This is a genomic window from Salinicoccus cyprini (genome assembly GCF_007713705.1).
Classification (GTDB): domain Bacteria; phylum Bacillota; class Bacilli; order Staphylococcales; family Salinicoccaceae; genus Salinicoccus; species Salinicoccus cyprini.
This window is the reverse complement of record NZ_VMSJ01000004.1, coordinates 114,852-230,194: the sequence shown is the minus strand read 5'-3', so window position 1 is coordinate 230,194 and position 115,343 is coordinate 114,852. Positions and strand designations below refer to the sequence as shown.

102 protein-coding genes, 2 pseudogenes and 2 riboswitches (1 of these 106 only partly in view) are annotated in these 115,343 nt (G+C 48.3%); of the genes and pseudogenes, 83 read left to right on the top strand and 21 right to left on the bottom strand.

The genetic code is table 11. The annotated features are described in order from the left end of the window. The 5 genes from FO441_RS10260 to FO441_RS10240 form a co-directional block, all read left to right on the top strand. On the top strand, nucleotides 1-201 hold the final stretch of the coding sequence (locus FO441_RS10260) for an aspartate/glutamate racemase family protein (RefSeq protein ID WP_246095112.1). Its footprint begins 444 nt before the window's first position; 201 of the gene's 645 nt are visible here — the last part of the coding sequence; the start codon falls outside the window, past its left edge; it ends in the stop codon at nucleotides 199-201. A 1-nt stretch (nucleotide 202) separates the two neighbouring features. Continuing rightward, entirely contained in the window at nucleotides 203-1,813 is a 1,611-nt protein-coding gene (locus FO441_RS10255; RefSeq protein WP_145289610.1) for an OPT/YSL family transporter, read from the top strand. Nucleotides 1,814-1,952: 139 nt separating this feature from the next. After that, nucleotides 1,953-3,605, top strand: coding sequence for a DUF2075 domain-containing protein (locus tag FO441_RS10250; protein WP_145289607.1), 1,653 nt, complete (start codon nucleotides 1,953-1,955; stop codon nucleotides 3,603-3,605). Beyond that, a complete protein-coding gene (locus FO441_RS10245; RefSeq protein WP_145289604.1) occupies nucleotides 3,598-3,894 on the top strand; it encodes a MazG-like family protein in 297 nt (98 codons plus the stop codon). The genes FO441_RS10250 and FO441_RS10245 overlap by 8 nt, the downstream gene beginning before the upstream one ends. A gap of 98 nt (nucleotides 3,895-3,992) precedes the next feature. Then, nucleotides 3,993-5,192, top strand: coding sequence for a PDDEXK-like family protein (locus FO441_RS10240; protein ID WP_186365546.1), 1,200 nt, complete (start codon nucleotides 3,993-3,995; stop codon nucleotides 5,190-5,192). 524 nt (nucleotides 5,193-5,716) lie between these two features. Here the strand turns inward: FO441_RS10240 and nhaC are convergent. From nhaC to FO441_RS10205, 7 genes are all read right to left on the bottom strand, one after another. Continuing rightward, nucleotides 5,717-7,222 (bottom strand): Na+/H+ antiporter NhaC, encoded by a 1,506-nt coding sequence (gene nhaC / locus FO441_RS10235; protein ID WP_145289599.1) that lies wholly within the window; start codon nucleotides 7,220-7,222, stop codon nucleotides 5,717-5,719. Between the two features lie 38 nt (nucleotides 7,223-7,260). After that, nucleotides 7,261-8,409, bottom strand: a complete 1,149-nt coding sequence (solA, locus tag FO441_RS10230; protein ID WP_145289596.1) for an N-methyl-L-tryptophan oxidase — start codon at nucleotides 8,407-8,409, stop codon at nucleotides 7,261-7,263. A 335-nt stretch (nucleotides 8,410-8,744) separates the two neighbouring features. Continuing rightward, nucleotides 8,745-9,623, bottom strand: coding sequence for an alpha/beta hydrolase (locus tag FO441_RS10225; protein ID WP_145289593.1), 879 nt, complete (start codon nucleotides 9,621-9,623; stop codon nucleotides 8,745-8,747). A 60-nt stretch (nucleotides 9,624-9,683) separates the two neighbouring features. Next, entirely contained in the window at nucleotides 9,684-10,787 is a 1,104-nt protein-coding gene (locus FO441_RS10220; RefSeq protein WP_145289692.1) for a glycosyltransferase family 2 protein, read from the bottom strand. Nucleotides 10,788-10,863: 76 nt separating this feature from the next. Then, the gene (locus tag FO441_RS10215) at nucleotides 10,864-12,366 is read right to left on the bottom strand and encodes a phytoene desaturase family protein (RefSeq protein WP_145289590.1); all 1,503 of its coding nucleotides are present in this window, start codon (nucleotides 12,364-12,366) and stop codon (nucleotides 10,864-10,866) included. Between the two features lie 91 nt (nucleotides 12,367-12,457). Next, on the bottom strand, nucleotides 12,458-12,931 hold the full coding sequence (locus FO441_RS10210; RefSeq protein ID WP_145289588.1) for a glycosyl-4,4'-diaponeurosporenoate acyltransferase CrtO family protein: 474 nt from the start codon (nucleotides 12,929-12,931) through the stop codon (nucleotides 12,458-12,460). A gap of 85 nt (nucleotides 12,932-13,016) precedes the next feature. After that, a complete protein-coding gene (locus FO441_RS10205; protein ID WP_145289586.1) occupies nucleotides 13,017-14,507 on the bottom strand; it encodes a phytoene desaturase family protein in 1,491 nt (496 codons plus the stop codon). Between the two features lie 385 nt (nucleotides 14,508-14,892). Between FO441_RS10205 and FO441_RS10200 the strand changes: the two genes are divergently transcribed. The 21 genes from FO441_RS10200 to gudD all read left to right on the top strand — a co-directional run bounded on the left by FO441_RS10200 (nucleotide 14,893) and on the right by gudD (nucleotide 36,085). Then, nucleotides 14,893-16,941 (top strand): BglG family transcription antiterminator, encoded by a 2,049-nt coding sequence (locus tag FO441_RS10200; RefSeq protein ID WP_145289583.1) that lies wholly within the window; start codon nucleotides 14,893-14,895, stop codon nucleotides 16,939-16,941. Nucleotides 16,942-16,960: 19 nt separating this feature from the next. Next, complete coding sequence (locus FO441_RS10195) at nucleotides 16,961-17,431, top strand: PTS sugar transporter subunit IIA (protein ID WP_145289581.1); 471 nt, start codon at nucleotides 16,961-16,963, stop codon at nucleotides 17,429-17,431. 13 nt (nucleotides 17,432-17,444) lie between these two features. Then, the gene (locus FO441_RS10190; RefSeq protein ID WP_145289578.1) at nucleotides 17,445-17,723 is read left to right on the top strand and encodes a PTS sugar transporter subunit IIB; all 279 of its coding nucleotides are present in this window, start codon (nucleotides 17,445-17,447) and stop codon (nucleotides 17,721-17,723) included. A 70-nt stretch (nucleotides 17,724-17,793) separates the two neighbouring features. Next, on the top strand, nucleotides 17,794-19,053 hold the full coding sequence (locus FO441_RS10185; protein WP_145289575.1) for a galactitol-specific PTS transporter subunit IIC: 1,260 nt from the start codon (nucleotides 17,794-17,796) through the stop codon (nucleotides 19,051-19,053). 27 nt (nucleotides 19,054-19,080) lie between these two features. Further along, the gene (locus FO441_RS10180; RefSeq protein WP_145289573.1) at nucleotides 19,081-20,112 is read left to right on the top strand and encodes a zinc-binding dehydrogenase; all 1,032 of its coding nucleotides are present in this window, start codon (nucleotides 19,081-19,083) and stop codon (nucleotides 20,110-20,112) included. A 23-nt stretch (nucleotides 20,113-20,135) separates the two neighbouring features. Beyond that, complete coding sequence (gene deoC / locus FO441_RS10175) at nucleotides 20,136-20,807, top strand: deoxyribose-phosphate aldolase (RefSeq protein WP_145289570.1); 672 nt, start codon at nucleotides 20,136-20,138, stop codon at nucleotides 20,805-20,807. Between the two features lie 49 nt (nucleotides 20,808-20,856). Next, complete coding sequence (locus tag FO441_RS12645) at nucleotides 20,857-21,033, top strand: hypothetical protein (protein WP_186365545.1); 177 nt, start codon at nucleotides 20,857-20,859, stop codon at nucleotides 21,031-21,033. A gap of 16 nt (nucleotides 21,034-21,049) precedes the next feature. Beyond that, the gene (locus tag FO441_RS10170) at nucleotides 21,050-22,099 is read left to right on the top strand and encodes a galactitol-1-phosphate 5-dehydrogenase (RefSeq protein WP_145289567.1); all 1,050 of its coding nucleotides are present in this window, start codon (nucleotides 21,050-21,052) and stop codon (nucleotides 22,097-22,099) included. A gap of 105 nt (nucleotides 22,100-22,204) precedes the next feature. Beyond that, on the top strand, nucleotides 22,205-22,612 hold the full coding sequence (locus FO441_RS10165) for a hypothetical protein (RefSeq protein WP_145289564.1): 408 nt from the start codon (nucleotides 22,205-22,207) through the stop codon (nucleotides 22,610-22,612). Nucleotides 22,613-22,692: 80 nt separating this feature from the next. Further along, on the top strand, nucleotides 22,693-23,349 hold the full coding sequence (locus tag FO441_RS10160) for a haloacid dehalogenase type II (RefSeq protein ID WP_145289689.1): 657 nt from the start codon (nucleotides 22,693-22,695) through the stop codon (nucleotides 23,347-23,349). A 298-nt stretch (nucleotides 23,350-23,647) separates the two neighbouring features. Then, nucleotides 23,648-24,337 carry a FadR/GntR family transcriptional regulator gene (locus tag FO441_RS10155; protein ID WP_145289561.1) on the top strand — a complete coding sequence of 230 codons (690 nt, stop codon included), beginning with the start codon at nucleotides 23,648-23,650 and terminating at the stop codon, nucleotides 24,335-24,337. Between the two features lie 129 nt (nucleotides 24,338-24,466). Next, nucleotides 24,467-25,375 (top strand): dihydrodipicolinate synthase family protein, encoded by a 909-nt coding sequence (locus FO441_RS10150; RefSeq protein ID WP_145289558.1) that lies wholly within the window; start codon nucleotides 24,467-24,469, stop codon nucleotides 25,373-25,375. Nucleotides 25,376-25,399: 24 nt separating this feature from the next. Then, nucleotides 25,400-26,836, top strand: coding sequence for an aldehyde dehydrogenase family protein (locus FO441_RS10145; RefSeq protein ID WP_145289555.1), 1,437 nt, complete (start codon nucleotides 25,400-25,402; stop codon nucleotides 26,834-26,836). Between the two features lie 69 nt (nucleotides 26,837-26,905). Then, nucleotides 26,906-27,856 carry a hydroxyacid dehydrogenase gene (locus FO441_RS10140; protein ID WP_237605218.1) on the top strand — a complete coding sequence of 317 codons (951 nt, stop codon included), beginning with the start codon at nucleotides 26,906-26,908 and terminating at the stop codon, nucleotides 27,854-27,856. A 28-nt stretch (nucleotides 27,857-27,884) separates the two neighbouring features. After that, entirely contained in the window at nucleotides 27,885-29,054 is a 1,170-nt protein-coding gene (locus FO441_RS10135; RefSeq protein ID WP_145289549.1) for a mandelate racemase/muconate lactonizing enzyme family protein, read from the top strand. A 19-nt stretch (nucleotides 29,055-29,073) separates the two neighbouring features. Then, entirely contained in the window at nucleotides 29,074-30,420 is a 1,347-nt protein-coding gene (locus FO441_RS10130) for a TRAP transporter large permease subunit (protein ID WP_145289546.1), read from the top strand. A 228-nt stretch (nucleotides 30,421-30,648) separates the two neighbouring features. After that, nucleotides 30,649-31,584 carry a 5-dehydro-4-deoxyglucarate dehydratase gene (kdgD, locus tag FO441_RS10125; RefSeq protein WP_237605338.1) on the top strand — a complete coding sequence of 312 codons (936 nt, stop codon included), beginning with the start codon at nucleotides 30,649-30,651 and terminating at the stop codon, nucleotides 31,582-31,584. Nucleotides 31,585-31,613: 29 nt separating this feature from the next. Beyond that, complete coding sequence (locus FO441_RS10120; RefSeq protein ID WP_145289540.1) at nucleotides 31,614-32,168, top strand: tripartite tricarboxylate transporter TctB family protein; 555 nt, start codon at nucleotides 31,614-31,616, stop codon at nucleotides 32,166-32,168. Between the two features lie 10 nt (nucleotides 32,169-32,178). After that, complete coding sequence (locus FO441_RS10115; RefSeq protein ID WP_145289538.1) at nucleotides 32,179-33,669, top strand: tripartite tricarboxylate transporter permease; 1,491 nt, start codon at nucleotides 32,179-32,181, stop codon at nucleotides 33,667-33,669. Nucleotides 33,670-33,694: 25 nt separating this feature from the next. Then, nucleotides 33,695-34,687: a tripartite tricarboxylate transporter substrate binding protein gene (locus FO441_RS10110; RefSeq protein WP_145289536.1), complete on the top strand. Its 993-nt coding sequence runs from the start codon at nucleotides 33,695-33,697 to the stop codon at nucleotides 34,685-34,687. Between the two features lie 15 nt (nucleotides 34,688-34,702). Beyond that, nucleotides 34,703-36,085 (top strand): glucarate dehydratase, encoded by a 1,383-nt coding sequence (gudD, locus tag FO441_RS10105; RefSeq protein WP_186365544.1) that lies wholly within the window; start codon nucleotides 34,703-34,705, stop codon nucleotides 36,083-36,085. 87 nt (nucleotides 36,086-36,172) lie between these two features. Here the strand turns inward: gudD and FO441_RS10100 are convergent, their stop codons facing one another. The 3 genes from FO441_RS10100 to FO441_RS10090 all read right to left on the bottom strand — a co-directional run bounded on the left by FO441_RS10100 (nucleotide 36,173) and on the right by FO441_RS10090 (nucleotide 40,507). Next, nucleotides 36,173-37,393: a hypothetical protein gene (locus FO441_RS10100; protein WP_246095110.1), complete on the bottom strand. Its 1,221-nt coding sequence runs from the start codon at nucleotides 37,391-37,393 to the stop codon at nucleotides 36,173-36,175. Nucleotides 37,394-37,492: 99 nt separating this feature from the next. After that, nucleotides 37,493-38,650, bottom strand: a complete 1,158-nt coding sequence (locus tag FO441_RS10095) for an acyl-CoA dehydrogenase family protein (RefSeq protein WP_246095109.1) — start codon at nucleotides 38,648-38,650, stop codon at nucleotides 37,493-37,495. A gap of 177 nt (nucleotides 38,651-38,827) precedes the next feature. Next, entirely contained in the window at nucleotides 38,828-40,507 is a 1,680-nt protein-coding gene (locus FO441_RS10090; protein ID WP_145289528.1) for a glutathione ABC transporter substrate-binding protein, read from the bottom strand. Between the two features lie 207 nt (nucleotides 40,508-40,714). Between FO441_RS10090 and FO441_RS10085 the strand changes: the two are divergent. The 8 genes and pseudogenes from FO441_RS10085 to FO441_RS12700 form a co-directional block, all read left to right on the top strand. Further along, a pseudogene (locus tag FO441_RS10085) lies at nucleotides 40,715-40,870 on the top strand (GTP-binding protein); the annotation flags it as partial. Between the two features lie 183 nt (nucleotides 40,871-41,053). Beyond that, the gene (rpsN, locus tag FO441_RS10080; protein ID WP_145289525.1) at nucleotides 41,054-41,323 is read left to right on the top strand and encodes a 30S ribosomal protein S14; all 270 of its coding nucleotides are present in this window, start codon (nucleotides 41,054-41,056) and stop codon (nucleotides 41,321-41,323) included. A gap of 213 nt (nucleotides 41,324-41,536) precedes the next feature. Further along, complete coding sequence (locus tag FO441_RS10075) at nucleotides 41,537-42,547, top strand: aldose epimerase family protein (protein WP_145289522.1); 1,011 nt, start codon at nucleotides 41,537-41,539, stop codon at nucleotides 42,545-42,547. 83 nt (nucleotides 42,548-42,630) lie between these two features. Continuing rightward, the gene (mhqE, locus tag FO441_RS10070) at nucleotides 42,631-43,590 is read left to right on the top strand and encodes a ring-cleaving dioxygenase MhqE (protein WP_145289519.1); all 960 of its coding nucleotides are present in this window, start codon (nucleotides 42,631-42,633) and stop codon (nucleotides 43,588-43,590) included. 23 nt (nucleotides 43,591-43,613) lie between these two features. Continuing rightward, nucleotides 43,614-44,207 (top strand): alpha/beta hydrolase, encoded by a 594-nt coding sequence (locus FO441_RS10065; RefSeq protein WP_145289516.1) that lies wholly within the window; start codon nucleotides 43,614-43,616, stop codon nucleotides 44,205-44,207. Between the two features lie 71 nt (nucleotides 44,208-44,278). Continuing rightward, nucleotides 44,279-45,331 (top strand): 2,3-butanediol dehydrogenase, encoded by a 1,053-nt coding sequence (locus tag FO441_RS10060; RefSeq protein WP_145289514.1) that lies wholly within the window; start codon nucleotides 44,279-44,281, stop codon nucleotides 45,329-45,331. A gap of 181 nt (nucleotides 45,332-45,512) precedes the next feature. Beyond that, nucleotides 45,513-46,313, top strand: a complete 801-nt coding sequence (locus FO441_RS10055; protein ID WP_145289512.1) for a hypothetical protein — start codon at nucleotides 45,513-45,515, stop codon at nucleotides 46,311-46,313. A gap of 221 nt (nucleotides 46,314-46,534) precedes the next feature. After that, nucleotides 46,535-46,660 (top strand): annotated as a pseudogene (locus FO441_RS12700) (butanediol dehydrogenase); the annotation flags it as partial. A gap of 64 nt (nucleotides 46,661-46,724) precedes the next feature. Here FO441_RS12700 and FO441_RS10045 read toward each other — a convergent pair. Further along, nucleotides 46,725-47,462 (bottom strand): ZIP family metal transporter, encoded by a 738-nt coding sequence (locus FO441_RS10045; RefSeq protein WP_145289509.1) that lies wholly within the window; start codon nucleotides 47,460-47,462, stop codon nucleotides 46,725-46,727. Nucleotides 47,463-47,646: 184 nt separating this feature from the next. On the opposite strand from FO441_RS10045, the gene FO441_RS10040 reads away from it, so the two are divergent. From FO441_RS10040 to FO441_RS10025, 4 genes are read left to right on the top strand one after another with little or no spacing between them, the layout of a single operon-like run. Continuing rightward, on the top strand, nucleotides 47,647-48,741 hold the full coding sequence (locus FO441_RS10040; RefSeq protein WP_186365543.1) for a helix-turn-helix domain-containing protein: 1,095 nt from the start codon (nucleotides 47,647-47,649) through the stop codon (nucleotides 48,739-48,741). Between the two features lies 1 nt (nucleotide 48,742). Next, nucleotides 48,743-48,940 carry a PLDc N-terminal domain-containing protein gene (locus FO441_RS10035; protein ID WP_145289503.1) on the top strand — a complete coding sequence of 66 codons (198 nt, stop codon included), beginning with the start codon at nucleotides 48,743-48,745 and terminating at the stop codon, nucleotides 48,938-48,940. Nucleotide 48,941: 1 nt separating this feature from the next. Next, nucleotides 48,942-49,820 carry an ABC transporter ATP-binding protein gene (locus FO441_RS10030; protein ID WP_145289500.1) on the top strand — a complete coding sequence of 293 codons (879 nt, stop codon included), beginning with the start codon at nucleotides 48,942-48,944 and terminating at the stop codon, nucleotides 49,818-49,820. Next, entirely contained in the window at nucleotides 49,817-50,587 is a 771-nt protein-coding gene (locus FO441_RS10025) for an ABC transporter permease (RefSeq protein ID WP_145289497.1), read from the top strand. Before FO441_RS10030 ends, FO441_RS10025 begins: the two co-directional genes overlap by 4 nt. Before the next feature lie 128 nt (nucleotides 50,588-50,715). Here the strand turns inward: FO441_RS10025 and FO441_RS10020 are convergent, their stop codons facing one another. Further along, nucleotides 50,716-52,371: a catalase gene (locus tag FO441_RS10020; RefSeq protein WP_281287302.1), complete on the bottom strand. Its 1,656-nt coding sequence runs from the start codon at nucleotides 52,369-52,371 to the stop codon at nucleotides 50,716-50,718. A 240-nt stretch (nucleotides 52,372-52,611) separates the two neighbouring features. Beyond that, nucleotides 52,612-52,712, top strand: a riboswitch (SAM riboswitch). 86 nt (nucleotides 52,713-52,798) lie between these two features. On the opposite strand from FO441_RS10020, the gene FO441_RS10015 reads away from it, so the two are divergent. The 4 genes from FO441_RS10015 (at nucleotide 52,799) to FO441_RS10000 (ending at nucleotide 58,647) form a co-directional block, all read left to right on the top strand. Then, a complete protein-coding gene (locus FO441_RS10015; protein ID WP_145289495.1) occupies nucleotides 52,799-54,178 on the top strand; it encodes an LLM class flavin-dependent oxidoreductase in 1,380 nt (459 codons plus the stop codon). A gap of 12 nt (nucleotides 54,179-54,190) precedes the next feature. Beyond that, complete coding sequence (locus FO441_RS10010; RefSeq protein WP_145289492.1) at nucleotides 54,191-55,684, top strand: sodium:solute symporter family transporter; 1,494 nt, start codon at nucleotides 54,191-54,193, stop codon at nucleotides 55,682-55,684. A gap of 236 nt (nucleotides 55,685-55,920) precedes the next feature. Beyond that, on the top strand, nucleotides 55,921-57,450 hold the full coding sequence (locus FO441_RS10005; protein ID WP_145289489.1) for an AbgT family transporter: 1,530 nt from the start codon (nucleotides 55,921-55,923) through the stop codon (nucleotides 57,448-57,450). 27 nt (nucleotides 57,451-57,477) lie between these two features. Further along, entirely contained in the window at nucleotides 57,478-58,647 is a 1,170-nt protein-coding gene (locus FO441_RS10000; protein ID WP_145289486.1) for a M20 metallopeptidase family protein, read from the top strand. A gap of 94 nt (nucleotides 58,648-58,741) precedes the next feature. Here FO441_RS10000 and FO441_RS09995 read toward each other — a convergent pair whose 3' ends face one another. Beyond that, the gene (locus FO441_RS09995; protein ID WP_425473449.1) at nucleotides 58,742-60,034 is read right to left on the bottom strand and encodes a Na+/H+ antiporter NhaC family protein; all 1,293 of its coding nucleotides are present in this window, start codon (nucleotides 60,032-60,034) and stop codon (nucleotides 58,742-58,744) included. Nucleotides 60,035-60,113: 79 nt separating this feature from the next. Beyond that, a riboswitch (SAM riboswitch) is annotated at nucleotides 60,114-60,214 on the bottom strand. A 170-nt stretch (nucleotides 60,215-60,384) separates the two neighbouring features. On the opposite strand from FO441_RS09995, the gene FO441_RS09990 reads away from it, so the two are divergent. The 13 genes from FO441_RS09990 to FO441_RS09930 all read left to right on the top strand — a co-directional run bounded on the left by FO441_RS09990 (nucleotide 60,385) and on the right by FO441_RS09930 (nucleotide 71,132). Then, nucleotides 60,385-60,891: a thioredoxin domain-containing protein gene (locus tag FO441_RS09990; RefSeq protein ID WP_186365542.1), complete on the top strand. Its 507-nt coding sequence runs from the start codon at nucleotides 60,385-60,387 to the stop codon at nucleotides 60,889-60,891. A 115-nt stretch (nucleotides 60,892-61,006) separates the two neighbouring features. Further along, nucleotides 61,007-63,079 (top strand): LuxR C-terminal-related transcriptional regulator, encoded by a 2,073-nt coding sequence (locus tag FO441_RS12655; RefSeq protein ID WP_222927810.1) that lies wholly within the window; start codon nucleotides 61,007-61,009, stop codon nucleotides 63,077-63,079. Between the two features lie 210 nt (nucleotides 63,080-63,289). Next, the gene (locus FO441_RS09980; RefSeq protein ID WP_145289478.1) at nucleotides 63,290-63,532 is read left to right on the top strand and encodes a hypothetical protein; all 243 of its coding nucleotides are present in this window, start codon (nucleotides 63,290-63,292) and stop codon (nucleotides 63,530-63,532) included. Nucleotides 63,533-63,761: 229 nt separating this feature from the next. Beyond that, nucleotides 63,762-64,100: a DUF192 domain-containing protein gene (locus FO441_RS09975; RefSeq protein ID WP_145289475.1), complete on the top strand. Its 339-nt coding sequence runs from the start codon at nucleotides 63,762-63,764 to the stop codon at nucleotides 64,098-64,100. Nucleotides 64,101-64,153: 53 nt separating this feature from the next. Beyond that, the gene (locus FO441_RS09970) at nucleotides 64,154-64,339 is read left to right on the top strand and encodes a Flp family type IVb pilin (RefSeq protein WP_145289473.1); all 186 of its coding nucleotides are present in this window, start codon (nucleotides 64,154-64,156) and stop codon (nucleotides 64,337-64,339) included. Nucleotides 64,340-64,413: 74 nt separating this feature from the next. After that, the gene (locus tag FO441_RS09965; protein ID WP_145289470.1) at nucleotides 64,414-64,854 is read left to right on the top strand and encodes an A24 family peptidase; all 441 of its coding nucleotides are present in this window, start codon (nucleotides 64,414-64,416) and stop codon (nucleotides 64,852-64,854) included. After that, entirely contained in the window at nucleotides 64,851-65,225 is a 375-nt protein-coding gene (locus FO441_RS09960; protein ID WP_145289467.1) for a TadE/TadG family type IV pilus assembly protein, read from the top strand. The genes FO441_RS09965 and FO441_RS09960 overlap by 4 nt, the downstream gene beginning before the upstream one ends. A gap of 4 nt (nucleotides 65,226-65,229) precedes the next feature. Further along, entirely contained in the window at nucleotides 65,230-66,129 is a 900-nt protein-coding gene (locus FO441_RS09955; protein ID WP_246095107.1) for a pilus assembly protein TadG-related protein, read from the top strand. A 9-nt stretch (nucleotides 66,130-66,138) separates the two neighbouring features. Further along, nucleotides 66,139-67,104 carry a Flp pilus assembly protein CpaB gene (gene cpaB, locus FO441_RS09950; protein ID WP_145289463.1) on the top strand — a complete coding sequence of 322 codons (966 nt, stop codon included), beginning with the start codon at nucleotides 66,139-66,141 and terminating at the stop codon, nucleotides 67,102-67,104. A 21-nt stretch (nucleotides 67,105-67,125) separates the two neighbouring features. Further along, nucleotides 67,126-67,872, top strand: a complete 747-nt coding sequence (locus FO441_RS09945; protein ID WP_145289460.1) for a CpaE/TadZ family protein — start codon at nucleotides 67,126-67,128, stop codon at nucleotides 67,870-67,872. Next, the gene (locus FO441_RS09940) at nucleotides 67,869-69,284 is read left to right on the top strand and encodes a TadA family conjugal transfer-associated ATPase (protein ID WP_145289457.1); all 1,416 of its coding nucleotides are present in this window, start codon (nucleotides 67,869-67,871) and stop codon (nucleotides 69,282-69,284) included. Before FO441_RS09945 ends, FO441_RS09940 begins: the two co-directional genes overlap by 4 nt. A 4-nt stretch (nucleotides 69,285-69,288) precedes the next feature. Beyond that, complete coding sequence (locus FO441_RS09935; RefSeq protein WP_145289455.1) at nucleotides 69,289-70,212, top strand: type II secretion system F family protein; 924 nt, start codon at nucleotides 69,289-69,291, stop codon at nucleotides 70,210-70,212. A gap of 2 nt (nucleotides 70,213-70,214) precedes the next feature. Beyond that, nucleotides 70,215-71,132: a type II secretion system F family protein gene (locus FO441_RS09930; RefSeq protein WP_145289452.1), complete on the top strand. Its 918-nt coding sequence runs from the start codon at nucleotides 70,215-70,217 to the stop codon at nucleotides 71,130-71,132. Between the two features lie 4 nt (nucleotides 71,133-71,136). On the opposite strand, the gene FO441_RS09925 is transcribed toward FO441_RS09930, so the two are convergent. Further along, the gene (locus tag FO441_RS09925; RefSeq protein ID WP_145289449.1) at nucleotides 71,137-72,156 is read right to left on the bottom strand and encodes an NAD(P)/FAD-dependent oxidoreductase; all 1,020 of its coding nucleotides are present in this window, start codon (nucleotides 72,154-72,156) and stop codon (nucleotides 71,137-71,139) included. A 114-nt stretch (nucleotides 72,157-72,270) separates the two neighbouring features. On the opposite strand from FO441_RS09925, the gene FO441_RS09920 reads away from it, so the two are divergent. The 10 genes from FO441_RS09920 to FO441_RS09875 all read left to right on the top strand — a co-directional run bounded on the left by FO441_RS09920 (nucleotide 72,271) and on the right by FO441_RS09875 (nucleotide 83,272). After that, nucleotides 72,271-73,248 carry an ABC transporter substrate-binding protein gene (locus FO441_RS09920; protein ID WP_145289447.1) on the top strand — a complete coding sequence of 326 codons (978 nt, stop codon included), beginning with the start codon at nucleotides 72,271-72,273 and terminating at the stop codon, nucleotides 73,246-73,248. A gap of 19 nt (nucleotides 73,249-73,267) precedes the next feature. Next, on the top strand, nucleotides 73,268-74,083 hold the full coding sequence (locus FO441_RS09915; protein ID WP_145289444.1) for an ABC transporter ATP-binding protein: 816 nt from the start codon (nucleotides 73,268-73,270) through the stop codon (nucleotides 74,081-74,083). Next, the gene (locus FO441_RS09910; RefSeq protein WP_145289441.1) at nucleotides 74,073-75,044 is read left to right on the top strand and encodes a FecCD family ABC transporter permease; all 972 of its coding nucleotides are present in this window, start codon (nucleotides 74,073-74,075) and stop codon (nucleotides 75,042-75,044) included. The genes FO441_RS09915 and FO441_RS09910 overlap by 11 nt, the downstream gene beginning before the upstream one ends. Then, a complete protein-coding gene (locus FO441_RS09905) occupies nucleotides 75,037-76,029 on the top strand; it encodes a FecCD family ABC transporter permease (RefSeq protein ID WP_145289438.1) in 993 nt (330 codons plus the stop codon). Before FO441_RS09910 ends, FO441_RS09905 begins: the two co-directional genes overlap by 8 nt. Nucleotides 76,030-76,111: 82 nt before the next feature. Then, complete coding sequence (locus FO441_RS09900; protein ID WP_145289436.1) at nucleotides 76,112-76,789, top strand: response regulator transcription factor; 678 nt, start codon at nucleotides 76,112-76,114, stop codon at nucleotides 76,787-76,789. Nucleotides 76,790-76,794: 5 nt separating this feature from the next. Further along, nucleotides 76,795-77,787 carry a sensor histidine kinase gene (locus FO441_RS09895; protein ID WP_145289433.1) on the top strand — a complete coding sequence of 331 codons (993 nt, stop codon included), beginning with the start codon at nucleotides 76,795-76,797 and terminating at the stop codon, nucleotides 77,785-77,787. Nucleotides 77,788-77,888: 101 nt separating this feature from the next. Next, nucleotides 77,889-78,650 carry an ABC transporter ATP-binding protein gene (locus tag FO441_RS09890; protein ID WP_186365541.1) on the top strand — a complete coding sequence of 254 codons (762 nt, stop codon included), beginning with the start codon at nucleotides 77,889-77,891 and terminating at the stop codon, nucleotides 78,648-78,650. Beyond that, nucleotides 78,640-80,568 (top strand): FtsX-like permease family protein, encoded by a 1,929-nt coding sequence (locus FO441_RS09885; RefSeq protein ID WP_145289428.1) that lies wholly within the window; start codon nucleotides 78,640-78,642, stop codon nucleotides 80,566-80,568. Before FO441_RS09890 ends, FO441_RS09885 begins: the two co-directional genes overlap by 11 nt. 176 nt (nucleotides 80,569-80,744) lie before the next feature. Continuing rightward, nucleotides 80,745-82,271, top strand: a complete 1,527-nt coding sequence (locus FO441_RS09880) for an anthrax toxin lethal factor-related metalloendopeptidase (protein ID WP_145289425.1) — start codon at nucleotides 80,745-80,747, stop codon at nucleotides 82,269-82,271. Between the two features lie 95 nt (nucleotides 82,272-82,366). Continuing rightward, complete coding sequence (locus FO441_RS09875) at nucleotides 82,367-83,272, top strand: AEC family transporter (protein WP_145289424.1); 906 nt, start codon at nucleotides 82,367-82,369, stop codon at nucleotides 83,270-83,272. On the opposite strand, the gene FO441_RS09870 is transcribed toward FO441_RS09875, so the two are convergent. Continuing rightward, nucleotides 83,269-84,873, bottom strand: coding sequence for a M20/M25/M40 family metallo-hydrolase (locus FO441_RS09870; RefSeq protein ID WP_145289421.1), 1,605 nt, complete (start codon nucleotides 84,871-84,873; stop codon nucleotides 83,269-83,271). The genes FO441_RS09875 and FO441_RS09870 overlap by 4 nt on opposite strands. Nucleotides 84,874-84,898: 25 nt before the next feature. Continuing rightward, nucleotides 84,899-86,071, bottom strand: coding sequence for an aminotransferase class I/II-fold pyridoxal phosphate-dependent enzyme (locus FO441_RS09865; protein WP_145289419.1), 1,173 nt, complete (start codon nucleotides 86,069-86,071; stop codon nucleotides 84,899-84,901). Between the two features lie 169 nt (nucleotides 86,072-86,240). On the opposite strand from FO441_RS09865, the gene FO441_RS09860 reads away from it, so the two are divergent. Further along, nucleotides 86,241-86,987 (top strand): 2-keto-4-pentenoate hydratase, encoded by a 747-nt coding sequence (locus FO441_RS09860; RefSeq protein ID WP_145289416.1) that lies wholly within the window; start codon nucleotides 86,241-86,243, stop codon nucleotides 86,985-86,987. Between the two features lie 62 nt (nucleotides 86,988-87,049). Here FO441_RS09860 and FO441_RS09855 read toward each other — a convergent pair whose 3' ends face one another. Together FO441_RS09855 and FO441_RS09850 are read right to left on the bottom strand one after the other, a co-directional pair. After that, a complete protein-coding gene (locus FO441_RS09855; RefSeq protein ID WP_145289414.1) occupies nucleotides 87,050-88,114 on the bottom strand; it encodes a branched-chain amino acid aminotransferase in 1,065 nt (354 codons plus the stop codon). 19 nt (nucleotides 88,115-88,133) lie between these two features. Then, nucleotides 88,134-89,573 carry a carbon starvation CstA family protein gene (locus FO441_RS09850; RefSeq protein ID WP_145289411.1) on the bottom strand — a complete coding sequence of 480 codons (1,440 nt, stop codon included), beginning with the start codon at nucleotides 89,571-89,573 and terminating at the stop codon, nucleotides 88,134-88,136. 187 nt (nucleotides 89,574-89,760) lie between these two features. On the opposite strand from FO441_RS09850, the gene FO441_RS09845 reads away from it, so the two are divergent. From FO441_RS09845 to FO441_RS09815, 8 genes are all read left to right on the top strand, one after another. Beyond that, complete coding sequence (locus FO441_RS09845) at nucleotides 89,761-90,453, top strand: FadR/GntR family transcriptional regulator (RefSeq protein ID WP_145289678.1); 693 nt, start codon at nucleotides 89,761-89,763, stop codon at nucleotides 90,451-90,453. 52 nt (nucleotides 90,454-90,505) lie between these two features. Next, nucleotides 90,506-90,679: a hypothetical protein gene (locus FO441_RS12640; RefSeq protein WP_186365540.1), complete on the top strand. Its 174-nt coding sequence runs from the start codon at nucleotides 90,506-90,508 to the stop codon at nucleotides 90,677-90,679. Nucleotides 90,680-91,021: 342 nt separating this feature from the next. Then, nucleotides 91,022-92,764, top strand: a complete 1,743-nt coding sequence (locus FO441_RS09840) for an L-lactate permease (RefSeq protein ID WP_145289409.1) — start codon at nucleotides 91,022-91,024, stop codon at nucleotides 92,762-92,764. 28 nt (nucleotides 92,765-92,792) lie between these two features. Next, the gene (gene mqo / locus FO441_RS09835; RefSeq protein WP_281287303.1) at nucleotides 92,793-94,298 is read left to right on the top strand and encodes a malate dehydrogenase (quinone); all 1,506 of its coding nucleotides are present in this window, start codon (nucleotides 92,793-92,795) and stop codon (nucleotides 94,296-94,298) included. Nucleotides 94,299-94,428: 130 nt separating this feature from the next. Then, nucleotides 94,429-95,859: an SLC13 family permease gene (locus tag FO441_RS09830; RefSeq protein ID WP_145289403.1), complete on the top strand. Its 1,431-nt coding sequence runs from the start codon at nucleotides 94,429-94,431 to the stop codon at nucleotides 95,857-95,859. 26 nt (nucleotides 95,860-95,885) lie between these two features. Continuing rightward, nucleotides 95,886-96,947 carry a tartrate dehydrogenase gene (locus tag FO441_RS09825; RefSeq protein WP_145289401.1) on the top strand — a complete coding sequence of 354 codons (1,062 nt, stop codon included), beginning with the start codon at nucleotides 95,886-95,888 and terminating at the stop codon, nucleotides 96,945-96,947. 149 nt (nucleotides 96,948-97,096) lie between these two features. After that, nucleotides 97,097-97,897, top strand: coding sequence for a DUF3100 domain-containing protein (locus FO441_RS09820; RefSeq protein ID WP_145289398.1), 801 nt, complete (start codon nucleotides 97,097-97,099; stop codon nucleotides 97,895-97,897). Continuing rightward, nucleotides 97,898-98,350, top strand: coding sequence for a hypothetical protein (locus FO441_RS09815; protein ID WP_145289396.1), 453 nt, complete (start codon nucleotides 97,898-97,900; stop codon nucleotides 98,348-98,350). 66 nt (nucleotides 98,351-98,416) lie between these two features. On the opposite strand, the gene FO441_RS09810 is transcribed toward FO441_RS09815, so the two are convergent. Both FO441_RS09810 and FO441_RS09805 read right to left on the bottom strand, forming a co-directional pair. Then, the gene (locus FO441_RS09810; RefSeq protein WP_145289394.1) at nucleotides 98,417-98,845 is read right to left on the bottom strand and encodes a pyridoxamine 5'-phosphate oxidase family protein; all 429 of its coding nucleotides are present in this window, start codon (nucleotides 98,843-98,845) and stop codon (nucleotides 98,417-98,419) included. Nucleotides 98,846-98,897: 52 nt separating this feature from the next. Beyond that, a complete protein-coding gene (locus FO441_RS09805) occupies nucleotides 98,898-99,779 on the bottom strand; it encodes a LysR family transcriptional regulator (protein ID WP_145289391.1) in 882 nt (293 codons plus the stop codon). Nucleotides 99,780-99,897: 118 nt separating this feature from the next. Between FO441_RS09805 and gltB the strand changes: the two genes are divergently transcribed. The 3 genes from gltB (at nucleotide 99,898) to FO441_RS09790 (ending at nucleotide 107,113) form a co-directional block, all read left to right on the top strand. Next, nucleotides 99,898-104,367 (top strand): glutamate synthase large subunit, encoded by a 4,470-nt coding sequence (gltB, locus tag FO441_RS09800; RefSeq protein ID WP_145289388.1) that lies wholly within the window; start codon nucleotides 99,898-99,900, stop codon nucleotides 104,365-104,367. 16 nt (nucleotides 104,368-104,383) lie between these two features. Continuing rightward, nucleotides 104,384-105,844, top strand: a complete 1,461-nt coding sequence (locus tag FO441_RS09795) for a glutamate synthase subunit beta (RefSeq protein ID WP_145289386.1) — start codon at nucleotides 104,384-104,386, stop codon at nucleotides 105,842-105,844. Between the two features lie 102 nt (nucleotides 105,845-105,946). After that, a complete protein-coding gene (locus FO441_RS09790; protein WP_145289383.1) occupies nucleotides 105,947-107,113 on the top strand; it encodes an MFS transporter in 1,167 nt (388 codons plus the stop codon). Between the two features lie 58 nt (nucleotides 107,114-107,171). Here the strand turns inward: FO441_RS09790 and FO441_RS09785 are convergent, their stop codons facing one another. Further along, a complete protein-coding gene (locus FO441_RS09785; protein WP_145289380.1) occupies nucleotides 107,172-107,492 on the bottom strand; it encodes a winged helix-turn-helix transcriptional regulator in 321 nt (106 codons plus the stop codon). Between the two features lie 197 nt (nucleotides 107,493-107,689). Here FO441_RS09785 and FO441_RS09780 point away from each other — a divergent pair, with 197 nt between their 5' ends. From FO441_RS09780 to lhgO, 6 genes are read left to right on the top strand one after another with little or no spacing between them, the layout of a single operon-like run. Then, a complete protein-coding gene (locus FO441_RS09780; protein ID WP_145289377.1) occupies nucleotides 107,690-108,706 on the top strand; it encodes a TAXI family TRAP transporter solute-binding subunit in 1,017 nt (338 codons plus the stop codon). Beyond that, nucleotides 108,699-110,660 (top strand): TRAP transporter permease, encoded by a 1,962-nt coding sequence (locus FO441_RS09775; protein ID WP_145289374.1) that lies wholly within the window; start codon nucleotides 108,699-108,701, stop codon nucleotides 110,658-110,660. The genes FO441_RS09780 and FO441_RS09775 overlap by 8 nt, the downstream gene beginning before the upstream one ends. Next, nucleotides 110,647-111,348 (top strand): FadR/GntR family transcriptional regulator, encoded by a 702-nt coding sequence (locus FO441_RS09770; protein ID WP_186365539.1) that lies wholly within the window; start codon nucleotides 110,647-110,649, stop codon nucleotides 111,346-111,348. Before FO441_RS09775 ends, FO441_RS09770 begins: the two co-directional genes overlap by 14 nt. 26 nt (nucleotides 111,349-111,374) lie before the next feature. Then, nucleotides 111,375-112,766, top strand: a complete 1,392-nt coding sequence (locus FO441_RS09765; protein ID WP_370637548.1) for an FAD-binding oxidoreductase — start codon at nucleotides 111,375-111,377, stop codon at nucleotides 112,764-112,766. Beyond that, the gene (locus tag FO441_RS09760) at nucleotides 112,759-114,039 is read left to right on the top strand and encodes a (Fe-S)-binding protein (RefSeq protein ID WP_145289364.1); all 1,281 of its coding nucleotides are present in this window, start codon (nucleotides 112,759-112,761) and stop codon (nucleotides 114,037-114,039) included. Before FO441_RS09765 ends, FO441_RS09760 begins: the two co-directional genes overlap by 8 nt. Then, nucleotides 114,036-115,232, top strand: coding sequence for an L-2-hydroxyglutarate oxidase (gene lhgO, locus FO441_RS09755; RefSeq protein ID WP_145289360.1), 1,197 nt, complete (start codon nucleotides 114,036-114,038; stop codon nucleotides 115,230-115,232). The genes FO441_RS09760 and lhgO overlap by 4 nt, the downstream gene beginning before the upstream one ends. The last annotated feature ends 111 nt before the right edge of the window (nucleotides 115,233-115,343 follow it).

Below are 115,343 nucleotides of genomic sequence, written 5' to 3'. Positions count from 1 at the left end.
CTTAAGGAAGAAGCAATAGAAAAATCGATTTCTTCAGCTGAAGAATTGATAGGCGATGGAGCCGAAACAATAGTATTTGCATGTACAGGCTACGTAACTATCGGCTTTGGAGAAATACTTAAAGACCAGCTTGGCATACCAGTAATTGATCCGGTCGAAGCAGAAGGCAACATACTGTCATTTATATTAAGGGGTGGGTAAGATGAAAGACGCAAAACAGAGGAATATTTTTTTTGATCCTACATTCATTATTTTAATCATAGTACTTACCGTAATGGGTGCAATTATCGGGATGCAATTGATTACTACACTAGGAATAACAGCGAACACCTCCATTATCGGTGCATTATTTGCAATGGTGCTTGGAAGAATACCGTTTGCTTTTCTGTATAAGTTTAGATCAGTACATAATCAGAACTTGATTCAAACTGCGATTTCCGCTGCAACATTCGGTGCAGGTAATACGTTGTTCATACCTATCGGTGTTCCGTTTGTATTAGGTATGCCAGAACTGATTACTCCAATGCTTATTGGAGCAGGGATTGCTCTAGTCATTGATGGTACAATAATGTATAAGATGTTCGGTTCACAAGTATTCCCTGCTTCAGGTGCATGGCCACCTGGTATCGCAACCGCAGAAGCTATCAAAGCCGGTGATGAAGGTGGGAAGAAAGCGGGCGTACTAGGGCTAGGAATTTTAGCTGGAATAGGCGGTGCTATGGCTGGAATACCAATGTCCGCATTTGGTGTTGCATTCATTGGTAACATTATCGCCCTGACCATGTTTGGTCTTGGATTACTGCTGAGCGGATATTCGGAATTTCTATTCGGCATCAGCATGACTGACGCGTACATTCCACATGGTATCATGGTAGGCGCAGGACTCGTCGCCTTTGGTCAGTTCATCTACTTGATGGTTAAAGGGAGCAAAGGAAGAAAAAGAGATGAAAATGATCCAGTAATGCAGGTCAATGAGGACGTTGAACCAGATAGAAGTGTTACAAGAACCGAAAGAGATGTCGGTAAGGCCCTTGGCTTTGGATATGTTGCCTACATAATCGGAGCACTACTGCTTGCAGTAATAGCAGGTGTGATAACGGATATGTCTTTGCCTATGGTTCTCTTGTTTATTGTCTATGCTGCATTCGCCGCAATCATCACTGAAATAATAGTAGGTATTGCTGCAATGCACTCCGGATGGTTCCCAGCATTTGCCGTCTCCTTGATTTCATTGGTAGTAGGTATCCTGTTCGGATTCCCAGTACCAGCCCTTGCCATGCTTGTAGGGTATACCGCAGCGACAGGTCCCGCATTTGCAGATATGGGATATGACTTCAAAGCAGGATTCATTCTAAGGTCAAAAGAATCCTTGGAGTTTGAACTTGAAGGAAGAAGAATGCAATTCTTCGTATCCTTGATCGGATTTGGTATCGCCATAGTGATGGTTGCACTATTCCACGGCAGTTATTTCGCCCAAGATCTCGTACCACCTGTCGATTATGTATTCGCAGCGACGATAGAAGCAGGTGCAGACAGCTCCGTGGCGTGGGCCATTGTACTATGGGCCATTCCAGGTGCGTTGCTCCAACTGATTGGCGGACCAAAAAGACAGATGGGCATTCTATTCTCGACTGGTCTACTGCTGGTAAATCCGATCGCCGGTTGGACAGTGCTTGCAGGGTTGGCAATCAGAGTTGCAATCCTTAAGATCAAAGGAGAAGAAGCTCAAAATACTATGTACACAGCAGCAGCCGGATTTATCGCAGGCGATGCTCTCTACAGTTTCTTCAACTCTATTTTCAGAGCGAGATAGGGAATGGTGTCTTCAATTAAAAACTAAGATAATAAAAAATAGGAAGTATAAATATTAAAGTCTCGATTTTAACAATCGAGACTTTAATATTTATTATTTATGATAGAATATTCATAACATTTAAGTTTGAGGTGGAAATATGACCGACTTGCAACTGAAAGCTCTTGATTTTAATGAGATTGGTATTAGAACTTTAACTGGCATGAACTATAATAATTTCCCTATTGTCTACATACTGCATAATAATAAGAAGAAACAAAGTGCGTATATCGGTCAGACGGTTCAGATGAGAAATAGGATGAAAGCACACCTCAAAGATAAAAATAAGCAGGGACTGGATAAGGTGCTGCTGGTTTCACATGAGATGTTCAATCAATCTGCTACATATAACATTGAAACAAACCTGATCAACTATTTCATAGCGGACAACAAGTATACTCTTAGAAACATCAGCCAGACGACAAAGTCAATGACTCATAATTACTATGAAAAATACAAATACGATAACGAGATATTCAGTGAGCTTTGGGAGAAGCTGAGGGCAGATAAACTAGTAGACAATACTTTGGAATATCTCCAGAACAAGGATGTATTCAAGCTATCTCCTTATAAAGAACTATCGGAATCTCAAGTGGAATTGAAAGAAGAGATACTGGAGTTTTGTAAAACACATATACAAACAGGTGAACGTTCGATATTTCTAGTGAAAGGGGATGCGGGTACAGGGAAAAGTGTTGTTCTGAGTTCTACATTCAACGCGATACAAGACTTGAGCAAAGATGAAGAATCGGCATTGAAAGGAACAAATAATTATTTGCTGGTCAACCATAATGAGATGATAAAAACTTATGAATCCATTTCGGAAAGCCTGCCGAATCTTAAGAAAAAGAACTTCATGAAACCGACATCCTTTATCAATAACATCGATAAAACCGGAGAAATTGCTGATATCACTTTTGTGGATGAAGCGCATCTGCTTCTCTCCAGAAGTGACAAGTATAATAGCTATACAGGAGATAACCAGCTCAGAGATATTAGTCTGAGAAGCAAGGTGACCGTAGTCGTATTTGATGAAAAACAATTTCTAAAGCTAAAGAGTCACTGGTCCAGCGATCTTCTTGAAGGAATGACGAAGGGAGCCAAGGTGGAAAGGTTTGAACTTACGGATCAGTTCAGAATACAGGCTGACCAGGAAGTCGTCGACTGGATTGATTCTTTTGTAGATAAGAAGGTTAAAAGATTTCCAGAGAATACCGGGGATTATGAGTTGAAGCTTTTCGACAGTGCTGCTGAAATGTTCAAGGCGATTGAAGATAAAGATAGAAAGCACCAACTGTCGCGGGTGGTCGCAACTTTCGATTATGAGCATAAGAAAGATGGGGCTGAATACTATGTGGGAGAACCCGGTTTTAAAGGTATCTGGAATAGGACCGAATATAAGGAAACATGGGCAGAGCACCCTGAAACCATTAAGGAAGTCGGCTCAATATATACAATCCAAGGGTTTGACCTCAACTATGTTGGCGTCATTCTAGGCCCTTCCGTTTCATATGATGAAGAAAAGCAGGAGTTGAAACTTCTGCCACAAAAGTATAAAGACAAAGAAGCTTTTAGAACTTCTTCCGAAGTGCAAGTTGAATACAACGTGAAGGAAATGAAGGAGCAGATCATACTGAACTCCATCAACGTATTGATGAAGCGGGGCGTCAAAGGGCTGTATCTATATGCCAGCGATGAAAAGCTTAAAAAAGTCTTACAAGAGAAGTACAAAAAGGGTGAACGTGATGGATGAATTGATTAAAGAGGTAAATAAATTCAGAGACGAAAGAAACTGGAGACAATACCACAACGCAAAAGACCTATCTTTATCCTTATCTTTGGAAGCATCTGAGCTTCTTGAAAACTTTCAATGGATCACTGCTGAAGAAGGAATCGAGAAAAATCGACAGAATATCGAAGAAGAGTTGGCTGATGTATTTATATATGGATTAATGTTGGCGGATGATATGAATATTGATATGAAAGAAGCTATATTGAGGAAGTTGGAGAAAAATAAAGAGAAGTATCCGGTTGATCTTTAATTTGAATTGGGGAAAGATTAGTATTGTTTAATTTCTATTGCTTATAGTTAAGTTATAATAATAGAGTTTGCACCGCAAGAAGTATGGAGGACAAAAGATTGGAAAGAGAACAATACGACGAAGACAAACAAGCACTTCAAGATTTCCTTATGGATATCAATGACCTCAATCGAATAGAGGAGAAGACCTCAAAATTCAATGCTTTTGAGACACTTGGTATCGTCAATACGGAAATCCGCCACAGCAATGTACTGGGCTGGCTGATGTCTCCCAATGAGCAGCATGGGATAGGAGAGACTTTCATTTCAAAGATTATACAGGAAGTCACCCGCAATTATGATGTTGAGTTGAAAGGCCATGATCCCTTGAAGCTGTTGCTAAGGGACTATCATGATCTGGTTGTTAGGAGAGAGTGGCGCAATATAGACTTGCTCGCCATTTCTGAAACAAACAAGCTGATGCTTGTTATCGAGAACAAGGTTTGGAGCAAGGAATCCGCGCACCAGTTGAAGAAGTATCAGGATATCGTCGAGAGTGAGTATCCGGAATATCAGAAACTGTTCATCTATCTTACGCCTTTTGGGGATGATGCCAGCAACCCGGATGTATGGATGAGCATGAACTACCGTCAGATTGTGGAAATGATAGAATCTGCTCTAACCCTGAAACAGAATATGATGGAGACAAGTGTAAAGCATTTTATTGAACAGTACATAGATACACTCAGGAGGTACGTTGTGGGAGATAACGAGATTGAAAAAATATGCCAGGAAATCTATTTCAAGCACAAGCGTGCTCTTGACTTGATATTTGAGTACAAGCCGGATGTACAGTCTGATATAGCTGGCACTCTGCGTGAAATGATTGAAGCGGATGATGAACTGGTATTGGACGACAGTAACAAGGGCTTCATTCGTTTTACGACAAAAGGGCTGGATCAGAAGATTCCAAATGAAGGCTCCGGTTGGACTTCAAGCGGAAGAATACTGCTTTTCGAGTTCCAGAATACAACAAAAGGACTGAGAATCAAGCTGATTATCGGGCCTGGAGACGAGAACGTAAGAAACAATTTATATGACGTTGTTTCATTTAACCCGGCTTATTTCAGAGGAAGGAACAAGAAACTGACTTCCGCCTATACGGCGATATATTTGAAAAATTTCCTTGATTACAATGACAACTATGAGCTTAATCAGGAAAAGCTGCATGAAGATATAAAAATCAAAGTGGATCGGTTCCTCAATAGTGATTTGAGAGAGCTGGAGTGGGTATTGCTGAATGAACTGTCCTTCAAGTAAGCGATTGTAAAGAAAATTGATTTTAGTCGGCACAACTCATCTGAGTTGTGCTATTTTTAAAGTAATTTGTTCAGTATGTAAAAAATTGTTAGATCAATTAATATTATTCCTCTGTGCATCGAACGTCTCGCGATTATGTAAGTGGTAACTTTACATTTGGTGATACTCCCAAAATCCTACATCAGGTTATCGATGTTTCAATCCAACTCCGATATGAATTTTTAACAAAAATTAAATATACAATTGATTATTAATGAATATTTACACGATTATGACTTTACGTATAGGTAATAGAAATTATATCTTGCTTTTATACATAGTCTAGATTTCAACTACAATTAAGAAGCACAGAATAATTTGTATGTATTGAACAAAAAATGACCCCGGTATAATCCCAAAGTCATTTAATGTAAACATAGCTCTTTAGATAATTCTTATTCACTCAATTGAGAACATAACATAAAGTAAGAAAACTAATGATTTTTGGATACATTCATTCTCTAAATTACAATATGTTTTCGAGGTTAAGCCTGATTGACAGTATTAGTTGATTTAGTCATTACAGAATTTGTAGCTCTATAATTTTGTAAAGCTCTTTTTGATTCTTCTTGGCTCATTTTATAAAGTCCAATGCCTGTAAATGCTAGAATAATAGCAATTATTGGAGTCACATAAGCCATTATTGTCCATACTGCATATCCCCCAGATCCAAAGGGAGTAACTCCAAGCGTGCTGATATAAAACGCACCTGACGTCCCCCACGGTATAAAAGGTGCTAACATCGTTCCTACATCTTCTATACTGCGAGAAAGTGTTTTTGCTGGCATACCAGCTTTTAAGAAGGCCTTTTTGAACATTTCTGGAATCATTATCGCTACAGTGTAAGAAGTCCCAGATAAGAATAAAATCACAAATTCAGTAAACAATGTTGTAATCATCAGTGGACCGCGTTTCCGAACTCTATTATATAGAGGATTAAGAGCTGTTTCTAAGAAACCTGCTTTACTTATAATCGCTGTATAAGCGTAACCACAATAAATAATAATTACTACAGTCACCATTGACATTATGCCCCCGCGATTAACAAGCGTAAGTACGCCTTCTGATAAAGTTTCGGTATTTATATTTGGAATCATAGTCACATCGAATCCACTGAAAGCCGCTGTTGTAGCACTCTGAAGAGAAAAACCTTGAGATGCGACCCCTAAAATTATTGCTGTCAGCGAACCTAGTAACATCGTAGGCACAGGAGGTTTTTTCATAATCGCACCTATAAGAATGACAATAAAGGGGATAAGAAGTAAAGGACTCCATGTGAAAATGTTGTCAAGACCATCCAGCATCTGTATACTCGATACGGACGATCCTTCATTGCTGGTCCCCACAACATTACCCACGAATAGGAAAACAATAAATGTGATAATTCCTGCTGGAACAGTGGTCCAAGTCATAGATTTTATGTGTTCATATAGGTTTGCACCAGCAGTTGCAGCAGCTAAGTTAGTTGTCTCTGAAAGAGGGGACATTTTATCCCCAAAAATAGCTCCCGAAATAACTGCCCCCGCTGTTATATGTAAGGGTACACCAAGTCCTTCAGAGATACTCATAAATGCGACTCCTACAGTTCCAACTGATCCCCAAGAGGTTCCAGTTACTATAGAGAAGAGAAGGCATAATAGGAACGCAGAAATAAGGAGATACTCTGAATGTACGATTTGTATACCATAAAAAATAAGCATAGGAATAGACCCGCTGAAAATGAACGTTGCAATCACAATACCGATAACCCAAATGATAAGGATGGCTGGAGTAGCACTTATAAGTCGTTGTGTGATAGCACTTTCCATATCAGTCCAAGTATAGCCTATTCTCCATGCCAAAATTCCTGCTCCAGCAGCAGCAGCAATCATCATAAGCTCAATGCGCAACCCAAGAATCATATAACCAACGAAAACAAAGAAAAACATAATTAAAAATGAAAATATAGACTCACCAAATGTTGGTTGTCTTCTAATCTTATTATTTTTCATAATAAGTCAGTCCTCCTTTTTATCTATTAAAGCTATCTCTATTGAGAGGTATTACATTTTGATAAGAATCTTTTTGGAGAAAAGATATCTAGTGAAAAACTTGAATTTTGGTTTAAAAGTAACTCTTTTGCAATCTTTCCCATCGTTGGAGCCATTTTAAATCCATGACCCGAAAATCCTGTTAGAATAAAAACATTTTTTTGGCCGGAAGTTTTTCCGATGATAGGGTTATTATCTTCTGTATAACATTCCATATATGCATTAACTCTGGAAGGATCGCTGCACAGTTCTGGTAGTTCCTTCTCAATAATTTTTTTTAAGGATGTTAGTTCTTCTATCCCTACATTCTTGTCCAGTAGGTTTGCATTTAAAATTCTTTCGCGATTTGTACTAAATATACCTATTTTCACCATCTTCCCATCTACAGTAGGAAATCCATAATAACTATTTGATTTTTTTTCTTTTGTAAAGACTGGAAAGTTCTCCTCGTTAAACAACTCTTGGTTTTTAGGAAGAAACCAAGCGTTCACTAAACGACGTACTTCAAGATGATTATCGAACTCCTGAGAAAATTGATTAGACCATGGTCCCGCTGTTATCAGTACTTTTCTCACCTTATATTCCTTATTCTTTGTTCGAATAAGCACCCCGTCTTTAACAGGAGAAATATTCTCTACTGGTGTATGACTTAAAATTTTGGCACCCAGATTTTCAGCAAGTTGTACAGCTGAGAAAATAGCATGTTGAGGGCGGAGATAACCTGATTGCTTATCGACTATCATTATTTCATCTGGTGCTAATGAGTGTTGAGGAAACCGTTCTCTAGCTTCCTGCATAGTAAGAACCTCGTGTTCTAAATCAAATTGTCGAATACCTTCCAAAACATTTTTCATACTTTCCAACTGAGTATTTCCGATAATTAATCCTGAAGTTTCTTGAAACAGAGAATTACCCGTTTCGTTTTCTAATTCTTTCCACATTTTATATGCATCTTTTAATAACGGTATATAACTTAACCCCTCTTTATAAGCAGTACGAAAAAGACGAGTTTCTCCTCCTGCTGCTGAGCGATCATGTCCAATACCAAATTGCTCAAATCCTAACACTGAAACATTTTCTTTTGCTAATTGCCAAGAAGCCATACTCCCCATAGTTCCTAAACCTATTACTCCCACATCAGCATCCATTATGTCCCTTCTTTCAGTTGATATAATAAAAGCTTACCTATTAAGATTAATTCACTTCGCATAAAATATCAATTTATTTAGAATTTTCTATCTTATTTATAATTAATCAGTAGAGCATAAAAATGGAAACTCTAAGTGAGGTTTTAAATCTGACTTAGAGTTTCCATTCGTGACATTTTTTAGTTCTGATTCAAAAGCAGACCGAGCAATCTCAATTTATAAGTAGTGATCTGCTATCGTACTGGTGAAAACTTCTATGCTTAACAACTGATATAATTAAAGGTAATATTACCCTGCGCCACTGTTTTGATATCATCCTTTGTCTTATCGAAATATCATCCCTCTGATGCTTCCCTAATCCTCCGTGCCAGCAGTACCCAGGCTTCCTGGGCTTTTTCTTTTGGTCCGAGATGTGTAAAGGCGTGCTTGCAGTCTGTGAATATTTCGTCCTGAACTTCTACGCCTGCTGCTTTTAGTTTCTCGGCGTATTTCTCGGCTTCGGGTCTGAAGGCGTCATGCTCGGCAATGATGATGAGTGCAGGGGCGAGGGTGTCGGTTACGTCGGCATAGACGGGGGAGGCGAGGGGGTGCCTCGCCATTTCTTCTTCGGGCACATAGCTCATGTTCAAGAAGTTTGCGGCTTGTGGAAATTGTGAGCGGAATATGCCTGGCTCCGGCTTCTCTGCGTGTGGTGTGACGAAATCGAGCATCGGGCAGGATAGGTACTGGAGGAGTGGCTGTTTTTCCTGCTTGCTTTCTAGATGGAGGCAAAGGGCGGCGGCAATGTTTCCGCCTGAGCTCTGGCCGCCCACCATTATTTTGTCAGCATCGATTTCAAGATCATCCGCTTCTTCCTTCAGCCATTGGAGTACTTCATAGCTCTGTTGAATGGCATTCGGGAAAGGGTACTCGGGGGCTTTCACATATTCGATATTGAGGATGGCACATCCTGTCTCATTGGCCAGGTAGTTGCAGTAGGGTTCATCCATCTCCTTATCGTTCATTATGAAGGCACCCCCATGGATATTGATGTAGACGGGGTACTTTTCCTGTCTTGCTTCCAATGGATAGTAGAGTGAAACTTGTGTAGGCTCAATGGATGTTTCAATCAGGAAATCTTTTCTGACTTTCAATGGCGGCTGATCGACCGTCGGATTTTTAGCGGATTTATTCGGAAGGCTTCGCAGCAGTTTCGCAAACAGGACTTTGTACATGGACAGCTGACCTCGCTTTTTATCTAGTATTCGGCAGGATAGGAACGGATGACTGAATTCTTATTTGATATTTATTTTCCGTCCTCTCCAATTCACAGAACGCAGGACGTGTACCCGGAAGATGGAGTACGCAAATATGCCTGCAAAGAATGAGAACAGGACGGGATGGAAGAGGAAGATGAACGGTTTGAAATTGCCGCATCTTCTGGCGAATATCATGGTCTGAAGGGCATAGAGCAGATACAGCACACCGGTGAGCACGATGTCCACTGGACTCATCATTATCAGAGATGAGATCAGTGCACCGCCGGTTATGAAACTGCCGGCAATCCAGATGATGGTCAAGAGCATCACTGCCGGATGTGTGGACTGAGAACCGAGCGCAAAGCTTTTGCACCAGCCTTCCACCAGGCTTTTGAAGCCTTCCGGATACATGCGGAAAGAGATGACGCCCTTGCCGCCCATGCAATGTACGGGCAAGTCTTTATCGAGATATGCCTGTCCCAGTGCCAGGTCGTCCATGATGGCTGTCTGGATCTTCTTGTGTCCACCGGTTGAAAAGTAGTCTTCCCTGTCGGATAGGATGCAGGGGCCGAAAGAGCCGGCGGGTTCAAACCGGTCTCCCCATACAGTGAATCTGTTCATTCCCGCAATCACGATGATGTTGAAGATGGCGGAAAGGTTTTCGTACAGATTTTCAATGTGATGGAAAGGCTGGAGGGACAGAATGCCCTTTGCGCCTTTTCGCTGATACAGTGCCAGTAGATGGCCCAGGCTGTCGGGACTTGAGAACCGGGTATCGGCATCGAGGAACAGCAGCCACTGTCCTTTCGAATGCTGGACGCCATGCCAGCACGCTGCAGACTTTCCTGCACCTTCTTCTGAGGACTCATTCGGCAGTACTGTTGCGCCGTACAACTCTGCAACAGAGACGGTATCATCGGTGGAGTCATCATCAATAACCAGCACTTCAAAGGACTTGTATTTCTGTTCCTGCAATGTTCTCAGCAGATGAGGAATCCGCTCCGCTTCGTTTCTTGCAGGAATGATGATGGACAGGGAAGGATATTCGGTGTTTTCATCCCGGCTCCTTGGCAGGGGCAGCGACCAGAACATGAGTGCTCCGGCACCGATTGCCAGAAGCCCGAGCGATATATTGACCATCAAAAGTATCTTCCCCTTTCAATTCAATGATTGGATGTGTGACGTCTTTATTTTCGTAATTGGAATAGTACCACAATCAGCTCTTATCGTCCTCGATCAGTGCATCAGCAGCAATTCCGGCCGATAGTAGGACGATCGGCACACCTGCACCCGGATGGGTGCTGCTGCCTGTGAAATACAGGTTGGAACAGCTTGGTGATTTGCTTTGCGGACGCTTGTGGATGCTCTGCGACAGGGTGGGCTGCAGCCCGAAGGCAGCACCGTTGTATGCATTGAACCTGGACTCGAAATCCAGTGGCGTAAAGCACGTTTCGGTAACAATCTCCTGCTCGATGTTTTCAAATCCCTGTATTGTTTTTAAGGTTTCGAGAATGTAGGTGCGGTAGTACTGGATCGTCTCATCATTCCACTCATAGTCCGCCGTATCGAGATCGGATACAGGCACCAGGATATATAGTCCATCCTTCCCCTCCGGTGCAAGTGTTGGATCGAGTTTCGATGCCACATAAACATAGAAGGAGGCGTGCTCGAGTTTCTTCCCTTCAAAGATATCCTGCATGTTCTTCTCGAGTGATTCATTGAAAATGAAGTTATGGACACGCTCGACGCCTTCATACTTCCGGTCCATCCCCAAATAGAGCAGGAAGCCGGAACAGGAGTATTTCATGCTGTCAATCTTCTTGTCGGTGAATTTCCCTTTGGCCTCGGGCTGTTTCACCAGGGTTTTCATGGCATACGGGAAATCCGCATTGCAGACGACATAGTCTGAATCGATTTTTCTATCATCGACGATGATTCCAGTGGCCTGCTGGTCATCGATGGCGATTTCCTGCACCGGGCTCCCGTAGAAGATCTCTCCGCCAAGCTCTTTGAAGAGCCGCTCCATGGCAGTCGCCATTGTGTACATGCCACCTTTGATGAACCATATGCCGTATAGGAACTGGATCATCGGAATCATCGAATAGAAAGAAGGACCGCTGAACGGAGAGACGCCTATGTATAATGTCTGGAAGCCAAGAATCTGCTTCAGGCGTTCGCTTTTTATATATCTGCCGATGAAACGATCGGCTGTCCCCACCAGTCTGACTTTCGGTGCTTTTCTGAACATCGGAAGATTATAGAAGTCACTTCTTCTGTGGAACGACCGCTTGAGGATACTGTCCATGGCAAATGTATAGCCTTTGTAGATATCACTCATATAGTGAAGAAACCCCTCGACATCCGGCTTGTTGATGGATTCGATTGTTCTCGTCATCTCAGTCAGATCAGACGAGACGTCGATGGGTGTATCCGGTCTGTCGCTGAAGTACACCCTGTACATGGGATCCAGCTTTTCCATCGGAATATAATCATCCGGGTCCCGCCCGCAAAGCTCGAATATCTCCCGATAGACTTCCGGCATCATGACGATGCTTGGCCCGAGATCGAACTGATAGCCATCCTGCTCGATACGGTTCATTTTCCCGCCCGGAGTATAGTCCTTTTCATGTATTTCCACCTGGTAGCCGGCGTGCTGCAGTCTGATGGCACTTGCCAGTCCTGCCACGCCTGCACCGATGACGATCACTTTCTTTGTCATGCCTATACCTCGTTCCCTGAATACATATTCGGTCGTGTCTGATACTGTTTAATATTTTTTAAAAATGGAAGCTGTGCATAAGTCTGCATTGTCACGACAGCATTTTTTTGATGCGTCCGCGGTTGTACCGCTGGGTGATGATGAAGGGGAGATTGAAAACAACTGCATATACGATCATCAGCCACCCCACCATAGGAGGATTCCACAAAAAGAACAGTGGGGCGGGGAGAATTGAGAGCCAGTGGGTCAGCTCGGCCCGTTCTGTTTCCTCGGCGAATGTCTGCAGATCCTCTTTGCCGGTGCCATGCAGTGTTTTTTTCTGATATCCGCTTCTGAACAGGGAGGCGCCGTCGATCAGTCTGCCTTTCCATGCCTTTACCCGAAACAGCTGGTCCCAAAGCGCCCCTGATTTTTCCCATGGATAGATGCGGGACCAGAACGCCTCATTCTGAAAAGTTGCGAGCGGGAGCCTCAGACAGAGGGCTGAAATGGCCAGATGGAAGAAAGTCCAGGCCGCGATGTCGATGACGATGGTCCAGAAAAGCGAAAACGAGAACACTTGCATGTATGCACCTCCTAAACACCTTCATTATTTACGGAAGTCTATTGCACCAGTTTTAAAACAGACATCATTATTTAAAATGAGGGCATCAGCCCTCTTCAGCATCCCTTTCGGCGATCTTGTCAGATACATGCTGGCCGCTCAATGTGACCATCGGCATTCCGCCGCCGGGATTGACCGTACCGCCGACAAAGTAGAGATTGTCATAGTGTTCACTCTGTTTCGAGTGCTTGAATCCTTTATTTTTCTTGCGATCGGATAAGGTGCCATAGATTGCGCCACGGTCGGAGCCGTATACCCGCTCGATGTCCTCCGGCGTCCAGACATCTTTCGTGACAATGTTTTCGCGCAGATCCGTCAGACCCATGCGTTCAAGCTTGTCGAGTGTCTGTTCGGCAAAGCGCTCATAGTCCTCGGATGTAAAAGGCTCATCCTGGATATACGGGATGTGGGGGAGTACTTTCAGGTTCTCATGTCCCGGCGGTGCCTGGTCCGGGTCTGTCTTGTTGACATTGACCAGATAGATGACGGGGTCATCCGGCAGCTCATGGCGATGGAATATGCGATGCATCTGCCGCTTCATATCCTCCGCGAAAAAGAAATTGTGGTGGCCAAGCTGAGGATAGCTTTTCTTTACGCCCAGATGCATGACAAGACCGGAACTCGCAGGCTCGAATTTCTTTCTCAGCTTGCGGGTGAAGTCTTTATTTTCCCCGATCAGCTTTTCGTAGGTCGGTAGGACCTCCATATTGGAAACGTAGTAGTCCGCATTCAATTCCGTACCATCACTGAGGACAGCACCGGTGATTCTGCCCTGCGTGTTACGCAATTCGGTAATATGCTTGCCGGTATGGAGCGTCACACCGATCTCCTCGGCAAGCTGTACCAGACCTTTGGCCAGATTGCCCATTCCGCCCGGTACATACCACGCGCCCTGGTCATGCTGCATATAGATCATCATATTCAGTACTGCAGGTGCATCGTAGGGAGAGGAACCGACATATTTGACGAAGTAGGACAGCATATCCTTCAGCTGCGTGTTGCTGATGCGCTTGTCGATCGCCTGATGCACCGTTGAAAATAGATCAAAGCCCTTCAATGCGCTGAACAGGCTCTGATATTTCATGATATCCCTCGCCTCATCGACACCTTTGAAGTAGCTGTTCTCGGTCGTATCATAGAGCTTCTTGGAGTAGACGAGCAGATTCTTATATTCCTTGATGTCCTTATCAGACAGTGACGCATTCTTCTCCTGCATGTCATTGATATCTTCATACAGGTCGATCACATTGCCGTCAGGAAAGAAAGAACGCCATTGATGATCCAGTCTGATTGTTGGCACATAGTCCGCCATCCTTTTTCCACTTCCAGTAAAGAGCTTTTCAAACACTTTCGGCATGGTCAGAATCGAAGGACCGAGATCAAAGCCGAAACCATCCTGCTCCAGACGGTTCACCTTTCCTCCCAGGTGATCATTCTTCTCATATAATGATACATCATATCCCTTCTGGGTCAGGGAAATGGCCGCGGATAGACCTCCGAGTCCTCCGCCGATGATCAGTACGCTTTTTTGTGGCATTCGAGACATCTCCTCATAGTAGAAAATAGTTGGTACGCGTTGCAGTATGGATTTATTAATACATATATCTATTTGTCCGGCTCATGCATCGTCTGGTCAAACTTTATGGTTTATACCCCTTCTTCGATGCTTTCATGTTCAAACGGTCAGATATTAAAAAATCTGGAAACTCTACTTTAGTGGCATCATACCAAATAAATACATCAATTGATATTTAGAGGTAGTCGGGCGTCAGTTTTCAGAACGAAAAGGAAACTCTTCACACCTTACGCTATACTCAATCACAAGGGTGTACATTACATGGCACTTTAATTGTGCCGTAATGGTGTACAAATATTAGTCTCTGGCTGGTATATTTTAATTAACGGGAAGGAGCAATGGTCACATGCAACTGGATGAGAGAAGTGTAAGCATACTGGATGAATTGTTGAAAAGTCCTGGCGTAACGAGTAAGGAGCTGGAACAAAAGTACAATCTTACGCGTCGTCAGTTCGGCTACAGTTTCAAGAAGATCAACGAATTCATCGCATCCAAAAACCTCCCGAGCATAGAAAGAAACAGCCAGGGAAACTTCATCATCAACCAGGCGGTCATCACGAACCTGAGGGATGATCATGAAGTATCAGCTGCTGAAACGAACATCTATTCAGAGCACCAGAGGCAGTACATGATTCTGCTGATGCTGCTTGGAAGCCGAGAAGAACTGTCACTGAATCATTTTGCATTAGAGCTTGATGTCAGCAGGAACACAATCTTGAACGATTTCAAGAAAGTGCGTGAGCTGGCATCGGATTACAGCCTCGAAATCAAGTATTCAAGAATCGATGGATACTTCATCGAGGGTGAGGAGTTCCACATCCGCAAGCTGCTTTTCAATGTCCTCGACACGCTGGTCCAGATGAATGGCGGTGAGGAGCGGATCAGGTCGCTTGTCGGTATCGATGAAGATGAACTGGCTGAGATTGCATCGAGGATTGAAAGTGTCGAGCAGAAACTGAACTTGAAGTTTACAGATGAAAAAGTATTGATCATGCCTTTCGACCTGCTGCTTGTCCTTCGCAGAATCCGCCAGGGCAACACAATCGAATCGTTCAAGATCGGCTTCAAGGAAATTTCGCACACCAAGGAATTTCAGGCAGCAGAAGAAATTCTTCACGATACGGATATTTCGGAGCAGGAGCGGCTGTTCATTACACTGCATCTGCTTTCAACAAACGTATATTGGGCGGATCGGCTGACGGAAGAGAGCATTCCGCATCTGAAGCAGGCGCTCGAGGACATGCTCACAATTTTTGAGAATACAGCCTGCATTACCCTTCAGGAGCGGGACGAACTGCTGGATAAGCTGCTGCTGCATATGACGCCCGCCTACTACCGCATCAAGTACCATCTTACCGAAGTGGGGGACGTCAAAAGTTTCATCCTGCAGGACTACAAGGAGCTCTTTCACCTGATCGGGCAGTCCACAGTGCCGCTCAAAGCGCTGATCGGTACAAGGATTCCGGAAAATGAAATTGCCTACCTTACGATGCTGCTCGGCGGGTGGATGCGCCGTCAGGGTGAAAGCCTCAGACAGAAGACGAAAGCGATTGTCGTCTGTCCGAAAGGGGTTTCCGTTTCCCGCCTGATGTTTACCGAACTGAAGGAACTGTTCCCGGAATTCGTTTTTCTCGATTCGCTGTCGGTACGTGAATTCTATGAGTATACGCTCGACTTCGACATCATCTTCTCCCCTGTCTTCCTTGAGACCGAGAAGAAGCTGTTTCTTGCAAGCTCCTACCTGAAGCAGGAGGAGAAGAACCGGCTGAGACGCCAGGTCATGCTTGAAGTACAAGGGTATACTGCGCATGAAATCAATGTCGAGGAGATCATGGAAATCGTCAGAAAGCATGCGGATGTGAAGAATGAAAACCAGCTGTCGAAAGATCTGCAACGGTACATCAGTAATGAGAACAGTAAAGATGCCGGCCATAACGGCGCCGCTTCCTATACGCTCGATGAACTGATTACCGCTGACCGCATCTCACTGGCACAGTCGGTACCGTCATTCGAAGCAGGAATCAGGCAATGTGCGGCACCACTGATCGACAGCGGACATATCGAACAGCGCTATGTCGAGAAGATGGTTGAACAGAACACCGAAGATAATGCATACATCATCCTTGGGGAAGGCGTTGCCATCCCGCATGCTGCACCCGAGGACGGCGTCAACACTGTGTCGATGAGCCTGCTGAAGGTGGATGCGGGCATCGAATTTGCAGGTGCAGTCATTCACGTCATCGTAGTCATTGCTGCGGTGGATAAGGAGCAGCATCTGAAAGCACTGCTTCAGCTGAAAGATCTGGCACAGTCCAAAAATGGACGCAAGGCTTTATTTGATGCACAGACAGATGAGGAAATCTGCAAAGTACTACAAAAACATTCGGTTGAATAGTGATAAGGGAGTTTAGAATATGAAAGATATGGTTTTTGATGAGTCCATCATTCTTTTAGATTTGGAAGCGGATTCAAAAGAAGCGGTTTTGACAGCCATGGCAAATAATCTCGAAGAAAAAGGACTGATCAGGGATTCCTACCTGAAAGCAGTCATCGAAAGAGAAGAGGAATTTGCCACTGGACTCCCTACAGGCGGCGTTTCTGTCGCCATTCCGCACACGGACGTCGAACACGTCATCAAAAAGACGATCAGCGTAGCCGTACTGAAAAATCCGGTGGCATTCGGGATGATGGGAGATCCGAACGAAAAAGTGGATGTAGAGCTGGTCTTCATGCTGGCAATGGACAAGTCCGATTCGCAGCTGAGTCTGCTGCAGGGACTGATGCAGGTATTCAGGGATGAGGATACTCTCAAGTATCTCGTGAACGAAACAGATAAGACAAAGATTGTTGAAGTATTAAAAAATAAACTCGATTTTACATTCTAAGGAGATGGATAATATGAAAACAGTATTGGTAGCATGTGGAGCAGGAATCGCAACGTCAACAGTAGTCAACAACGCAATCGAGGAACTCGCGAAAGACAACAATATCAAAGTGGATCTCAAGCAGATCAAGATCTCGGAAGTCGGTGCCTATGCAGATTCAGCAGACCTGCTGGTCACTACAGCGATGACGCAGAAGGAATACGACTTCCCGGTCATCAATGCAAGAAACTTCCTCACAGGCATCGGCGTTGAAGATACGAAAGCTCAAATCCTGGAGGAACTGAAGAAATAGATCGACCCATTCGGTTTCTCGCTAATGAGGAACCGATCATTATTATAAAAACGTCTGGGGGAAACATCACATGCAAGGTTTTGTTGATTTTATACAAGGATTTCTAGATCTCGGTGCAACAGTCATACTGCCCGTTGCCATATTCCTGCTCGGTCTGTTCTTTGGACAGAAGCCAGGGAAAGCATTCCGATCCGGTCTGACCATCGGGGTCGCATTCGTCGGTATCTTCCTCGTCATCGACCTGCTCGTCAATAACCTGGGGCCGGCTGCACAAGGCATGGTTGAGCGGCTTGGTGTCAGCCTGAACGTACTTGATGTCGGCTGGCCGGCAACATCGTCCATCGCATGGGCATCTGTTGTGGCACCATTCATCATTCCACTCGGCCTGATTGTCAACGTCGTCATGCTTCTGACGAAAACGACCAAGACAATGAACGTGGACATATGGAACTTCTGGCACTATACATTCATGGCAGCAATGATCTATGCCGTTTCAGGCAGCATCATCCAAGGTCTGATCGGTGCGGTACTTTTCCAGATTGTTGCACTTAAAGTGGCGGACTGGACAGCGCCGATGATGAGCAAATTCTACGATCTTCCAGGTGTATCCATTGCGACAGGAAGTACAATTTCCTACGCGCCAGGGATATTCCTCGTAAAAGGACTTCAAAAGATTCCTGGCGTCAAAAACTGGAATGCAGATCCGGATTCCATCCAGAAGAGATTCGGTGTATTCGGAGAATCCATCTTCATCGGTCTCTTCCTCGGTGCGGTCATCGGGGCACTTGCTGGATATGGCGTAGGGGAAGTCATCGAAATCGGTATGGCGATGGCAGCGGTCATGGTACTCATGCCACGCATGGTGAAAATTCTCATGGAAGGCCTCATGCCTGTATCTGAATCGGCACGTACTTGGCTGAACAAAAGATTCGGTGATAGGGACATCTACATCGGACTGGACGCAGCGGTGGCGCTCGGGCATCCGGCGGTCATTTCAACTGCACTGATCCTCGTTCCTATCACTGTCCTTATGGCGATCATCCTTCCAGGCAACGCCGTACTGCCATTCGGAGACCTGGCGACCATTCCGTTCATCGTCGCATTCATCGTTGGTGCTGCACGCGGAAACATCGTCCACTCGGTCATCGTCGGTACTGTGATGATTGCGATCTCACTCTACATCGCAACAGACGTGGCGCCGATATTTACGGAAATGGCACAGACAGCAGATCTCGACATGCCGGAAGGTTCAGTACAAGTTTCCAGTATCGACCAGGGTGGTAACATCGTCAACTGGATCATCTTCAAGATTTTCGCTCTGTTCAACTGATACATCAATCATTAGGAGGACGTTATGATGAAGGCATTGGTAAAGACCGAACTCGGCTTCGGCAACCTTGAAATCAAGGAAAAGGAAGCAGGTACGCCTGGCGCCGACCAGGTCAAGATAAAAGTAAAGTATGCTGGCATATGCGGTTCTGACATCCATACGTATGAAGGCCACTACAAGGTCGCAGTCCCGGTCACTCTGGGCCATGAATTTTCAGGCGAAGTGGTTGAAGTCGGCGACAACGTCACCGAGTTCAAGGCGGGTGACCGTGTCACTTCGGAGACGACGTTCTATATTTGCGGAGAATGCGAATACTGCCAGAGCGGCGACTATAATTTGTGCAACTACCGCAAAGGTCTTGGCACACAGCAGGATGGCGGGTTTGCCAGCTATCTGATCGCAAGGAAGGACAGTGTCCATCATCTGCCTGATAACGTCGACTACCAGTCTGCTGCGATGACGGAACCGCTGGCATGCACACATCACGCCGTCGAGAAGACGGAAGTGAAGGCAGGCGATGTCGTGGTCGTCATGGGTCCAGGTCCGATCGGTCTGTTTACGGCACAGGTAGCCAAAAGCCGGGGGGCTGAAGTGATCATTACCGGACTGACAAACGACAAGGTGCGTCTCGATAAGGCGGAAGAACTTGGCATTGACCATGTCGTCAATATACAGGAGCAGGATCTGAAAGCGCTTGTGGATGAGCTGACGGACGGCTACGGGGCGGACGTTGTATTCGAATGCTCCGGTGCCGTACCTGCAACCCATCAGGGACTCGATCTCCTGAGAAAGAAGGGGCACTACTGCCAAGTCGGCATTTTTGCAGACGCCAAGATCAATTTCGATATGGAGAAGGTGATCCAGAAGGAAATCCGGATTGTCGGCAGCAGAAGCCAGAAATCTGCGGACTGGGAACCTTCCCTTGAGTTGATGAACAACGGCAGTGTGGACGCGAAAGCGCTAGTCACGCACGAATACGATATTACACAGTGGGAAGAAGCGTACGACAAGATCAAAAGCGGCGAAGCAATCAAAGTACTGCTGACACCAGTCGACTAAAATCTTTAAAACAGGGTGATTTCTTGAATAGACAGCAACTGATTGAAATGATTGATTTTACACTGCTCAAGCCGACGGCGACGAAAGATGATATTACGGATTTCTGCAACACGACAATCGAACATGGCTTCAGGACGGTGTTCGTGAATCCATACTACGTCACGCATGCCCACAGCATTCTGTCTGAACATGGCATCAAAGTGGGTGTACCGATCGGCTTTTCACTCGGTGGCGCAACGACACAGACGAAAGTTGCCGAAACAAAAGAGGCCATCGGAAACGGGGCGGAGGAAATCGATATGCTCATCAATCTGGGCGCTTTGAAATCCGGTGAATTCGATGTTGTGGAGAATGATATCCGTGAAGTCGTCAAAGCAGCCGATGGGCTGACGACCAAGATCATCATCGAGACGGCACTATTGACTGAAGACGAAAAAGTGACGGCCTGCAAGATCATCCAGGCAGCAGGCGCTGACTACGTAAAGACGGCGACTGGATTCAATGGTGGCGGTGCGACAGTGGAAGATGTCAGACTGCTGCGTTCTGTCACAGGTCCTGATTTCGGCGTCAAGGCGGCAGGCGGTATCAGAACGTACGAAGATGCGGTGAACATCGTTGAAGCGGGCGCCAACCGTATCGGTACGAGTGGTGCTGTGGCACTCATTTCCGGGGAGCAGTCATCAAGTACCTATTGATCACAAGTGATATGAGAGAAATCAAATATGATTATAAAGAGGGTTGCATATGGTAGACGTAATGCTGGAATTCATGCTTGGACCGATGCGTAACATTGGAGATTTCTATTTTGAAAATCAGATGATCTTCAATCCGATCATCATCGGGGCGGCGCTAATCAGTATTCTCTTTGGGAAGAAAAAGAAATCTGATGAACATGTAAAGGAAGAAAAAGCAGTAAGCTAGGAAAAGAGGAATGATGGTGAAAGCATTAAATCTCTATGGTAAACAAGATCTAAGATTCGAAGATGCATCGAAACCGATGATAGAGAATAAAGATGATGTCATTATCAAAGTCAAAGCGGCAGGCATCTGTGGATCCGATATTTCGAGATATGGAAAGCTCGGTCCCTATGTGGAAGGGACGACATTCGGCCATGAATTTGCCGGGGAAGTGGTCAAAGTCGGACCCGAAGTGAAGACAGTCAAAGTCGGCGACCGCGTCGCCGGATGTCCTGCTTTCTATTGCGGAGAATGCGACAGCTGCAGGAAAGGCGAACTGGCACGCTGTGAGAACCTGCACGTCATGGGCGCCTACCATCCAGGCGCATTTGCCGAATTTGCCAGGCTGCCGGAGGAAAACGTGATACCTGTCCCGGACAATGTGGACTTTGATACGGCGGCAATGGTCGAACCTTCAGCTGTCGTCGCCCATGGATTCTACCGGACCAATATCCAGCCGGGTGCAGAAGTGGCTGTCATCGGCTGCGGCAACATCGGTCTCCTTGCCATCCAGTGGGCACGGATATTCGGCGCAAAGAAAATCTATGCGATTGATATCGATGACGCCAAGCTGGAAACAGCGAAACAAGTCGGTGCCGATGTCACCATCAACTCCATGGAAAAGCCGGCACATGAAGCAGTGGCGAAACATACAGGCGGACAGGGTGTCGATCTGGCAGTGGAGAGCGCCGGATCACCCATCACCTCCGCCCACGTGCTGGCATTGCCGAAAAAAGGCGGACAGGTCGTCTACCTTGGCATTCCGTATGCAGACATCAATATCGAACGCTTCTACTTTGAGCGGATCGTCAGAAATGAACTGACAGTACTCGGCTCCTGGAATGCCATCTCAGCGCCTTTCCCGGGCAAGGAATGGCATGCATCACTCCATTATATGAGCACCGGACAGATTGATGTCGAGAAGATCATCACGCACAGGCTCTCATTGATTGAAGGGCCTGAAACGTTCAGTAAAATCATCAATCGGGATGAGAATTTCGGTAAAGTCATGTTCTATCCTGAAATCTGATATGCAGAAGGCCTTTCACTGAGGATGCAAATCCATCCAGGTGAAGGGTCTTTTTTTGTTATGATATGAATTAAACACATTGGAACAACCCAAGGAGGAATCATCATGCAGTCGATTACACTGGCAGAAGCCTATGCGATAGAATCTTTAAGAAGCAATGACTACAGCAGCGCGGACATCATTGAGAAGGTGAAGAACGGGAAAGCTGAAGACTTCAAGTCAGTCAGCAGAAATACGGATTACAGTACCCTTGAGGAAATGTATGCATCCGGCAACCTGGAATCAATATTGAATGAGGGATACAAGGTGAAGTTCTTAACAGAAAATGGACTTAAGAACCTTATCAGAATGAAGTACGGCAAAGAGGATGGCCTAGACTATATATACGATAACAACCAGGTGACCGGCCTGCAGCTGGATGAAGAAGAACAGCAGGATCTGAAAAATATGCTGTCGCAGAACTGGGTCTTCCAGGCGGAAGAGAATGGTGTGTCCATCACCCCTGCGGGTTAGGAAATGAACACCTTATCTTGTTTTCTATTTTCTATATAGGGTAGCAGTTGAGTATCACAGCAGGTGAAAGGGGAATGGATATGATCAAAGCACTCGTGTTCGATGCCTATGGCACACTTTTTGACGTGCATTCGATAAAAGCGGCATGTGAATCGGTCTTTCCGGAAAAAGGGGAGAAGATCAGCACCGTCTGGCGGGAAAAGCAGGTGAAGTACTTCTTCCAGCGTCAGCTGATGGGGCGCTACCGTCCATTCGATGAAGTGACACGTGACGCTCTGCGCTACGCGTGCCGGACAGAAGGTGTTGAACTTGAGCAGGAGGACGAGGAAAGGCTGATGATGGCCTATCTGAACCTCGAACTCTTTGAGGAAGTTTCCGATGTGCTTGAAAAATGCAGCGATAAGCAGCGTGTCGTCTTCTCGAACGGTTCGGAAGATATGATTGTTCCGCTTGTCGAAAGCTCGGATATCCATGATCACATTGATAAAGTCATCAGTGCCGATGAGATCAAACAGTATAAACCAACCCCTGCAGCATACGCGTATGCTTTGGATCAGCTTGGACTGAAGCGGGACGAAATACTCTTCATGTCGTCCAATACATGGGACATCATGGGAGCCGCAAGTTTCGGTTTCCAGACAGCCTGGATCAACAGAAACAGGGTTGAACCTGAAACACTCGATGTCCAGCCGGATCAGGCCTATACGGATCTCTATGGTATTTTGGAAAAGTTATAGATTCAAATAGTAAAAGCTTGCTGGAAACGATCGATTCCAGCAAGCTTTCTTTTTCTATTCATCCAGCGGCTTCAGCGCAATACGGTCTCCAACTTCAGATTTTTCCGAAACGGGACGATAGACGATTACCGTCTGGTTGCTGTGCTAAATGGAGTAAGGATATTCCTTAAAGGGTAGTGAAGTATATGTATGGTAGTTTGACATAAATTTCATTTTGTCATACAATTATAAATAATTAGTTTTTAATGAAAGCGCTATTTTTAAAATAAATGAAATTTGACGAATTAGGTGAGGAATTATGGTCGAGTTCAAGATTGATTCTGTAACAAGGAATACTCTATCCCGGCAAGTGCTGGAAAAGTTCATACAGCTGCTTATGGAAGGGGACCTGCAGCCGGGGGACAAGCTTCCGCCCGAGATGGATCTGATGCACATGTTTGATGTGAGCAGACCGGTACTGAGAGAGGCGTTGAGTTCCCTCGAGACACTTGAAATCGTCAAGAGAAGGCCGCGTGGCGGTACATACATCAATGAAAAGATCGGCAGTAGTCCGTTCAGAGCCATGCTGGCACTATCCATCAACAACGTGCCGGCAGTCATTGAAGCACGGATGACGCTGGAACTTGGCCTGGTGACGCTTGCTGCGGAGAAGATTTCGGAAGATCAGATTGCCCGTCTTGAGGAGACAATTGTTGCGATTGCCAATACTGTCGATGATGATTACGGCGCATTGGACCGCGAGTTCCATAGAATTATTGCAGAGAGTGCGAACAACCCGGTTGTCAGTGGTATGATTGATTCACTTCTGATCACCCATCAGAAAACGGATAGTCTGATCACTTTCCGTGAACCGGACATTACAGTCAGACACCACAGCGCAATTGTCAAAGCGTTGAAAGGCAGGGATCCTGTCGAAGCGTTCAAAGAGATGTATAACCATCTGCAGTATGTACGTGAAAAGATACTTGCCAACCAAAAAGGTGTGTGAATCATATGAGAGATCTGAAATGAATCAGGTCTCTTTTTTGCGCAATTATTTATCTAAATTATTCGAATACATTGACTTTATAATTACTATATTTTATATTTGTATTACAAATAGATATAGGAGGTAAAGATGAGCAAAAAAATTTCAGAAGAATTGAAAACGATTTCAGGAATTACTGTTACGCCTTTCGATGGTGAAACTGGAGAAATTGATTGGCAAGGTGTAGAGGAAAACGTCGAATTTCTTATTGAGAACGGTTTGAAAGTCATTGTCCCTTGCGGAAATACGAGTGAGTTTTATGCACTGACCATTGAAGAGGCCATGGAAGAGACGAAAAGGACTGTTGAAATTGCTCGTGGTCGATGTCTGGTCGTTGCAGGTATCGGCTATTCTGTAGGCACAGCCATAGAAATGGGACAGAAAGCGAAAGCTGACGGCGCGGATGCCATCATGATCCACATGCCGGTTCACCCCTACATTACTTCGGAAGGCGCGAAAGACTACTTCGAAAAAATCATCAGGGCTGTAGACTTGCCCGCAGTCATCTATTTCAAGAATCCGTCTGTCAGTGATGACATTCTTGTTGAGCTTGCCGATCTGGAGCAGCTGGTCGGCGTGAAATACGCCATCAATGACTTGCCACGCTTTGCCAAAGCCCTGGAATCCATCCCTCAGGATGCAGGTGTCACTATGATATGCGGCACTGCTGAGAAATGGGCACCTTTCTACTATAGTGCGGGTGCTGAAGGATTCACTTCGGGCCTTGTCAATGTACATCCGAAGAAGTCATTCGAACTGCTTGATGCACTGCAGCAACAGGACTACAGCACAGCATTTGGCATATGGCATGAAATTGTGGAGTTTGAGGATCTGCGTGAAAAGTACAGTTCCGGAAACAACGTCGTCGTCATCAAAGAGGCGATGGAGATACTTAATATGACTGCCGGGCCGCCGAGGCCGCCTGTTGCACCACTGAATGATGCGGACAGGGAGGCAGTTTCACAGCTGCTGTCCAGATGGGCACTCAAATCATACTAAAACAACAACAAAGGAGATTTTATAATGGAAACTAAGAACTGGATCGATGGATCATGGAGCACACCGTCAAATAGTCAGGTCGAGGTATATAACCCTTCCGATCTGAACGAGAAAGTCGGAACAGTCAACCAGGGCACAGCAGAAGATGTATTCCAGGCGGAAAGGGCAGCCAAGGCAGCCCAAGGGGAATGGGCCCGCAAGACTGGCGTGAAGCGTGCTGAGGTGCTCTATAGCATGGCTTCTGCTCTGGAAGAGAATCTTGTCGAACTGGCAGAGCTCGGCAGCAGGGAGATGGGCAAGCCGATTGGTGAGATGAAAGGTGAAGTGACACGCGGCATCCACCTCCTGCGCTACTATGCTGGGGAAGGTGTCAGATCAGACGGACAGCTCATCCCATCAAGTGATGTGGATGTACTGCAGTACTCGAAGAAAGTACCTGTCGGACTGATTGGTCTGATCACCCCTTGGAACTTCCCGGTTGCCATTCCGGTATGGAAACTGGCTCCGGCACTGATCTGCGGGAATGCAGTCATCTGGAAACCGGCTGAAAATGCATCCCTGACTGCAACGAGAATGGTGGAACTTTTCGAAGAAGCGGGGCTCGACAAGGGTGTATTGAACCTCGTCATCGGCAAGGGCAGTGTCGTCGGCAAGGCGATGCTCGAGGAAGCAGACCTTGATGGTGTATCCTTCACAGGTTCTGAAAATACAGGTCTATATGTTGCTGAAACCTGCGCGAAACGAAATATCAAGTTCCAGACGGAAATGGGCGGCAAGAACGCTGCTGTCATCATGAAGGATGCCAACCTGGACAAGACGATTCCGATTGTTCTGAGCGGTGCATTCAAGTCGGCCGGGCAGAAATGTACAGCGACGAGCCGTATCATTGTGGAAAGCGACATTTATGATGAGGTCATCGAACGCCTGCAGAAAGGTGTAAAGGAAATCACACTGTCGAACGCACTCGATGCAGATGCCTACCTCGGACCAGTTGCTTCAAAAGAGCAGTATGACAAAGTCAGCTCCTACATCGAACTGGCACGCAACGAAGCGAAGATCATCGCTGAAAAAGAAGTGAGTATCGATAAGGACGGCTACTACATTTCTCCGATTGTCATTACTGATGCACCTTCCGATCACGCACTTGTGAAAGAGGAGATCTTCGGACCGGTAGCCACTGTCCAAAAAGCAAAAGACTTCGACGAAGCCATTGAGATGGCCAATGATACAATCTACGGACTGAGTGCTGCAATCTTCACGGAAAACCTGGCAAATGCACACAAATTCCTCGATCAGACGGAAGCAGGAATGGTCCGCGTCAACCAGGAGACGGCAGGCGTCGAATACCAGTCGCCATTCGGTGGAATGAAGCAGTCAAGCTCCCATACAAGAGAGCAGGGTCAGGCAGCACTCGAATTCTACACGCATACGAAAACTTGTGCCATCAAGTTCTTTGGTTGATCCAGATGTATTTGAATGTACCGGAGCAAGTGGGTTTTCAACCAGTCATAACATGAAGAGAGCAGGTTTATGATGACGTACAGAATACTGATCCCCAAAAAAGTACATGAGAGCGGCATACAGCTGCTGGAGGCAGCCGGATGTGAAATCGTCCGGCCTCCAGATACGCGTGCATCGACGCTGCGGGAATACGCAGCGGATGCAGATGCCATTCTCGCCAGAACAGAACCCATCACGGATGAAGTCATCGAACAGGCTGCTCGGCTGAAGGTGATTGCCAGACATGGCGCAGGCTATGATAACATCTCACTTGAAAAGGCAAGTGAGATGGGCATCACCGTGACCAATGTGCCGCTCGGCAACACCAACGCAGTAGCTGAACTTGTTGTGACGCTCATCATGGCTGCGTCAAGAAACCTCGTTGGAGTGAATCGGGAATTCGCCAAAGGCAACTATGAAATCAGAGATGCTGCCATTGGTTCCGAAGTCGAAGGGAAGACACTCGGCATTGTCGGCTATGGCCATATCGGAAGACTTGTTTCAAAAAAGTGCAGAAAAGGTCTATGCATGAAGATCAGAGTATATGATCCTTTCCTGGACGAAGCGACGCTTGAAAACGGCGTCGAAGCCGTTGAGAATCTTGAAGCCTTTCTGGCTGAATGCGACTACGTCAGTCTGCACGTTCCACTGATGGAAGCGACGAGAAACATGATCGGTACAGACCAGTTCAGGCAGATGAAGGAGAACTGTGTTCTGATCAATGCGTCGAGAGGTGGTGTGGTTGATGAAAAAGCCCTTCTCGAAGCTTTGGACGACGGTGAAATCGGCATGGCTGCACTCGATGTATTCGAAGAGGAACCACCATCTTCCGATCATCCGCTGATTGCGCATGATCGGGTCATCGCCACACCGCACCTCGGTGCTCAGACGACAGAGGCGATGGAGAACCTGTCGGTCGCAGCAGCGGAGGAAATCCTGCGGGTCCTTTCCGGTGAAGCGCCACTGAACCGGGTGAACTGAAGAAAATGAAGTGTGGAGGAATCACTAAATGAAAATAAGCAATGTCAGATTGCATGCTGTCGGCATACCAAGACATACCGGGTTCGTCAACAAGCATGTCATTGTAAAGCTTGAAACGGATGAAGGCGTCACAGGCATTGGGGAGATGTCCGATTTCTCGCACCTCCCCAAATATTCCATTGATCTCATCGATCTCAGCAGGACGCTTAACACTCTGCTGGTCGGCAGAAACCCTTTCGACATCGAGGACATCAACAGGGAGCTGCTCGACAACTTCCCTGAAGCGATGTACTACTATGAAAAGGGTAGCTTCATACGCAATGGCATAGACAACGCGCTTTATGACCTTTGCGGGAAAATTCTCGGGGTCTCAGCCGCTGAACTGCTTGGTGGGCGTGTACGCTCCAGAATGAAGGTCTGCTATCCAATATTCAGGCAGCGTTTCATGGAAGAGGTCGAAAGCAATATGGAGACGGTCCGGGAGAGATACGGGCAAGGTTTCGACGTCTTCAGACTCTATGTCGGCAAGAATACCGAAGCGGATATTGAACTGCTGAAGCGGATCAAATCAGAATTCGGCAGTAAAGTCACGATAAAATCCTTTGATTTCAGCCATCTGCTCGACTGGAAAGAGACATTGAGAACGTTCAAGGCACTGGTGCCGTATGAAGTCGGTCTTGAAATGGTCGAAAGTCCGGCACCAAGAAACGATTTTGAAGGACTGTACAATTTCAGAACGAGAATCGACTATCCAGTCAGTGAGCATGTCTGGAGTTCGATGCAGCAGAGTGAAATGCTGAAGAAGGATGCGGTGGATATATTTAATATTTCTCCGATATTCATCGGCGGGCTCACCGCAGCCAGAAAAGCATCGGCACTTGCAGAGAATGGCAGGAAGTCGATCGTCATCGGTACCACCCAGGAGCTATCGATTGGTACTGCTGCAATGGCCCATCTTGGATGTGCTTTGCCGCATCTCAAGTTCACTTCAGATCCGACAGGTCCGGAGCTCTACATAGGGGATGTTGTAAAGAACGGTGTCCAGTATGAAGATGGCTATCTGATTGCACCTGACCGCAACATTGCCGGTCTCGGCGTCGAACTCGATGAGGAACTGCTCGAAGAGTATAAGGTGTCCGATCTCGGATGGGGAGAGGTGACTGTCCACCAGCTCCAGGACAGAACTTCGACAAAGTAGCGGAACGGAGGAGAATGAAGTGAAAAAGTACGCCTTCGTCCTTCTCTTCATCCTGTATTTTCTATCGGTCATTCATGACGGCATCCTCATAGCGGTACCACTTTCGCTGGTGGCGTGTGTCGTGCTTGGACTCAGTTTCCAGGGTGCCCGTACAATTACCCGGACGATATCCGGAATACTGATCCTTCTGAGCATCGTTCTTGGAATCGTATATGGCATGGAGCCGGCATCCATCATTCTCGGCGTTCAGCAGAACATCCCGATTCTGGTGCTGATACTGCTGGCGCCGCTGATAGCTGTGCCGTTGAGGTTGAGCGGCTATCTGTCTTCCATTGAAAGTGTGCTCATCTCGCAGAAAGAGAAGCCGAATAGAGCATATGGCGGTCTGCTCGCGATCCTCTTCATATTGTCTCCTGTTTTGAATATCGGGGCAGTCAGGCTGACACATGAAGTGGTAAAGGATATCGGTTTTGAAAGAAGCTTTCTCGGCAGAGCCTATGTCAGCGGCTACCTTTCGGCAGTCGTATGGTCGCCGTACTTTGCTTCGGTTGCGACCGTTCTCTTCATGATGGATGTCTCATTCAGCAGCTATGTCATGGTTGGCCTCATATTCGGCATTCTGCAGATATTTATAAGCCTTCTGCTGTTCGTTTCAAGGCAGTCGGGATCAGAAGCTCATGGAGCAGGTTTGAAACAGAACGAGATGCATAAGCAGGACTGGTCGAACGTCCAGAGAATATTCCTGTTCATTGTTCTGCTTATGGGTCTGCTGATTGCTACAGAAAGATTTCTGCCGCTTGAGATGATCTCCATCATTACATTCTCCACAGTACTGATTCCCATCGTCTTTGGAGTGGTTTCAGGCAAGTTTGGATCGGCCATCAAAGATATGAAGCAGACAATCCGAACGGTGCCCGGTGCCAGTAATGAGACACTCATGTTTCTCACTGCGGGATTGTTTGCGAGTGTCATGATGCAGACGGATCTCAATAATCTGCTGACCCCGTATTTCATCACTATCGCAGACACGTCAGCCCTGCTGCTGATACTGGCCATCATACTGCTGACGGTAGTACTGACGATGATCGGGATTCATCAGATCATCGTTGTGCCTCTGATCATGCTGCAGGTCAGTCCGGAAGCAGTGGGATTTTCACCAGTAACGATGGCATTCGTATTTATTCTGGCCTGGTCCCTGTCCGTCATCACGTCTCCCATCAGTCTGACGAATCTGCTGGTGAGCAATATTCTTAAGACAAGGTGGTCGATTGTCGCTTTCAGATGGAATGGCTCCTATGTTGCTGTCATGCTGATTATCGGAGTTGCAATAGCGCTTCTTTTGAGAGCGTTTTCATTTTTTAGTTAATTGTCTTACAAAATTATTGACAGAAAATTATGTTAAAGATATACTCCAATTAACAAAATAGTTAAAAGGAGGTATTCAGAAGAAAAACTGTCATATGCATCAGTTGGGATTTTCAGACAGATGACTGTACTCATTTATGAAAGGGCTTTCTAAAAGTGTACTGGGCGAGAGCCGGTCATAAGCTGTACATTGCGGATGCATAGACAAAAATCAAATTACAGAAGGAGTATTGCTATGAATAGAACTTCACCGAAAGGAATCCTCGGATTTCCTGTAACACCAATGAAAAGAGATGGAGAAATCGATACTGAAGCTTTCGTGAAAAATGTAGAGTTTCTATTGGAAAATGGTCTGGATGCCATCTTCCCGGTCTGCGGGGCAGGGGAGTATACGAACCTCGACGACCAGGAATATGAACAGCTGATCGAGCTTACGATGGAAACGGTGGATGGCAAAGTGCCGGTCTACACAGGTGTAGGCGGCAACATCCAGGAAGCAAAGAGAAGAGCGAGGATCTCAGAGGCTCAAGGTGTTGAAGGCTATCTGATCATGCCGCCCTATCTCGTCCAAGGTTCACAGGATGGACTTTACGAGTACTTTGCCCAGATCGCAAAGTCAACGAATCTGAATGCAATCGTCTATCAGCGGAACAACGCAATTCTGGAAGCGGATACATTGGAAAGGCTGACAGAGATCGAGCAGATCGTCGGTTTCAAGGATGGCAATGGCAATATGGAGAGGAACAATGAGTTTACACACAGGTTCGCCGGAAGAATCGACTTCCTGAATGGCATGCCGATGGCCGAAGTGACCATGGCAGCCTACATGCCACTCGGCTACGATTCCTACTCTTCGGCAATCTCCAACTACATCCCGCACATTTCAAGGCAATATTTCGATGCATTGAAATCAGGGGACCAGGAAGCTGCCAAAGAAATCTATGAGGATGTCATTCTGCCGCTGAACAGAATCAGGGGCAAAGGAAAAGGATACGCAGTCTCACTGATAAAAGCAGGCATGGAAATTGTCGGTCTGCCTGTGGACAAGGCGGTCAGACCGCCGGTGACACCTGTTGATCCTGCACACTTCAAGGAGATGGAAGCCGTATTGAAGGCAGCCCTTGAGAAATATCCGAGCAAGACCTACGAGAAATTCAAAGCATGATGAGAACTTAGCCATCAGGAGGTGAGAATATGGAATCAAGCAGAAAAATGGACATCATTTCAGGTGCCGTACTGCTGGTCCTGGCAATTGGATTGTTCATTTCGACCTTATCGTTCCAGCAGATGACTGTTGCAAAAATCGGATCAGCGTTTTTCCCTCAAGTTGCCTCCATCGGCATCGGAGTACTGAGTCTGATCATGATGATCACTGCATTTCTAAAGAAACCGGTAAAAGAAGATCATGTAGCAGAAACAGGCGCAGAAACAGGGACAGATGGCACACTGGCAGTTTCCGAGGAGCAGCATATTGCTGACGATACATCAGAGAAAGAAGATAAGAAGCACTACGGTCTGGTCGGTTTGACACTTCTGCTGCTGATTGCTTATGTAGCAGTAATGAGCCTTCTCGGGTTCATAATTTCCACTTCGCTGTATCTCTTTATACAGATGGTGATCATGGCGACTCAGCGAGATAAGATGAAATATATCATTTTTGCAGTACTGTCGATTGCGAGTTCTGTGCTGATATATTGGATCTTCAAAGGTTTCTTCAACCTTATGCTGCCAGCCGGGCTACTAGGATAGGGGGAAAAGCATGAATTTATTCATTGAAGGCTTCGCGTTGATATTCAACTTTAACACAATACTGATCATACTGGCAGGTGTCGCACTGGGTCTGGTCTTCGGATCGATACCCGGACTGACCGCGACAATGGCAGTGGCCATATGTCTTCCGATATCGTTCGGAATGGACGCCGCGAACGGGATGGCGCTTCTGATGGGCCTCTACATAGGCGGCGTATCCGGAGGGATGATTCCAGCCATATTGCTTAATCTGCCCGGTACACCATCAAGCATCTCAACGACATTTGATGGCTATCCGATGGCGCAGAAAGGGCTGGCGGGCAGAGCATTCGGCTTGTCCATCATTTCATCATTCTTCGGAGGACTTATCAGTATCATCATCCTCATGCTGCTTTCACCACCACTTGCACAGGTGGCGCTTGAGTTCGGTCCTTTCGAGTACTTTGCGATAACGATGTTTGCCCTGACACTGATTTCCAGTCTCTCGGAAGGCTCCCTCGTAAAAGGGCTGATTGCAGCACTCATCGGCCTGACACTCTCGTTTGTCGGTGCAGCTCCCATCGATTCCTATCCGCGCTGGACGTTCGGAGTGGATTCGCTGAGAGCAGGGTTCCAGCTGCTGCCGGTCCTGATTGGGCTGTTTGCCATATCCGAAATGCTCAAAGTGATTGAAGACCGGAAGCCGGATATTGCAAAGACGAAAGACGGCAATAGCGAAGAAACGAAAGTCGGGTTCCCACTTGGTGCGGTGTTCAGAAAACCGGTCAACTTCATCAGATCAACGCTGATGGGCGTCGGCATCGGCATACTGCCGGGCATCGGCGGCGGTACAGCAAACATCATCGCCTATGTCACTGCCAAAAGGCAGTCAAAGACACCAGAGAAGTTCGGCGAAGGCATTGATGATGGTGTCATTGCATCAGAGTCTGCCAACAACTCCGCAGTCGGTGGGGCACTCGTTCCTTTGATTTCCCTTGGTATACCGGGGGATACGGTAACGGCCATGCTGCTTGGTGGTCTGATGATCCACGGTCTGCAGGCAGGTCCACTGCTCTTTGAAAACAATGGGCCGCTCGTCTACAGCATCTTCGTTTCATTGCTGATTGCGAACGTATTCATGGCAGTACTACTGCTCAGCGGAATGAAAGGGTTTGTAAAGCTTCTGAGCATACCGAAGCACTATCTGTACCCGGTCATCATCGCTTTGTGTGTAGTTGGCTCATTTGGTGTGAACAACCGCATCTTCGACGCAGGCGCACTCATCTTTTTCGGAATTCTAGGCTACTTGATGATCAAAGGCAAGTTTCCACTTACACCGCTGATTCTTGGATTCATTCTCGGCCCGATTGCCGAAGTCAATCTGAGAAGAGGTCTGCAGATGTCAAGTGGAGATTTCATGCCATTCCTGACACAGCCGATTGCCGCAGTATTCTGGATTATCGCCATAGGCTCCATCGCATTCAGTCTATATAAGGAATTCAAGAAAACGAGAAGCAGTTAAATTAATTGGATAAGGGGACTAATCTATGAAAAAACTATTCATCTTTCTGACACTTGTATTTATGGTAGTGCTTGCAGGCTGTAACAACGGAAACGCTTCATCAGAAGGGGAAGGAGGAGACTCCGCGGATGCAGGTGCTTCCTACCCTGAACAGGAAATCAACGTAGTAGTACCTGCTGGTGCAGGCGGAGATACAGACCGCAACACCCGCGTTACTGCAGAATACCTTTCCGAGGAACTCGGGCAGGAACTGATCGTCAATAACATTACAGGTTCAGGCGGTACAGTCGGTGTGGATGAAGTCAATAATGCTGAAGCAGACGGCTACACGGTACTGGCCTTCCACAACTCCATGATCATCAACGATATACTTGGTCTGACAGACGTGAACTATGAAAACTTCGAACTTGTCGGTTCAATTGTGCAGGATAATGGAAACGCATTCATTGTCAATGCAGATTCCGATATCCAGGATATTGAGACACTGATTGAAATGGCGCAGGAAAGTCCTGGTGAAATCCAGGTCGCTACAGAAACAGGTGCATTTACGCACTTGCAGCTGCTTGAGTTCCAGGAAGAGACAGGCACGGAATTCAACGTAGTCGATGTGGGTGGCGCAGCGGATAAGACAACAGCACTGCTCGGCGATCAGATCGACATCATCCCGACTCAGCAAGGACTGGTTCAGGAGTACATTGATTCCGGCGACTTCCGTTCCCTCGGTGTAATGAGCGAAGAGAGACTTGAAGGTGCACCGGATACACCAACATTCACAGAACAGGGTGCTGATATCGTCTACGACAAGTTCTTCTTCTGGGCGTTCCCTGAAGGGACACCACAGGAAGTTGTCGATAAGTTCACAGGTGCTCTCGAAAGCGTAGCGAATAACGAAGAATTCCAGAACGAAATGTCCGAGTTCCTTGTCGATGTTTCCTACATGAATCCGGAAGAGACACAGCAGCTCTTTGAAGACAGAACAGAAAAGTACTCTGAAATCTACGAACAAACACAACAATAATAGACGGGTGATATGATGGCTGAGAAAAATGTACGTGAACACACTCCTGTAGTAACGGAAATGACAGTCTACCCTGTCGCTGGAAAAGACAGCATGCTATTGAATCTGAGTGGGGCACACAGCCCCTTCTTCACCCGCAACATCGTTGTTCTCAAGGACAGCAGCGGAAACCTGGGGGTTGGAGAAGTTCCTGGTGGCGAGCGCATCCGTCAGACGCTTGAAGATGCCAGTGACCTGGTGATTGGCAAGAAGATCGGCCTGTACAACCGGGTGCTGAAGGAAGTCAGGGAACAGTATGAAGACAGAGATGCCGGGGGCAGAGGCAACCAGACTTTTGACCAGCGTGTCACAATTCATGCTGTCACAGCAATCGAATCTGCACTGCTGGATCTGCTCGGGAAGCATCTTGAAGTACCTGTGTCGGAACTGCTCGGTGAAGGCATGCAGCGTCAGCACGTGGACGTGCTGGGATACCTCTTCTATATTGGAGATCGGAACAAGACAGATCTACCATATGACAGCGATCCAAACGCTGATAACGAGTGGTTCAGACTGAGACATGAAGAAGCACTGACGCCGGAAGCCGTAGTGAAGCTGGCTGAAGCGGCATACGAAAGGTATGGATTCAAGGATTTCAAGCTGAAAGGCGGAGTCCTCAGCGGGGATGAGGAGATGCAGGCAGTGACTGCATTGAAAAAGCGTTTCCCGGATGCCCGGATCACACTCGATCCAAACGGCGGCTGGCTGCTTCATGATGCCATCCGACTCTGCAAAGGCAAGCACGATGTCCTGGCATACGCTGAAGATCCGTGCGGGGCCGAAGGTGAGTACTCGGCCAGGGAAGTGATGGCCGAGTTCCGGAAGGCAACAGGCATTCCTACCGCCACGAACATGATTGCCACCGACTGGAGGCAGATGAGTCATACAGTCCAGCTGCAGTCAGTGGATATCCCGCTTGCAGATCCGCACTTCTGGACGATGCAGGGGTCGGTCAGAGTCGCACAGATGTGCAACGACTTCGGTCTTACTTGGGGATCGCATTCCAACAACCACTTCGATATATCCCTGGCGATGTTCACGCATGTCGCCGCAGCAGCTCCGGGAAATATTACTGCTATCGATACCCATTGGATATGGCAAGACGGGCAATACCTGACAACAAACCCTTTACAGATAGAAAATGGACAGATCGAAGTACCCGATCGTCCGGGGCTCGGGGTGGACATTGATCTGGATGCACTTGAAAGAGCGAAGGAACTGTACTATGAACACGGCCTCGGAGACCGGGATGACTCTGTCGCGATGCAGTATCTTGTTCCGGGATGGAAATTTAATAGTAAAAGACCATGTCTGCAATTCGACAATCATAGCAATGAGCCTCAGGCAAATCGTCAATAGAACCAAAGAGAATGCGCCGTCAATTGACGGCGCATTCTCTTTGTCTAGTGATTGTTGTTTAAGGAAAAGCAGCTCTGGAATAAATAGCTAGTTATCCGATTCTTCTCTATTCTCTTCTCCCTTTTCTTTCTTCTCTTCTTCCTCTTTCTCCATTTCTTTCACTTTTTCATGACGCTGTCTCTGTCTATATCCGTAAGTGCTGTTCAGAATGACTTCCTTATCCTCGAACACCGAACCGATTGCGCCAATGATAGTGGCGAAAGTGGTTACCGTCCATGCCATGATGAGGTAGTTTACAAAACTAACGTCGTTCGTTCCCGACAAGTCTGCTTCAAGTTTAGATGGGGGCACCAGAAGAGCAGTAGTGGTAAGGAACATCACGTATAGGATGCCGTAGTACATGATGACGGTCGTGAGCAGGGTGAAGAATGTGGAAATGTTATAGATTCTTCGGATGTGCCCTTCTTCCCTTATGTTTTTCTTCTGCCATAATCCATGTGCGAGAATGATCCATGCAACAAGGGCGAGCAGTGCCACCAGTGTGATCAGAACCAGGCGAGTGATACTGTATATTTCACTGAGTTTTGCAATGGATGGAAATATGAGTGCATAGGATCCTGTAGTGAAGGCGACGACGATGATTTTGAAGAATACGGGAAATACTTCCCAGGGTCGATTGGCATATACCATACCGGAGACAAGACGTATAATTCCATTTAGCTTTGATTTTACAGAGTATCTTACATCCACATCTGTCGAGTCGTCGTCCAGTACTTGACGTTCCAGTGGAGAGACGATTTCAAAAATTCTTTTTCCCAGCAGCTTCTTAGGTCCTTTTTTCTTGAGAGAACTGTAGTTCCGGTTGTTCTGTGTGTCAAGACGTGTCTGTGCTCTATCCCTGTCTTCATCTGAAATGCCATAATATATTTCATTCATCAGCTGAAGTATGGCTTCACGAACACGTTTTTGCATCGGTACAAGACCGAGTCCCGGGAGACTGATGAGTCCCACGTTGTCATCGCATACAACTTCAGCGACAATCGGACGATTCTTATTAAATAGCGGCAGATCGGTGAGTGTAATGGCGTAGTCCCACTTTTCCGACCTGATCTTGTTTATGGTTTCTTCTATGACTCTGTCAGATTCGTTCGTGCCACCTGTGAGCACGTCTTCAAAGTAGATGACCTCCCATTCGTAATCATCACTGATGTAGTATTGGAGCATGTTGGGAAGATCTGCTTCCAGGTTTTTCCCCATTTTCTGCAAGTAACCAGGGGGAGTAACCAGTCCCAGTGTCTTTTTGCTCATATGTACATACCTCCTCCTTTTGGCAAAGTAGTTACTACAGGATAAAAGATGAGAAAAACATGCTTTCCTCATCTTTTATATGCCCATTTATCAGTTGGATTATGCATCCATTTTATTGATTGATGCCTTTGCAAGACTGATGAGTACCATATCATCCATCGGTGGGTTGTGCAGTCCGGCACGTACATTGCGGTAGTACAGCTGCAGATTACTGTTCTCGGACAGACTTTTCGCACCGACGACCCGCATGGCAAGATCCACCGTTTCGACCGCCTTATTGACTGCTGAAGTCTTTACGGCACCCAGTACCGGCCCCATCTGGGCCCGGTTTTCAGTACTGCTTTCATCCCATTGCCTTGCGACGGAATAGAGGAAGTGCTCCGCTTCCAAAAGGAGCAGTTCAATTCGCCCGAGCTTTTCCTGCACGTTCGGCAGCTCGGATATTGTACCGTCAATACTGTTTGGCGAGTATTCCGTGGCGAACGTGACTGCCGACTTCTGCGCCGCACGGGCAATGCCGATATAGCATGCCGGTATGTGCAGCAGCCAGCCAGACGGTGCCTTCTGACCGGGCGTCCGATAGGATACGAGATCTCCGGCATCCACCTGTACATTGTCCATGACGAAGTCATGGCTGCCCGTCGCGCGCATGGCGATGGCATCCCATGTCTCATCGACCGATACACCATCCCGTGCAGTGTCCACTACGAAGTTGCCGACATCGTTGCTGCCTTCGATGGATGCACTGACAATGGCATACTTCAGTACGGGTGCCAATGTGGCAAATGTCTTTCTGCCGTTCAGAATCCAGCTGTCACCCGACTTGCGTGCAACCGTCTCAGGTCTGCCTCCACGTGTCGGACTGCCGGTCGCCGGTTCTGTGGCAATGTTGTTGACGAGTGCGCCATTGTAGATGACGTCCTCTACAATCTCCTTGTATTTATTCTCATCCCACGCCTTTTTCTCTCCTGTATCCATGATGATGCCCATATGCCACCCGATGGAAAGGGCAGTGGCCCCATCGAACTCCGCGATGATCTGCTGGTGACGCATCAGTTCCTCGAGACTGATGCCGCCCCCGCCGTAATTTTTCGGAATCGACAGCTGCGGATAGCCGATCTGTTTCAATGCCTCAAAATTTTCAAAAGGGAAGGTGCCCTCCCGATCGTGCTGCTTCGATGTCTCCTTGAACTGCCTGGCAGTCTCCCGCGTCAGATCCAGACGCGCCTCACGATCCAATGACTGTAATGTAGCCAAATATATACGCCTCCTAAAACCTATCTTATGAATATGGATTATAGCACTTCGTCTGCCGGTGCACATTCATATTGTTTGTGATGGCAACGGTCCATTATCTCTACCCTGTATTCTAGTCACAATAGTATCCATATGAATAAAAAAGCTGCCCCGTTTGATGGGGCAGCTGGTCAAAGCCTATTCTTCTTCCAATGTTGCATTCTTGAAATTGAACTGGTCATAGCTGTCGATTGTCAGTCCATCAAGTCTGTTGCTGTAGGCGTTCATATACTGCGGGTGCATGATGAAGATTGCCGGTGCTTCGTCAATCAGAATCTGCTGCACTTCGCCGTACAATGCCTCGCGCGCTTCTGTGTCGGATTCCTGACGGGCGGCATCAAGCAGTGAATCGACTTCGTCATTTTCAAGGAATGTCCTATTCCCTGGCGAGCCGAGTCTTGAGGAGTGGAAGAGCGGCGTCAGCGCGTTGTCCGGGTCACCGGTCGAATTGCCCCAGCTCATGATGAACATGTCGTGTTTGCCTTCTCCAGTGGCGTCGAGGAATGCACCCCACTCAAGTTGCTCAATTTCAAGATCGATGTTCAGTTCTGCCAGTGATTCCTGGAGCCAGATGGCCGTATCGACTCTTTCCGGGTTGTCGTTATTGACCATGATATTCAAGGAGAAGCCATCAGCATAGCCTGCTTCCTCAAGCAGTGCACGTGCTTTGTCCATATCGTAGTCGAGTGTTTCGAGGTTTTCATCGTAACCGAAGACGTTCGGTGCGAGTGGAGAATCGGCGACGATGCCGGCGCCGTTATAGACACCTTCGAGTACGGCCTGCTTATTGAATGCATGTGTGATGGCTTTTCTGACACGTACATCATCGAGCGGTTCGCTCTGCGTGTTGATGCCGATGTATTCGAGTGCTACCGATTGCGATCTGGCAAGTGAGAGGTCCTCATCATTCTCAATACGTGCGATATCGCTAGACGGGACATCAGCGATGGCATGCGAGCTGCCTGTTTCCAGTTCGGCTACACGGGAACCTGCCTCCGGAACCACTTTCAGTGTCAGTGTGTCGAAGCTGGCTGGTCCGTCCCAGTAGTCTGCAAATCTCGCGAGGGTAGTGGACTCGCCAGGCTGGCGGTCCTCATACTGCAGATAGCCGGTTCCGACAGGGTGCTGCTCGGCTTTTGTGCCGGTGAATTCGGATATCTGACTGGCAACCTCTTCATGTTCTGCCCCGCCTGATTCACGCAGTGCGTAGTATTCTTCAAGTGTCATATCAACGCCCGCTTCATCAAGTGCATACTGGTAGTCTTCATCGATCAGCGCCTTGCTGATGATGTTTCCGGCACCATGTGTCAGATGTCCTGGAAGGGGTGCAAACGGATATTGTGTCACAATTTCCAGTGTCTGTTCGTCGACGACATTCACTTCCTCGATCATTTCGAGTACAAACGCGCGGGTGGAGCCTCGGCTCGGGTCAAGCAGGCGGTCAAAGTTGGCCTTTGCCACTTCTGCGTTGAATGGACTGCCATCGTGGAACGTTACACCTTCACGCAAAGTGAAATGCCACGTCGTATCATCCACCTGCTCCCACTCGGTTGCGAGTTCGGGGACAATTTCAAGGTTTTCATCCTGTGCCACAAGTCCTTCATAGATGTGGGATCTTACTTTTTCAGATGGACTGTCGTTGCTGCCATGCGGGTCCAGGGAAACGGCATCACTTGGCAGGGAAAGGACGATATCTCCGGATGTACTATTGGAATCGGATGCCGCGCTGGTATCCGTTCCCACTTCACTATCATCGGTGCAAGCTGCAAGCACCGCAATGGTAAGTGTCAGCAGTATGTAATACGAAAACTTCTTCATTTTGAATCCTCACTTCCAAATATATTGATTTGTATATCATACAATTCTACTATGATTTAGTGGCGCGTCAATAGAAAATTTCAAATACTTGATTTTTTGAGACAATAGAACCTTTTTTCGAATCCCGGATGACCTGCTGAAAATAAATTAGTGTTGAAAGATATTTATAAAGGTGCTATTATACAAAACGTAATTATTACGATTTAAATGATGAAAAATATGACAAAGATTCCTGTGACGATACTCAGTGGCTATCTGGGTGCAGGCAAGACGACATTGATGAACCATATACTCAACAATTCAGAAAGCATGAAAGTGGCGGTCATCGTCAATGATATGAGCGAAATCAATATTACACCTGAGACCGCTGAGTAAGTCATATCCAGTTTCGTCTACAGATGGACACTGCCGTTCCACCCGAAGTATTTCGGCAATTCTTGAAGACGATACCGGTGGCAGCGCGCCGCTAGATACTCGAGCAGAACAAGGAAACGTCCGATGCATGGTCTATACGGCAGCAGGCATAAATAAAAAGGAGAGATACGAATGGCTAAAAAATCGAAGATCGCAAAAGAGAAGAAGCGTCAGGACATGGTGGAGAAATATCGTGAATTGAGAATGGAACTGAAGGCGAAGGATGACTATGAAGCCTTGAGAAAACTGCCGAGGGATTCCTCACCGACTCGTCTCACAAGAAGATGCCGGGTCACAGGACGTCCAAGAGGCGTACTGCGTGACTTTGAACTATCCCGCATCAAATTCAGGGAACTGGCGCACAAAGGACAGATTCCAGGCGTGAAGAAGGCAAGCTGGTAGGCTCCAGATGGTGTTATTACTGGTTTGCTTTTTCGTTTTCAGTATATTGATCAGGCAACTCGATAAAAATATCAATGGCGTCCTGATCTCAGGGCGCTCTTTGTGTTCATCTAATCGCGCATGAAGATAGATTACAGACAGTATCATGATTCCAACGGCCATGTGAGGGTATATTCAGAAATGTAGGATGACAATCGGGAAGGTGGATTATAAATGAAAATTACCGAGCAGCATCATGACGACGAGATAATTGTATATACAATGGAGAACAACAGCGGGATGAAGGTCGAGGTGATCAATGTCGGGGCGAGCATCATCGGCGTCCATGTACCGGATCGTGACAGGAATTTCAGAAATGTGGTACTGCAGAACGAAACGCTTGAGGAATACTACGGCAACCTCCATCTGCTGGGCGCGACGATTGCACCGATTGCCGGCAGGGTGAAGGATGCCGAGGTCAAAGTGGATGGCCAGACGTATGCTCTGGAGAAGAATGAAGGGCCGCATACGCTCCATAGTGGCGGACTCGGCACACAGAATAAAGTCTGGAACAGTGAGATCATTGAAGTGGGGGATACCTACAAGGTCCGTTTCCATACGAAGATTGACGGCACATTCCCGGGCAGTCCGGAAATGGCGATTCTCTATTCAGTGAATGACGAGAATGAACTGAAGCTGGAATATGAAGTGGACAGCGCGGGTGCAACTGCGGTGGCGCCGACGAACCATACGTACTTCAATCTGAACAATGATCCGGGACAGACGGTATCGAATCATACGGTCACGAGTGATGCGAAGCAGTACCTCAAGATGGATGAGGATCTGATCCCCATTTCAGCAGAACCGTGCGAAGGGGTCTTTGATCTGAATGAAGGGAAGCGGTTTGCAGACATATTCAATAGTGATGATGCGCAGATCAGAATAGCGAACGGTGGCTTCGACCACTACTTCCTGCTGGATTCGGACGCGCGGTTTGAGGTCTATGAAGCAGAAAGCGGGCGCAAGGTGAGCATGAAGACCGATTTCCCCGGACTCGTCTTCTATACAGGCAGCAATCTGGATGATGGGTTGCCGCTCAAGGATCGGGAACCGAAGCAGTACATGGGCTTCTGCATGGAAGCGGAGCGTTCGGCAGCCGCACAATATCTGGATCTTGGTTTTGATATCGTCAGTGATGGCAGTGAAAGATGGGAGACGGTGTTTGGTTTCAGTGTGGAAGCCTGATTTCAGGGGGTGTAGGCATACACCTTGAAATTATCTCAAATTCGAGATATTATGTGTGTAATAACTCTTGGAGGGATTCTATTATGACAAACGAAAATCTGCTTGGCATCCACCATGTGACAGCGATGACGGACGATGCAGTGAGAAACTACGAATTCTTTACGAATGTACTCGGTATGCGTCTTGTGAAAAAGACAGTCAACCAGGACGACATCCACACGTACCACACATTTTTTGCCGATGATGTCGGTTCCCCGGGGACGGACATGACATTCTTTGATTTCCCGAATAATCCGAAAGGGTCACCGGGATCGAACTCGATCTACCGGACAGCGTTCAGAGTACCGGATGATGCAGCGCTCGAATACTACAGGAATCGTTTTGATGAATTCGAAGTGAAGCATGACGGCATCCAGGACCTTTTCGATAAGAAAGTGCTGCCGTTCGAAGAAGCGGATGGACAGAAGTATCAGCTTGTTTCAGACGAGAACAACACGGGTGTTGCACCGGGCAAGCCATGGAAGAATGGGCCAGTACCGGAAGACAAGGCGATCTATGGTCTCGGACCGATTGAAATCCATGTCAGCTACTATGATGATTTCAAGCAGGTGCTGATGGATGTCTACGGCATGAAGCCGGTCGCAGAAGAAGCTTATGTCACGCTCCTCGATGTCGGAGAAGGTGGCAATGGCGGCCAGGTCATCTTAAGGAAAGATGAATCAGCTTCAGCTAGACAAGGGTATGGCGAAGTGCACCACGTATCATTCAGAGTGGCTGATCATGATGTCATCAAGAAATGGGAAGAGAAATACAACGAACGTGGCATGCGCCACTCCGGCAATGTCGACCGCTTCTATTTTGAAGCTTTGTATACACGCATCGGTCATATCCTGATCGAGTTGTCCACGGATGGTCCCGGCTTCATGGATGATGAGCCATATGAAACACTCGGTGAAAGTCTTGCGCTGCCGCCATTTTTGGAAGAGCGCCGCGAATATATCGAAGCACAAGTCCGTCCATTTGATACAACACGATCCAAATAATCATTCCTTGAGGAGGATCCCCAATGAAGCATATATACAATGAAACGAAAAAAGGCGCACCGGTGTTCGTACTGCTGCACGGCACCGGTGGCACAGAGCATGATCTGCTGCCACTTGCCGGAATGCTCAACCCGGAATACAACGTGCTCAGCATCCGCGGCAATGTCTCTGAAAACGGCATGAACCGCTACTTCAAACGTCATGGTGAAGGGCAGTATGACCTGGAGGACCTGGAATTCCGCGGTGGGGAACTGCATGACTTCATCACCGAAGCATCCGAGGAACATGGCTTCAATCCTGAAGATGTCGTACTCGTCGGATTCTCGAATGGGGCCAACATCGCCATCAACCTGATGCTCAGGGAATCAGCGAAATACAAAAAAGCCATCCTCTTTGCACCGCTCTATCCGATGACCCTCCAGGACAGCAAGGACCTCGCCGATGCAGAAGTCTTCCTGTCATTGGGCAAAGGCGATCCGATTGTGCCTGAAGACGAAAGTGTGAGAGTCGTCGGAATTTTCGAAGATAGGGGTGCCGACGTGACCACTACATGGGTCCATGGACACAGTCTGCCGCAGGAAGCCGCAGAAAAAGCAAAAGAATGGCTGAACGGATAGTTTTTATTTCCATTACTCTGAAAAGTGTTATATAATAATTGTGAAATAAATAACATATTGGAGGTTATCAAATGCGTGCTGCTGTTTTTTACGATGCAAAGGACATTCGAGTTGAGGACATCGAAACACCGGAAGTAAGTGAAGGCAAGGTAAAGGTCAAGGTCGCATGGGCTGGTATTTGCGGCAGTGACCTGCATGAGTACAATGCAGGACCAATCTTCATTCCGCAAGGCGAAGCATCTCCGCTGACGAACCAGAAGGCGCCTCTCACCATGGGACATGAATTCTCAGGTACCGTGGAAGAGATTGGCGAAGGTGTGGAAGGACTCGAGGTTGGAGACAAAGTGACGATCAACCCACTGATTACCCAGGAAGCGCATGAAAACCCACTCGTCGATATGTATAAAGGATTTACGTTCGTCGGCCTCGGCAGTGACGGTGGTTTCGCCGATTACGTACTGGTCGACAGAAAGAATGTCGTCAAGCTGGATCACAATACGTCGCTCGAGCTCGGTGCACTCGTTGAACCGACAGCCGTCGCGCTGCAGGCCATCCGGGAATCCGAGATGCAGTTCAGTGACTCTGTTGCGGTATTCGGAGCCGGACCGATCGGTCTGCTCACCATTATTGCGGCGCGGGCAGCAGGTGCAAAGGATATTTTCGCCTTCGACCTCAGTGATGAGCGTCTTGAAAAAGCGAAGGAAGTCGGCGCGACTCATGCTATCAACTCCGGCAACCAGGACCCGGTCGAATATGTCCATCAGTTCTATCCGGAGGGCGTCGACCGCACATTCGAAGTTGCCGGTGTCAGCATCACAGTCAACCAGTCCATCAAGGTGACACGCCCACGCGGCATGGTGACAATCGTCTCCATTTTCGAGAAGCCGATCGAACTGAACCCGATGGATCTGACCGCAAGCGGCGTACGCATCTCTTCCACGCTCGCTTATGAGCCGGACATCTTCGAAGCAACGGTGAAGATGATCGAGACGGGGCAGATCAATCCATTCCCGGTCATTACAGACCACATCGAATTGAACGAGATTGTGGACAAGGGCTTTGAGGCATTGCTGAACGACAAGAGCCAGTCCAAGATTCTTGTCAGGCTTGGCGGAGAGAAATAGTACAGGTACAGATGAAAGGCAGCCTCCACAGGCTGCCTTTTTATTGATAGCAAGAACAACAACCTCTACTAAGTATGTATAGTATAAGTAAGAGGTTTTTAGTACACTATAATGTAATATTAAATTTACAGAATTTTCGTGTTGTCTTCGTGGAACAAAGCAAGGAAAGGAGAAGAGTTAATTGAATAACGATGAGAAAAAAGTCGGATTTATAGATACGGGATTATTAATTGTCATACTTACTGCTATTTCTTATTTTATCGCATATTCTTATGAAACAGCATACTTATCTTACTTTGGATTTTCTGAGTTTAGTGTTCTATCTGTATCAATCACTAGTCTAGTAACTTCATTAGGTACTATGGTTATAATAATTATATTTTTGACATTATCTTTTATTGGATTTAAGGCCAACATTAAATTTATAAATAGCCCGATTTTTAAACTACTATCAAAATTTTCTCTCTTTTTTTTCTTGATTTTACTATCCTCATTATTTTTTAAATTCCAGTATTTATATGTTTTCTTATCATTAACTTTAATTTTATTGATTAGAATCTATGGCTATCCTTATTATAAATATAAGGAAACTAAAGGCTATATGAATAAAATAAAAAAAAATATTAAAGATATTGAAAGTAGATCCCAAGATAATATAGGAAATATATACTTAAGCTGGAATAGTTCAATTATAGGGAAATTGATAACTATCGTTTTAATATTTATTTTTGCTTTTTCAATTTCCAATATTTTGGGGTACTATGCCGGACTGAGTAAAGAAAAGTTTTACATAACAGAAATTGACAATAGGGAATTAGTAGTTTTTAAAATTTATGGAGATAATGCAGTAGTCGCTCCTTTTAACACTGAAACTGCTGAATATTCCAATTCAATCATTGTAATGAATATCAAAAGTGATAATAATGATGTAATAGAGTTTGAAAAAAGGACTTTTGATGACGGTATAAAGGTTAGGGATTAGCTTAAGAAAAGAAGTGTTTAGAAAAAGTGGTACGTAGATTGAACTAATTTTAATATAGCTAAGAAACATCTTAAATGTTAATTCTCTATTGAAGTTTAAAAATGAATTTATGGATTGACTATTTTTAAAGAATATATATTAAAAAATATTGATGGCAAAACTGTCAATAGGCTTGTTTACTGTCAATCTATATTTTAAGGTAGCCAGCCTTGTAACCTTATTTAGATCCGTTCCCGGTCATCACAGACCACATCGAATTGAACGAGATTGTGGACAAGGGATTCGAAGCATTGCTGAACGACAAGAGCCAGTCCAAGATTCTTGTGAGACTCGGTGGAGAGAAATAGTACAGACGGATAAGAGGCAGCCTGCATGGGCTGCCTTTTTCTGTTCTTAACATTTTAAGTTGTGTCACCCCAGCACCATTGTGATGAAAACACCGATTGCGGTAATCATTCCCACGATCGGGCCGCCTTTTTCATGGGCTTCCGGCATCATGGTGGAGGCGACCATCGCAATGATTGCACCTGCAGCGAATGATGAGATTACCGCCTGCATGGATTCGGATGTCTGATCAAGCAGTGAATAGCCAAAGAGGGAACTTGCCGCGGAAGCAGCAAGTACGAATGTCCACATGAATATCACCCTTCTGGTCGTATATCCATCTTTTTTCATCCCGGTTGTACTGGATATGCCTTCCGGCAGATTACTGATGAAAATCGCTACGATCAAAGCGACACCCACTCCACCGCCTTGTGCAATCCCGAGGCCGATCATCGCTGTTTCAGGAATGGCATCCATGATGGTTCCAACAAAAATGGCAAGGCCGGATCCGCCTTCAGCACTTGAAGACACTTCATCCTTTCGACTGGAACGTTTACGATGCTTACCGCCTTTTCGGCTGATGAATACATCAAATGCTGTGAAAATCGCGGCGCCCCCCAGAAATCCGAGCGCAATGTCCCCCAAGCCGCCCAATTCTGTCGCTTCTCCTAGAAGTTCGAAACTGACTGCACCAATCAGCGCACCGGTCCCGAGCGCCATGATGTAGGCGATCAGCCGCTGTGGCAATGACATGATCAATACAATCAGCGCACCGAGCAGGTTTGCTGATCCAGCAATCGCTCCCCACATTAAAGCTGAAACCATCTGCTTCACCCTCCCTCAGCTGACATCTTTCTCTACTACCCATTCCGGTATAAGCTGTAACCTCCCTTATTTATATTGCTTCATGAAAGTCAACCTGTGGTTAACTTATGTCGCATTTATCTATATATTAGTAATACATATACCGACTGAAACGATTTATGATGAAAATAGAGGAGGCAGATGCATGAATGATATAAATGTAGGACAGAGCATTTTGAGCAACAGGAAGCGGATCGGATATACACAGTCTGATATCGCAGTTTTTCTGAACATCAGCAAGGCTGCAGTGTCGAAGTGGGAAAAGGGGCACTCCCTGCCTGAAATCAACTATCTCGCAAGATTGGCCGTACTGTTCGACACTACGCTCGATGAGCTGGTCAGTTATTCACCCCAGCTTTCGAAACAGCAGATCAGGATTTTATATCATAAGCTTGCCGGCCTGTTCGAGAGTGATGATTATGATGCAGCTCTTGAAGCGGTTCAGAACCATGCCCATCGCTATTACAGCTGCTATCGCTTTTTGACTGTACTGACGGGACTGCTGATCAACCACGCCTACTTGGATGAAGATAAGAGAGAGACATTTAAGCTTGCAAAGCAGCTTATCTCGAGGGTGCTTCTGAATTCGGACTCTCTTCATCTCAAGGAGCAGGTCACATTTTTCAGAGCTGTCATTCATCTGATGGAGCAGCAGTCGACAGAAGCGGTGGATCTACTTAAGGATGCTGCCCTTCCAAAGCTGCCGGCGAGTACCCTTCTGGCACAGTCCTATCAGATGCAAGGGGAAAACCAGAAAGCGAAAGCTGTTCTGCAGATTGAGGTCTATCAGAATATCGTCTTCATCATCGGAGATTTTACAATGATGATAAAGAGTGGACTATACGATGATCTTGAAAAGCTGATCAAAAAAGGTGAAGCAATGGACGAAGTATTCAATCTCAAAGCACTTCATCCGAATGCCATGCTGAACTTCTATCTTGTGTCAGCCATGCAGCTTGTCGATGATCGGGAACGATGCTTCCATCATCTCAGTGCGTTTCTGGAATCTGTGGAAAATCTGCTCAGCGACTATTATCTGCATGGGGATGAATTCTTTACGGAAATCGATGAGTGGGTGGCAGATTTCGACATCGGTAAGGACGTACCGGTAAATTTCGGTATTGCCAAGGAACAGCTGGTGAATGCACTTGTCGATAACCCCGCTTTCATGGAATTGAAAGATGATATAGCGTTCAAGAATATTGTTCATAGATTGAAAAAGATTGTGGAGGAAAATTGATATGAATATGGATATACAGGAATATCTGCCATTTTTGATTCCTTTATTTCTGCTGCAGCTGGTCCTGATGGTGACTGCACTCATCATGATCATCAGACAGCAGAGATTCAGATACTTCAACAGAATAATATGGATCGTCATTGTAATTATCCTTAATATTATCGGGCCGATCCTATACTTTGTATTGGAGCGTAGATGATATGGATATTTTAAGGATAAAAGGGCTTAAGAAGGCGTTCGGTGAGAAAGCGGTCATAGAAAATCTGAACCTCGAAGTGAAGGCCAATGAAATATTTGGTTTTATCGGCAGCAACGGTGCGGGAAAGACAACGACAATGAAAATGGTGCTCGGTCTGCTTGCGGCGGATGAAGGCGATATATATGTGTGTGGTGAGAAGGTGCGCTTCGGGGATACTTTGACGAACCGCCATGTCGGCTATCTGCCGGATGTTCCTGAATTCTATACATATATGAATGCAGTGGAGTATCTGAAGCTGTGCGCCGATATTACACAAGTGGAGAAATCATCGCAGGGGGAGCGGATCGATGAACTGCTGAAACTCGTCGGACTGGACGGTGAAAAGACGAAGATCAGGAATTATTCGCGGGGCATGAAACAACGGCTGGGCATTGCCCAGGCGCTCATCCATCGTCCGAAACTGCTGATCTGTGATGAACCGACAAGTGCCCTTGATCCGAAAGGACGGATGGAGATACTGAAAATCCTGAAAGAGATCACAAAGGAGACGACGGTCATATTCTCAACCCATATACTGTCTGATGTCGAACGGATCTGTGACAGGGTGGGGATTCTTTATGGTGGCTCGATTGTGAAGGCTTTCGATCTGAATCAGGACGCACTCGGTGAAAAGGGTATTGCCATCGAGCTGGACCGGGCTGCATATGAAACATTGAAACCGTTGCTGGATATCCAGCATGCGGAAGGGACGACATACGTCGTAGCGAATCATTCCTTGAAGGAGATCTATGACACGCTCCATGACCATGAAATATATCCTTCAAAAATCATAAAAGAGCAGAAATCGCTTGAAGATGTGTTTCTGGAGGTGACATCATGAGACAGATATCTGCACTGTTCCGAAAGGAGCTCATTGAGTCCTGGCGCAACTTCAAATCGATGGCCTTCCTCATCGTATTCATCATCATCGGAGTGCTCAGCCCCTTTACAGCACTCATAATGCCGGATATCCTCAGCATGGTCATGGAAGATTCAGGTATAAAGGCGGATATTCCGGAATCTACAGCGCTGGATTCATACACACAGTTTTTCAGCAATATGAATCAGATGGGGCTGGCCATATTCGTCATTATTTTCGGCAGCATCCTCACCCATGAGTTCAGTCGCAACACATTGGTGAACCTGGTGACAAAAGGGCTGAAACGGACAAATGTCATCGTTGTAAAATCGCTGTTTCTCGTGTTCCTCTGGACGCTTGGATACGTCATCAGCGCATTGGTGACATATGTCTACACCCTCTACTATTGGGATGAGTCAGCGAACCATCTGGTACTATCATTCGCAATGACATGGATGTATGGCCTGTTTGTCATCAGTCTCATCATGCTGGCCTCAACCTTCTTCACCACTAGTTTCATTGCAGTGCTGTCCAGTGTATTGGCCCTCGTCATCGTGATGCTGATGGCAAGCATCCATCCGGATATTGCAGAATACCTGCCGCAATACTTGATCGGGAGCAATATTGGTCTGCTTGCCGGGGAGATTGAAAGCGGGGATGTCCTGTGGTCTTCGGTCATAACAGGGGCTGCAACACTGGTGTTTTTCATGCTTGCGATACTGAGGTTCAAAAAAGTGCCGATGAACTGACATCTTTTCGATAATCGTCGCAATAAAGCCCCCTTCATCAACCATCGAAGGCTGATGAAGGGGGCTCGTCTTTCCATTGAATGCCTAAGATCTCTGTTCCGGCATCATACATAATATGCAGTTTGGTTCTAATATGGTTCGGATTCGTTGCCTTTATCCACTGCTTCTTCTGTGGCCTTCTGCTGGCTCTTGGTACCTTTGCCGTATCTGGACTGCTCTCCGGCTTCACGGCCTGGCATTTCCTCTTCCTGCATGTCTTTCATTTCCTGGGTTTTCTTTTCGATGCCTTCTTTGACAAGGCGGCCGTATTCTTCGTCGGCCTGGCTGAAGTGATAGACCATTGCTTCCTGGATGCGTTCGTCACACTGTGACAGCACGTTCGAAAGGTTGCTGATCAGTTCTTCGCGCTCCCAGTCGGCCAGGTTGCGGTAGGTTTCGCCGGCCTGTCCATAGTTGTTCGGACGATCGATCGGCTTGGTCATTGCTGCTGCATTGTATGTCGGCTGATGCTGAGGTGCTTTTTCTTCCGCTTCCTCGAGTCCGCCGATCATGGATGGTTCGTAGTTGATGCTCGGGTCGCTGCTGCCTTCCTCCGGATTGCGGTGATCGAGCTGGCCGCGATGCTGGTTGGTGCGCACTTTGTTCTTCGGTGCGTTGACCGGCACTTGAAGGTAGTTGGCACCAACGCGATAGCGCTGCGTATCGGAGTAGGAGAACGTCCGGCCAATCAGCATCTTGTCATCGGAGAAGTCCATGCCATCGACGAGGACACCGGTACCGAATGACGCCTGTTCGATTTGTGCGTGGAAGTCGGTCGGATTCTCATCGAGTACCATGCGGCCGACAGGCAGCCAAGGGAACTGGTCCTCGGGCCAGAGTTTCGTATCATCAAGCGGATCGAAATCGAGTTCCTCATGGTAGCCGTCCTCCATGATCTGGACGAACAGTTCCCATTCCGGATACTCGCCACGCTCGATTGCTGTATAGAGGTCCTGTGTGGCATGGGCGACGTTCCGTGACTGGATATAGTTTGCATCCTCCTGTGTCAGGTTGCGGATGCCCTGCTTCGGTTCCCAGTGGTACTTGACGAGTACAGCTTCACCTTCATCATTCACCCATTTATACGTGTTGACCCCGGACCCCTGCATATGACGGTACGTCGCAGGAATGCCCCACGGGGAAAACAGGAAGGTGATCATGTGCGTCGCTTCCGGTGAGCGGGAGACGAAATCGAACATGCGTGTCGGATCAGGGACGTTCGATACCGGATCGGCCTTGAAGGCGTGGATCATATCCGGGAATTTCATGGCATCACGGATGAAGAAGATTTTCAGATTGTTGCCGACGAGGTCCCAGTTGCCGTCCTCAGTATACATTTTTACAGCAAATCCTCTCGGATCCCGTTCCGTTTCCGGTGAGTCCTTGGCACCTGCAACGGTGGAGAAGCGTACCATGAGCGGTGTCTTCTTCCCTTCGCCCGAGAATACTTTTGCACGGGTATATTTCTCGACCGGCTCATCGCCGACCTTGCCGTACGTCTCGAAGTAGCCGAATGCGCCGGTACCACGTGCGTGAACGACACGCTCCGGCACTTCCTCACGGTCGAAGTGGGACATCTTCTCAAGGAAATGATAGTTCTCCATCGTCGCCGGTCCCCGGTCACCGATGGTGCGCAAATTCTGGTTATCTGTAACAGGGCGGCCCTGGCGGGTCGTCAGTGTATCGCGTTTCGCTTCCTTCTCGCGTGGGATTTCATTTTCCTTCTGATAGTTCTTATCTGCCAAAATCAAAACCTCCTATGAAATAGTCATTCAACCAAAATCGTATGGTACTGAAAACATATCAATCGGATAGGCTATAATTTATAATTCTTCTAATCTGTACACTTATGATTATAGATTCTGAAATATTCAAAATCAAACGATACGGCGCATTATAATTCCTATTTAAATACTATAATTTACTATTGACACCATTGCTGTGATGGTATATTCTAGTCATCACAACTTAATATTTTCTGAATATTCTTATCCAGAGAGGTGGAGGGACTGGCCCTTTGAAGCCTCGGCAACAGACCAATTGTGTACTGTGCCAATTCCAGTAGCGACTTGCTAGAAGATAAGAAGGGATGCATGTATTCATATATACAGAAGCCTCCTCTTCTTATCTTAAAGAAGTGGGGGCTTTTATTTTGAAAATGGAGGCATGACTATGACAAAGAAGCAGATTCATCTGAATGGATTCATCCAGAACTCGCCATCACCGCACTCTACAGGACTATGGAAGCATGAAAAGGATCAGGGCATCCACCACAACCGCCTGGACTACTGGACGGATGCGGCAAAGACACTTGAACGGGGAAAGTTTGACGCAATGTTCATTGCAGATGTACTGGGTACATACAGCGTCTATGGAGACAGCCATGATGCGGCGGTGAAGCATGCCGTCCAGCTGCCTGCCCACGATCCGACACTCGTGATTCCGGCCATGGCGGCAGTCACGAAGCACCTTGGGTTTGCACCGACGATATCGACGACATATGCCCAGCCCTACGCCCTGGCACGGCAGCTTTCGACACTCGATCATCTGACAGAGGGCAGGGTCGCCTGGAATGTCGTGACATCCTACCTCGAGAGCGAAGCGGTGAACCTCGGCCTCAAGACACGGCTGCCGAAGGAGATGCGCTACAACCGTGCCGATGAATTCCTCGAAGTCGTCTATAAGCTGTGGGAGGACAGCTGGGAAAATGATGCGGTCATATATGACCGGGTCAGTGATACATTCGCTGATCCGCAGAAAGTGCATCTGATCGATCATCATGGCGAATTCTTCGACGTACCGGGACCGCACCTTGTTGAACCTTCACCGCAGCGGACACCGGTACTTTTCCAGGCTGGTGCATCGCCGAAAGGGCGTGACTTTGCAGCAAAGCATGCAGAAGCGGTCTTCACGAAAAACCATTCGCTCGCCGCCCTCTCGGCCTATGTGAAGGATATACGGGAGCGCACTGTGGCACAGGGGCGGCAGGCGGATGATATCAAAGTATTTCCGATGATCCTGCCGATTGTCGGCCGTACGGAAGCGGAAGCATATGAGAAATATGAAACTCTGAAAGACAGCGTCAGCTATGAAGGGACGGCGGCACTGCTGTCCGGTCACACCGGCATCGACTTCTCCCGGTATGATCCGGACGAGTACATTGAAGATATTGAGACAAATGCAGTACAGGGGAATCTTGATATGTATGCAAAAGACCCGGACCGCAGATGGACATTGCGGGAGGCGATCAAAAATCATGGTCTCGGCAACGGCACAGTGAAGTTCATAGGGACACCAAAACAGATTGCGGACCGGATTGAAGAATGGGCGACCGAAGGGGACGCCGATGGGTTCAACGTGGCCCAGGGGGATTCACCGGGGACTTTCGAGGCGTTCGTGGACCTTGTCGTCCCTGAACTTCAGGCGCGCGGCATCTACCGCACCGAATATGAAGGAGAGACGCTGCGTGAGAACATGTTCGGCAAGGGCAGGGCACATATTGCGGAGAACCATCCAGCGAGAAGACAGAAACTGGCCAGTCATATCAAATAGGAGGGGATGTTCATGGAACTGATCACTTTATATACATGGATTGGTTTCGCAGTATTTCTGCTGCTGATGGCGGCAGTCGGCTATCTGAGTTCAAAGAAGATGAAGACGATGAGCGATTTTGCAATCGGGAACGGTCTCGGCCCGTATGTGCTCGGCTTTTCATTTGCAGCGACATACTTGAGTGCTGCAACATTTCTCGGCTACCCGGGATGGTCCTATGAGTGGGGACTGTCCAACCTCTGGCTGTTTCTGGCCATGATCGGCGGTGGACCGATCGGCGTGCTGATGGTGGCCAAGCGGATCAGAAGGCTCAACACGAAGCAGAAATCCCTGTCCCTGCCGGACTGGCTGGGAGATTTCTATAACAGTGACATCCTAAGAGTGGGCACTGCACTGATCCTGCTGTTCAACATATTCTATATTGCCGCCCAGTTCGTCGCCGGGGCGAGAATCTTCGAATACCTGCTCGGCATGTCCTATACGACTGGACTTCTGCTTATTGCGGCCATCGTCGTTGCATATGTATTTGCAGGCGGTGCCCTGGCGGATATATACACAGATGCCATCCAGGCGGTCCTGATGGCAGTGACTGCCCTGATCATCTTCATCTCAGGTCTCGTAATTTTCTGGCAGGGCAGCCTTTCCGGCACATTTGCCGGCATTTCCGCAGACCTTGCTGCCCAGAATGAGAATCTGGTAGCGGTGTTCAACCCGGAATCTCTGCACTTCTACTCCTTCGGTGCTGTATTCGGTGCAATTTCCATACAATGGGCTTTCGCCTCTGCACCGCATCTGTTCAATAAAGTACTGGGACTGAAAAATGAAAAGGATCTTGGCAAGATGATTGCGACATATGTCATCGTCGCATCACTCTGTGTACTTGTGCTCTTCGGCGGACTGTACAGCCGGGTGGCTCTCGGCGGTGCGGTGGCAGCGACCGATCTGGCACTTGTCGACTACATCATCTGGGCATTTCCCGCCATTTTTGTGGCGCTGTTCGGCGTGGTCATCCTGGCAGCTGCGATGTCCACAACCGATGGCATATTCGTCTCCATCTCAACAGTATTCGCCAATGATATCTATCTGAAGTTTCTGGTCAGAAGAGGCATCATCAGAACAAGCGATGAGCAGGCACAACGCACAGCTTTCCGTATCAGCCGGCTGACTGTTCCAATCATCGGACTGCTGGCACTGCTGATTGTCATCCGCCCACCGGAATACATGGGGGACGTCATGTGGATCGGCATCTCGGGCATTGCCGCCGGCACCATGGGGCCGATACTGCAGGCTGTCTATGCAAAAAGGAAAGCACCCGCACGTGCTGCCGAACTGTCGATGTTCATCGGGCTCGGTTCCTATCTCTTCCTTTATTTCAGCGGCATCATTCCGAGCACGATGTCAGCAGGAGCAACTGCGACATTCATCGGCATCGCTACAATCAATGTCGCTTCATGGGTACTGCGCCCATCCACTGAAGCACAGCCCGCAGAAGGGGGAGGGTCATGATGTTCGTCAATGAAATGCTGTCGATATGGCTATACGGTTTCATCGGAGTGCTCTCACTGATTGCGCTATTCATATGGCAGGGGTATATGAAAGACTAGGATGTCCTACGGGGCATCTTTTTTATTTTCCATAGATGGACCGGGTGGGAAATTTACTGCCATATCATCTTGCACTTTATTACGAAATTTGAAATAATATGTTGTATTGTTTGAAAATTTTTAAAAGGAGGACATCTTATGGAAAAGAAAGAAAGGCCGGGACTGTTCAACCGTTTTCTGAATGTGATTGAACGTCTTGGCAATAGGCTGCCGGATCCGATCGTCCTGTTCATCATATTGATGGTCGCAATACTCGTTGCTTCATTTTTTGCCGGAATTGCCGGACTCACAGCAGTCAACCCGGCAGATGGCGAGACGATTACAGCGGTCAACCTGCTGTCGAGTGCCGGAATGGTCCGCATTCTGACCGAAGCCATCAGCAATTTCAGTGCATTTCCGCCGCTTGGCATGGTCCTGGTCGTCATGATCGGCATCGGCCTTGCGGAGAAGTCGGGTTACTTTGAAGCTGCGATGAGACGGGCGATCGAAGTGTCGCCGAAAAAGCTGATGCTACCGGCCATCATCCTGGTCGGAATCATCGGCAACGTAGCGGGGGACGCCGGTCCGATCATCCTGCCGCCGATTGCTGCAATGGTCGTCATGCGTCTCGGCTATCACCCGTTCGTCGGTCTGGTCATGGCATATGCAGCGGCACTCGGTGCATTTTCCGCCAATGTCATTCCGGGCATGTCCGAGGCACTGGCCATGGCGTTCACCGTGCCTGCCGCCCAGATCATCAATCCGGACTATACCGGCAATCTGCTGATGAACTACTATTTCACAGCTGTGGCGACGGTGTTTCTGCTGTTCATCATCTACTACGTGACGAAGAAGATTACTGTTCCGCGTCTTGGTACATATCAGGGGCAGGAGACGGTCAGCAACGAACCCCTTGAACGTAAAGAGGTGAAGGCGCTCAGATGGGCGAATATATCAGTCATTCTGGCCGCAATCTTCTTCATGATCTTCCTGGTTCCTGAAAATGGCATTCTGCGCAATCCTGAAACAGGATCGATTGTGCAGGAGTCGCCATTCATGGATTCGATCGTGTTCATTCTGACGATCCTGTTCTTCATTCCCGGTCTCGTCTATGGTCTCGTGTCGGGCACGCTGCGTTCGACGAAGGACTTCGGCCGGATGCTCAGTGATTCCATGGCGACGATGGGCAGCTACATCGTCCTTGTATTTTTCGCCGCACAGATGCTCGCCTACTTCAGCTGGAGCAACCTCGGTCCGATTATTGCCATCAAAGGAGCCAATCTGCTCGAAGCAGTGGACGCATCCGGCATTCCGCTGTTCATCGGTTTCATTCTGCTTGCCGGACTGATCAACATGCTGATCGGCAGTGCCTCTGCAAAATGGGCCATTCTGGCGCCGGTATTCGTACCGATGTTCATGCTGCTCGGCTATGACCCGGCGTTCACACAACTGCTCTACCGCATCGGTGATTCCTTCTCGAATCCGATTACTCCGATGCTGCCATACTTGCCGCTACTGCTCGCCTTCGCGCAGAAATATGATAAGAATGCCGGACTCGGTACACTCATATCCGCCCTGCTGCCATACGCGATTGTGCTGTTCTTCGCCTGGTCAGCCCTGCTGATTGTGTGGTATCTGCTCGGCATACCGGTAGGCATCGATGGACCGATCCATCTGCCTGAATCGTAGAAAACAAACTGAATGAGGAGTGAAACAATGAGTATAGATCAGCATATTGAAAATGTAATGGAAGACGTCATTTCATGGCGCCGCACAATGCACCGTCACCCGGAGATTTCATTCCAGGAGCACTGGACGAGCAGCTATATAGAAGCGGAGCTCGAGAAGATCGGCAGTATTGAAGTTTCAAGGCCGACGGAAACGAGTGTGCTCGGCATCATCAAAGGGAAGAATCCAGGCAGGAAGGTCGGACTGCGCGCAGACATCGATGCGCTTCAGATCCAGGAGGAGCGGGACGATATCGATTTCGCTTCTGAAAATGAAGGCGCGATGCATGCATGCGGTCATGATGGGCACGCGGCGATTCTGCTCGGTGCCGCAAAAGTGCTCGTGCAGAACCTCGATGTACTGCACGGGGAAGTGTACTTGATTTTCCAGCATGCAGAGGAAGTGCCGCCGGGCGGTGCTGCTGAAATGGTGGCGACCGGGTTGTTCGATGACCTCGACTTCATCTACGGCCAGCATCTGTTCACACCGATTCCGACCGGTCGGATCGGCATCAAGAGTGGACCAATCACATCCAATTCGGACAGTTTCGACCTGAAGATCCAAGGTAGCGGTGGACATGCCTCCCAGCCTGAAAATGCCATCGACCCGATCATCATCGGAGGCCAGATTCTGAACCAGTTCCAGACCATCGTCTCCCGGATCACATCACCACTCGATTCGGTCGTCATCTCAACGACCAAGTTCCATTCCGGCAGTGCGAAGAACATCATTCCGGATACTGCGATGCTTGAAGGCAGCGTGCGGACGTTGAGCGATGAGACACGTGCTGTTGTCAGTGAACGAATGGAAAAAGCGGTCGAGAGCGTATGTGCCATGTATGGTGCCACATATGAATTTTCATTCAATGTCGGCTATTCCGCTGTTGTGAACGACGAAGCGATGACTGAAAGAGTGAAGGAAATTGCTGTGTCGGAGTTCGGGGACAAAGTATTCGAATTCCCACTCGCCATGGGCGGCGAGGACTTCTCCGCCTTCTCCCGCGTCATTCCTGCAACCTATGCATGGATCGGAGCCGGCAATAAGGAGAAGGATATGGAATATCCGCACCACCATCCGAAGTTCGGCATCGATGAAGACGGCTTCATCGATGGCGTCAAAATGATGGTGCATACCGCACTCGGGATGACAAAGGGATAGTACAAGCAAAAAGCCTGATCTCGAGATGAAATGTCATCTTGAGACCAGGCTCTTCTTATTTTTCCCCATGACAGGTGTTTTCCTCGCATAAAGCTTAAGCTGTCTTCTTCCTTGGGAAGCCGACCAGTATTGCGACGATGCCGCATATCAGCAGCATTGCCGGGTAGATCGAATATGGAATCATGGCAACTGGTGATATCGCAGCCAGTCCGGCTGCAGCGAGCATCTGTCCGCCGTAGGGGATGAGACCCTGGAAGGCGGCAGCGAAAATATCGAGCAGACTGGCTGACTTTCTGCGGTCGACACCGTATTCGTCGGCGATATCCTTGGCAAGCGGGCCGGTGATGATGATGGATATCGTATTGTTGGCTGTACTCAGATCCGTCGCGCTGACAAGCGCGGCGATACCGAATTCGGCACCTTTTTCGGAACGGATTCTGCTTGTGATGAAATGCAGCAGATAGTCGATGCCACCATAGTGCTCGATCAGCGCAATGAGGCCGCCGATCAGAATGGCGATGATGGCGATGTTCTGCATTCCGCTGATGCCTTCACCGGCGGCAGCAATGAATGACGTGAACGTGTAGGAGCCATCAATCAGACCGATCAGTCCGGCGAATACAGTACCGCCGGTCAGTACAATCAGCACGTTGACACCGATCAGTGCGATGACCAGGACAGCCAGATAGGGCAGCACCTTGATCAGACTGAAATCCAGATCAGTTGCAGGTGTCGTCGACTGGCCGGATGTGATGAACCAGAGTATGACGATGGTCACGAGCGCACCCGGCAATACAATGAAGAAATTCGTCTTGAACTTGTCGACCATCCTCACTTCCTGTGACTGGGTCGAAACGATGGTTGTGTCGGAAATGACAGACAGATTGTCCCCGAACATTGCGCCACCGATAACTGTAGCCAGTGCCAGCGCAAGCGGCAGATCGGTCTGCCCGGCGATGCCGATGGCAATCGGCGCCAGGGCGACGACTGTTCCGGTCGACGTTCCCATGGAGATGGAAATGAAGCAGCAGATGATGAACAGTCCGACGAGCAGCAGGTTGCTTGGCAGCAGTGCCAGTCCGAGATTGACTGTCGATTCCACAGCACCCATGTTTTCAGCAACTTGCGAGAATGCACCGGCCAGCAGGAAGATGAGCACCATCAGCATGATGTTCTCACGGCCTGCTCCTCTGGTGAATATGGCAATCTTTTCACTCAGCCGATCGTTCGGCTTCAGCAGTACAGCGACAATGATGGCAATAAAGAGCGCAACGGTAATCGGCATTGCCTTGAAGTCCTGTACAGCGATGCCGGTTCCGATGAACAGTGCCACGAAGACGAGAAGGGGGAGTAGCGCGAGAGGATTCCCCTTTATGTTATTTTTCAAAATAAAGACCTCCAATAAATGAACCATCCAGAGAAATAAAAAAGCCCACTTCATAAAGAAGAGGGCAGTAATCCATCTCTTCTTATCTTTCAAGCACTAGGCTTCTGGAATTGGCACGGGGCTCAAAGAGCTGCTGCCGAGGCTTCGAAGGGCCAGTCCCTCCACCTCTCTGGATAAGAATCATTCGATTTAATTTAAAACAAACTCTACCCTCTTTTCATGTCCATGTCAATAAGAAATATTTTTCAAGGAATACACTGAAATTATGAAATAATTCAATCTTTTAAAATGTCAAATGTTCCTATATACTTGAAAAGCAAAATAGAATGATGGAAGGGAGCGTTTTCAATATGGAACATGCACCACCTCTAGTTCTGGGGCGCAACGGGGCCTTGAAACATGTGGAAGTATTTCTCAACACTGCCTGCCCCTACTGTGTCAATTTCTTTCTGGCAGCCCATGAAGCACTGATGCCACGCATTGAATTAGGAGAAGTAAAATACACCATCAAGCATTACGATAAGCCGAAAGTGAGGCTGCTGCACGGAGCAATCGCCAACCTGCATATCGACTACAATGAGCCGGAGCGGGCCTACGATCTGCTGCTCTCCCTTTTCAGAACACAGCAGGAATGGCGTCTATTGGATAGTGGTGAGATCGAGAAGATGATGCAGCAGGAGTATGGATGCAGCGAACAGCGCAGCACGATGAACCTGAGCCTCGATATTACGAAGGAAGCATTGGAACGCGGCATCACCGCTGTCCCGACGGTCTTCATCAATGATGAGAAGTTCGCCTTCGAAAGTCTCGGACCTGCAGGGGACATCGCAGAAAGACTGGACTGGGCAATTGACTGAAATTGAATTTATTTACATGCACTCTACATATTTCTAGTATCTTCGGGTAAAATTTTAAAGAGACTTCCCGGTATACTGATACAACCGAAGAAATCTGCAGAGGAGATGTTGGATGATGGCTACAGCGATTGAGTTGATAGAGAAGTTTCAGCAGACTTTCGCATCACAGTATGGATTGACGTTCTTTCTCACTGATGAAAAAGGGGAAATGGTCACCTCGGTCGAGGGAAACAACAGACTGTGCATGGTCATGCTGGAGCAAGAAGGACTTTTGGAGGAAATTGAAGGCATACTGAAAAACAACGAAAGAATCAGCAGATCCCTGATCTACGAAGTGGGCTCGGGCATCCATGTCATGGTATCCCCGGTCACTGATGAACAGGGCGCAACATACTATCTATGGGCAGGTGTGCTTGTGGAGCAGGATGCTGAAGTGCAGGGATATTTGAAAACAGCGGAGACGATCCCTGTACTGCATGAAGCAGACCGTAAGGAGTGGATAGACCTCATCGACCGCATGGCAGAGCTTGCCTCCCTTTGCATGAGAAATGAAGCCCACACGCCGCTCGCCGGATTCTGCATGGAGAAATTCAGGAAGTATATGCAGGAGCATAAGGACGCCAGTGCGGAAATGTTCTCCCAGGTGACCGGGAAAGATGGAGAAATCGACTTCATGGGGATAGCGGAACAGACAGGCGAAGATACATATACGGTCACAAAGATCATGGGCGAGGAAGCGGAAGTGCTGAAGGGCAGGAAGTTCCTTGTCGGAGAAGGGTTTCTCGGCAGGGCAGCCCTGATGGAGGAGCGTTCGTACTGGGAAGATATCGGACACGACAGACGTGCAAAGTTCTTCTCTCCGATGCACACGCGTCCGAAGTTCCTGTTCATAGATGTAATAAAAATGGCGGATGGCTCCATATCGGTCATCTTCGGGGGCAGTCTGTCAAAAAAGAAAGCCGGTCCTTCCACCAGAACCATCATGCAGATGGCTTCCATACTGGTCGAATCCAGTATGATGGTTGAAGGACTGCGTCATGAAAATACACAGCAGCTCTCGCGTCTCACTTCACTGGTCGAGCTGAGCGGCCTGATGGCATCGACGCCGGATCCGAGGCGGATGGTTCTCATTCTCCTTGATATCAGCATCAATCTGGTTGAAGGGCCATTCTCACTCATACTCATAAAGGATGAGAAAGATGGGAAGGGCAAGCTCTTCACGAGAGGCACCTACAGTGGAGATGTCAACCAGTACGTCAGGTCGGTGATGGACCGGACAGGCCGGCTCACCCGCTTTCCTGAGAGCACAAGCAGTGAGCCCCATATCCAGGTCCTTCCGGATGGAGAGCGGGTCATCGAATGTCCGTTATCCTATGGCAGTGATCTGATGGGCATACTGTCAGTCGGCATCAATGATACAAAGGAAATCGACATGGTTGAGCATATCGCCTTCCTGCAGACACTATCCATCATCGGTGGGGTCTCGCTCCAGCTTGCGGGACATAAGGATATATGTGTCGCTGCAGAGAAAACGGAAGCCCTTCATCTTGCCGTGGCGGAAATGGACCCTGCAGCGTACGAACAATCAAAAGAAAGTGCAGAACTCGCAGCAGTCATCACCACCAGACTGGAACTGCCTGAAAAGACCGCCCGTTACATCGTGCGCGCCTGCCAGCTGTCCTACTATTCACCTGCATTCATCAGAAAAATGTTTCCTGAGAGGGATATGGGGGCAATCATGGAGGCCGGAAGCGCAATTGCAGCACATGAGTCGGTATCCGAGACGCATCCGCACAGTACGGCAGGCTATATATATGCCCTATGCACCGCAGAGGATATGGAGACGGCCGAGAATCTCCGTTGCATTGACAGCCAGGTGCGCGAAACCTTCCTCTCACTGACAAAAAACACCCAGATCAGTGAAGTGGTCTTCGACCTTCCAGGTGATCGAGAAACAGATGACAGGGCAGCCATCGCTGATGCTGTAAGTAGTTTGGATGACCTGTCGCCGAGAGAGCGGGAAGTACTGACACTGCTGTCAAAAGGAAAGAATAATCAGGAAATCGCAGAAACCCTCTATATCAGCAGTCATACCGTCAAAAACCACGTGACGAAGATCTTCCACAAGCTGAATGTATCAGACAGGGTCAGTGCCATTTCAAAAGTTTACAGCTACCTCCATAAATAGCGCCGGGAAGGGTATAGGAGATGAGGCCATCAAGTTCTAGTCCTCGTTTCCTATGTCCGTGACCGGCGTTTTGCAATTAAGGAATGGAAGCGGATTTATTTATTTTCCTAATAGCGCTATGATGGAGAGGCAGTAGAAGTTGCTTATGCTTAAAAGAAGACGGCAATCGACAGGATCTGTATTGCCGAATCAGGTGAGGAGGGGGAAGGGATGAACAATAGGACATGTCTGCCGCTGCAGATGGAGTGCATCATGCTATTTCAATCCGACCCGATGTCGTCCCATTCACTCGAAGAACTCTCGAATAAGCTGGATCAACCAGCCGAGGATCTCGAATCCATTATGGAGATGCTGGAAAAACAAGGGATTATTGAACAGCTTCATGCGTCGGGGCAGAAAAGATATAGATATCACGAGCCCGAAGCCACTTCAGAATTTGAAATGAACCCATAATGGAATGAATCAGCGAAACTGACGGAGGATGAGAAATCATTCTCCGTTTTTTTGTATTCTATAGGAGCAGAGTAGGACACTGCTCCTATACATATAAGACCACGTTCCCATTGGAAGATATTGCGCACAATGGGAACGATGGGGGATGGTTGGAAAGTCGGTTCCAGTGCATAATTCATATTGTAATCAACAAGCAAAGCCAGAGGCACACAGGGAGGAACGCAACGGAATGAAACTGATCAACAGCACAACGGATACAGTATTGGCGAACGATCTCAGACAAGCACACAGCTTCTGGTCCAGATTCAAAGGACTGATGTTCAAGTGCTCCATGCCGAGTGACAGCGCACTGCATCTCTATCCGTGCAGATCCATCCACACTTTCTTCATGAAGTTCAACATCGACGTCATCTACCTCGATGAAGAAAACAAAGTGGTCGGTATCGAAACAAACCTCATTCCGGGAAAAATCGGCTGGAGATATAAAGACGCCCGTTCAGTCATAGAGCTGCCGGCAGGCAAACTCTATGGCGTCTCCACTGGCGACACCCTGGCATTTGCTGAATGAACCCATGCACTATAGCTTGACGCTACTCACTATATAAATGGAGGGAAACACACATGATGGAATTTTTTAAAGGTCTACTTATGGAAGAAGAAGGACAAGGCATGACAGAATACGGTCTGATTCTTGGAGTGCTTGTTGTAATAGTTGTGGCTGCATTTGGACTATTCGCAGACGAAATTAGTGCTATGTTAGGCAGGGTAGTTACAGCAATTAAAACTGAGACTACACCAGCTCCATAGAATATATTTTACTTACAGACCCATCATAAGCATGGGTCTTTTTTATATAAGTATAAATGGGAAGAAGGGGAAGTATGCTAATCAACGTCATTTTGCTGGTGATACTCGCAGTCTGTGTTGTAACGGATGTCCGCAAACGAAAAATATATAACAAGGTGATTTTCCCGTCACTCGTTGCTGCATTTGTTCTGAATACAGCAATGGGTGGACTCAGTGGATTTGGAGAGTCAATTATCGGATTTTCAGTTGGTCTTGCATTGCTGCTCATCCCGTACATTCTTGGAGGAATGGGTGCTGGCGATGTGAAACTTCTGGCATTGGTTGGTGCATTGAAAGGCTATGAGTTTGTTCTCGAATCCTTCATCTACACGGCACTGATCGGCGGCCTGCTTGCGGTAGTTGTCATAATGACTCGAGGGGGCTTTAGAATGTCTCTTGGTGTTGGCATGCCTTACGGTGTGGCAATTGCAGGTGGTGCTGTCGTGGCGCTGCTGATGGATGTGACATTATTATGATCAAAAAAGAAGATGGTCAGTCTCTTGTAGAGTTCGCAATCCTCGTTCCTCTGGTTTTTGCGTTACTGATAGGTATTGTTGATTTCGGACGTGTCATCCATTCGCAGCTTCAGCTTGAACTCGTCACCCAGGATGCAGCACGCATGGCGGGTCTTGGGGAGTCTGATGAGATGGTGAAGTCATATGCACTTGATAATTTCGTCTCAGGTGATTCATCAAAGCTGGATGTCACCGTTTCCCCCAGCGGTGAAAAGGACTCGGGCACTTACGTTACGGTGGAAATGACCTACCCTGAGAGCATATTCAACATGTTTGGCGACTACTCCATTCCATTTACAGTAAACACGAGCTCGACGACGAGAGTGGAGTGATATGATGCGCAAACTGTTTCGTGACGAAAATGGAAACATGTATCTGCTCATGGCTTTGACCATGTTTCTGTCAATCGGAATCCTTGGACTGGTTATTGATGGCGGACAACTCTACATGACCAAAAGCCATCTGCAGAAGACTGCCAATGCGGCTGCTGTATCGGGCGCACAGGAACTGCCGAATTCAAAGGAAAGTGTGGATCAGGTGGTTGGTGAGATTCTCGGTCACCATAATGAATCGGGCAGCCTTCTTTTTTCCAATGTGGAGTCGGAGAAACTGCTTCATGTTGGTGTTGGCAGAGAAGTGCCTTTATTCTTCTCATCATTATTCGGCATCGATAGCGTCGCGCTCAGTGCCGACGCGAAAGCTTCATTGCTTTCAATGACTTCAGGGATTGGTACGGTACCACTTGGTATGGACGAATCAATGGATCTTGTATATGGACAGACCTATACATTGAAAGTTGATGCCGGAGATTCGGAAAATGGAAATTTTGGCATACTGGCATTGGATGGCCCTGGCGCAAGATCCTATAGAGAATCTCTGAAATATGGATTCGACCAACCATTGGAAGTCGGTGATATTGTGAATACACAGACCGGGAACATTGCTGGAGCGACACGGGAAGGGGTCAACTACCGCATTGATGACTGCCCTGATGGAAATCCCGAGGAGAGGGACTGTGCAAGAATCATGCTGATTCCTGTCTACAAACCGCATATAGTTGGCAGTAAACTGGAGAGTGTAGAAATTACTGGTTTTGCCTATTTTTATCTAGCTGATCCGATGAGCAGTACGGATGACTCAATTAAGGGAGTTTTCATCAAAAGAGCTGGATCAGGAGAATCCAATGGTGAGGCTTCTCTCGATCGCGGTGCATATACGATTAAACTAACACGGTAGGTGGAATGGATGAAACCGAAAAAAATACTGTTGCTGGCAATCTTCTCAGGGTTGCTGACAACGGGTGTGTTCTATATATTCATGCAGCAGAATACCGAAGCGGAAGTGGAACAGCCGGTGATGGTGCAGGTGGTTTCTGCAGCAGTGGATGTCGGGGAGAATGTGCAGCTCACTGATGAGAATCTGCAGATGGTTGAAATGCGCGAGTCGGAAGTGCATCCGGCGGCAATCAAGGATAAGACTGAAGCAGTTGGAGAGTTTACTGCCAATCCGCTTGTTGCGGGGGAGGTGCTGCTTGGCCACCATATCGAGCAGAAAGGGGATGCGGATATCATCTCGAAGAAAGTAACGGATGGGCACCGGGCGGTATCGATCAGTGTCGACTACGTCAAATCCGTCTCCAACATGGTTGAACCTGAGGATAGGGTGGATGTGATCTTGACACCTGTCGCTGAAGGAGAGGAAGTGGCAGCGCCGGCAGAAATACTATTTGAAGATGTCAAAGTGCTGGCGGTGGGCCAGCGAATGGAAGAGAAGACTGAAGGGGAAGCGGGGAGCGAGTATGTGGCTGTAACGCTCGAGATGACGCAAGGTGCTGCAGTGGAAGTTATAGACGCCAGCAACCGTGGTACCCTGCAGCTTGTTGTAAGCAGCAGGTTGAAAGCGGCTGATGGAGCGGCTGAGTCAGTGCCTGAGGGGGAAGCGCAAGCGTCTGAACTGCCAGTCGAGGAGACGGCTGATGCAACTGAGGAAAGTGCATCGTCCGACATCATCGTCCTGCCTGAACGTGCCCATGTCAGAAATGGTCCTTCTCTGGACGCAGACGTGCTGACGGTGGTTGATGCCGGGGATGAACTGGTGACGAAAAACGAGGAAGCGGCGGATGCGGATGGCCGGATCTGGATGCATGTGGAGACAAGATCGGGGACGCAGGGCTGGATCAGCAGCCGCATCATCAAGCTGGAAAATGAATGATAATGGAAAGGTGTGGTGGCGATGGCTGCTGAAATCATACTTGTAACAAGCGCCGTAGGGGGTGCTGGAAAAACTGTTGTTGCAACGAATCTCGGCATGGCACTCCAGACGGAGGGGAGGCGAACGATTCTGGTGGATGGTGACCTGCAGTTTGGGGACATGGCACTTGCACTGGATCTCGATCCGGGCATCAGTATCAAGGAAGCGGTGGAACGCAATGATTTTTTGAATATCCATGCATTCTGCACAAGACATCCTTCCGGTATCCGGCTGCTTCCTGCACCGCCACGTCCGGAGTTTGCGGACCTGGTGGATGCGGAAGATCTGGCAGCAGCCATAGAGAACCTGAAATCCCAGGCAGAGGTCATCATTGTCGAAACCCATCATGGCCTGACCGAACAGAATATGGTACTGATGGATCTGGCAGATCGTATTCTTGTGGTGACGACACCGGGCATGGCTGCCTTGAAGAACACACGTCTCATGGTGGAGACGCTCGCGGCACTCGGCCATGAAGAAAAGACGAAGCTGATCGTCAATAAGCACTCTGTCCCGACACTGATGGAAACGAAGAAAGTGCACGACCTATTGAAAATCGACCGGGAGAACGTATTCTTCCTGCCCTATGCGTTGAAGGACATCTCCTATTCGCTCGATCGGGGTGTACCTGTCATATCCGGCAGTCCGAAACATAGGTTTTCAAAGAAATTGAAAAAAGTGGCGGCACAGATTTTTACCCAAGGCAGCAGGCAGGTGATTGAAGCATGAGTCTACTGGCAAGGTTGCAGACAAAAGTTGAAAAAAGCGAAACAGCTGCAGCACCGAAGGAAGCAGTGGCACTACCTCTAGTCGAAGAGAGCGAAGCACCACCGTTTTCCCCAAAGATGGAGATGGTGGACAAACCGGCACCGAAACCGGTTGAAGCACCGGACAGCGAATATATGGAACTGAAGAACCTGACACTGAAATATATCCTTAAAGAGCGTAAGAACGAGGAAATTGAAAATATTGTTGTGGATATGGATGGTATCATCCAGGATATTCTTCAAGAAAATGACCACATCCAGGATATCGGCAACATAGAGAAGCTTAAAGTCGAACTGAAGAATGATCTGACAGGATATGGGCCGATCAACCCACTGCTTCTTGATGATGAAGTCTCCGAGGTGATGGTCAACGGACCAAAGATGGTATATGCAGAGCGGAATGGGAAACTCTCCCTGACGGACGTCACTTTCAGGGATGACGACCATGTCATGGCAGTACTCGAAAAGATCCTCTCACCACTTGGCAGAAGGGTGGACGAAAGCAGCCCGATGGTCGATGCGCGTCTGAAGGACGGCTCCCGTGTGAATGCCATCATCCCGCCACTCGCCCTCGCAGGACCGACAATCACGATACGGAAATTCTCAAAAGACCCGTTCACCATCCATGACCTGATCCGGTTCGGCACACTGACAGAAGAGATGGCTGCATTCATCAAGGCCTGTGTCGAAGCGAAGCTGAACATTTTCGTCAGCGGCGGTACAGGTTCCGGCAAGACAACGACATTGAACGTGCTGTCCTCCTTCATTTCCAACAAGGATCGCATCGTAACCATTGAAGATGCAGCGGAACTGCAACTGGGACAGGAGCACGTGGTGTCACTCGAAACAAGACCAGCGAATATCGAAGGCAAAGGCGCCGTGACCATCCGGGACCTCGTCAAGAACTCCCTGCGTATGCGTCCGGACCGCATCGTCATCGGTGAGGTGCGAAGCGGTGAGGCACTCGACATGCTCCAGGCGATGAACACCGGCCACGACGGTTCCCTTGCGACCGGCCACTCGAATAGTCCGCGTGACATGGTCTCCCGTCTTGAAACGATGGTTCTGATGGCGGGCATGGACCTGCCGATCAAAGCCATTCGTGAACAGTTGGCAGGCGCATTGCATGTCATCATCCAGCAGACCCGTCTCAGCGACGGTACAAGAAGAATCACCAACATTACCGAAGTGCAGGGCATGGAAGGGGACATCATCGTCCTCCAGGACATCTTCGTCTTCAAGCAGAACGGCGTGGACGAAAACGGCAAGATCATCGGCAAGCTTGTCCCGACAGGCATCAGGCCGCAGTTCTACGAAATCATGGAGCGGGAAGGCATCGACCTGCCGGCCTCCCTGTTCATGGAGAAGGAGTGATCATATGGAAGTTGCCCTGATTGCCGGCAGTTTCATTACCATGTTCCTGCTGCTTCTGTTTATTTTCTCGTTGAGAAATGAAGAAAAGGAACAGTCGAAACCTCCATTTTCCGTGAAGGACAGTCTGAAGCGGGCCAACAGCAACCTGAAGCATCTGCTTGTCAGACGGGGGAAGAAGAGCCGGAAGCGCGAAACGATTGAAAGCGAACTGACTGCTGCAGGTGTCATGATGAAAGTGGAGGAATTCATTGCTTTCAAGTTCATGGCCTTCATTATCATCGGCGGCCTGCTGTACATTGTAACGAACAACTTCTTCCTGTCATTCATCGGCGGTGTCTTCGGGTATTTCCTGCCTTCCATGATCGTCTCAAGGAAAAAGAGCAGGCGGGTCAAGCAGTTCAATGAATCACTCCCAGGCATGATCACTTCCATCAGCGGGTCCCTTCGGGCCGGTTTCAGTCTGCTGCAGTCGCTCCAGATGGTGGAGGAGGAATCCTACTCGCCTCTGAAGGAGGAAGTGCAGTATGTGCTGAAGGCGCTGCAGTATGGCACGCGTCTCGAGGATGCACTGCTCGATTGGAAGCGCCGCATGCCGAGTCCTGAACTCGACATGCTCGTGGAATCGATACTCATCCAGAGGGAAGTCGGCGGCAACCTCGTGTATCTTCTGGATAAGATTCTTGAAACGATACGCGAGCGGACAAGGCTTGCCAACCAGATCCGCACGCTGACCGCGCAGGGCAAGCTCTCCGGTCTGATCATCGGCCTGCTGCCGGTTGCTGTCGGTACGCTGATCTATGTCATCAACCCCGACTATATGAGCCTGCTCTTTACTGAACCACTGGGTCGCATGCTGCTTGCCGGAGCAGCTGTTTCCGAAATCATCGGTTTCATATTCATCCGTAAAATGACAATAATCGAGGTGTAGATATGCTGTTCCTTACATTCAGCTTTTTTATTTCCATGACACTGCTGATCTATGCGGTACTCGCCATTCCTGCCCATAGGAACCGCATGGTAATGGCACGGATCGGCCTCTATTTTCCGGATGGAAGCGCGGCCGGCGAAACAGAGGCGGATGAGATGGGCTCGTTTAGAGAACGCATGATCAAACCGCTCTGGAAAGGCTTGAAAAAGAAATCCCAACGCCGGCTGGATAAGGAGAAGGTGGACCGGATGGAAGTGCGCCTCCAGCAGGCGGGCATGCAGCTCAGTCCCATCGAATTCAAGATGATCCAGTGGATGGTGACAGGATTTCTGATGGTATTTGCCACACTGTCCATGTACTTTGCGAATCTCGCGTTTGTCCATGGTCTGCTGCTGTTTGTCACAGCCATCGGGACCGGCGTCACGCTACCCAAGCTGTATATGAACACCCGGGCGAAAAAGCGTCAGGGCCAGGCATTGAGGGAAATGCCGGATTTTCTCGATCTTCTGACCATCAGCCTGGAAGCAGGGCTCGGATTCGATGCTGCGCTCAGCAAGGTGGTATCGAAGAAACCTGGTGAACTGTCAAGTGAGTTCAGAAGCGTGCTGGAAGAGGTGCGGCTTGGCAGAACGAGAAAAGAGGCGCTGACCGCAATGGCCGAGCGCCTCCCGATTGAAGAGCTTAAAAGTCTGGTGTTCAGCATTGTGCAGGCTGAAAAGCTTGGTATCGGCATGGTGACCGTCCTCCGTGTCCAGACGGATGAAATCCGTGAACTGAGAAAGCAGCGGGCGGAGGAGAAGGCGATGAAGGCGCCGATCAAAATACTGTTTCCGATGGTATTTTTCATTTTCCCGACACTTTTCATCATCCTCTTGAGTCCTGCCATCATGCAGTTCATGGCAACGATGCAGGAGATGTAGAAAGCTAGTGCATCTTCTTCATGAGCTGCCTGTTCTTCTCCTTGAAGATGTCATTGTGTGAGGAGACCATGCCTTCTGCCGGTGCGTCCGACTGCAGGAATGTCTTGGCGTGATTGGCAGCCTGCGCCGCTTCCGGGAAGCAGCCTGCTATCAGGTGGATCTTCCCTTCATGCGTCGTCTGGTCGCCGCAGGCGAAGATGCCGGGTACCGGTGTCTTTGCGGTCTCCGTCGTTTCGATCATATAGTACTCGTTGTAGTCGAAATTGCCTTCCAGTGTATCGAGGAACGCGCAGTTGGATTCATATCCATGGCTGATCAGCACGTCATCGACTTTGACCTGGCGGCCGTCACTCAGCTGGACTGCGGCGATTTCATCGCCATTTTCATTCGGCAGCAGTGTATCGATCTGACACTGGCCGCACATATATATGTTTTCTTTTCTGTGAAGGGCTGCGATCATTGCTTCGTGGCCCTTCATTTCTTCACTTCTATAGACCATTGTGACAGAGGCGGCAATATCACTGAGCGCATCCGCCCAGTCGATGGCTGTATTGCCGGCACCTGATATGAGGACATGCCGGTCCTTGAAGCGGCTGATGCGCTTGACCGTATAGTGGAGGTTCGTCAGCTCGAATGCGTCGGCCCCTTCTATCGTCAGCCGGGTCGGAGTGAAGATGCCACGTCCCGAAGCGATGATGATGGTCCGGCTGTAGAAGGATCCCTGGTCGGTCACAGTCTCAAAATAATCCTCATGCTGGATGATCGATTCGCACGTCGTCGAGACATGAATATCCGGATCAAACGTCTTTGCCTGACGGATCATCTGCTGTTTGATGTCTTCAGCTGGAGCCGGGGTGACCCCGCCGATGTCCCAGATGATCTTCTCAGGATATATGTTCAGTTTGCCGCCGAGCTCCGAGTGATGGTCGATCAGCTGGACACTCATACCCCGCAGGCCGGCATAGAAGCTGGAATAGAGTCCGGCGGGGCCGCCACCGATGATGAGTGTATCTGAAATATTCATACTTATTCCTCTTTTCTGTTGAAATCTCTTTCATTCTCCTATATTATATAGGCAATGAGAATGATTATCAATCTAAAGCATTCCAATACATTACGGTGAGAGTAGGGTAGCAATATGAAGAAATTTATCAGTATCATTGCTTTGATGATGGTGCTTGTCCTTGCGGCATGCAGCAACTCCGGTGAATCCACGGAGGAATCCGCTGAAGAAGTGGAAGGTTCTGCTTCCGAAACTTCGGAAGAGACATCAGCAGAGTCATCGGAAGCATCTGGTGGCATGGTATCATATACGACAGATGGCGGTGAAGAGATCGAAATACCGGAAGACCCGCAGCGTGTGGTCGTCATGGCGACAAGCTATTTCGGCAATGTGATGCAGCTGGATGCGAATGTTGTCGGTGCGCACGCAAGAGTGACGGAGAGTGATGTACTGGAGCCGTACACTGAAGATATCGAACTTGTGGAAGAGGGAAATATTGAACAAGTGATGAATCTTGATCCGGATTTGATCATAGCCTTTAATTCCGACGAGAATTTAGATAAACTGAAAGCAATCGCACCAACTGTACCTATCGACTACGCCAAGTGGAACTACCTCGATATCCATAGGGAACTCGGCAAGATTACCAATACCGAGGAAAAGGCCGAGGAATGGATTGCAGGTTGGGAAGCGGAGCTTGAAGAAAATAAGGCGGCCGTCGAGGAAGCCATCGGTGCAGATGCGACAGCCAGTGTCATCGAACAGTATGCGAAGGACATTTACGTATATGGAACAAACTGGGGACGCGGTACGGAGATCCTCTATCAGGGACTTGGTGTCGATGTGCCCGAGGCCATACAGAATGATGTTGTAGAAACAGGATGGAAAGCGATATCCGCAGAAGAAATAGAGAAGTATTCCGGCGACTACATGTTTGTCGGCACTGGAGATTCCGGTGCAGATAATGCCTACAGGGATACAGCCGTCTGGGAAAACCTTGAAGCAGTACAGAACGACAGGGTCGTCGAATTCGACTCTCCTACTTTCTACTATAATGATCCATACTCACTGGAATATCAGAAGGATATCATTATGGAAGCATTGACTAAATAATATTGGGCAGGTGTCATGCATGACGAGTGTAATGCTAAAAGATGTCAAAGTCGAACTGAATGAACGCACAATCCTGAAGCATACGAATATGGAACTGATGGAAGGCAAAGTGACGACGATCATCGGGCCGAACGGCTGTGGGAAGTCGACGATGCTGAAGACGATTTCGAGAATCATTTCTGCCAAGGAAGGCGGCGTCTACATCAACGATATGGATATCCGTCAGATGAAGTCGAAGGACATTGCCAAAAAGATCAGCATCCTTTCACAGAAGAACCGTCTGCAGTATGATGTCAGAGTGCGGGATCTTGTCGGCTTCAGCCGCTACCCGCATCTGAAAAGGTTCCAGAGCCTGAAGCCAGATGACTACAAGATCATCGACTGGGCACTGAAGGAGACGGGCGCGAATGAATTCAGCGAACGCATGATGAGTGAACTTTCAGGTGGACAGGCGCAGCGCGTCTGGATCAGCCTGCTGCTCGCACAGGGAGCGGACGTTCTGCTGCTGGATGAACCGACCACATATCTCGACATCCATCATCAGCTCGAAACACTGAACATCGTCAGACGTCTGAACGAACAGACGAAGCAGACAGTCGTCATGGTACTTCATGACATCAACCACGCCATCAAATATTCCGACCATCTTGTCATCATGAACGAGGGTGAAATCATTGAAAGTGGTCATCCGAGTGATGTACTGACCAATGATATCCTCAACAATGTATTCAACATAAACGGTAAGATCACGATCGACCCGCTGACAGGCAAACCGATTCTTGCAGATTACGATCTGTTCTGCCAGACAGTCAAAGAGGTCCAGTATGGATCGTAAATGGTATCCTTTGCCCATCGTTGTGATGGGCATTCTTTTGTCTTTTGTGCTGGCAATGATGTTCGGAACAAATACATATTCGCTGAACCAGGTGTTCGATGTCATCTTCAACCTGGACATGACGGACCAGAGCCACCAGATACTCTACGAAATACGGCTGCCGAGAGTGCTTGGTGCCCTGCTTGCCGGGTTCATGATCAGCATTTCGGGACTGGTCCTCCAGTCCGTGACACACAATGAGCTGAGTGAGCCGAGCATTCTCGGGGTCAATGCCGGTGCCAACCTTGCGATCATCCTGGCGGCACTTCTACTGCCGGCACTGCCGTTTATCGGTGTGATGGCAAGCGGCTTCATCGGTGGCATGATCGTCGGACTGTTCATTCTGTCCATGACCCGCTACCGCTCGCCGATGCATCTCATTCTGGCAGGTGCGGGCATCAGTCTGCTGCTCTATGCGGTGACCGACTTCCTGGTCATCACATTCAATCTTGGGCAGTATGTCGCCTTCTTCACAGCAGGGGGTGCAGCCGGGCAGTCGATGTCGAATATTGCGCTCGTCTTTCCGATTGCGGTCGTACTGGTCATCATTCTGCTCTTTCTGTCAAAAGAGCTTGACGTGCTTCTGTTCGGAGATGAGATGGCTGTATCGCTCGGTCAGAACCAGGCACTGTACCGCAGGGTGACGCTGACACTCGCCATCATGCTTGCCAGCATGGCCGTTGCCATGGTCGGCAATGTCGTGTTCCTCGGTCTTCTGGTGCCGCATATCATCAAGATGCTGTTCGGCAACCTGCACCGGTTCACCATCGTCTATACGGGGCTTGCGGGTGCCATCATCTTTGTGCTCTCCGACATGCTCGCAAGAATGTTCAATGAAACACCGGTCAACGCCATCATCGCCGTGATCGGCCTGCCTTTCTTCATCTATATCATCAAGAAGAGGGGGGCAAAATATGCGTAACCAGTTCAAATTCATTATCATCATTGCCCTTCTCGTTGCAATTCTAGTGACACATCTGTTCACGGGTACATTCAGCCTGACATGGACTGATCTGCTGAATATACTGACCAATCAGGCAAGTGCCGACGTCAGGCTTGTACTGTTCGAATTCAGAATGCCGCGGATTCTCGTCGTGCTGGTCTGTGGTGCAGCCCTGGCATTGAGTGGACTCATTCTGCAGGTCATCTCAAAGAATCCGCTGGCCGATCCGGGCATCATCGGCGTCAACGCCGGCAGTGGATTCGGCGTGGTTCTGTTCATCACCTTCATCAGCGGATCGATGAGCCAGCATCTTTATGCACTGCCACTGATGAGTTTTGTCGGTGGACTGCTGACTGTACTCATCATATTCTTCCTGTCATTCATCGGCGGTGCGTTCAAGAGCAACATCTTCATATTGATCGGCATTGCGACAGCGATGGGTGTCACAGGTTTCGTCTACGTATTTACATCCGTGTTCGACGAGACCCAGATGGAGATGCTGAACCGCTACTTTGCAGGCAACATATGGGGCGATACGTGGCCGTTCGTCTATATCTCGGTTCCATATATCCTGATCATCTCGCTCTTCGTGTTCTTCAGAATCCGTGAGATGGGCATGCTGAACCTGGATGACGAGATGCTGACCGGCTTCGGCATGAACGTGAACAAGGAGAAGATCATCCTGATCGTCCTCTCTGCCATGCTGTCGAGTCTTGCAGTCAGCGTCTGTGGGGCCATCAGCTTCATCGGCCTGATTGCGCCGCACATTTCGAGGATGCTCTTTGGCCAGAACATGAAAATATTGTTCTTCTCCTCGCTTCTGATCGGCAGTGTACTGCTTACGGCAGCAGATCTCCTCGGCAAGCTTATCCTTGCCCCGGCCATCATTCCGACAGGAATTGTCGTCGCACTGATCGGCGGTCCATATTTCCTGTGGCTGCTGATGAGAGCCAGACAGATATAGATGAACCGATGCATTTTATCCAGTTTCCTTTATAATGGGAACTGGATATTTATTTATAGAAAATGAAAGCGGGGTCCTTGCAATGTCCAGAATCTTCATCATCGAAGATGATATGCCGCTCTTCCGGGAATTGAAATCACGGCTTCAGGAATGGGATCATACGGTTTCCGGCGTAACCGATTTTTCGAATGTGCTGAATGATTTCATCCGCTTCGAGCCGGAGCTCGTCATCATCGATATCACACTGCCAAAGTATGACGGGTTCTACTGGTGCAGAAGGATCCGTGATATTTCGAGCCTGCCGATCATCTTCCTGTCATCACGGGACCACCCGTCCGACATGGTGATGAGCATGCAGATGGGCAGCGATGACTATATTCAGAAACCATTCAATTTCGACGTGCTGGTGGCGAAGGTCGATGCGCTGCTGAGACGCGCCTACCAGTATCAGAACCAGAGCATGGATGTCATCCGGTTCAGGGACGCTGTATTTGATTTCAAGAAGCTGACCAGTGCCAGAGGGGAGCAGATCATCCATCTGACGAAAAATGAGTCCTTCATCCTGTCCATTCTGGCAGCAAATAAGGATCAGGTCGTCTCAAGGGAAGCACTGATCGAGCAGCTGTGGGATGATGCGAAATTCATCAGTGACAATACACTGACCGTCAATATCAACCGCATCCGCAAGAAACTCGAGGAGATGGGCCTTAAGGATGCCATCATCACCAAGACAGGACTCGGATATATGCTGAAGGAGTGAATGCCATGTATTTTACGCAGCATCTGCCATGGTGGCTGCTCTTCATACTGATCAATGCTGTGACGCTCGGCATCGGACTGCTCGATGTGTCCATATCGAATCTGTCGATCCTCTACATCGTCGTCATCAATAGTATCATCATGGTGCTGTTCGCCATCTGGCAGTATGCAAGCGGCAGACACTATGAGAAAGAGCTGATGAAAATGAATGATATTGAAGATATAGAATCGCTTCCTGTCCCGACAACCCGTTATCAGCGCGCTCTTCAGGAGCGTCTCCTACGCGTCAGACAGTCCCATAATGATCGCATGGATCAGGAATCCATGAAGACGAAGGAAAACATGGACGAAATGACGCGGTGGATCCATGATATGAAAATGCCGATGACAACGCTGAAACTGCTCATGGATGATGTCGATGGACAGCGGCGTGTGAAGCTGCTCAATGAGTGGCAGCGGCTTGAAGGCATGCTGAATGAGATGCTCTATATGAAACGTCTGCCAAACATACAGAATGACCTATACATCGAAACGGCTGAACTGGGACCAATTATCGGACGAAGCATACAGAAGCTGAGGACACTCTGCATGGAGAAGGATATCGGCTTTGATATTACGCTGTCTGCACCTGAAGTAAAAACAGATGTCAAATGGCTGTCATTCATTCTCGACCAGATCATTACAAACAGCGTAAAGTATACTGAAGATGACGAGATAGAAATCTCAAGCAGCATGGTGGATGGCGCCGTGTCCCTGACAGTCGAGGACCATGGCAGAGGCATCCGGCCGGAAGACCTGCCGCGTATATTTGAATCAGGGTTCACTTCGACGAGCAACCATGGTGACGGCCAGTCTACAGGAATGGGTCTGTATCTTGCCAATCAGGCTGCAGAAGCCATGCATCTCGATATCGATGTCCAGTCCGAATATGGTAGCGGAACAAAGACGACCCTCACTTTCGCACAGCAGAATGCCTACCATAAAGTGAAAACCATGTGACAGAAACGTCACATGGTTTTCTGTTTCTGTCACCGGAATCAAACGACCGTGATGAAGAGTACAGATAGAATAGGGGTATGATAAAAAACTTAGGAGGCGTCATGATGATACTTGAAGCGAAGGGAATCAAAAAGTCATATGGCAACCGTTTCAACCGCACTGAAGTACTGAAAGGCATCGACCTGGATATAGAGAAGGGAGAGTTCGTCTCCATCATGGGGGCATCGGGTTCCGGCAAGACGACACTGCTCAATGTACTGAGCTCGATCGACCGGGTGAGCAGTGGACATATATTCATCGAGGGAGAAGATATTACTGCGATGAAAGACAAGAAACTCGCTAACTTCAGAAAAAATGATCTCGGGTTCATCTTCCAGCAGTACAACCTGCTCGATACGCTGACTGTAAAGGAGAACATACTGCTGCCGCTGTCCATCAGGAATATGAAGAAGGGTGAAGTGGAGCGCCAGTTCGAAACAGTCGCGAATGAACTCGGCATCCATGAACTGGGTGGCAAGTACCCGAATGAGATTTCCGGAGGCCAGCAGCAGCGGACCAGTGCAGCACGTGCATTCGTCCACCAGCCGAAAATCATTTTTGCGGATGAACCGACAGGTGCACTCGACTCCAAGTCGGCAAGCGGCCTTCTGAATAAACTGAAGCAGATGAACATCAACAGCCGTTCCACCATTGTGATGGTGACACATGATGCTACAGCTGCAAGCTACTCGAGTAGAGTTATTTTTCTGAAGGATGGTCTCGTCTATTCCACTCTCCGGAAAGGGGAGCGCCGACAGGAGGAGTTCTACAAGGAGATCATGAGTACTCAGAGCGTATTGGGTGGTGTCGGCGTTGAGTCTTAATCGGATCATCCTGAAAAATTTCTTCAGGAACATCAGAAACTACGGCCTGTATATTTTCGCGCTCATCTTCAGTGTTTCGCTGTATTTCTCGTTTGTACTCATGTCAAAAGATGAGAGCGCAGCAGAAGAGCTGTCATCGAGCACACTGATGTCGACCGGCTTCCTTGTCGGGTCGGTGCTGCTTGTCATCATCATCGTCACTTTCGTCATGTTCGCGAACTCCATATTCCTGAAGCGACGGAATACCGAGCTTGCCTTGTTCCAGCTCATCGGACTGAACAGAAACAAAGTGTTCAGAATACTGCTGCAGGAAAATGCCATCATCTACTTCGGCAGTCTGGTCATCGGAATCCTTCTCGGCTTTCTGCTATCCAGAATACTGCTGATGGTTCTTCTCAGAGTCATGCAGGTCGAGCTTTCTGTAGGTCTTACCTTTTCCATGGAAGCTGTGCTCCAGACTGCCGTACTGTTTGTGGTCATATTCGTGCTGCTGCTGGTACAGAACTTCATTTTCCTGAAACGTACAAAGCTCATCGACATGATCACGCTGAACCGGACAAACGAGTCCGACAGCAGACGGCTTGGTGTCGGCACGATACTGATGGGCATCATCGGCATCAGTATGATTGCAGTGGGCTACTATCTCTCCACTGCTCTGGTGGATTATATAGAATGGGCCATTCCGCTGATGTTCATTGTGCTTGGACTGGTCATCATCGGCACATATATCACATTCAAGTTCTCCATCGCATTCATTCTGAATATGATCAGAAAATCGAAGAAGGGGCACGTCAATGTAACGGATGTACTGTCATTGACAAGCATCATGTTCAAAATGAAATCGAACGCCTTTCTACTGACGATGATCAGCATTGTCAGTGCACTGAGTGTCGGACTGATGTCCCTTTCCTACATCACCTACTATTCAACCGGCAGCATGGTGGAGAATTCAACGCCTCATGACTATATTTTCGAAGATGCAGAAGGGTTGTCATTCTATGACGACCTGCTTGCCCGGGAAGGGATCGAGCATGAAACGTTTGAATTGCCGGCAATGGAATATAATGTTGAAACAAAAGGGGCAATCAGCGCAGATCTTGAGCTCATGGATATGGATGATTCGATACTCATGATGATGGTCGTGAGCGATGCCCATTTCGAATCGATGGATCTGGGTCCGAACGAAACGGTCATCACCGGGACTTCGGGTGTGATGCAGACATTCATCGACTACAGCGTAAATGAGCCGCTAACGTTCACGTCCGGGGATTACAAGCATTCATTGGAACTCGCGGATGTACAGGGACAGTCGATTCTGCCAAGCATGGTAACATTCGGTTCTCCTACAGCAATTGTTGATGACTCGGTCTATCAGGAATTTTCCAGCAACCAGTCGCCCGAAGTCGAGGGTGAGGGCGTCAGAACCATGTATGCGCTCGATATTACAGGAGAAGATAGTATGGAGATATTCAACATGATGGACCAGGAGGAAAACCCATATTTCGATTCCCAAATCGAAAATTATACGACACAGATGCAGATGTTCGGCATGACGATGTTCGTCATCGCATTTGTCGGCTTCTCCTTCCTACTGACATCAGGATGCATCCTGTACTTCAAGCAGGTGGGTGAGAGTGAGGATGAGCGTGGCAGCTACAATGTGCTCAGAAAGCTCGGGTTTTCGCAGCGGGAAATTACGAGAGGGCTTTCCATCAAGATGACCATCACGTTCGGCATTCCGCTGCTGATCGGTCTGCTGCATGCCTATTTTGCAGTGAACGCCGGATGGTTCATGTTCGGAACGGAGATGTGGACGCCGATGCTCATCGTCATGGCTGTCTATACTGCATTCTATTCACTCTTTGCAATCCTTTCACTTGTCTACTATAAGCGTGTGGTCCGGGAGAGTCTGGCATAGAAAAAAAGAATAACATGGGGTGCGGACGTCCAGTGGCCAGCAGAAATGCAGGTGCCGGACGTCCGTCTTTGTGAGGATTCGGTGAACATCGATGGATATTCCATGACCAGAATGACTAAAGCGCGTATTATAGGGAATACAAATATAAGGAAAACAGAGCGAAGGTAGGGAATATTATGAAGCAGAAAACCCTTTCGGGGGTCGCGATGATGCTTGGTCTGATGCTGATGATTACAGCATTCTTTCCACTGCAGGCGTCAGCGGCCAGCCCGAGCCTCCAGAACATGATTGAAATCAGAGATCCGGATGGCAACTATGATGCGAATGAAGCCCAGGCGATGATCAACCGTCTAAATCGGGTGGACGAAAGAATTCTGGCGCATACGAATCGTGCAGGTGTCAGAATCATACTTATGGATCAGCCGTTGACCGAACTGCCGGAATTTGAATATCTTTCCGGCGTCACACCGAGAGGTTGGGAAAACACAGGTCGTACGTGGGATGATGTGCCGGGCGCTGGTGGATACACAACTGCCGCCAGGATCGGCTACAGCAATCCAGGCAACGGTCATTCGACGATCAACCTCGAACTGCATGAATATGGACACGCTGTCGACAGCTATGCCGCCGGTTTTACGGTAAGTGGCTCGCAGGAGTTTCAGAATATCATGGCCCAGGAAAAGGACAATCTGTTCCATGACCACGAGGTGGCGGCCTACTTCAATACGCCTGGGGAATACTTTGCAGAGACATTCGCAATGTATTATCTCGGCGGTAGCGCGAGCGCCCGCCTGGCTGAACGTGCGCCGATGACGTACCAGTTCATGGAGTCGTTCCACAACAGGCTCGTCACCATCCAGGGGACGACGGGCAACACAGCTGAATTCTCGTGGGATCCGCTTGAAGGCGCTGCATACTATGAGGTGTACAGGAACGATCAGCTGATTGATACGACGCAGGACGGCTATTATCAGGATAGTGGACTCGAAACATCGACGACCTATGATTACTATGTGCGTGCAATGGATCAGAACGACACCCCATTGCTGACCACCTATTTCAGGACAGCTACGACGACGAACGTCAGTGATGCGCCGGTCGTCGATACAGCGGCGCTTGAGCAGATAATCAGTGAAGTGGAGCAGGTGTCTGCAGAATCGAGAACGCCGGAACTTCAGTCTGCCCTTGAAAATGCATATGCGCTGCTGGAAGATGGCAATGCAGGACAGGATCAGATTGATGAGGCTGCAACAGCTTTGACAACCGCACTCGAGAATAATAATGAGGTGAAAGTCGCAGAAGAGGAATCGACAGAGGAGGCAAGTACTGAAACTTCAACAGAAGAGCCGACTGCTGAAGAGACGCAGGAAGCATCTACTGAAGAGCCGGCACTTGAAGAAAGTACGGAAGAGCCTTCCCTTGAGGAAACCACCGAAGAGCCGACGGCGGAACCGTCTACTGAAGAAGCGATGACTGAGGAATCATCGACTGTCGAAGAGGCAACCGAGGAAGAATCTACAGAAGAAGTGGTCACCGAGGAAGAACCAACCGAGGAGGAGACGACTGAAGCGGAAATTGATACCGCACAGGAGAGTGAACAGGCGACAGCGGAGTCTTCCAACACGCTGCTGATCATCGGTGCAGTTGTACTTCTTATCCTTGCAGTCATATCTGCAGTCGTTCTGTTCTTCAGAAGAAAATAGTATGAATTATGGAAGCCGGATAAATCCGGCTTCTTTTTCATTTCAGAATGTCCTATGATGGAAGTATGGAAAATAAAGAAAGAGGATGAAAACTGATGCAACTGTTGATGATTGTACTCCCTGTTTTTCTTATATTCGGTGCAGGGTATGTCGCACAGAAGCTGCTTGATATGGATATCAGGTCCGTTTCTGCACTTTCGCTATACATATTATTGCCACTATTGACCTTCAATACGTTCTACCGCAATGAAATCACTATGGATTATTTCTACCTGTTCCTCTTCTCGCTGATCATTACAGCTATTCTCGCAGGCATCACAATCGGTATCGGCTTTTTCATGAAATCCACCAAGGAAGATATTTCCGCCATGCTGCTCGGCACTCTATTTCCGAACAGTGGCAACTATGGCTCGCCGGTGGTGCTTTTTGCGATCGGTGCCACTGCATTCGACTATGCGGTCGTACTCATGGTGCTGCATGGCTTCATCGTCAGTACTGTCGGCATCTTCATCGCGTCATTCGGCAATGGCGCGACGATCTCTGTCAGAGAAGCGATCGTCAGCATCTTCAGAATCCCCGTCATCTACGGTGCGCTGGCAGGCATCCTGCTGCAGCTTTCAGACGTCACCATCGACGACAAGCTGATGGAGATCATCGAAATGACCGGCAATGCCTCCATTCCTGTCGTCATGCTCATTCTCGGCATGCAGCTGGCCCAGATTACGAAGGAGAAGTTCAAAATAAGAAACATCTCTACTGTCATCGCAGTCAGAATGATCCTCTCTCCTGTAATTGCGATGGCCCTGGTCATGATCATGCCGATCGACGACACGATGAAGGCGGTATTCGTCATACTGAATGCCATGCCGGTAGCTGCAAACTCCACCATGCTGGCCGTGCAGTTCAACGTCAAACCGAACCTGGTCTCCTTCTCGACGCTCGTCACTACACTGCTCAGTCTCATTACGATACCGATCTGCCTCTATATTCTCAGCATCTAGACTGTGACGGTCATGCAGTGCTTCACGACGGCTTCGAGCAATTTCGCGGTAATTTCATATCCGCTCTGCTTATGGAGCCGCTCGGTCAGCTTATGCGGATCCTTGCCGAACGGCCCGATATTGATGTGCGGCACCTGGAGCTTCTGCATGGACTGGAACGGTATGGTATAGGTCTTTCCCCATACCGGGGTATTGGCCTTGTAGGTCTCCCAGCTGTCATCATGGCTGTCGTAGCTGACATAGCTGGCGTCGGATATGCCATTGAAATAGTGGATCTCTTTCGGCACGATGCCGTAGTTGCTGTTCAGGAACTCCTGCGTCAAGCCGGAGATGCTTCTGACGAGCGGGTCCTCTGAAGCGTTTACAGCAGGATAGTATGGTGGGACGAACAGCGTTACCGCAAGTGGAACCAGCTCTTTGCAGTAGGTGAGCATGCGGTTCGTGATCTGCATCGACTTCTCGCGATCATCGAGATCATCACGGGCAATGTACTGGGTGATGATCTCATCAATTTTCACCTGGCCGTGCTTCTTCAGTATATAGTCGTGAAGTGCCTGGTAGGACATGGTGCGGATGCTGCCGACCGGACGCGTATTTTCTCTCCGGCAGATCGCTTCGTAGTGATTCTGGCACTGTGTCATCGTGTCCTCCACAAGCTCATGGAACTTGCTGAAGATGTCGTCCGCATTCTGCTCCATGGCAAAGACATTGTAGAGTGATGCAACATGATTCGATGTCTGGGCCGAGTAGTCGGCCTTCATATCATAATATTTCAAAGTTACCGGAAGCGGTGTCCGTTCACCGTAGGCCGTTTCGTCAAAAACATTGGTGAACTCCATCTGCTGGTTGAGAAAAGAGGCCATGTAGTGTGCATTCAAGCCACGCAATGGTTCACCGACGTGTGTCTCGACCCCGTAGAAGAGGACCGATGGCATGATCTTCCCGATTGTCCCGGAGTAGAAATAGTAGTTCGGATCGTCCGGGTACTGGGTGAAGCTCGGTTCGCTGTTCAGGAATAGGGCATAGTCGAGATCATGTGTCTGCGCAAGACCTTCCAGCTGGTCGACTGCCGTCCGCATGCCGGCAGAATCCACTTCCTCATCCGGTACAGTCAGAAGGAGCAGGTTGATCGGCCAGTCATGCGCGATGGCCTTTTCAACCAGATGCATATGGAGCGCAATCCCCATTTTCATATCCATCGTGCCCCGGCCGAAAAGGTAGTCATCGGAAAGTATATCCGCCCTGACTTCCTCCGGAAAATCATCCGCAATCTCCTTGAAACGGTGACCGAGTTCATGCGGTGAGAATGCCAGATGGCTGTTCGAACCGAATTCCTTGGTATGTACTGTATCAAAATGGCTCATCAGAATGATGGTTCTACTCGTCGATCCATGCTTATACAGGGCAGACAGCCCATTTCTGTTCCTGCCTGCATCATGAAGCGCAATATGTTCCGGATGACGCTCGAAGTACTCCAGCTTCACCAGCTCATCCTTCAGCTTGAAGGGGAAAAGAATCTCTCCCTCCGTGCCGGTCCGGCTTTCCCACGAGACGAGCTGGCATACCAGTTCTTCAAGCTGCTGCTGTGATTCCCAAAACATTGCAATTCCTCCTCGGTTTCCTGTCCTACTGTCCGTTTATTTTCGGCTGATACTTTTTAACAAACCGTTCCATGCGCTGCATTCCGACTTCGAGATGTTCCATGGCACTGGCGTAGGAAATTCTGATATGGTTTCTGCCTTCCTTGGCGAAAGCGGAGCCGGGTACAACAGCGACATGCTCCTCTTCAAGCAGACGTTCTGCAAAAGTGATGTCATCAAATCCTGTCCCTTCAACGCTCGGAAAAATATAGAATGCACCCGTCGGCGTCTCGCACGAAAGTCCCATCGCAGTCAGTTTCCCATGGACGAAGTCTCTGCGTTCAATGTATCTTTCATTCATCTCGAGTGGGAAGTGCCGCGTATTCTTGAGTGCTTCAATCGCTGCATACTGGCTTGGCAGCGCAGCACAGATGGAATTGTTCAAGTGGACTCTCAGCACATATCTCATGACTTCGGCCGGCCCGAGTATGAAGCCGAGCCGCCAGCCGGTCATGGCATGGGATTTCGACAGCCCATGGATGATGAACAGCCTGTCATGGAGCGCTTCGAATGAACCGAAGGAGGTATGCTTGCCGGAAAACGTATTTTCGCTGTATATTTCATCGGATATGACGAACACGTCCAGTTCTGCCAGCGTCTCCACCAGTACAGCCATCTCGGGATGGGACAGAGAAACACCCGTCGGATTGGAAGGATGGTTGAATATGATCGCCTTCGTCCTATCCGTGACGGTCTGTCTGATGGCTTCTGCCTCGGGCTTGAAGTTCGATACGGATATGTCCATATGGACAGGTACGCCGCCGTTCAGTCTGACGAGGGAATCGTATCCTGAATATGTCGGCGCAGGGAGGATGACTTCATCGCCCGGTTCGATGATCGTCCTGAGCACAGAATCGAGACCTTCACTGGCACCGTTCGTCACGATGATCTCCTCATCTGGAGCATACGAAAAATTGTATGTATCCTGGAAGAAATCTGCAACACTCTGCCTCAGCTCAAGGAGTCCGGCGTTATGGGAGTATCCTGTCCTGCTTTCGCGGATGGCAGTGACTGCTGCCTCCTTGACGTTCTCCGGAGTTGGGAAGTCCGGCTGTCCGATGGTCAGATTGATGCCATCCGGATATCCGGCCACCTTATTTGAGAAAACTCTTATCCCGGGAACTTGAATTGTCTTTACAATCGGATTGATATCAAGCATGTTATGCCTCCTTCTGGCAATATTGAAAATGAAGTGCGTTAAGAATAGATAGGAATATGATATCAATATTGCACAGCGGTCACAATGCCTAATTCATAATGATGCGAAAATGGCGATAAATATTTATTTTCAGATATGTTATATTAGAATAAAGCAAAGGAGGAGTTTCATGTCGATTGTCGAACAGTTGTACACTGCCTATTCAGCAAATGAACCACTGGCGCTCGGAGCGCTTGATATTGCTTCCATGGAGCAAGCCTACAGAATCCAGAATGCTGTCATGAAGATGAAGGAAGAGAATGGGGAAGTGCTTATGGGATACAAGATCAGCCTGACAAGTCCTGAGACACAGAATCTGTTCAATAGCGACTCGCCGCTCTATGGCGCCATGACGGACCGCACGGTAAAAAAGGAGATCATCCTGTCCGACTACAATGTACCGCTGCTCGAAATGGAGCTTGTCTTTTTGATAGATGAGGAGATTTCTGCGGAGGATACGGAAGTCGAGATCATGAAGAAGTGCCGGGTGGCACCGGGAGCGGAAGTGCCGGATGCAAGGTATAAGGACTGGTTCCCGAATACAACACTAAATGAGATCATTGCCGACGGTGCGGTGAATGGCGCGGTCATATACGGCGAAGCGGAACATTACGATTATGATGCCCTTGATGACATCAAGGGCACGCTGTCGCATAACGGCACTGTCATCAAGGAAGGACGTTCGACAGAAGTGCTTGGCCATCCGGCCAGGGCGATGAAGTGGCTTGCCGGGACACTTGCAGAGGAAGGAAAAGTGCTGGAACCGGGTCTTTTCGTGTCATCAGGAACATTCAATCTGCCGATCAGGCTTGAAACCGGCACCTATCAGGTCGAGTATGAAAATGTAGGCAAAGTATCATTTGAAGTTAAAGCATAAGAAAACCCCTTTGGAGCAGCCACTTTCACAGCGGCACTTCCAAAGGGATTTTTCTACTGATGCTAGAGTTTCACGACCCAGCCGAACGGATCTTCACGCCGTCCATACTGGATGTCCGTGAAGTGGTCATAAAGGTCCTGTGAAACGGGGCCGATCTGGTTGTCATTGACGATGTGATCGACACCGTGGATATTCAGGCGGCCGACTGGCGAGATGACTGCTGCCGTGCCGGCGCCGAATACTTCCGTGATTCTGCCGCTATGCAGATCATTCGCAAGGTCGTCGATATGGATTGATTCCTCTTTCACTGTATAGCCTTTGTATTCGGCAAGTTCAATGAGGGATTTGCGGGTGATGCCCGGCAGGATGGAACCATTCAGCTTCGGCGTAACAAGTTCATTGTCCCGTACGAAGAAGATGTTCATGCTGCCGACTTCTTCAACATATTTCTGTTCGACACCATCCAGCCAGAGTACCTGCTCGTAGCCGAGTTCATTCGCCTTCTTCTGTGCAAGCAGGCTCGCTGCGTAGTTGCCGCTTGCTTTCGCAAAACCGACACCGCCGCGGACCGAGCGGACGAAATCATCCTCCACGTAGAGACTTGACGGGTTCAGCTGATTGCCATAGTAGCTCGCTACCGGCGAGAGGATGATATTGAACTGATAGGATTCAGAAGGTCTGACACCAAGGAATGGTTCATCTGCGAAGACGAAAGGCCTGATATATAGGGACTGTCCCTCGCCATCCGGTACCCAGTCGCGCTCGACTTTCAACAGTTCGAGTAGGGCATCGAGGGCATTCTCTTCATTTATTTCGGGCATGGAAAGACGGGATAGGGACTGGTTCATACGTTTGAAATTCTGATCGGGTCTGAAAACCAGTACGTCGTCGCCATTCTTGTAGGCCTTGAGTCCTTCGAAAACGGATTGACCATAGTGGATGGCCTGGCAGCTCGGGGAGAGCTGGAGATTCTGGTACGGTATGATGGAATGCTCCGACCAGCCATACTCCGGTGTGTACCTGCTTGTAAACATATAATCTGTAAATACTGTACCGAACTTGATGGTTGAAACGTCCGGTTTATTCTTCAACTGGTTTGCCCGTTCTATCTGTAATGTCTGTCCCATATGAATTCCTCCTTAATTGTTAACCGATATGCGTAGGTTTTGCGATGCCTCTGACTCTGTATTTATAGGCGGCTCTGACGTAGAGCGCAGCTGTAGCAAGAACTGGAACCATTCCGAGTACCAGTGATATTTCGTAGCTCATATTCAGTGTTTCAGGTGCGTAGAAGAAGTAGGTGCCGACGACGCCGGTCATGAACAGTGCAGGGATGCCTGCAATGAAGTGGAACTTGCCTTCTTTGATGAGGTAGGCGGTTGCAACCCAGAGCATTGTAGCTGAAACGGTCTGGTTGGTAAAGCCGAGATACCTCCATAGGAAGGAATAGTCGATTGTAGCGAGCAGGAAGGAAGGCACTGCCACACATACTGTCATGATCAGCATCTTCTTTCTGTTGCCGACTTTGACGAAGTTTCCGACTGCTTCGGTCAGGATCATCCGGGAAGAGCGGAGTGCCGTATCACCTGTCGTGATCGGCAGGACGATTGCCCCCATGAATGCCAGGAATGCTCCGGCTGCGCCGAGATATTCGATGGAGATCGTGTCGATGACACCAGCAGGGCCGCCGTTGGCCAGTGCTGCACCAAGGCCTTCCGTACCACCGAAGAATGTCATGCCGGCCGTCGCCCAGATCAGTGCAATGATGCCTTCAGCAATCATGGCACCGAAGAACACGCGTCTTGCATCGGATTCCTTGCGTACAGTACGTGCGATGATCGGACTCTGCGTCGAGTGGAAGCCCGATATGGCGCCACAGGAGATGGTGACCATCAGAAGGGGCCATACAGGCAAGCCTTCAGGATGTGCAGTGGACAGTGTCAAGTTCGGTACTTTGGCGCCTGAGAAGAGGAGGCCGATGAATACCGACACTGCCATGATGATCAGTATCGCACCGAATATCGGGTAGATCTTGCCGATGATCTTGTTGATCGGCAGAACTGTCGCCATAAGGAAGTAGGCGAAAATGACGACCAGAGCAACGAAGAACGGGATGGCTCCGCCTGTCTTCAGTGAAATGAGTTCTGCGGGTCCAGCAGTGAATGCCGCAGCGACAAGGATCATGAGTGCCAGTGAAACGACATAGATGAAAAGCTTTACGCTTTTTCCAAGGTATTTTTCTACAAGTGCAGGAAACTGCGAGCCATTGTTGCGCATGCTCAGCATCCCTGAAAAGTAATCGTGTACTGCGCCAGCGAATATACAGCCGGCGACAATCCAGATGAGTGCGACGGGTCCATATAATGCACCCGCGACTGCGCCGAACACAGGACCAAGTCCTGCGATATTGAGCAGCTGTACTAGCCAGCCCTTGATCGGGTGCATAGGAATATAGTCGACACCGTCACCGCTCTTGTATGCCGGTGTTTCGTTGCTGTCATCGATGACAAAAATTCTCTCAATAATTTTTCCATACACCATATAGCCAAGAATAAGTAGTAGAATGGAAAATGTAAGTGTCAACATATCTAATGCCTCCCTATATTTGAAAATTGTATACATCTTAACAAGTTCGGAGACATAAAGCAACATATTTTCTGATAATTTCGATTTCATTTTTATTACAAATTACTAATATATTGATAAGTTACTGTAAAGATTTGATATGTGCTATCATAATACGGACATTAAGAATTCAAAAGAGGTCGATCCAATGGGCATTTCAAGGAAAAAAATATATGAAGAAATTGCGGACCTGATCATGCAGGATATCAAGGATGGTGTGTTGAATCCAGGCGACCAGCTGCCATCGATTACCAGGATGGCTGAGCACTACCAGGTGTCTTCGGCTTCCATCAGGGAAGCGTTGAATACTCTGAGTGTAATGGACGTCATAGAAGTCAAGCATGGCCAGGGGTCCTATATAAAAGAACGTATGCCTCTCGGTTTCGAACATGAGTTCCAGATCATCACACGGAAGGATATCGAAAACCTGCTGGACCTCCGTAAAATCATCGAGGTCGGCTGCGTGGAGCTGGCATGCAGCCATGCAGATGAAGAAGATCTGGGAAGGATGCAGGATGCGCTCGGCAAGATGCGTACAGCTGTAATGAACAATGAGCTCGGAGAACAGGCGGACTATGAATTCCACATGGCAATCGCACAATCGACGGGCAATCAGATGCTCGTGGATCTGCTCGGTGATGTATCGGAGAAAATGCTTGAGACGATGAAGGAAACAAGAAGAATATGGCTGTATGAAGAGAAGAAATCGATACAGAAGATTTTTGATGAGCATCAGGCCATCTATAGAGCCATTGCAGAAAAAGATTCGGGAAATGCAACAGGCGCAATGATGAGACATCTTGAAGAAGTGGCGACGGTCCTTTTGAAACAGCATAAATGAATGGAAGAGGAGACCTGGAGGTCTCTCAGGCTGTAGACAAAGTCATATTAAAATGACATGTCTGCAGTCTTTTTGTCGGGATGTATGGGAATCTGCAGATCAGGGGGAAGAGTATGCTGAAATCAACAGGCAGCGGGTGCAGGATGGAAAAGCCGGTTCCCTGAACGATAATAGTCCGTCGCCGGTCATCATCACAATCGCCCACGACGGTGAATTAAGCCTCTAACTCGCCATGGTAGCGCCGACGATGGTGAATTAAGCCTCTAACTCACCATGGTAGCGCCCACGATGGTGAGTTGGCCCTCTAACTCGCCATGGTAGACCCCACGATGGTGAATTAGGCCTCTAACTCACCATGGCGACGGCTCCCATTCGGGATCTATCAAAATACATAATAAGAAGACAAACGCCGTGTCAAAACGGGGTTTGTCTTCAATCTGGGAGATCTGGTGGTCTCTTTTTTTTAAAAATAATTTGACAAAAAGAAATCGCTTTCATAGAATATGGAGAGATATAGTCATCTGATGACTGGTTGACTGTAGCCAAATATGGAGTATGGAGGTTATTCATGCTGATTCTAATGAGTCTTTTGCCGATTTTATCCATTTTCTTCTTTCTCGTCATATTAAGGTGGTCAGCCAGAAAAGGGATGTTTTTCAGTTTCATCATTACGGTGCTTATTGCGTATTTCGGCTGGCAGATGGGGGCTGTCAGCATCACAGCAGCGTCGCTGAAGGGTGTCATGACCGCGCTTGAGGTCGGTGTTATTGTTTTCGGCGCAGTACTTCTGCTGAATATGCTCAAGGAGAGTGGTGCAGTGGATACGATACGCGCATCATTCACAAGCATTTCCCCGGACAGAAGAGTGCAGGCAATCATCGTTGCCTGGCTGTTCGGAACATTTCTCGAAGGCGCAGCGGGATGGGGGGCGCCGGCAACGATTGTAGGTCCGCTTCTGATTGCGCTCGGCTTCCCCGCACTGGCTGCAGTGATGGTTGCACTGATGCTGCAGTCCACACCGGTTTCATATGGCGCGGTAGGGACGCCGATCCTCGTCGGGGTGAATACAAGTCTTGAAAATCAGCCTGTCGTCAACAACTACATAGATGGCAGCGGTCAGGAAATGTCGAATTTCATCTTTGAGGTGGGCGGTCAAGTATCAATATTCCATGCCATTGTTGGTCTATTTGTGCCGCTTCTCATGTCGGCCATGCTGACAAAATTCTTCGGCAGGAACAGAAGTTTCAGGGAAGGCTTCGCAGTATGGCCCTTTGCAATCTTTGCAGGACTTGCATTTGTCATTCCATTTACATTGGTCGCCAATTTCCTGGGACCTGAATTTCCATCACTGCTCGGTGGCCTTATTGGGATGGCGATCGTCATTCCGTTAGCGAAGAAAGGATTCCTGATGCCAAAAACCACATTCGATTTTGAGCCGCGTGAATCTTGGCAGAAGTCATGGCTCAGCGATATTGCTGCAGATGTTAAGCCGACAAAGAAGATTTCAATGGTCAAGGCTTGGATGCCTTATGTGCTCGTGGCACTACTGCTGGTTATCACACGCGTCGAGGCACTCGGACTCAAGGCAATCGTTTCAAGCTGGGTCATTTCCTTTGAAAATATATTGGGGACCGACATCACGCACAATCTGACGCCACTCATGATTCCGGGTGTCGTATTCATTGTGGTTGCAATCCTTTCAGGATGGCTGCATGGCCTTGACGGCAAGGGGATGGCAAATGCATTCAAGGTTTCGGGCAGGACGATAGTGGCAGCCATGGCAGCGCTGATTGTTTCCGTACCCCTTGTACAGGTGTTCATCAATTCAGGACTCAACGACGCCGGGTTCGATTCCATGCCGCTTGTACTGGCACAGGGTGCTGCAAGCCTGTTCGGAGATAACTGGCCGCTCGTGTCTCCTGCAATCGGGGCGATGGGCGCCTTTGCCGCCGGCAGCAATACGGTCAGCAACATGATGTTCGGGCTGTTCCAGTTCGGGGTGGCCGACGAGATTGGAGCCAACCCGCTCTATATCGTCGCACTCCAGGCAGTCGGCGGGGCAGCAGGAAATATGATCTGTGTGCATAACGTTGTCGCTGCGAGTGCCGCTGCAGGACTGATCGGCAAAGAGGGGACACTGATATCAAGGCTGCTCATTCCGACAGCATTCTACCTTGTGCTTGCAGGGGCTGTCGGATATGTATGGGTGAACGGACTGGGCTTGAATATAGGGCTTTTCCTTATCATCGCTGTATTGACAGTCCTGCTCACAATGATCTTACGTTCCCAGAAGCGTGCAGAAACAAATTAGAAGAAAATTGCTATTGAAGCAAATCATTATAAATTGGAAAGGTGATTGTAAAATGAAAGATACAGAACCGAAAAAAATCATACTGATAGGTGCTGGTATTCTAAGCAGTACTTTTGGTTCATTTCTAAAGAATATAGAGCCGGACTGGAACATGAAGGTGTTTGAAAGACTGGATAGGCCGGCGATAGAGAGTTCCAACGAAAGGAATAATGCCGGCACAGGCCATGCTGCGTTATGTGAATTGAACTATACGGTCGAACAGGAAGACGGTTCCATAGATATTGAAAAGGCAAAAGAAATAAATGAACAGTTTGAAGTTTCCATGCAGTTCTGGTCCTACCTGGTCAGAAATAAGGAGATACAGAATCCGGAGGAATTCATCCGTCAATTACCTCATATCAGTTTTGTACAGGGCACAGACAATGTGAATTTCCTGAGGAAACGGTATGAGGCATTATCCCCATTGCCGATGTTTGAAGGCATGGAGTATTCGGAGGACCTCAAGCAACTGGAAAAGTGGATCCCTCTGATGACAGAAGGACGTGCATCGGATGCAGTGGTTGCTGCGAGTAAGATGGACACGGGAACGGATGTCAATTTTGGTGAACTGACTCGAAAAATGATGAAAAGTATCAGTGGACACGATAACGCAGAAGTGCATTATAATCACGAGGTCCTTGATTTCGAAAGAAGAAGGGATGGCAAATGGGGCGTCAAGGTCCGTAACCTTGAAGAAGATGAGGTTGAATATCATGTCGCAGATTATATATTCATTGGTGCCGGCGGCAACGCAATTCCCATGCTGCAGAAAACAAAAATTCCGGAGAGCAGGAATCTCGGTGGTTTCCCGATAAGCGGTGCATTTCTAGTGTGTAGGAATCCGGAAATAGTAGCGCGGCATGGTGCCAAAGTCTACGGGAAAGAGCCACCCAATACGCCGCCGATGACAGTGCCGCATCTGGATAGACGGTATATCCAGGGTGACCAGAGTCTGTTGTTTGGGCCTTTTGCAGCTATAGGTCCCAAATTCCTGAAGAATGGCTCCAACCTTGACCTTTTCAGATCCATCAATCCGGGCAACATACTGACCATGCTGTCTGCCGGTGTGAAGAACGTTCCGCTGGTCAAGTATTCCATCCAGCAGGTCATGATGAACAAGGCAGACCGGATGAAGGAGCTGCGGAAATTTGTACCTGAAGCAAAAGACGAGGATTGGGATCTGATCATAGCCGGGAAACGTGTGCAGGTGATCAAAGATACAAAAGAGTATGGAAAGGGATATATTCAATTTGGAACAGAGGTTGTCCACTCCCGGGACAAGTCCGTCATGGCCTTGCTGGGAGAATCTCCAGGCGCTTCTACATCTGTATCTGTTGCACTCGAGGTCTTTGAGAAGAACTTCCCGCAGTATATGGAGAAATGGGAGCCTAAAATAAAGGAGATGATTCCTTCATACGGACACTCCCTGATAGAAGACAGTACCTTGCTGAAGGAAATCCGGAAGGCAAATTCGGAAGATCTTGGTCTGGAATGAAAATGAAGCGGGTTGCCGGTGTGCATGGATTGATTCTTCCAAATTATATTGCAGTGAATGGCTTTGCTTCGGCAGAGCCTTTTTATATAATTGATTCAAATGGATTCTGGATATCAGAGGAGGCAGTCGGATGAGGGACAGGGATAAGCGGACCAGTCGTATGAAATGGAGCCGGATTGCTGTGTTCATTTCTGCTGTCGTCCTGTTCTTTGCCGTCCTCCTGCTTCTGCCGGAGTCGGTATCATGGCCGGCGAGAAGTACGATTGCGATTACGCTGTTTGGACTGGTCCTCTGGGCATTTGCGCCGATTCCGATCGATCTGACCTCAATCATCATCCTCATACTGCTCATCGCGATGAAGGGCACTGAGATGGATGTCATATTGAGCGGATTTGCTTCGCCGGCCGTCTTTCTGATTATTGGTGGCATGATGATGGCGGTGGGTGTGAACCAGACACTTCTCGTCAAACGGATGACCTACTTTCTGCTGGCTCGAATGGGAGGGACGGCCAGGGGGATCTACGTGGGCTTCTTTATTCTGATGCAGATCCAGGCATTCTTCATTCCCGCGACAGCTGTCCGGGCATCGCTCATGGTTCCTGTACTCAGCAGCATCATCGAGGAAACAGGGGTCGACGCGCGCTCGAACTTCAACAAGCTGATGTACATCGGTGCGGCTTTCGGCGGGAATGTCAGTGGAATTGTCGTCCTGACTGCCGGCATCGGCAATATTCTGGCCATAGAAATCTTAAGATTGTATGAAGGTGTCTCGATCTCCTATCTCCAGTGGTTCATCTATGCAGCACCAGTATGGCTGCTGCTCGTACTGGCAACAATGTATATCGTCTGGAGAAGCTACCCGCCTGAAGCGCATTCTTTTGATCGGCTGCAAAATAAGATGCAGGGCAAATACCAGTCGCTCGGCAGGTTGACTGTGGAAGAAAAGAAATGTACTGCAATCCTGGCCGTCACAATCCTGATCTGGTTCACTGAATCGTGGCATGGCTACCATCCGACGTTTGCTGCACTGCTTGCGGTTGTACTGATGTCGCTTCCCGGGACCGGCTTTGCAGACTGGAAGAAGATGCTCGACATCAATTTAGGCATCGTGCTGCTGATCGGTGCAACGCTTTCTCTCGGCTACTCATTGATAGAGTCGGGGGCAATCGATCTATTGGAAGTGCTGATCTCCCCGCAGATTGTACTTGATATATTCAGCAATCCGTGGCTGGCGATTCCGATCGCGATCATACTGTCGCAGGTCTACCACCTCGGTGTGACCAATGTATCGACAGCTGTCATCACACTCATGCCGGTACTGATCAGCCTGTCGGTGCAGGCAGGGGTGGATCCGGTGGTGATCGTCGTGGCCTCCGCGATGGCAATGATGCTCGGTTTTCTGCTGGTTGTCGAAACGATGCCGAACGTTGTCGTGCATGGAACCGGACGGGTCAGCCAGAAGGATTTCCTGTGGCCTGGGCTCTGGCTGACACTTGCAAGCATCGTAATTATGGTTATCATCGCGTATACTTACTGGAGATGGATCGGTTTTTGGCCTTAATCTGACATAACAACAGGAGGATGTATATGAAGAAGATCAAGTTGGCTGTAGTACCTGGGGACGGCATCGGTGTAGAAGTTGTTCCCCACGCTTTGAAAGTCCTCGATACGGTTGCAGAAATGCATGGTGGATTGTCGTTCGAATATGAACATTTCGATTACGGATGCGACTACTATCTCAAGCATGGTGACATGATGGCAGCAGATGGAATGGACCGTCTCAGGGAGTCGGACAGTGTATTCCTCGGTGCTGTCGGGGATGCTTCGAAAGTGCCTGACCACATTTCACTATGGGGGCTGCTGCTCAAGATCAGACGGGAATTCGAACTCGAGATCAACGTCCGTCCGGCCAAGGTGTTCAAGGGCATCCAGTCACCGCTTCGCAACCCGAAAGATTTCGACCTTGTCGTTGTACGAGAGAACAGCGAAGGGGAATACAGTTCCGTCGGCGGAAGAATGTACCATGGGGATAATGAAATTGCCATCCAGAACAACGTATTCTCGAAACGTGCGACGAAACAGGCGATGGTGCATGCCTTCAAGCTTGCACAGTCACGCCGCAGACATGTGACAAGCGCAACGAAATCCAACGGCATTTTCCACTCCATGCCGTTCTGGGATGAAGTGTTCAAAGAGACGGCGGCCGGATATAAAGATATCGATACGGTTTCCCAGCACATCGATGCACTGGCAGCGACGTTTGTCACACACCCGGAACGCTATGACGTCATCGTCGCAAGCAACCTATTCGGAGATGTGCTGACGGATATCGGCGCCGGCATCATGGGCAGCATCGGCATCGCGCCTTCAGCCAACCTGAACCTGAACGGCAGGCATCCGTCCATGTTCGAGCCGGTTCACGGTTCTGCACCGGACATTGTCGGGAAAGGCGTCGCCAATCCGATCGGACAGATCTGGACCGCAAAGCTGCTGCTCGATCACCACGGCGAAGAGGAGATGGGCAGTCTGCTTCTCGATACGATGGAGCAGGTGACGGCAGACGGATTCCTGACACCCGACGTCGGTGGGGACAGGCAGACCGATGACGTGGTGGATGAACTGATCAGAAGGCTTAAAACAAAATCATAGATAGTGATGAGGAATGATCCGCCTGGGCGCGGATCATTTTTTTATTATTCAGAATAGGTTTGTTGTTATTTATTGCTTGTGATAATATTCAGTTTAATCATAAGAGTGCTTATGAAAATGAAACCATTGATTGGGAAAAGGAGTATTTTATGAGCGAGAAAGTGGAACTGAAATCCATCCTGAAAGACTGGCGGCTGCATGCGGTCGTGCTGGTCATCGTCATATTGACCGAATTCATTGGCCAGATTTCGATTCCTGTCGGACCGGGTGCAATACTGCTGCTGCCGATGCTGTATGCACTGGCAATCGGATTCGGTCTTTATTTTACGCCGGTCATCAAAAAGAAGCAGTCGAAGAACGCAGAACCGCTGATTGTCATGGGTGTCGGCGTACTCATTGCCAAAATCGGTGTTGTCATCGGTCCACAGATCGAAGACCTGATTGCGGTCGGGCCGGCACTGCTGCTGCAGGAGCTCGGTAATCTCGGGACGATCCTGCTGGCGCTTCCGGTGGCGATATGGCTTGGTATGAAGCGTGAAAGTGTCGGCATGACGCACTCCATCGGACGGGAGCCGAACGTCGGTCTGATCATGGACCGCTACGGTTTCGATTCCCCGGAAGGACGGGGCGTCATGACAATGTATATTTTCGGTACGGTGTTCGGTGCCATCTTCCTCGGACTGATTGCAGGTCTGCTGGCGACAGTGACACCGATCCACCCGCTATCCTTTGCGCTCGCATCCGGCGTGGGCAGCGGCAGCATGATGGCAGCAGGCAGCGGTACATTGATAGCAGCCTACCCGGAACTCGAGTCGCAGATCATCGCACTAGCCGGAGCAAGCAACCTGATCTCTCTTGCCACCGGACTCTACGTCAGTATGCTGATTGGACTCCCGTTGGCCAACAAGATCTATGCGCTGATGAATAGAAACAAGGCTGGAGGAGAGTAGATGATGAAAAAAATAATGGACTGGACACTAATCCTTCTCATATTTGCAGGCGTCACCCTGCTTGGCAACATGATTGGCTACGACATCTATAGCTTTGGCGCTGTTCCAGGCATACTTGTGCTGATTGCCATCGCGCTGCTCGGCATGATCATGGAAGAATACATACCTGTAAATATTCCGGCAGTCGGCTATATCGCACTGATCGGCATCATCATTTCCGTACCATGGTTCCCCGGTTCTGCCTACATCGTCGATTGGACGAGCCAAATAGAACTGCTTGCCATCACAACACCGATTCTTGCCTATGCCGGCATATCCATCGGCAGGAACTGGCTGGATTTCAAGGAGATGGGCTGGAAATCCCTTATTGTTGCGATACTCGTGTTCATTGGGACATTTCTTGGCTCTGCCCTGATTGCCGAAGTTGTATTGAGAATACAGGGCATCATATAGAATGAACGACCTGCTTCCGGTTGATGGAAGCAGGTCGTTTTCAGCTCTGATGCCTTATATTCATTTTTATAGTTCTACAGTCCTCGGTTCTGTATCGTCATCATTCATAATTCTTGCGGCCTCGATATCGATCTTGATGATCTGAAGGTCGCCTTCCTCTTTCAGCTTTTCATAACGCTTGCCGAGATTTGAAAGCAAATTGTCCACATCCGATGACACTTCCTCCGGCAAGCTTGCTTGACCTTGAATCTCTACATATCTTTCACCCAGGTCGTCCCTCTCTTCATAGCCGAGCAGTACGTGGGCGTGCGGGTTTTCTTCAAGGTCTTCCACTTTATACGTGTCTTGCTTTGTATACGTGTACAATGTCAGCCCATCATTATAGAAATACATGTAGCGGCTGATCGGCTTGTTGTCACGGATGGTAGCCAGGGTCCCAATCTTATTGTTGTCCAGAATCTCTTTCAAAGTGCTTTTGAAGTCTTCTCTATTCATGAAATTCCCTCCTATTTTATAGCTATGTCACTTCTACCCTTTATCATCGAATCTAATCTGAATATGGCTGAAATAACGGACTGAATGACTGGTGCAACTGGTTGTACCATCTCTTTACAAATGTCTTCTGGTTGTCCTTCCGCATGCTGACGTACATCGGGTGCTTGATGTTCAGATGGTTCAGACTGTGGACGGTGAAGTTCGGATAGCTGTAGGTGAGCTGCTTCGTCTCTTCGCGGGTGAGTATGGCGACATGTCCATGATCGATCAGAAGGTGCTGGATGATGGTCATGTCCTTGTAGGTGCCGATATCCTCACGCCTGAACAGCTGGCTGCTGTCGAATACCGGATCATAGGTGACCAGCGGGAACTCTTCGAGCTCATTGAAGGAAGCGCGGGTGGGCAGCTGAACGCTGTTGCTTTCCCTGAATACATAATAGTAGTTCTGTTCGAAAAGGAGGGCACTCTGGATGTTGTGGTGATCGGCTCTGTTTGCTGATATGACGATGTCGAGTGTTTCATCCAGCAGTTTTTCCTCGACGCTCGCTTCATCCAGTGTATGGATGGCGAATTCAACTTCTTCATTCTGTTTCAGAAACTGGTTCAGGGACTGGAGCACCTTCGAAGTCATGTCGGATCGTGTGATATGAATATTCAGTGTATATTTTTTCAATATGTTCTCTTCATTGATCTTTTCTTTAGATCTTTCGACGGCATCGATGATGCTTACGGCGTCTTCGTAAAATAGTTTACCTGCATCGGTCAACTTGATATTTCTGCCGACCCTATTGAAAAGTTTGACCCCAAGGTCACCTTCCAGCATATTGATCTGCCTGGAAAGTGCCGACTGGGCAACGTTCAAGGACAATGCGGCTTCAGTCATATGCTCCTGCCTGGCCGTTTCGATGAAATATTTCAGCTGTTTAATCTCCATATTTTCATCACCAATCTAATTTTGATATTAATATTATATCATTGATATATTGATTGTATAGGTGGTTCGGATGATAATATAGACTTACTAAAATATTCTGAAAAAGAGGTGACCTGGTATGAGTCTGTATCAGCCAATCAAACAAAAAGGTTTATATCATTATATGGACGAACACGACGCATGCGGCATCGGTTTCTATGCCAATATGGATAATATCCGTTCCCATGGTGTCGTCATCAAATCTCTTGAAATGCTCGAGAGATTGGATCACCGGGGTGGTGTCGGTAATGATGGTGTGACAGGTGATGGCGCTGGTATCATGACTGAAATACCACATGCACTCCTGCAGGAAGAGGTTGATGGTCTCCCCGGATTCGGTCAATATTCCGTCGGCATGTATCTGATCGATACCGGGGCATCTCTCGACACTTTCAAGAAAGTCGTAGAGGAGACAGTATCGGCAGAAGGCCAGCGTGTCATCGCCTTCAGGGATCTGCCGGTCAACGACGATGTGCTGGCGGACAACGTCCGTGAAACGGTGCCCCAGTTCATGCAGGTGGTCACAGACTGCCACGAGGCGCTTGACCTCTATTACATGAGGAAAATGATCGAGCAGAACCTCGAGGCCGCACATATCGGACACTACGTCGCTTCATTCTCAAATGAGACGATCGTCTATAAAGGGTGGCTGCGTGCCGGCCAGATCAAGCAGTTCTATGTGGACTTGAATGATTCGCGCTATGTGTCGAAGTTCGGTTCCGTCCATTCCCGCTTCAGTACGAATACATTCCCGAGCTGGGCGCGTGCGCACCCGAACCGCCTGCTGATGCATAACGGTGAAATCAATACCATCAAAGGCAATATGAACTGGATGAAAGCCCGCACGAAGCAGTGGCTGGTGGATACATTCGGTGAGAAGGGCAGAAAAATAGAAGCCATCATCGATGAATCAGGCAGTGACTCGGCCATCGTCGACAATGTCATGGAATTTATGAGTCTCTCGATGTCACCGGAGCAGGCGGCGATGATCATGATTCCGGAACCTTGGAAGTATCAGGACTATGACAACCCGTCCGTCAAGGATTTCTACGAGTTCTACAGCTATCTGATGGAACCGTGGGACGGCCCGACAATGATCAGCTTCTGTGACAACCATAAGCTTGGTGCACTGACGGACCGCAACGGTCTGCGTCCGGGTCGCTACTATGTCACAAAAAGCAATGAAATCATCTACTCCTCCGAAGTCGGCGTCGTTGATGTCGAAGAGTCGGAAGTACTCTATAAAGGGCAGTTGAGCCCAGGCAAGCTGCTGCTGGTCGACTTCGACCAGTCGAAGATCATCGAGAACGATGAACTGAAGCATGACATTGCCACACAGAAACCGTACAGCGAATGGATGTCACAGAAGCGCAGTGAGCATGTAGAGCCGGCGCCATTCAAACGTGAGCCGGTCGACAAGGACACACTGCATGAAGTGCTCGTCCGCTTCGGCTATACGAAAGAAGATATCGAGAAATATATGAAGCCGCTGACGCGTGAGGTGAAGGATCCGATCGGTGCAATGGGCTTCGACCAGCCGCTTGCATTCCTGTCGAGCCATTCAAAGCTGCTGTTCGACTACTTCAAGCAGCACTTTGCACAAGTGACAAATCCGCCGCTCGATTCCTATCGCGAGAAGATTGTAACGAGTGAAATCACCTACCTCGGCAAGGAAGGCCATCTGCTGGCACCGGGTGTAAAGGCGGTCGACCGTGTCCAGCTGGAGCTTCCGGTCATCGACCAGCGCGTCATGGACCGTGAGGATGTAAAACGTCTCGGCGTCATCGAAATAGACGCAACATATACAGGTTCACTCAAGGATGCACTATCATCTATCCAGTATCAGGCTGCCGAGCAGGCTGAGAAGCACGGTGTCATCGTGCTGACTGATGAGCGCATTCTGGAGGAGTCGGGCAGATATGCCATTCCATCACTTCTTGCCACAAGTGCAGTCCATCAGGCGCTCATCAATAGTGAATGCCGCACGAAGACGAGCATCGTCGTAAGAACGGCTGAAGTCAGGGAAGTGCATCACGTTGCGACACTGATCGGATTCGGTGCCAATGCGGTCCAGCCGTACATTGCACAGGAGACCCTCGTTTCGGTCTCCGGAGGAGATACAAAGGCTGTTGCTGTCTACAACAAGGCACTGACGGAAGGACTCATCAAAGTCATGGCGAAGATGGGCATTTCAACTGTCCAGAGCTATCATGGCGCACAGGTATTCGAAGCCGTCGGTCTCGGCAAATCCGTCATGCACGACTACTTCGGCAGTGCACCGTCCAAGATTGGCGGCCTGTCGATTGAAGATATCGATTATAGAAATAAGCAGATGCAGGATAGAAGGCTCGATCATCTCGAATCCGGAAGCAGATTTCAATGGCGCCAGCAGGGTGAAGACCATGTCATCAACCCGAACTCCATCCGACTGCTGCAGATCGCCTGCCGTACCAATGATAAGAAAGCGTATGAAGAATACAAGACATACATGCATGGCAGTCAGAATTCAAGCATCCGTCACCTATTGAAGTTCAAGAACCGACGCCCGATCGACATCGAGCAGGTCGAATCGAAGGAAGAGATCGTGAAGCGTTTCAAGACAGGCGCGATGAGTTTCGGATCCCTCTCCCAGGAGGCGCATGAAACGCTTGCTGAAGCGATGAACCAGATTGGTGGACGCAGCAACAGTGGTGAAGGCGGAGAACACCGCGAACGTTTTGCACCGAAAGCGGATGGCAGGAACCTGAACAGTGCCATCAAGCAGGTGGCTTCGGGACGATTCGGCGTCAACAGCGAGTACCTGAACAGCGCCAAGGAAATCCAGATCAAAGTGGCACAGGGGGCAAAGCCGGGTGAAGGTGGACAGCTGCCAGGACAGAAAGTGTATCCATGGGTTGCTGAAATCCGCAACTCGACACCAGGTGTCGGTCTGATCTCACCGCCACCGCACCATGACATCTATTCCATCGAGGATCTGGCCCAGCTGATCCATGACTTGAAGAATGCCAACAAGGATGCGGACATTTCGGTGAAGCTCGTTGCCAAAGGCGGCGTCGGTACGATTGCTGCCGGTGTAGCGAAAGCCTATGCCGATAAGATTGTCATCAGCGGCTTTGATGGTGGTACAGGTGCCTCGCCTCTGACAAGTATCCAGCATGCTGGACTGCCGTGGGAACTCGGTCTGACGGAAGCCCATCAGACATTGCAGCTGAATGGATTGAGGTCCAGGGTCACGCTTGAGACGGACGGCAAGCTCATGACCGGTCGTGATGTAGCAATTGCGTGCGCGCTTGGCGCAGAAGAATTCGCATTCGCGACGGCACCGCTTGTCGTACTCGGCTGCATCATGATGCGTGTCTGCCATAAGGATACGTGTCCGGTCGGCATCGCCACCCAGAATGGCGATCTGCGCAAGCTCTATACCGGCAAGGCGGAGCACGTGGTCAACTTCATGCACTTTATTGCTGAAGATATCAGGGAGATTCTGGCCGAGCTTGGTCTGGAATCCATGGATGATCTCGTCGGTGCGGTCGAGCACCTTGAAGTGGATACCGAAAAGACGGCCAACCATCATCTCGGTGAGCTCGATCTGTCTCCACTGCTGACGCCGATTGATGGCGCCAGAAGAAAGGTGGACGTCCAGAAGCACCCGTTCGAATGGTCACTCGATGACCTCAACCTGCTGCCTGACTTCGAAGAGAAGGTGGCTGCAGGCGAGCCGCATGAAGCGGCATACCATGTCAGGAACAGACACAGGAACATCGGTACCCAGCTTGGCAGTCTGATCACAAAGAAGCAGGGCATGACGACGCTCGATACCGGCACATACAAGGTGAACACATTCGGTCATGCCGGTCAGAGCTACGGTGCATTCATACCGAAAGGTCTGTCGATGCACCACATCGGAGACTTGAACGACTATGTCGGCAAGGGCATCTCCGGTGGACGCATCATCGTCGAGGCGCCCGTTGCGGAAAGAAGCCGTGACATCATCGTCGGCAACGTCTGCCTGTACGGTGCAATCGATGGCCAGGTGTTCATCAACGGTGTCGCGGGTGAGCGCTTTGGTGTCAGGAACAGTGGCGCGGAAGTTGTTGTCGAAGGCATCGGTGACCACGGGCTCGAATATATGACAGGTGGCCGTGTCGTCATCATCGGCAGCATCGGCAAGAACTTTGCTGCAGGCATGAGCGGTGGCATCGCCTATATCATCAATGAGAAGTCCGTCATCGAGAACCAGGTCAACATGAACCATGAAATGATTGAAGTCGGCCTTGTGGAAGACAGGGAAGAGCTCGCAAAAGTGATGCACATGCTCTATGACCATCAGGAATTCACCAATAGTGGCAGAGCAAGTGACGCAATCAGGAAAATAGAAGCAGGGGAACTGGAAATCATCAAGGTCATCCCGACTGAATATAGGAAAATGCAGCAGAAAATCCGCTATGGTCTCGAAAACAAGCACTCCCAGGCGGAAGCGGAACTGAAAGCATTCAACGGAGAACTGGTCTTCGAAGACAAAGAACTGGATAAGATGAATATATTCTAGAAAGGAGCGGTGTGAAATGGGCGAATTTAAAGGATTCATGAACTACAGCCGAAAAGCGCTGGCGGAAGCGGATCTGAAAGAGAGGCTCTCCAATTACGAAGCGTTCCAGCATCGCTTCTGCAATGAGGAGGCAAGTGAACAGGGCGCGCGCTGCATGGAATGTGGCACGCCTTTCTGCCAGACGGGTTCCAGTGTCGGCAAGGAAACGGTCGGCTGCCCGATCGGCAACTACATTCCTGAATGGAACGACCTTGTATATAAAGGCCAGTTCAAGGAAGCCTACAGACGTCTGATGGAAACCAACAACTTCCCGGAATTCACCGGAAATGTATGCCCGGCGCCATGTGAATCTTCATGCGTGCTGTCCATCAACAGCGACCCGGTTGCGATCAAAGGCATCGAGCGCACCATCATCGATGAAGCATTCGAGCAGGGGTGGGTCGAGCCGAGGACACCGAATCATAGACTCGAGACACGCATCGCCATCATCGGCAGCGGTCCGGCAGGGATGACAGCAGCGGATGAGATGAACGCATGGGGACACAACGTGGATGTATATGAGAGGGACTTCAAACCGGGCGGGCTGCTGAGATACGGCATTCCGAACATGAAGCTTGATAAAGCGGTCGTCGAGCGCAGAGTCGAACTGATGGAGGCAGCCGGTGTCAATTTCATCTGCGATGTCGAGGTCGGCAAGGACGTGACGTATGAGGAGCTGGACGAAAAGTATGATGCCATCATCGTTGCCACAGGCGCGCGCAAGCAGAGGGATCTGAAGCTTGAAGGCAGGCAGAGCAAGGATATCCAGTTTGCGATGGACTATCTCACAGAGCAGATCCAGTATCAGTTCGATGAGATCGAATCGCCATCCATCACTGCCAAGGACAAGCACGTCATCGTCATCGGTGGTGGGGATACAGGTGCCGACTGTGTGGCAATGGCTTTGAGGGAAGGATGCAAATCCGTCTTCCAGCTGAACAAGTATGATCGTCTGCCGGACAAGGTCGACGGCAACCCGTTCTGGCCACTGCAGAAGCAGGTATTCAAGCTGGACTACGCCCATGCGGAATATGAAAGCAGATTTGGCCAGGAGCCACGTGCATACGGAGTACAGACGATGGCATATGATGTCGACCTGGTCGGCGATCTGAACGGCATACAGACACAAGTGCTCAGCCAGCAGCCGCTTACGGATGTAACGATGGAAGATCAGGAACGCTATTTCAAGGCAGATCTTGTGCTGCTTTCCATCGGTTTCGAAGGCGTGGAGAGCGCGCTGCCGAAAGCATTCCAGCTGCATCTTGAAAACAACAGGATTGCTGCAGATGACCATGACTACAAGACGAACCGCAGGAAAGTATTCGCTGCGGGAGATGCCAGACGCGGCCAGAGCCTCGTGGTATGGGCAATAAAAGAAGGGCGCGAAGTCGCTCGTGCCGCACATAAATTTGCTGTACAGAACAGAATCCATTCATAAATGGAATGCCGGTCTCAATGACCGGCTTTTTTGTGTTTTCATCAAATATGGTATGATGTGGATTGAATAGCGGGATAGTCATACATATTAAGGAATGGTCAAATGGGAAAAGAACGTCTTTGGACAAAAGACTTTGTCATTGTATTCATATTCAACTTCTTCATCATGCTCGCAATGTTTCTGCTGATGGTCACGATCAGCGGCTACGCGGTGGATGAATTCAATGTATCCACCAGCACAGCAGGGCTTGTAGCCGGCATCTTCATCGTCGGTTCACTGATCGGCCGGATTCTGACCGGCCATCAGCTGAGTCTACTCGGTGCGAAGAAGATCATGTATATCGGGACGGCGATGTTCATCGTCACATACGGCCTTTACTTCATCGCAGGAAACTTGCCCACGCTGCTGCTGGTCCGCTTCTTCAATGGACTGGCCAATGGGGTCGCAACGACAGCAGTCGGGACCATCGCAGCACTCGCACTGCCGAAGTCGCGCCGGGGAGAGGGCATCAGCTACTTCAGTCTGAGCTTTGTCATGGCCACGGCACTCGGTCCGTTCATGGTGTTCTTTCTGCTGCAGCATATCACTTATCAGACATTGTTCATGATTGTGTTCGGGCTTGTACTGATTGCCAGTGTCTTCACCATCTTCGTCAAGACGGACAATACGACGGTCGACCTGTCGAAAGAGCCGAAGCCCAAGTTTGAATGGATTGATAAGAATGCCATGCCGATCGGCGTCGTTGTGCTGATCATCTGCATGACATATTCGACAGTATTGTCGTTCATTTCACTCTTTGCAGAAGAACAGAATCTGGTTGCCACTGCGAGCTACTTCTTCCTTGTCTATGCATCCATCATTCTGATTACACGTCCCGTTACAGGCAGAATCATGGATCAGCGTGGTGCCAATATCGTCATCTATCCTTCGTTTGCCGTGCTCGCGCTCGGCTATCTGGCGCTCGGACAGACGTCTTCCGGTTTCATGCTGCTGCTGTCCGGTGTGCTCCTCGGGTTCGGCTACGGCAACTTCCAGTCGATCACCCAGGCGCTGTGCATCAAAGTGGCGGATGCTAAAAATGTCGGCCTTGCCACTTCGACTTATTTCATCGCTTTGGATTTCGGCCTTGGCGTAGGTTCCTACATTCTCGGCACACTGGTACCGACCCTCGGCTACAGCGGACTCTACAGCTCGATGGTTGTACTCGTCGTCTTGGGAATCATCGTGTACTACATGGTCTATGGCAGATATGAACGCCGCAGAATATAGAAAAAAGGGGTGTGTTCAGAAGAACATACCCCTTTTGCTATTTTAGATCATTGGATAATTAAACTTCCTGAGGAACTTCGGACCACGCTTCAGCCCATTTCTGCAGTTCTTTGATGAACGGCTCCATGGCTTTACCTTTGTCAGTGAGCATATACTCGATTCTGACCGGCGTTTCCGGATAGACTTCCCTTTTTACAATACCTTCTTTTTCAAGCGTTTTAAGGCGCTCCGAGAGGACACGGCCACTGACACCCATGGATGATTCCAGATGGCAGAAACGCTTCGGACCAGCCATCAGCTGATAGATGATGAGTCCTGTCCATCGTTGACCGAGCACACCCATTGCATTTTCTAATTTTGGACAGATCGAATAGTCCATATCATCACTCCTTGAGTAATATTATACCCACCTTTATATGCGTTTTACAACCAAATTGGGAAAAGTTATGTAATAAAAATGCAAATAAATAGCAAAAATTCCTCTAAAAACATTGAACTTTCAGAATTGATGTTATAACATGATGATATTGTATTACAAGTGAAAGCGCATTCATAAGTAAATAAGGGGGATAATTTGTGAAGAAGAGCGTTGCTTCAATACTTCTGATTGTAACCATGATGGTCTTATCGAGCTGCAACTTTGAAAAAAAGGAAGTCTACAATATTGCGACAGCATCAACCGGTGGTACATATTATCCAATTGGTGTCGGGATGGGACAGCTTTGGACAGAGCAATACAAGGAACAGAATATCAAATTCAATGGTCAGTCTTCTGCGGGTTCCGTTGAAAATATTGATCTGCTTAAAAATGGGGAAGCGGACATGGCCATTCTGCAAAACTTGATTTCTACACAAGCATCAGAGGGCAGTGGTATTTATGAAGGCGATGCCTATGGAGACCTTAGGGCCATCGGAATGATCTGGCCGAATGTCGAACACTTTGTACTGATGACAAGTGAAGTGGAGACTGGAAACATTTCTGATATAGAAGGGAACTCCTTCTCTGTTGGTCCTCAGGCAAGTGGGACTGAGCAGTCGACCTTGACGATAATGGAAAGCCTTGGCCTTGATAAGAACAGCATAAGGCCGGAATATCTGGGGTACGACGATACGATTTCCTCGATGAGGGATGGGAGGCTTGAGGGGGGATCACTCCCCGCCGGTACGCCGGTCTCAGCCATTACCGATATGTTTGCGAGTGGGCTGGATGCCGAAATACTCAGCATAACGGACGAACAGCTCGAAGCTGTGAATTCTATTGTGGACGCCTGGTATAAATACACTATAGAAGAAGGGACCTATCCAAGGCAGACTGAAGACATAGAAACAATTGCACAGCCGAATATACTGGTTACATCAACAGCTATGGATGAAGAAATGGTCTACAATCTGACCAGAATTCTATTTGAGAATCGTGAGTTTATGATCGGTGTTCATAACTCAGCAAGGGAAATGCAGATTGAAACCGCTCTGGAAGGTCTCAATACACCGCTTCATGCGGGGGCCTATAGATATTTCAAAGAGCAGGGGCTGGAAATAGACGAAAAACTGATTCCTGAAGAAATACAGGAGGGAGGCGCTCAAAATGAATGATAAGACGAATCAGATCCAAACTTCGGACACGCCAGTTGGAAAGATGGAAAATGACAGACTGCAGGGTGTATCTGCCAAAACCGCCGCTTTAGTTGCAATCGTCCTATCCATATTTGTTCTGCTCACCTCCAGCTACCTGAACATCCAGGAGTTTTACAGAAATACAATTTTTATAACGCTGATTGTCGTACTTGGCTTTTTCCTCTATTCACCCAATAAGAAGAAGCCGGATCAGAAATTTTCCTATATGGATATTGCTCTGATAATACTTGCAATCATTTCAATCGGGTACATCACAGTAAACTATACGAACTTGCATGTAGAAAGAATGTCGCAGGCAAATACGACGGATTATATATTTGCGGTGCTTTGCATACTTGTAGTTTTCGAAATTACAAGAAGGACAATTGGATGGTTCATCCCCATACTCAGTGTCCTGGCGATGATCTATGCAGTATACGGAGCCTATTTCCCTATTGATTTTGCCCACTCGGGATTCAGTCTGGATCGGCTGCTCTACAGAGTATACATGACTTCAAATGGAATATTCGGAAGCACGCTATCCATTGCATCCACATATATCGTACTGTTCATTCTTTTTGGAGCGTTTCTGAGCGCGAGTGGGGCAAGCAAGCTGTTCAATGATCTGGCGTTGGCAATTGCCGGGCAGAGAAGGGGCGGACCTGCGCAGGTAGCGGTCATAACAAGTGCACTGACAGGTTCCCTGAATGGTAGTGCTGTTGCAAACGTAGCAACAACAGGTGCTTTTACGATTCCTTTGATGAAGAGCATCGGTCTGAAGTCGCGGTTCGCGGCAGGTGTTGAGGCGGCCGCTTCAACAGGCGGGATGATCATGCCCCCGATTATGGGTGCTGCAGCCTTCATAATGGCGGGTTTCCTTGGTGTTCCTTATACAGTTGTCATCATCGCAGGTATCATTCCGGCACTTCTCTACTATATTGCTCTTATATTTGCAGTGGACGCTGAAGCGAAGAAAATGGGGCTCAAAGGTCTCAGCAAAGATAATATTCCTGAAGTGAAAGCGGTCCTGCTTCAACGTGGCGCTCTGCTTCTGCCAATCATCATTGTATTTGGTGTACTGCTTACTGGAAGGACAGCTATTTTTGCTGGTTTTGCAGGAATTATCGCTGTCATTATCACTTCTTATCTGACTAAAGACAAAACAAATCGAATTACGATACAGAAATTTTTTGGTTCTCTTGTAGATGGTGCAAAAGGTTCAATACAGGTGGCGATTGCCTGTGCGTCTGTAGGCATCATCATTGCAGTCGTATCAATGAGTGGTGTGGGCTCAATGCTCGCATACAACGTGATTGACATAGCTGGAGGGAATCTGTTCCTGATTCTTGTTATGGTGATGGTTACATGCATCATCCTCAGTTTCGGTTTGCCTTCAACAGCACTTTATATTGTAGTAGCGGTCACTGCTGCACCTGCGCTGGTCCAGGCAGGCATTACGCCTCTGGCAGCCCATTTCTTCGTCTTCTACTTTGGTGCAATGTCCAATGTTACACCGCCAGTAGCCCTGGCAGCCTATACAGGTGCCGGTATAGCTGACTCTGATCCGATGAAAACATCCTGGACCGCGCTTAGACTGGCGTTGCCTGGATTCATCATACCTTTCATCATTGCATATGATCCGATACTTCTGATGGATGCTTCGGAAGGTCCGGTAAACTATGGATCATTATTGATTGCCTTTGCAACAGCCATAGTTGGAGTATATGCTCTGGCAGTCGGTATGGGAAACTTCATAAGGGCCAGGTTATATATAGTTGAAAGAATGGCAATGATTGCAGTCGCCTTCCTGCTGATTACCACAAACCAGATGTTTGATCTGATTGGCATTGGATTGTTCATCATAGTTATGATTGTACACTATGCCAGGACCAGAAAAATATTGGAGGCAACAGAACTGGATGAAACCAATTAAGAAGGAAAACCTGTCACAGCTTATTTTCAATGACATTGCGGAATCGATAAAAAGTGGAGAATACGGCATAGGGGATAAACTGCCTTCGGAGAATCAGCTTGCAAAATATTATGATGTAAGCCGTGTGCCTGTAAGGGAGGCGATCAGTAAACTCGCTTCCTGGGGCTATGTGGAGTCGAATCAGGGTAAAGGCTCTTTTGTTAAAAACAGTATGATAACTGATGAAATGATGCAGTTCACATTTGATGGGTTCGATACGAAGGAACTTTTCGATCTGCTGGAAATGAGGACGGTGATCGAAGTCCAGTCAGCATCAATGGCCGCCATTAGAAGATCAGATGAAGATCTGTTAAAAATTGAAGCAGCACTCAATGACTTCAGAAAAATCACAGTCGATCAGAAGGCGATCGGAGTCAAGGCGGATTATGATTTCCACGAAGCAATCGTACTGGCTACAGGAAACGCGTTTATGATCCAGACATTCAGTAACCTGCAAAACATTCACCAGAATGCTTTGGAATTTTCGTTGAAGCTTAATGTTGGGAGACCGGCAAAACGGGAGCAGGTCTTTTCGGAACATGAAAATATATTTGATGCAATTAGAAACCAGGATTCACTAAGAGCAGAAGAAAGCATGAAAGCGCACTTGTATAACATGAGAAGAAAACTGGGTGATGAAAGAGTATAGGGGGTTGGAGTATGAATAATAATGCTATGGAAAAGCTGAAAAATTTTATGGGTGACCGTCTTCTGACGGAAATTGATGAAAGAGTGTCGTACGGATATGACGGTTCTTTTGGTCAATATCTACCGGACTGCGTAGTACAGGTCCTGTCCACAGAAGAAGTGCAGCAGACTGTATGTATTGCCAACGAATATGAAATCCCTCTATATGCCAGAGGGGCAAGCACCAGTCTGTCAGGCGGGCCACTCCCGGTTCATGGGGGAATTGTGCTGGATTTCTCACAGTGGCACAGCAAGCTCGAGATCTATCCTGAAGACCTTATCATCAAAGCCAGTCCGGGAGTCATAACAGGTGATATCCACAAGTTGGCCGAATCTTACAACCTCATGTATCCACCCGATCCTTCCTCTTCTTCCATCTGTACCATCGGTGGCAACCTTGCCGAGAACGCAGGTGGACCAAGAGGGGTGAAGTACGGGGTGACAAAAGATTATGTCATTGGGCTGGAAATAGTTACAGCGGATGGCAAGGTGCTTAAGACTGGAGGGAATACGGTCAAGAATGTGACAGGATACGACCTTACCAAGCTGATCATCGGTTCTGAAGGAACGCTTGCCATTATTACAGAAGCGACATTACGTCTCATACCAAAGCCGCTGGATACCAGAACAGCCATGATCATATTTGATGATCTGTACACGGCTGGACAATCCATATCAAAAATACTTACTTCCGGGGTAAGACCATCCAAAATGGAAATACTGGATAGAAACGCAATCAATAAAGTGGTCGATTATGCAGGGCTTGATCTACCCAGGGAGGCAGCAGCAATTCTGCTGGTGGAAGTGGATGGGGATCCTGATGTCCTGTCAAAAGAGCTCGATATTGTGCAGGAAGCTTTGAAAAAGATAGGAGTGGACGACATCCAGATAGCCAGTGATAAAGAGGAAGAAGCCAGGCTTTGGCAAGTCAGAAAACTCGTTTCGCCCGCTATTGTTACAAGTGGCTATACGAAAATATCAGAGGATGCGACAGTGCCTCTCAGTAAAATTCCTGATATGTTCAGGAAAATTGATGAAATCAAGCGCAAGTATAATTTGAACATTGTTGTATTCGGTCATGCGGGGGACGGCAATCTGCATCCAACCATCAATACGAACATGAGGGACTCTGATGAAGTCGGAAGAGTTGAAGACGCTGTCGAGGAAATTTTTAAATATGCCATCGAACTTGGCGGTACCTTATCAGGTGAGCATGGTATCGGAACAATGAAAAAAGCGTTTCTTGCCAACGAAATCAGTGATGATGGCGTGCTTTTTCAAAAAGCCATCAAGAAAGCATTGGATCCAAAAAATATTCTTAATCCAGGCAAAATCTTTCCTGAACCTGGAGAAAAAAGGTTAGTGTTGCAAAATGACTGAGACATTAATAGATAAACTGGACTATCGTGCCACTTTTGACTGTGTACAATGCGGCTACTGTCTGCCAGTATGCCCGACCTATCTTGCATTCAAGAAAGAAAAACACTCACCAAGAGGCAGGATCAATCTTGTCAAGATGGCAGCGGAAGAGAAAATTTCCATTGAAGATATGCGAGAAGGCATCGATCTTTGTCTGGGATGCAGAGCGTGTGAAACCATCTGTCCAACTAATGTAAGGTATGGAGACATTCTGATGTCCGCAGTGGAAGTACTTGAAGAGAATAAAAGCACAGGTGTTATAGAAAAAGGTATTCGAACATCTGCTTTCGGAATTGCCCTGAAGCATAAAAAAGTGCTGCGTCTCATCAACAGAGGTTTATATGCTTATCAGCTGTCAGGTGTACAGGGATTGGTGAATAAAAAAAATCTGCTGAAACCTGTAGACAAATTCAATCAGCTGAATAAAGCGATGCCCGATGTCGTTCTAAGTCGAAGGATTTCAAGAAGCGTCAATCCATTCAGGAATAAAGAAATGTCAGTCGGGTTCTTTCAAGGCTGTATAATGGAATCTTTTTTTGCGCATATTAACTCGCTGGCTATGAAAATAATGAAGAAAAACGGAATTCAGGTAACGAATATTCCGACGCAGACGTGCTGTGGCGCACTCCAGCATCATGCAGGGGAAGCAGATCGTACACTGGAGCTGGCAATGAAGAATATCGAGGCATATGAAAAATATGATTTCGATTACATCGTAAACACCATTGGCGGCTGCGGGGCAACATTGAAAGAGTATGACAAACTGTTTGTGCCTGGTACGAACTGGCATGATCGTGCCAGAGCATTTACAGACAAAGTGCGTGATATTTCCCAGATCATGGCCATGATAGAATTTGATTTCTCAAACGAAGTCAATCGCAGAGCAGTGTACCAGCCATCATGCCACCTGGAAAATGTACAGAAAGTATTCAGTGAACCTTTGGATATCATCAGAAAGATCCCGGGACTCGATTATGTGGAAATGAATGAAAAGTCACTATGCTGCGGCTCGGCAGGTGTCTATAATATTCTTCATTTTGATGAATCCATGCAGATTCTGGATATGAAAATGAATAACGTCAAGCAGACACGTCCTGATCTGATCATCACTTCCAACCCGGGCTGCCACATACAGATGAAGCTTGGTGTGGAACGCGAAGGGTTGAGTAGGGAAATCGAAGTCAGGCATATAGTTGAAGTTGTAGCAGAAGCTTGTGGGGTGATGGAAGGATGAAAACAGATATTCTTATTGTAGGTGCCGGCATTATCGGCCTGAGTACGGCTTATCATCTCTCAAAGGAGTATCCGGATAAGCAGATTACAGTTGTTGAAAAGGAAGCAGCAGCAGCCACTCATCAGACCGGACACAACAGTGGCGTCATCCATTCCGGTATATATTATCGTCCAGGATCCTATAAAGCACAGTTTGCACGCAATGGCTCCAAGTCGATGATCGCCTTCTGTAAAGCACATGACATAGAGTACAACCAGTGCGGTAAAGTGATCGTAGCAACCAGTGAAGCGGAAATACCACGGCTTAAGGCGCTATACGAACGTGGGTTGGAAAATCACCTGGATGTCACTCTGCTCGATGGTCAGAAGGTGCGCGAAATTGAGCCTTTTGTCCGGACAGTTTCCGGAATCCTTGTCAAAGACACAGGCATTGTAGACTATAGGCTTGTGACAGAGAAGTTCGGAGAACTTTTTGAAGCGGGTGGTGGCATCATACATTACAGTGCACAGGTGGAAGACATCGAGAGAAGAGACAATCATCTCATGATCAAGACCAGCCAGGAACATTATGAAGCGGATTACCTTATCAACTGTGCAGGGCTCTACAGTGATAAGCTGGCACGTCTTTGCGGCATTGACACCGCAGTCCGTATCATTCCCTTCAGGGGAGAGTACTTCAAGCTCGATGAGAGTGTCGAACATTACGTCCGTACGCTGATATATCCAGTACCGAATCCTGAACTGCCATTCCTTGGCGTCCATTTCACAAACATGATTGGTGGCGGCGTAGATGTCGGACCAAATGCAGTACTTGGTTTCAAGAAGGAAGCCTACGGAAAAATCGGATTCGATTTTAGGGAAACAACAGAAATACTCACTTTCCCTGGATTATATCGCATGGGGATTAAAAATATTAAAGAGGCAATTGGTGAATACTATCGCTCATTTAACAAAAAAGCATTTGTAAAAGAAGCGAAAAAACTGATACCCCTCCTGGATGAAGAACATATACAGCCGATGGAAGCAGGTGTCAGAGCCCAGGCGATGAAACCCGATGGTACATTGCTGGATGATTTCTACTTTGAAGAGGATGAGCGAAGCCTGCATGTTCTGAATGCCCCATCCCCTGCTGCGACATGCTCGATCGAAATTGGTAAAGAGATAGTGGAACGGTTCAAAAGCAAGACAGATTGATATTGGAGGTATATGAGGGTGTCACGGCCCTCATATGCTTTTTTTATGTTGCTGAACTTACGAGGCGTGATAAACGTTTGAAAATGTTTCATACGGATATGTTATTAATAT

Bases quoted from the DNA above. Each gene is read 5' to 3' on its own strand.
- FO441_RS09940 (WP_145289457.1), top strand. From the start codon at position 67,869: ATGAGTCTACTGGCAAGGTTGCAGACAAAAGTTGAAAAAAGCGAAACA.
- FO441_RS09895 (WP_145289433.1), top strand. From the start codon at position 76,795: ATGTATTTTACGCAGCATCTGCCATGGTGGCTGCTCTTCATACTGATC.
- FO441_RS10220 (WP_145289692.1), bottom strand. From the start codon at position 10,787: ATGGTCAATATATCGCTCGGGCTTCTGGCAATCGGTGCCGGAGCACTC.
- FO441_RS09855 (WP_145289414.1), bottom strand. From the start codon at position 88,114: ATGGGACAGACATTACAGATAGAACGGGCAAACCAGTTGAAGAATAAA.
- FO441_RS10225 (WP_145289593.1), bottom strand. From the start codon at position 9,623: ATGTACAAAGTCCTGTTTGCGAAACTGCTGCGAAGCCTTCCGAATAAA.
- FO441_RS09875 (WP_145289424.1), top strand. From the start codon at position 82,367: ATGCAACTGTTGATGATTGTACTCCCTGTTTTTCTTATATTCGGTGCA.
- FO441_RS10045 (WP_145289509.1), bottom strand. From the start codon at position 47,462: ATGGTTTCAGCTTTAATGTGGGGAGCGATTGCTGGATCAGCAAACCTG.
- FO441_RS09760 (WP_145289364.1), top strand. From the start codon at position 112,759: ATGACTGAGACATTAATAGATAAACTGGACTATCGTGCCACTTTTGAC.
- FO441_RS10030 (WP_145289500.1), top strand. From the start codon at position 48,942: ATGGATATTTTAAGGATAAAAGGGCTTAAGAAGGCGTTCGGTGAGAAA.
- FO441_RS10205 (WP_145289586.1), bottom strand. From the start codon at position 14,507: ATGCCACAAAAAAGCGTACTGATCATCGGCGGAGGACTCGGAGGTCTA.
- FO441_RS09945 (WP_145289460.1), top strand. From the start codon at position 67,126: ATGGCTGCTGAAATCATACTTGTAACAAGCGCCGTAGGGGGTGCTGGA.
- FO441_RS12640 (WP_186365540.1), top strand. From the start codon at position 90,506: ATGACATGTCTGCAGTCTTTTTGTCGGGATGTATGGGAATCTGCAGAT.
- FO441_RS10140 (WP_237605218.1), top strand. From the start codon at position 26,906: ATGATGACGTACAGAATACTGATCCCCAAAAAAGTACATGAGAGCGGC.
- FO441_RS10135 (WP_145289549.1), top strand. From the start codon at position 27,885: ATGAAAATAAGCAATGTCAGATTGCATGCTGTCGGCATACCAAGACAT.
- FO441_RS10040 (WP_186365543.1), top strand. From the start codon at position 47,647: ATGAATGATATAAATGTAGGACAGAGCATTTTGAGCAACAGGAAGCGG.
- FO441_RS09970 (WP_145289473.1), top strand. From the start codon at position 64,154: ATGATGGAATTTTTTAAAGGTCTACTTATGGAAGAAGAAGGACAAGGC.
- FO441_RS12645 (WP_186365545.1), top strand. From the start codon at position 20,857: ATGGTAGACGTAATGCTGGAATTCATGCTTGGACCGATGCGTAACATT.
- cpaB (WP_145289463.1), top strand. From the start codon at position 66,139: ATGAAACCGAAAAAAATACTGTTGCTGGCAATCTTCTCAGGGTTGCTG.
- FO441_RS09770 (WP_186365539.1), top strand. From the start codon at position 110,647: ATGAAACCAATTAAGAAGGAAAACCTGTCACAGCTTATTTTCAATGAC.
- FO441_RS10000 (WP_145289486.1), top strand. From the start codon at position 57,478: ATGAGTATAGATCAGCATATTGAAAATGTAATGGAAGACGTCATTTCA.
- FO441_RS10165 (WP_145289564.1), top strand. From the start codon at position 22,205: ATGCAGTCGATTACACTGGCAGAAGCCTATGCGATAGAATCTTTAAGA.
- FO441_RS10150 (WP_145289558.1), top strand. From the start codon at position 24,467: ATGAGCAAAAAAATTTCAGAAGAATTGAAAACGATTTCAGGAATTACT.
- FO441_RS09935 (WP_145289455.1), top strand. From the start codon at position 69,289: ATGGAAGTTGCCCTGATTGCCGGCAGTTTCATTACCATGTTCCTGCTG.
- FO441_RS09980 (WP_145289478.1), top strand. From the start codon at position 63,290: ATGAACAATAGGACATGTCTGCCGCTGCAGATGGAGTGCATCATGCTA.
- FO441_RS10250 (WP_145289607.1), top strand. From the start codon at position 1,953: ATGACCGACTTGCAACTGAAAGCTCTTGATTTTAATGAGATTGGTATT.
- FO441_RS09820 (WP_145289398.1), top strand. From the start codon at position 97,097: ATGAGCGAGAAAGTGGAACTGAAATCCATCCTGAAAGACTGGCGGCTG.
- FO441_RS09815 (WP_145289396.1), top strand. From the start codon at position 97,898: ATGATGAAAAAAATAATGGACTGGACACTAATCCTTCTCATATTTGCA.
- FO441_RS10065 (WP_145289516.1), top strand. From the start codon at position 43,614: ATGAAGCATATATACAATGAAACGAAAAAAGGCGCACCGGTGTTCGTA.
- FO441_RS10215 (WP_145289590.1), bottom strand. From the start codon at position 12,366: ATGACAAAGAAAGTGATCGTCATCGGTGCAGGCGTGGCAGGACTGGCA.
- FO441_RS10195 (WP_145289581.1), top strand. From the start codon at position 16,961: ATGAAAGATATGGTTTTTGATGAGTCCATCATTCTTTTAGATTTGGAA.
- FO441_RS10060 (WP_145289514.1), top strand. From the start codon at position 44,279: ATGCGTGCTGCTGTTTTTTACGATGCAAAGGACATTCGAGTTGAGGAC.
- FO441_RS10005 (WP_145289489.1), top strand. From the start codon at position 55,921: ATGGAAAAGAAAGAAAGGCCGGGACTGTTCAACCGTTTTCTGAATGTG.
- FO441_RS09765 (WP_370637548.1), top strand. From the start codon at position 111,375: ATGGAAAAGCTGAAAAATTTTATGGGTGACCGTCTTCTGACGGAAATT.
- FO441_RS10090 (WP_145289528.1), bottom strand. From the start codon at position 40,507: ATGAAGAAGTTTTCGTATTACATACTGCTGACACTTACCATTGCGGTG.
- FO441_RS09865 (WP_145289419.1), bottom strand. From the start codon at position 86,071: ATGCTTGATATCAATCCGATTGTAAAGACAATTCAAGTTCCCGGGATA.
- FO441_RS09965 (WP_145289470.1), top strand. From the start codon at position 64,414: ATGCTAATCAACGTCATTTTGCTGGTGATACTCGCAGTCTGTGTTGTA.
- FO441_RS10210 (WP_145289588.1), bottom strand. From the start codon at position 12,931: ATGCAAGTGTTCTCGTTTTCGCTTTTCTGGACCATCGTCATCGACATC.
- FO441_RS10010 (WP_145289492.1), top strand. From the start codon at position 54,191: ATGGAACTGATCACTTTATATACATGGATTGGTTTCGCAGTATTTCTG.
- solA (WP_145289596.1), bottom strand. From the start codon at position 8,409: ATGGATGCTGATGTGGGAGTAATAGGTTTAGGAACTATGGGGAGTATG.
- FO441_RS10025 (WP_145289497.1), top strand. From the start codon at position 49,817: ATGAGACAGATATCTGCACTGTTCCGAAAGGAGCTCATTGAGTCCTGG.
- FO441_RS09795 (WP_145289386.1), top strand. From the start codon at position 104,384: ATGGGCGAATTTAAAGGATTCATGAACTACAGCCGAAAAGCGCTGGCG.
- FO441_RS10100 (WP_246095110.1), bottom strand. From the start codon at position 37,393: ATGAGCAAAAAGACACTGGGACTGGTTACTCCCCCTGGTTACTTGCAG.
- FO441_RS10160 (WP_145289689.1), top strand. From the start codon at position 22,693: ATGATCAAAGCACTCGTGTTCGATGCCTATGGCACACTTTTTGACGTG.
- FO441_RS09990 (WP_186365542.1), top strand. From the start codon at position 60,385: ATGGAACATGCACCACCTCTAGTTCTGGGGCGCAACGGGGCCTTGAAA.
- FO441_RS10035 (WP_145289503.1), top strand. From the start codon at position 48,743: ATGAATATGGATATACAGGAATATCTGCCATTTTTGATTCCTTTATTT.
- FO441_RS09880 (WP_145289425.1), top strand. From the start codon at position 80,745: ATGAAGCAGAAAACCCTTTCGGGGGTCGCGATGATGCTTGGTCTGATG.
- nhaC (WP_145289599.1), bottom strand. From the start codon at position 7,222: ATGAAAAATAATAAGATTAGAAGACAACCAACATTTGGTGAGTCTATA.
- mhqE (WP_145289519.1), top strand. From the start codon at position 42,631: ATGACAAACGAAAATCTGCTTGGCATCCACCATGTGACAGCGATGACG.
- FO441_RS10185 (WP_145289575.1), top strand. From the start codon at position 17,794: ATGCAAGGTTTTGTTGATTTTATACAAGGATTTCTAGATCTCGGTGCA.
- FO441_RS10200 (WP_145289583.1), top strand. From the start codon at position 14,893: ATGCAACTGGATGAGAGAAGTGTAAGCATACTGGATGAATTGTTGAAA.
- FO441_RS09915 (WP_145289444.1), top strand. From the start codon at position 73,268: ATGACGAGTGTAATGCTAAAAGATGTCAAAGTCGAACTGAATGAACGC.
- FO441_RS09910 (WP_145289441.1), top strand. From the start codon at position 74,073: ATGGATCGTAAATGGTATCCTTTGCCCATCGTTGTGATGGGCATTCTT.
- FO441_RS10245 (WP_145289604.1), top strand. From the start codon at position 3,598: ATGGATGAATTGATTAAAGAGGTAAATAAATTCAGAGACGAAAGAAAC.
- rpsN (WP_145289525.1), top strand. From the start codon at position 41,054: ATGGCTAAAAAATCGAAGATCGCAAAAGAGAAGAAGCGTCAGGACATG.
- FO441_RS09930 (WP_145289452.1), top strand. From the start codon at position 70,215: ATGCTGTTCCTTACATTCAGCTTTTTTATTTCCATGACACTGCTGATC.
- FO441_RS09870 (WP_145289421.1), bottom strand. From the start codon at position 84,873: ATGTTTTGGGAATCACAGCAGCAGCTTGAAGAACTGGTATGCCAGCTC.
- lhgO (WP_145289360.1), top strand. From the start codon at position 114,036: ATGAAAACAGATATTCTTATTGTAGGTGCCGGCATTATCGGCCTGAGT.
- FO441_RS10145 (WP_145289555.1), top strand. From the start codon at position 25,400: ATGGAAACTAAGAACTGGATCGATGGATCATGGAGCACACCGTCAAAT.
- FO441_RS09775 (WP_145289374.1), top strand. From the start codon at position 108,699: ATGAATGATAAGACGAATCAGATCCAAACTTCGGACACGCCAGTTGGA.
- FO441_RS09925 (WP_145289449.1), bottom strand. From the start codon at position 72,156: ATGAATATTTCAGATACACTCATCATCGGTGGCGGCCCCGCCGGACTC.
- FO441_RS09900 (WP_145289436.1), top strand. From the start codon at position 76,112: ATGTCCAGAATCTTCATCATCGAAGATGATATGCCGCTCTTCCGGGAA.
- gudD (WP_186365544.1), top strand. From the start codon at position 34,703: ATGGCTGAGAAAAATGTACGTGAACACACTCCTGTAGTAACGGAAATG.
- FO441_RS09825 (WP_145289401.1), top strand. From the start codon at position 95,886: ATGAAGAAGATCAAGTTGGCTGTAGTACCTGGGGACGGCATCGGTGTA.
- FO441_RS09960 (WP_145289467.1), top strand. From the start codon at position 64,851: ATGATCAAAAAAGAAGATGGTCAGTCTCTTGTAGAGTTCGCAATCCTC.
- FO441_RS10180 (WP_145289573.1), top strand. From the start codon at position 19,081: ATGAAGGCATTGGTAAAGACCGAACTCGGCTTCGGCAACCTTGAAATC.
- FO441_RS09790 (WP_145289383.1), top strand. From the start codon at position 105,947: ATGGGAAAAGAACGTCTTTGGACAAAAGACTTTGTCATTGTATTCATA.
- FO441_RS10115 (WP_145289538.1), top strand. From the start codon at position 32,179: ATGAATTTATTCATTGAAGGCTTCGCGTTGATATTCAACTTTAACACA.
- FO441_RS09810 (WP_145289394.1), bottom strand. From the start codon at position 98,845: ATGAATAGAGAAGACTTCAAAAGCACTTTGAAAGAGATTCTGGACAAC.
- FO441_RS09805 (WP_145289391.1), bottom strand. From the start codon at position 99,779: ATGGAGATTAAACAGCTGAAATATTTCATCGAAACGGCCAGGCAGGAG.
- FO441_RS10110 (WP_145289536.1), top strand. From the start codon at position 33,695: ATGAAAAAACTATTCATCTTTCTGACACTTGTATTTATGGTAGTGCTT.
- FO441_RS09955 (WP_246095107.1), top strand. From the start codon at position 65,230: ATGCGCAAACTGTTTCGTGACGAAAATGGAAACATGTATCTGCTCATG.
- FO441_RS09845 (WP_145289678.1), top strand. From the start codon at position 89,761: ATGGGCATTTCAAGGAAAAAAATATATGAAGAAATTGCGGACCTGATC.
- FO441_RS09975 (WP_145289475.1), top strand. From the start codon at position 63,762: ATGAAACTGATCAACAGCACAACGGATACAGTATTGGCGAACGATCTC.
- FO441_RS12655 (WP_222927810.1), top strand. From the start codon at position 61,007: ATGGCTACAGCGATTGAGTTGATAGAGAAGTTTCAGCAGACTTTCGCA.
- FO441_RS09890 (WP_186365541.1), top strand. From the start codon at position 77,889: ATGATGATACTTGAAGCGAAGGGAATCAAAAAGTCATATGGCAACCGT.
- FO441_RS10015 (WP_145289495.1), top strand. From the start codon at position 52,799: ATGACAAAGAAGCAGATTCATCTGAATGGATTCATCCAGAACTCGCCA.
- FO441_RS09860 (WP_145289416.1), top strand. From the start codon at position 86,241: ATGTCGATTGTCGAACAGTTGTACACTGCCTATTCAGCAAATGAACCA.
- FO441_RS09850 (WP_145289411.1), bottom strand. From the start codon at position 89,573: ATGTTGACACTTACATTTTCCATTCTACTACTTATTCTTGGCTATATG.
- FO441_RS10155 (WP_145289561.1), top strand. From the start codon at position 23,648: ATGGTCGAGTTCAAGATTGATTCTGTAACAAGGAATACTCTATCCCGG.
- FO441_RS09840 (WP_145289409.1), top strand. From the start codon at position 91,022: ATGCTGATTCTAATGAGTCTTTTGCCGATTTTATCCATTTTCTTCTTT.
- gltB (WP_145289388.1), top strand. From the start codon at position 99,898: ATGAGTCTGTATCAGCCAATCAAACAAAAAGGTTTATATCATTATATG.
- FO441_RS09920 (WP_145289447.1), top strand. From the start codon at position 72,271: ATGAAGAAATTTATCAGTATCATTGCTTTGATGATGGTGCTTGTCCTT.
- FO441_RS10120 (WP_145289540.1), top strand. From the start codon at position 31,614: ATGGAATCAAGCAGAAAAATGGACATCATTTCAGGTGCCGTACTGCTG.
- FO441_RS09905 (WP_145289438.1), top strand. From the start codon at position 75,037: ATGCGTAACCAGTTCAAATTCATTATCATCATTGCCCTTCTCGTTGCA.
- FO441_RS09830 (WP_145289403.1), top strand. From the start codon at position 94,429: ATGAGGGACAGGGATAAGCGGACCAGTCGTATGAAATGGAGCCGGATT.
- FO441_RS09785 (WP_145289380.1), bottom strand. From the start codon at position 107,492: ATGGACTATTCGATCTGTCCAAAATTAGAAAATGCAATGGGTGTGCTC.
- FO441_RS10075 (WP_145289522.1), top strand. From the start codon at position 41,537: ATGAAAATTACCGAGCAGCATCATGACGACGAGATAATTGTATATACA.
- FO441_RS10255 (WP_145289610.1), top strand. From the start codon at position 203: ATGAAAGACGCAAAACAGAGGAATATTTTTTTTGATCCTACATTCATT.
- FO441_RS10190 (WP_145289578.1), top strand. From the start codon at position 17,445: ATGAAAACAGTATTGGTAGCATGTGGAGCAGGAATCGCAACGTCAACA.